The organism is Paenibacillus sp. MT86, from assembly GCF_058792535.1.
This window is the reverse complement of sequence record NZ_CM179499.1, coordinates 2213700-2329042: the sequence shown is the minus strand read 5'-3', so window position 1 is coordinate 2329042 and position 115343 is coordinate 2213700. Positions and strand designations below refer to the sequence as shown.

Annotated in this window: 122 protein-coding genes (2 of these 122 cut by a window edge); 23 read left to right on the top strand and 99 right to left on the bottom strand. The window is 50.5% G+C overall.

The window, feature by feature from the left end; all coding sequences use genetic code 11:
- From AC3RCL_RS10150 to sucC, 20 genes are all read right to left on the bottom strand, one after another.
- On the bottom strand, window positions 1-488 hold the 5' portion of the coding sequence (locus tag AC3RCL_RS10150) for a flagellar hook-basal body complex protein (RefSeq protein WP_119847462.1). 337 nt of this gene lie to the left of the window's left edge; only the first 488 of its 825 coding nucleotides appear in the window; the start codon lies at window positions 486-488; the stop codon falls past the left edge of the window.
- A 74-nt stretch (window positions 489-562) separates the two neighbouring features.
- Window positions 563-952, bottom strand: coding sequence for a TIGR02530 family flagellar biosynthesis protein (locus AC3RCL_RS10145; RefSeq protein ID WP_192571275.1), 390 nt, complete (start codon window positions 950-952; stop codon window positions 563-565).
- Window positions 949-1509 carry a flagellar hook capping FlgD N-terminal domain-containing protein gene (locus AC3RCL_RS10140; RefSeq protein WP_492535322.1) on the bottom strand — a complete coding sequence of 187 codons (561 nt, stop codon included), beginning with the start codon at window positions 1507-1509 and terminating at the stop codon, window positions 949-951. The genes AC3RCL_RS10145 and AC3RCL_RS10140 overlap by 4 nt, the downstream gene beginning before the upstream one ends.
- Window positions 1510-1529: 20 nt before the next feature.
- Window positions 1530-2876 (bottom strand): flagellar hook-length control protein FliK, encoded by a 1347-nt coding sequence (locus AC3RCL_RS10135; RefSeq protein ID WP_492535321.1) that lies wholly within the window; start codon window positions 2874-2876, stop codon window positions 1530-1532.
- Between the two features lie 46 nt (window positions 2877-2922).
- Window positions 2923-3855 (bottom strand): MotE family protein, encoded by a 933-nt coding sequence (locus AC3RCL_RS10130; protein ID WP_015736327.1) that lies wholly within the window; start codon window positions 3853-3855, stop codon window positions 2923-2925.
- Between the two features lie 38 nt (window positions 3856-3893).
- On the bottom strand, window positions 3894-4337 hold the full coding sequence (gene fliJ, locus AC3RCL_RS10125; protein WP_009594763.1) for a flagellar export protein FliJ: 444 nt from the start codon (window positions 4335-4337) through the stop codon (window positions 3894-3896).
- 9 nt (window positions 4338-4346) lie between these two features.
- Window positions 4347-5666 carry a flagellar protein export ATPase FliI gene (fliI, locus tag AC3RCL_RS10120; protein ID WP_009594717.1) on the bottom strand — a complete coding sequence of 440 codons (1320 nt, stop codon included), beginning with the start codon at window positions 5664-5666 and terminating at the stop codon, window positions 4347-4349.
- Window positions 5650-6504 carry a FliH/SctL family protein gene (locus tag AC3RCL_RS10115; protein ID WP_277746393.1) on the bottom strand — a complete coding sequence of 285 codons (855 nt, stop codon included), beginning with the start codon at window positions 6502-6504 and terminating at the stop codon, window positions 5650-5652. Before AC3RCL_RS10115 ends, fliI begins: the two co-directional genes overlap by 17 nt.
- Window positions 6497-7513, bottom strand: a complete 1017-nt coding sequence (gene fliG, locus AC3RCL_RS10110; RefSeq protein ID WP_015736330.1) for a flagellar motor switch protein FliG — start codon at window positions 7511-7513, stop codon at window positions 6497-6499. Before fliG ends, AC3RCL_RS10115 begins: the two co-directional genes overlap by 8 nt.
- A gap of 11 nt (window positions 7514-7524) precedes the next feature.
- The gene (fliF, locus tag AC3RCL_RS10105) at window positions 7525-9105 is read right to left on the bottom strand and encodes a flagellar basal-body MS-ring/collar protein FliF (protein ID WP_009594716.1); all 1581 of its coding nucleotides are present in this window, start codon (window positions 9103-9105) and stop codon (window positions 7525-7527) included.
- Between the two features lie 34 nt (window positions 9106-9139).
- Window positions 9140-9448 carry a flagellar hook-basal body complex protein FliE gene (gene fliE / locus AC3RCL_RS10100; RefSeq protein WP_009594713.1) on the bottom strand — a complete coding sequence of 103 codons (309 nt, stop codon included), beginning with the start codon at window positions 9446-9448 and terminating at the stop codon, window positions 9140-9142.
- 44 nt (window positions 9449-9492) lie between these two features.
- Window positions 9493-9942, bottom strand: a complete 450-nt coding sequence (flgC, locus tag AC3RCL_RS10095) for a flagellar basal body rod protein FlgC (protein ID WP_009594707.1) — start codon at window positions 9940-9942, stop codon at window positions 9493-9495.
- A gap of 6 nt (window positions 9943-9948) precedes the next feature.
- On the bottom strand, window positions 9949-10356 hold the full coding sequence (gene flgB / locus AC3RCL_RS10090; protein ID WP_015736331.1) for a flagellar basal body rod protein FlgB: 408 nt from the start codon (window positions 10354-10356) through the stop codon (window positions 9949-9951).
- Window positions 10357-10813: 457 nt separating this feature from the next.
- Complete coding sequence (gene hslU / locus AC3RCL_RS10085) at window positions 10814-12220, bottom strand: ATP-dependent protease ATPase subunit HslU (protein ID WP_096774516.1); 1407 nt, start codon at window positions 12218-12220, stop codon at window positions 10814-10816.
- A 49-nt stretch (window positions 12221-12269) separates the two neighbouring features.
- Window positions 12270-12812: an ATP-dependent protease subunit HslV gene (gene hslV / locus AC3RCL_RS10080; protein ID WP_006211334.1), complete on the bottom strand. Its 543-nt coding sequence runs from the start codon at window positions 12810-12812 to the stop codon at window positions 12270-12272.
- Between the two features lie 29 nt (window positions 12813-12841).
- Window positions 12842-14176 carry an FADH(2)-oxidizing methylenetetrahydrofolate--tRNA-(uracil(54)-C(5))-methyltransferase TrmFO gene (gene trmFO, locus AC3RCL_RS10075; protein ID WP_375120308.1) on the bottom strand — a complete coding sequence of 445 codons (1335 nt, stop codon included), beginning with the start codon at window positions 14174-14176 and terminating at the stop codon, window positions 12842-12844.
- A gap of 15 nt (window positions 14177-14191) precedes the next feature.
- Complete coding sequence (topA, locus tag AC3RCL_RS10070) at window positions 14192-16291, bottom strand: type I DNA topoisomerase (RefSeq protein ID WP_096774518.1); 2100 nt, start codon at window positions 16289-16291, stop codon at window positions 14192-14194.
- A gap of 36 nt (window positions 16292-16327) precedes the next feature.
- Window positions 16328-17503, bottom strand: coding sequence for a DNA-processing protein DprA (gene dprA / locus AC3RCL_RS10065; RefSeq protein WP_492535320.1), 1176 nt, complete (start codon window positions 17501-17503; stop codon window positions 16328-16330).
- Window positions 17504-17631: 128 nt separating this feature from the next.
- The gene (gene sucD / locus AC3RCL_RS10060; RefSeq protein WP_009594770.1) at window positions 17632-18561 is read right to left on the bottom strand and encodes a succinate--CoA ligase subunit alpha; all 930 of its coding nucleotides are present in this window, start codon (window positions 18559-18561) and stop codon (window positions 17632-17634) included.
- Between the two features lie 96 nt (window positions 18562-18657).
- Window positions 18658-19818: an ADP-forming succinate--CoA ligase subunit beta gene (gene sucC, locus AC3RCL_RS10055; RefSeq protein WP_492535319.1), complete on the bottom strand. Its 1161-nt coding sequence runs from the start codon at window positions 19816-19818 to the stop codon at window positions 18658-18660.
- 499 nt (window positions 19819-20317) lie between these two features.
- Between sucC and AC3RCL_RS10050 the strand changes: the two genes are divergently transcribed.
- A complete protein-coding gene (locus AC3RCL_RS10050) occupies window positions 20318-22558 on the top strand; it encodes a helix-turn-helix domain-containing protein (RefSeq protein ID WP_492535318.1) in 2241 nt (746 codons plus the stop codon).
- A 21-nt stretch (window positions 22559-22579) separates the two neighbouring features.
- Here the strand turns inward: AC3RCL_RS10050 and AC3RCL_RS10045 are convergent, their stop codons facing one another.
- The 3 genes from AC3RCL_RS10045 to AC3RCL_RS10035 all read right to left on the bottom strand — a co-directional run bounded on the left by AC3RCL_RS10045 (window position 22580) and on the right by AC3RCL_RS10035 (window position 26058).
- The gene (locus AC3RCL_RS10045) at window positions 22580-23443 is read right to left on the bottom strand and encodes a carbohydrate ABC transporter permease (RefSeq protein WP_492535317.1); all 864 of its coding nucleotides are present in this window, start codon (window positions 23441-23443) and stop codon (window positions 22580-22582) included.
- 12 nt (window positions 23444-23455) lie between these two features.
- Window positions 23456-24382 carry an ABC transporter permease gene (locus AC3RCL_RS10040; protein WP_492535316.1) on the bottom strand — a complete coding sequence of 309 codons (927 nt, stop codon included), beginning with the start codon at window positions 24380-24382 and terminating at the stop codon, window positions 23456-23458.
- A 140-nt stretch (window positions 24383-24522) separates the two neighbouring features.
- Window positions 24523-26058, bottom strand: coding sequence for an ABC transporter substrate-binding protein (locus AC3RCL_RS10035; RefSeq protein WP_492535315.1), 1536 nt, complete (start codon window positions 26056-26058; stop codon window positions 24523-24525).
- Between the two features lie 374 nt (window positions 26059-26432).
- Between AC3RCL_RS10035 and AC3RCL_RS10030 the strand changes: the two genes are divergently transcribed.
- Together AC3RCL_RS10030 and AC3RCL_RS10025 are read left to right on the top strand one after the other, a co-directional pair.
- Window positions 26433-28046, top strand: a complete 1614-nt coding sequence (locus AC3RCL_RS10030) for a YifB family Mg chelatase-like AAA ATPase (RefSeq protein WP_492535314.1) — start codon at window positions 26433-26435, stop codon at window positions 28044-28046.
- Between the two features lie 17 nt (window positions 28047-28063).
- Window positions 28064-28870: an N-acetyltransferase gene (locus tag AC3RCL_RS10025; RefSeq protein ID WP_375120314.1), complete on the top strand. Its 807-nt coding sequence runs from the start codon at window positions 28064-28066 to the stop codon at window positions 28868-28870.
- 91 nt (window positions 28871-28961) lie between these two features.
- On the opposite strand, the gene AC3RCL_RS10020 is transcribed toward AC3RCL_RS10025, so the two are convergent.
- The 10 genes from AC3RCL_RS10020 to AC3RCL_RS09975 form a co-directional block, all read right to left on the bottom strand.
- Window positions 28962-29345 carry a YraN family protein gene (locus AC3RCL_RS10020; RefSeq protein ID WP_192571266.1) on the bottom strand — a complete coding sequence of 128 codons (384 nt, stop codon included), beginning with the start codon at window positions 29343-29345 and terminating at the stop codon, window positions 28962-28964.
- On the bottom strand, window positions 29342-29656 hold the full coding sequence (locus tag AC3RCL_RS10015) for an EscU/YscU/HrcU family type III secretion system export apparatus switch protein (RefSeq protein ID WP_015736344.1): 315 nt from the start codon (window positions 29654-29656) through the stop codon (window positions 29342-29344). Before AC3RCL_RS10015 ends, AC3RCL_RS10020 begins: the two co-directional genes overlap by 4 nt.
- Window positions 29653-31680 (bottom strand): TP0910 N-terminal domain-containing protein, encoded by a 2028-nt coding sequence (locus AC3RCL_RS10010; RefSeq protein ID WP_492535313.1) that lies wholly within the window; start codon window positions 31678-31680, stop codon window positions 29653-29655. The genes AC3RCL_RS10015 and AC3RCL_RS10010 overlap by 4 nt, the downstream gene beginning before the upstream one ends.
- 80 nt (window positions 31681-31760) lie before the next feature.
- Entirely contained in the window at window positions 31761-32378 is a 618-nt protein-coding gene (gene rnhB, locus AC3RCL_RS10005; protein ID WP_009590921.1) for a ribonuclease HII, read from the bottom strand.
- A gap of 250 nt (window positions 32379-32628) precedes the next feature.
- A complete protein-coding gene (locus AC3RCL_RS10000; RefSeq protein ID WP_492535312.1) occupies window positions 32629-36444 on the bottom strand; it encodes a GH32 C-terminal domain-containing protein in 3816 nt (1271 codons plus the stop codon).
- 92 nt (window positions 36445-36536) lie between these two features.
- A complete protein-coding gene (locus tag AC3RCL_RS09995) occupies window positions 36537-37421 on the bottom strand; it encodes an ROK family protein (RefSeq protein ID WP_492535311.1) in 885 nt (294 codons plus the stop codon).
- Between the two features lie 36 nt (window positions 37422-37457).
- Window positions 37458-38927 (bottom strand): glycoside hydrolase family 32 protein, encoded by a 1470-nt coding sequence (locus AC3RCL_RS09990; protein WP_492535310.1) that lies wholly within the window; start codon window positions 38925-38927, stop codon window positions 37458-37460.
- 83 nt (window positions 38928-39010) lie between these two features.
- Complete coding sequence (locus AC3RCL_RS09985; RefSeq protein WP_492535309.1) at window positions 39011-40612, bottom strand: ABC transporter substrate-binding protein; 1602 nt, start codon at window positions 40610-40612, stop codon at window positions 39011-39013.
- Between the two features lie 51 nt (window positions 40613-40663).
- Window positions 40664-41545, bottom strand: a complete 882-nt coding sequence (locus AC3RCL_RS09980) for a carbohydrate ABC transporter permease (protein ID WP_492535308.1) — start codon at window positions 41543-41545, stop codon at window positions 40664-40666.
- A gap of 16 nt (window positions 41546-41561) precedes the next feature.
- On the bottom strand, window positions 41562-42485 hold the full coding sequence (locus AC3RCL_RS09975; RefSeq protein ID WP_492536310.1) for an ABC transporter permease: 924 nt from the start codon (window positions 42483-42485) through the stop codon (window positions 41562-41564).
- 508 nt (window positions 42486-42993) lie between these two features.
- Here AC3RCL_RS09975 and AC3RCL_RS09970 point away from each other — a divergent pair.
- The gene (locus tag AC3RCL_RS09970) at window positions 42994-44034 is read left to right on the top strand and encodes a LacI family DNA-binding transcriptional regulator (protein ID WP_492535307.1); all 1041 of its coding nucleotides are present in this window, start codon (window positions 42994-42996) and stop codon (window positions 44032-44034) included.
- Window positions 44035-44137: 103 nt separating this feature from the next.
- Here AC3RCL_RS09970 and ylqF read toward each other — a convergent pair whose 3' ends face one another.
- From ylqF to trhA, 12 genes are all read right to left on the bottom strand, one after another.
- Window positions 44138-45004 carry a ribosome biogenesis GTPase YlqF gene (ylqF, locus tag AC3RCL_RS09965; protein ID WP_492535306.1) on the bottom strand — a complete coding sequence of 289 codons (867 nt, stop codon included), beginning with the start codon at window positions 45002-45004 and terminating at the stop codon, window positions 44138-44140.
- Window positions 45005-45065: 61 nt separating this feature from the next.
- Window positions 45066-45680, bottom strand: coding sequence for a signal peptidase I (gene lepB / locus AC3RCL_RS09960; protein ID WP_036663956.1), 615 nt, complete (start codon window positions 45678-45680; stop codon window positions 45066-45068).
- A 102-nt stretch (window positions 45681-45782) separates the two neighbouring features.
- Window positions 45783-46127, bottom strand: a complete 345-nt coding sequence (gene rplS / locus AC3RCL_RS09955) for a 50S ribosomal protein L19 (RefSeq protein WP_015736355.1) — start codon at window positions 46125-46127, stop codon at window positions 45783-45785.
- A gap of 234 nt (window positions 46128-46361) precedes the next feature.
- Window positions 46362-46505 carry a hypothetical protein gene (locus tag AC3RCL_RS09950; protein ID WP_162939111.1) on the bottom strand — a complete coding sequence of 48 codons (144 nt, stop codon included), beginning with the start codon at window positions 46503-46505 and terminating at the stop codon, window positions 46362-46364.
- 113 nt (window positions 46506-46618) lie between these two features.
- The gene (locus tag AC3RCL_RS09945) at window positions 46619-50056 is read right to left on the bottom strand and encodes a collagen-like repeat preface domain-containing protein (protein ID WP_492536308.1); all 3438 of its coding nucleotides are present in this window, start codon (window positions 50054-50056) and stop codon (window positions 46619-46621) included.
- A gap of 200 nt (window positions 50057-50256) precedes the next feature.
- Window positions 50257-51075, bottom strand: a complete 819-nt coding sequence (gene trmD / locus AC3RCL_RS09940) for a tRNA (guanosine(37)-N1)-methyltransferase TrmD (protein WP_096776715.1) — start codon at window positions 51073-51075, stop codon at window positions 50257-50259.
- Window positions 51076-51078: 3 nt separating this feature from the next.
- Window positions 51079-51600, bottom strand: a complete 522-nt coding sequence (rimM, locus tag AC3RCL_RS09935) for a ribosome maturation factor RimM (protein ID WP_009594996.1) — start codon at window positions 51598-51600, stop codon at window positions 51079-51081.
- Between the two features lie 112 nt (window positions 51601-51712).
- Window positions 51713-51943, bottom strand: a complete 231-nt coding sequence (locus AC3RCL_RS09930; RefSeq protein WP_006211360.1) for a KH domain-containing protein — start codon at window positions 51941-51943, stop codon at window positions 51713-51715.
- Window positions 51944-51964: 21 nt separating this feature from the next.
- Entirely contained in the window at window positions 51965-52237 is a 273-nt protein-coding gene (rpsP, locus tag AC3RCL_RS09925; protein WP_006211361.1) for a 30S ribosomal protein S16, read from the bottom strand.
- 48 nt (window positions 52238-52285) lie between these two features.
- On the bottom strand, window positions 52286-53668 hold the full coding sequence (gene ffh, locus AC3RCL_RS09920; protein ID WP_009594989.1) for a signal recognition particle protein: 1383 nt from the start codon (window positions 53666-53668) through the stop codon (window positions 52286-52288).
- Window positions 53669-53689: 21 nt separating this feature from the next.
- Window positions 53690-54046 (bottom strand): putative DNA-binding protein, encoded by a 357-nt coding sequence (locus AC3RCL_RS09915; RefSeq protein WP_096776717.1) that lies wholly within the window; start codon window positions 54044-54046, stop codon window positions 53690-53692.
- 138 nt (window positions 54047-54184) lie between these two features.
- Window positions 54185-54832: a PAQR family membrane homeostasis protein TrhA gene (gene trhA, locus AC3RCL_RS09910; RefSeq protein ID WP_015736361.1), complete on the bottom strand. Its 648-nt coding sequence runs from the start codon at window positions 54830-54832 to the stop codon at window positions 54185-54187.
- A gap of 411 nt (window positions 54833-55243) precedes the next feature.
- On the opposite strand from trhA, the gene AC3RCL_RS09905 reads away from it, so the two are divergent.
- The 5 genes from AC3RCL_RS09905 to AC3RCL_RS09885 all read left to right on the top strand — a co-directional run bounded on the left by AC3RCL_RS09905 (window position 55244) and on the right by AC3RCL_RS09885 (window position 59083).
- Entirely contained in the window at window positions 55244-56272 is a 1029-nt protein-coding gene (locus AC3RCL_RS09905; protein WP_492535305.1) for a glycosyltransferase, read from the top strand.
- On the top strand, window positions 56269-57441 hold the full coding sequence (locus AC3RCL_RS09900; RefSeq protein ID WP_492535304.1) for a glycosyltransferase family 2 protein: 1173 nt from the start codon (window positions 56269-56271) through the stop codon (window positions 57439-57441). Before AC3RCL_RS09905 ends, AC3RCL_RS09900 begins: the two co-directional genes overlap by 4 nt.
- A gap of 24 nt (window positions 57442-57465) precedes the next feature.
- Window positions 57466-58476, top strand: coding sequence for a polysaccharide pyruvyl transferase family protein (locus AC3RCL_RS09895; protein WP_213579210.1), 1011 nt, complete (start codon window positions 57466-57468; stop codon window positions 58474-58476).
- A 13-nt stretch (window positions 58477-58489) separates the two neighbouring features.
- Window positions 58490-58816 carry a hypothetical protein gene (locus tag AC3RCL_RS09890; RefSeq protein ID WP_249732758.1) on the top strand — a complete coding sequence of 109 codons (327 nt, stop codon included), beginning with the start codon at window positions 58490-58492 and terminating at the stop codon, window positions 58814-58816.
- A gap of 63 nt (window positions 58817-58879) precedes the next feature.
- Window positions 58880-59083 (top strand): hypothetical protein, encoded by a 204-nt coding sequence (locus AC3RCL_RS09885; RefSeq protein ID WP_015736366.1) that lies wholly within the window; start codon window positions 58880-58882, stop codon window positions 59081-59083.
- A gap of 104 nt (window positions 59084-59187) precedes the next feature.
- Here the strand turns inward: AC3RCL_RS09885 and ftsY are convergent, their stop codons facing one another.
- From ftsY to AC3RCL_RS09825, 12 genes are all read right to left on the bottom strand, one after another.
- Window positions 59188-60189: a signal recognition particle-docking protein FtsY gene (gene ftsY / locus AC3RCL_RS09880; protein ID WP_213579211.1), complete on the bottom strand. Its 1002-nt coding sequence runs from the start codon at window positions 60187-60189 to the stop codon at window positions 59188-59190.
- Between the two features lie 27 nt (window positions 60190-60216).
- Window positions 60217-63786: a chromosome segregation protein SMC gene (gene smc / locus AC3RCL_RS09875; RefSeq protein ID WP_096776722.1), complete on the bottom strand. Its 3570-nt coding sequence runs from the start codon at window positions 63784-63786 to the stop codon at window positions 60217-60219.
- A 207-nt stretch (window positions 63787-63993) separates the two neighbouring features.
- The gene (rnc, locus tag AC3RCL_RS09870; protein ID WP_036663972.1) at window positions 63994-64692 is read right to left on the bottom strand and encodes a ribonuclease III; all 699 of its coding nucleotides are present in this window, start codon (window positions 64690-64692) and stop codon (window positions 63994-63996) included.
- Between the two features lie 12 nt (window positions 64693-64704).
- Window positions 64705-65943 carry a beta-ketoacyl-ACP synthase II gene (gene fabF / locus AC3RCL_RS09865; RefSeq protein WP_015736369.1) on the bottom strand — a complete coding sequence of 413 codons (1239 nt, stop codon included), beginning with the start codon at window positions 65941-65943 and terminating at the stop codon, window positions 64705-64707.
- Window positions 65944-66101: 158 nt separating this feature from the next.
- A complete protein-coding gene (gene acpP / locus AC3RCL_RS09860; RefSeq protein WP_006211375.1) occupies window positions 66102-66335 on the bottom strand; it encodes an acyl carrier protein in 234 nt (77 codons plus the stop codon).
- Between the two features lie 110 nt (window positions 66336-66445).
- Window positions 66446-67195: a 3-oxoacyl-[acyl-carrier-protein] reductase gene (gene fabG / locus AC3RCL_RS09855; RefSeq protein ID WP_009594984.1), complete on the bottom strand. Its 750-nt coding sequence runs from the start codon at window positions 67193-67195 to the stop codon at window positions 66446-66448.
- A 46-nt stretch (window positions 67196-67241) separates the two neighbouring features.
- Window positions 67242-68174, bottom strand: coding sequence for an ACP S-malonyltransferase (gene fabD / locus AC3RCL_RS09850; RefSeq protein ID WP_492535303.1), 933 nt, complete (start codon window positions 68172-68174; stop codon window positions 67242-67244).
- 51 nt (window positions 68175-68225) lie between these two features.
- The gene (locus AC3RCL_RS09845; RefSeq protein WP_009594985.1) at window positions 68226-69215 is read right to left on the bottom strand and encodes a beta-ketoacyl-ACP synthase III; all 990 of its coding nucleotides are present in this window, start codon (window positions 69213-69215) and stop codon (window positions 68226-68228) included.
- A gap of 8 nt (window positions 69216-69223) precedes the next feature.
- The gene (gene plsX / locus AC3RCL_RS09840; protein WP_015736372.1) at window positions 69224-70210 is read right to left on the bottom strand and encodes a phosphate acyltransferase PlsX; all 987 of its coding nucleotides are present in this window, start codon (window positions 70208-70210) and stop codon (window positions 69224-69226) included.
- A gap of 24 nt (window positions 70211-70234) precedes the next feature.
- Complete coding sequence (gene fapR / locus AC3RCL_RS09835; protein ID WP_015736373.1) at window positions 70235-70846, bottom strand: transcription factor FapR; 612 nt, start codon at window positions 70844-70846, stop codon at window positions 70235-70237.
- Window positions 70847-70988: 142 nt separating this feature from the next.
- Window positions 70989-71162 (bottom strand): 50S ribosomal protein L32, encoded by a 174-nt coding sequence (rpmF, locus tag AC3RCL_RS09830; protein ID WP_006211382.1) that lies wholly within the window; start codon window positions 71160-71162, stop codon window positions 70989-70991.
- Between the two features lie 53 nt (window positions 71163-71215).
- A complete protein-coding gene (locus AC3RCL_RS09825) occupies window positions 71216-71728 on the bottom strand; it encodes a YceD family protein (RefSeq protein ID WP_304147404.1) in 513 nt (170 codons plus the stop codon).
- A gap of 198 nt (window positions 71729-71926) precedes the next feature.
- Between AC3RCL_RS09825 and AC3RCL_RS09820 the strand changes: the two genes are divergently transcribed.
- On the top strand, window positions 71927-73168 hold the full coding sequence (locus AC3RCL_RS09820; protein WP_375120324.1) for a nucleotidyltransferase: 1242 nt from the start codon (window positions 71927-71929) through the stop codon (window positions 73166-73168).
- Here the strand turns inward: AC3RCL_RS09820 and AC3RCL_RS09815 are convergent.
- The gene (locus AC3RCL_RS09815; RefSeq protein WP_036673913.1) at window positions 73158-74198 is read right to left on the bottom strand and encodes a SepM family pheromone-processing serine protease; all 1041 of its coding nucleotides are present in this window, start codon (window positions 74196-74198) and stop codon (window positions 73158-73160) included. The genes AC3RCL_RS09820 and AC3RCL_RS09815 overlap by 11 nt on opposite strands.
- A 112-nt stretch (window positions 74199-74310) precedes the next feature.
- Between AC3RCL_RS09815 and AC3RCL_RS09810 the strand changes: the two genes are divergently transcribed.
- The gene (locus tag AC3RCL_RS09810) at window positions 74311-75540 is read left to right on the top strand and encodes a nucleoside recognition domain-containing protein (RefSeq protein ID WP_492535302.1); all 1230 of its coding nucleotides are present in this window, start codon (window positions 74311-74313) and stop codon (window positions 75538-75540) included.
- Here the strand turns inward: AC3RCL_RS09810 and coaD are convergent.
- The 3 genes from coaD to AC3RCL_RS09795 all read right to left on the bottom strand — a co-directional run bounded on the left by coaD (window position 75518) and on the right by AC3RCL_RS09795 (window position 77598).
- Window positions 75518-76033 carry a pantetheine-phosphate adenylyltransferase gene (coaD, locus tag AC3RCL_RS09805; protein WP_009595333.1) on the bottom strand — a complete coding sequence of 172 codons (516 nt, stop codon included), beginning with the start codon at window positions 76031-76033 and terminating at the stop codon, window positions 75518-75520. The two genes, AC3RCL_RS09810 and coaD, sit on opposite strands and share 23 nt — an antisense overlap.
- Window positions 76023-76628 carry a 16S rRNA (guanine(966)-N(2))-methyltransferase RsmD gene (gene rsmD, locus AC3RCL_RS09800; protein ID WP_492535301.1) on the bottom strand — a complete coding sequence of 202 codons (606 nt, stop codon included), beginning with the start codon at window positions 76626-76628 and terminating at the stop codon, window positions 76023-76025. The genes coaD and rsmD overlap by 11 nt, the downstream gene beginning before the upstream one ends.
- A gap of 691 nt (window positions 76629-77319) precedes the next feature.
- Window positions 77320-77598 carry a hypothetical protein gene (locus AC3RCL_RS09795; protein WP_492535300.1) on the bottom strand — a complete coding sequence of 93 codons (279 nt, stop codon included), beginning with the start codon at window positions 77596-77598 and terminating at the stop codon, window positions 77320-77322.
- A 351-nt stretch (window positions 77599-77949) separates the two neighbouring features.
- Between AC3RCL_RS09795 and AC3RCL_RS09790 the strand changes: the two genes are divergently transcribed.
- Together AC3RCL_RS09790 and AC3RCL_RS09785 are read left to right on the top strand one after the other, a co-directional pair.
- Window positions 77950-78171 (top strand): hypothetical protein, encoded by a 222-nt coding sequence (locus AC3RCL_RS09790; protein ID WP_492535299.1) that lies wholly within the window; start codon window positions 77950-77952, stop codon window positions 78169-78171.
- Window positions 78172-78366: 195 nt separating this feature from the next.
- Window positions 78367-79689 carry an IS4 family transposase gene (locus AC3RCL_RS09785; RefSeq protein WP_492531316.1) on the top strand — a complete coding sequence of 441 codons (1323 nt, stop codon included), beginning with the start codon at window positions 78367-78369 and terminating at the stop codon, window positions 79687-79689.
- A 171-nt stretch (window positions 79690-79860) separates the two neighbouring features.
- On the opposite strand, the gene AC3RCL_RS09780 is transcribed toward AC3RCL_RS09785, so the two are convergent.
- Window positions 79861-80016, bottom strand: coding sequence for a hypothetical protein (locus AC3RCL_RS09780; RefSeq protein ID WP_492535298.1), 156 nt, complete (start codon window positions 80014-80016; stop codon window positions 79861-79863).
- A gap of 194 nt (window positions 80017-80210) precedes the next feature.
- Between AC3RCL_RS09780 and AC3RCL_RS09775 the strand changes: the two genes are divergently transcribed.
- Window positions 80211-80678: a hypothetical protein gene (locus tag AC3RCL_RS09775; protein ID WP_492535297.1), complete on the top strand. Its 468-nt coding sequence runs from the start codon at window positions 80211-80213 to the stop codon at window positions 80676-80678.
- A gap of 117 nt (window positions 80679-80795) precedes the next feature.
- Here the strand turns inward: AC3RCL_RS09775 and AC3RCL_RS09770 are convergent, their stop codons facing one another.
- The 24 genes from AC3RCL_RS09770 to AC3RCL_RS09655 all read right to left on the bottom strand — a co-directional run bounded on the left by AC3RCL_RS09770 (window position 80796) and on the right by AC3RCL_RS09655 (window position 95980).
- The gene (locus tag AC3RCL_RS09770) at window positions 80796-81113 is read right to left on the bottom strand and encodes a hypothetical protein (RefSeq protein WP_492535296.1); all 318 of its coding nucleotides are present in this window, start codon (window positions 81111-81113) and stop codon (window positions 80796-80798) included.
- Window positions 81114-81404: 291 nt separating this feature from the next.
- Complete coding sequence (locus AC3RCL_RS09765) at window positions 81405-82268, bottom strand: ATP-dependent DNA ligase (RefSeq protein ID WP_492535295.1); 864 nt, start codon at window positions 82266-82268, stop codon at window positions 81405-81407.
- A gap of 65 nt (window positions 82269-82333) precedes the next feature.
- Window positions 82334-82537 carry an Acb2/Tad1 domain-containing protein gene (locus AC3RCL_RS09760; RefSeq protein ID WP_492535294.1) on the bottom strand — a complete coding sequence of 68 codons (204 nt, stop codon included), beginning with the start codon at window positions 82535-82537 and terminating at the stop codon, window positions 82334-82336.
- Between the two features lie 143 nt (window positions 82538-82680).
- A complete protein-coding gene (locus AC3RCL_RS09755; RefSeq protein ID WP_492535293.1) occupies window positions 82681-83487 on the bottom strand; it encodes a hypothetical protein in 807 nt (268 codons plus the stop codon).
- A gap of 148 nt (window positions 83488-83635) precedes the next feature.
- The gene (locus AC3RCL_RS09750; RefSeq protein ID WP_492535292.1) at window positions 83636-84247 is read right to left on the bottom strand and encodes a hypothetical protein; all 612 of its coding nucleotides are present in this window, start codon (window positions 84245-84247) and stop codon (window positions 83636-83638) included.
- 291 nt (window positions 84248-84538) lie between these two features.
- Window positions 84539-85246 (bottom strand): hypothetical protein, encoded by a 708-nt coding sequence (locus tag AC3RCL_RS09745; RefSeq protein ID WP_326114202.1) that lies wholly within the window; start codon window positions 85244-85246, stop codon window positions 84539-84541.
- Window positions 85247-85349: 103 nt separating this feature from the next.
- Window positions 85350-88247, bottom strand: coding sequence for a phage tail tape measure protein (locus tag AC3RCL_RS09740; RefSeq protein ID WP_492535291.1), 2898 nt, complete (start codon window positions 88245-88247; stop codon window positions 85350-85352).
- 20 nt (window positions 88248-88267) lie between these two features.
- Window positions 88268-88504, bottom strand: coding sequence for a hypothetical protein (locus AC3RCL_RS09735; protein WP_492535290.1), 237 nt, complete (start codon window positions 88502-88504; stop codon window positions 88268-88270).
- Between the two features lie 269 nt (window positions 88505-88773).
- The gene (locus AC3RCL_RS09730) at window positions 88774-89340 is read right to left on the bottom strand and encodes an ArpU family phage packaging/lysis transcriptional regulator (protein WP_492535289.1); all 567 of its coding nucleotides are present in this window, start codon (window positions 89338-89340) and stop codon (window positions 88774-88776) included.
- Window positions 89341-89431: 91 nt separating this feature from the next.
- Window positions 89432-90067, bottom strand: a complete 636-nt coding sequence (locus AC3RCL_RS09725; protein ID WP_492535288.1) for a hypothetical protein — start codon at window positions 90065-90067, stop codon at window positions 89432-89434.
- A 26-nt stretch (window positions 90068-90093) separates the two neighbouring features.
- Complete coding sequence (locus AC3RCL_RS09720; RefSeq protein ID WP_492535287.1) at window positions 90094-90393, bottom strand: hypothetical protein; 300 nt, start codon at window positions 90391-90393, stop codon at window positions 90094-90096.
- 24 nt (window positions 90394-90417) lie between these two features.
- Window positions 90418-90924 carry a hypothetical protein gene (locus tag AC3RCL_RS09715; RefSeq protein ID WP_492535286.1) on the bottom strand — a complete coding sequence of 169 codons (507 nt, stop codon included), beginning with the start codon at window positions 90922-90924 and terminating at the stop codon, window positions 90418-90420.
- 244 nt (window positions 90925-91168) lie between these two features.
- Window positions 91169-91393 carry a hypothetical protein gene (locus AC3RCL_RS09710; RefSeq protein ID WP_492535285.1) on the bottom strand — a complete coding sequence of 75 codons (225 nt, stop codon included), beginning with the start codon at window positions 91391-91393 and terminating at the stop codon, window positions 91169-91171.
- Window positions 91394-91435: 42 nt separating this feature from the next.
- The gene (locus AC3RCL_RS09705; protein WP_492535284.1) at window positions 91436-91693 is read right to left on the bottom strand and encodes a hypothetical protein; all 258 of its coding nucleotides are present in this window, start codon (window positions 91691-91693) and stop codon (window positions 91436-91438) included.
- Between the two features lie 24 nt (window positions 91694-91717).
- Window positions 91718-92029: a LexA family protein gene (locus tag AC3RCL_RS09700; RefSeq protein WP_492535283.1), complete on the bottom strand. Its 312-nt coding sequence runs from the start codon at window positions 92027-92029 to the stop codon at window positions 91718-91720.
- A 185-nt stretch (window positions 92030-92214) separates the two neighbouring features.
- The gene (locus AC3RCL_RS09695) at window positions 92215-92709 is read right to left on the bottom strand and encodes a hypothetical protein (protein WP_492535282.1); all 495 of its coding nucleotides are present in this window, start codon (window positions 92707-92709) and stop codon (window positions 92215-92217) included.
- Window positions 92710-92736: 27 nt separating this feature from the next.
- On the bottom strand, window positions 92737-93048 hold the full coding sequence (locus AC3RCL_RS09690) for a hypothetical protein (RefSeq protein ID WP_492535281.1): 312 nt from the start codon (window positions 93046-93048) through the stop codon (window positions 92737-92739).
- 22 nt (window positions 93049-93070) lie between these two features.
- Window positions 93071-93526, bottom strand: a complete 456-nt coding sequence (locus tag AC3RCL_RS09685) for an ArpU family phage packaging/lysis transcriptional regulator (protein ID WP_492535280.1) — start codon at window positions 93524-93526, stop codon at window positions 93071-93073.
- A 424-nt stretch (window positions 93527-93950) separates the two neighbouring features.
- Window positions 93951-94268, bottom strand: coding sequence for a hypothetical protein (locus AC3RCL_RS09680; protein WP_492535279.1), 318 nt, complete (start codon window positions 94266-94268; stop codon window positions 93951-93953).
- A gap of 85 nt (window positions 94269-94353) precedes the next feature.
- Window positions 94354-94623: a hypothetical protein gene (locus tag AC3RCL_RS09675; protein WP_492535278.1), complete on the bottom strand. Its 270-nt coding sequence runs from the start codon at window positions 94621-94623 to the stop codon at window positions 94354-94356.
- Between the two features lie 13 nt (window positions 94624-94636).
- Window positions 94637-94990, bottom strand: coding sequence for a helix-turn-helix domain-containing protein (locus AC3RCL_RS09670; RefSeq protein WP_492535277.1), 354 nt, complete (start codon window positions 94988-94990; stop codon window positions 94637-94639).
- 132 nt (window positions 94991-95122) lie between these two features.
- Window positions 95123-95431 (bottom strand): hypothetical protein, encoded by a 309-nt coding sequence (locus AC3RCL_RS09665; RefSeq protein WP_492535276.1) that lies wholly within the window; start codon window positions 95429-95431, stop codon window positions 95123-95125.
- Window positions 95432-95543: 112 nt separating this feature from the next.
- The gene (locus tag AC3RCL_RS09660) at window positions 95544-95753 is read right to left on the bottom strand and encodes a BRO family protein (protein WP_492535275.1); all 210 of its coding nucleotides are present in this window, start codon (window positions 95751-95753) and stop codon (window positions 95544-95546) included.
- Window positions 95750-95980, bottom strand: coding sequence for a helix-turn-helix domain-containing protein (locus AC3RCL_RS09655; protein WP_492535274.1), 231 nt, complete (start codon window positions 95978-95980; stop codon window positions 95750-95752). Before AC3RCL_RS09655 ends, AC3RCL_RS09660 begins: the two co-directional genes overlap by 4 nt.
- 174 nt (window positions 95981-96154) lie before the next feature.
- Here AC3RCL_RS09655 and AC3RCL_RS09650 point away from each other — a divergent pair, with 174 nt between their 5' ends.
- From AC3RCL_RS09650 to AC3RCL_RS09635, 4 genes are all read left to right on the top strand, one after another.
- The gene (locus AC3RCL_RS09650; protein ID WP_492535273.1) at window positions 96155-96955 is read left to right on the top strand and encodes a helix-turn-helix domain-containing protein; all 801 of its coding nucleotides are present in this window, start codon (window positions 96155-96157) and stop codon (window positions 96953-96955) included.
- 8 nt (window positions 96956-96963) lie between these two features.
- On the top strand, window positions 96964-97146 hold the full coding sequence (locus AC3RCL_RS09645) for a hypothetical protein (RefSeq protein ID WP_492535272.1): 183 nt from the start codon (window positions 96964-96966) through the stop codon (window positions 97144-97146).
- 982 nt (window positions 97147-98128) lie between these two features.
- Window positions 98129-98341 (top strand): DUF5316 family protein, encoded by a 213-nt coding sequence (locus AC3RCL_RS09640; protein WP_452516092.1) that lies wholly within the window; start codon window positions 98129-98131, stop codon window positions 98339-98341.
- 204 nt (window positions 98342-98545) lie between these two features.
- Window positions 98546-100519: a stalk domain-containing protein gene (locus tag AC3RCL_RS09635; RefSeq protein WP_492535271.1), complete on the top strand. Its 1974-nt coding sequence runs from the start codon at window positions 98546-98548 to the stop codon at window positions 100517-100519.
- A gap of 154 nt (window positions 100520-100673) precedes the next feature.
- Here AC3RCL_RS09635 and AC3RCL_RS09630 read toward each other — a convergent pair whose 3' ends face one another.
- On the bottom strand, window positions 100674-100784 hold the full coding sequence (locus tag AC3RCL_RS09630; RefSeq protein WP_015736381.1) for a hypothetical protein: 111 nt from the start codon (window positions 100782-100784) through the stop codon (window positions 100674-100676).
- A gap of 195 nt (window positions 100785-100979) precedes the next feature.
- On the bottom strand, window positions 100980-101246 hold the full coding sequence (locus AC3RCL_RS09625; RefSeq protein ID WP_015736382.1) for a helix-turn-helix domain-containing protein: 267 nt from the start codon (window positions 101244-101246) through the stop codon (window positions 100980-100982).
- Between the two features lie 177 nt (window positions 101247-101423).
- On the opposite strand from AC3RCL_RS09625, the gene AC3RCL_RS09620 reads away from it, so the two are divergent.
- A complete protein-coding gene (locus AC3RCL_RS09620; protein WP_492535270.1) occupies window positions 101424-102095 on the top strand; it encodes a tetratricopeptide repeat protein in 672 nt (223 codons plus the stop codon).
- Window positions 102096-102182: 87 nt separating this feature from the next.
- Here the strand turns inward: AC3RCL_RS09620 and AC3RCL_RS09615 are convergent, their stop codons facing one another.
- From AC3RCL_RS09615 to rpiA, 4 genes are all read right to left on the bottom strand, one after another.
- Window positions 102183-102818: a GDSL-type esterase/lipase family protein gene (locus AC3RCL_RS09615; RefSeq protein ID WP_009595336.1), complete on the bottom strand. Its 636-nt coding sequence runs from the start codon at window positions 102816-102818 to the stop codon at window positions 102183-102185.
- Between the two features lie 124 nt (window positions 102819-102942).
- Window positions 102943-103374: a GNAT family N-acetyltransferase gene (locus AC3RCL_RS09610; RefSeq protein ID WP_090908142.1), complete on the bottom strand. Its 432-nt coding sequence runs from the start codon at window positions 103372-103374 to the stop codon at window positions 102943-102945.
- Window positions 103375-103403: 29 nt separating this feature from the next.
- Window positions 103404-103853: a MarR family winged helix-turn-helix transcriptional regulator gene (locus AC3RCL_RS09605; RefSeq protein ID WP_096776733.1), complete on the bottom strand. Its 450-nt coding sequence runs from the start codon at window positions 103851-103853 to the stop codon at window positions 103404-103406.
- Between the two features lie 49 nt (window positions 103854-103902).
- Window positions 103903-104619 (bottom strand): ribose 5-phosphate isomerase A, encoded by a 717-nt coding sequence (rpiA, locus tag AC3RCL_RS09600; RefSeq protein ID WP_492535269.1) that lies wholly within the window; start codon window positions 104617-104619, stop codon window positions 103903-103905.
- A gap of 87 nt (window positions 104620-104706) precedes the next feature.
- Here rpiA and AC3RCL_RS09595 point away from each other — a divergent pair, with 87 nt between their 5' ends.
- On the top strand, window positions 104707-104904 hold the full coding sequence (locus AC3RCL_RS09595; protein ID WP_015736388.1) for a hypothetical protein: 198 nt from the start codon (window positions 104707-104709) through the stop codon (window positions 104902-104904).
- A gap of 225 nt (window positions 104905-105129) precedes the next feature.
- On the opposite strand, the gene AC3RCL_RS09590 is transcribed toward AC3RCL_RS09595, so the two are convergent.
- The 3 genes from AC3RCL_RS09590 to AC3RCL_RS09580 all read right to left on the bottom strand — a co-directional run bounded on the left by AC3RCL_RS09590 (window position 105130) and on the right by AC3RCL_RS09580 (window position 106887).
- Window positions 105130-105705 (bottom strand): macro domain-containing protein, encoded by a 576-nt coding sequence (locus tag AC3RCL_RS09590; protein ID WP_015736389.1) that lies wholly within the window; start codon window positions 105703-105705, stop codon window positions 105130-105132.
- Between the two features lie 70 nt (window positions 105706-105775).
- The gene (locus AC3RCL_RS09585) at window positions 105776-106207 is read right to left on the bottom strand and encodes a hypothetical protein (protein WP_015736390.1); all 432 of its coding nucleotides are present in this window, start codon (window positions 106205-106207) and stop codon (window positions 105776-105778) included.
- 56 nt (window positions 106208-106263) lie between these two features.
- Window positions 106264-106887 (bottom strand): TraX family protein, encoded by a 624-nt coding sequence (locus AC3RCL_RS09580; RefSeq protein WP_015736391.1) that lies wholly within the window; start codon window positions 106885-106887, stop codon window positions 106264-106266.
- Between the two features lie 230 nt (window positions 106888-107117).
- Between AC3RCL_RS09580 and AC3RCL_RS09575 the strand changes: the two genes are divergently transcribed.
- A complete protein-coding gene (locus AC3RCL_RS09575; RefSeq protein ID WP_015736392.1) occupies window positions 107118-107291 on the top strand; it encodes a glycine zipper domain-containing protein in 174 nt (57 codons plus the stop codon).
- Between the two features lie 71 nt (window positions 107292-107362).
- On the opposite strand, the gene AC3RCL_RS09570 is transcribed toward AC3RCL_RS09575, so the two are convergent.
- From AC3RCL_RS09570 to AC3RCL_RS09555, 4 genes are all read right to left on the bottom strand, one after another.
- A complete protein-coding gene (locus AC3RCL_RS09570; protein WP_492535268.1) occupies window positions 107363-110584 on the bottom strand; it encodes a cellobiose phosphorylase in 3222 nt (1073 codons plus the stop codon).
- 109 nt (window positions 110585-110693) lie between these two features.
- On the bottom strand, window positions 110694-111704 hold the full coding sequence (locus tag AC3RCL_RS09565; RefSeq protein WP_492535267.1) for a LacI family DNA-binding transcriptional regulator: 1011 nt from the start codon (window positions 111702-111704) through the stop codon (window positions 110694-110696).
- A gap of 146 nt (window positions 111705-111850) precedes the next feature.
- Entirely contained in the window at window positions 111851-113059 is a 1209-nt protein-coding gene (locus AC3RCL_RS09560) for an SLC45 family MFS transporter (RefSeq protein WP_492535266.1), read from the bottom strand.
- A 4-nt stretch (window positions 113060-113063) separates the two neighbouring features.
- Window positions 113064-113801 carry a glycerophosphodiester phosphodiesterase gene (locus tag AC3RCL_RS09555; RefSeq protein WP_492535265.1) on the bottom strand — a complete coding sequence of 246 codons (738 nt, stop codon included), beginning with the start codon at window positions 113799-113801 and terminating at the stop codon, window positions 113064-113066.
- Window positions 113802-114023: 222 nt separating this feature from the next.
- Between AC3RCL_RS09555 and AC3RCL_RS09550 the strand changes: the two genes are divergently transcribed.
- On the top strand, window positions 114024-114488 hold the full coding sequence (locus AC3RCL_RS09550; RefSeq protein WP_036663997.1) for a MarR family winged helix-turn-helix transcriptional regulator: 465 nt from the start codon (window positions 114024-114026) through the stop codon (window positions 114486-114488).
- On the top strand, window positions 114481-115343 hold the 5' portion of the coding sequence (locus AC3RCL_RS09545) for an MFS transporter (RefSeq protein WP_492535264.1). 376 nt of this gene lie beyond the right edge of the window; the window shows 863 of its 1239 coding nt (coding positions 1-863); its start codon is at window positions 114481-114483; its stop codon lies off the right edge, out of view. Before AC3RCL_RS09550 ends, AC3RCL_RS09545 begins: the two co-directional genes overlap by 8 nt.

Genomic DNA, 115343 nt, shown 5'->3' with positions numbered 1-115343 from the left:
ATGGCGCCATTCTGAGCAATTGTGAATGCCGTAACCTCTTCGTCCAGCTGTATTGGGTCACCCGCCGAATCGAGAACGAGCATACCGTCCGAAGTGACCAGGTTACGCGCTACGTCGACATGAAAGTCGCCAGCACGAGTTAAGAAAGGCACTTCTTGATCCTCGCTGAGCTTCACCATGAAGAATCCGTCTCCGTCAATTCTCAGGTCTGTCGGATTATTGGTTGTCATTGCACTGCCTGGCGTATGCAAAGTATCAATCGAGCCGATGGATACGCCGAGACCGATCTGCTTCGCGTTTACGCCGCCGGATGGATCGTCGGTTCCCGGCGTAACGCCGGACATCGTTTGGCTGAGGATATCTTTAAACATGACACGTCCCGCTTTAAACCCAACCGTATTTACGTTGGCAATGTTATTACCAATGACGTCAAGTTTGGTTTGGAAACCTCTCATTCCGGAAATGCCGGAATACATGGATCTTAACATCGATTTTCCTCCTTCTGTTATGGACCGCTTCTGTCGATCAGCGGCCGCCTGGCTTCCTCACGGGCCAGCCAGATTTATGAAATAATAACTGCACTATCGATTTGCGTGAACACGTTGTCTTTCATCGCCTTGCCATCCATCGCCGTGACTACGGTCCGGTTCGGAATATTCACGATAAGGGCCATGTCCTTCATCAGAATGAGCGATTCCTTGCTCCCCTTCGCTGCGGCTTTGTCCACCGCACTCTGGATCTGTTCCAACTGATCACCCTTCAATTCAATGCCGCGCTGCTGTAATCTCTTCGCCGCATGATTGCTAATTTTAAGGAGATTCTCATTTAAGAGCTCCTGGAACGTCCCGGGTGGAGGACTATGTTGAGCTTGCGCTGTTTTTCGTTCATTGTGAAGCGCTGCGGGATGTATTTTCCCGGGAAATAAATGCCCGATCATCATCCGGTCACTCATGGTGAGGTTCCCCCAGACTTTTCATCTTGTCCCGGGTCTCCGGCTTCAGGCTCTCCCGGATCCGGATTGCCTGCTTCAGGTTCGGAAGGAACAGGATCCGTTGCTCCTGGATCATTCTCGGCCATAGCGTTCTCGATTTTCACGATCTGATCAAGCGATACTTCACTTTCACCGACTTTTGCGTAATGGACGCCTTCGCGGACGATGATGGAATCCACAAGACCGCTCTTCATGACGGAGTCCGAGCCATCCTCCGGTTTGAACATCCAGCTGATCTGTTTACCGATCAAACTTGAAGCAGCACCCAAAGACTGGCTCATTGCCGTCAATTGAGTATTGATATTCATCAGCTGCTCCAGGGAAGTAAACTGGGCCATTTGGGCAATAAATTCCCGGTCCTGCATCGGCTGAAGCGGATCCTGATGCCGCAATTGCGTAATCAGAATGCTTAAGAACTGGTCCTTCCCAAGCTCTTGGCCGTTTCCGTTTTTAGTGCTGACGTTCCCTTTGGCATAATTGGGCCACATATTTTTCGTAGATACCGGATTTGTTGCCATCCAAGCTCACCTCCTCACTGTTAGGCTTTCGCGGTAAATGTTCCTGCTTGCAAGTTCTCATCGTCGGCTTGATGCTCGGCAATCCAATCGTTCAATTCTTCCGTCAAATTCGCGGCAAGAACGGCATCGTCGGAAGGCCTATCTTTTTCCTTCGAGCGGTGCTGCGGCTGCTGCTGTCCTGATCCAGGCTGACGTCCATCCTGATAAAGATTGGCATTGGATGGCTGGCTGCTCTGCGTAACCTCGATTTTCTCGACCTGAAGTCCTTGGGCCAGCAATGCGCTTCGAAGCTGTGCCATTTGCTGGTCAATCAGCTCTTTAGCATCCGTCGACCGCGTCATGAACTGTGCGATCAACTGGCCGTTCTGCATCGTTAGCTTGATGTCCACTTGGCCCAGATGTTCCGGATTCAAGGAGATTCTCGCTTCGGTAAAACCGGTTTGCTTCACGATTTCGAGCTTATTAATAATGAAGGAAGTCATTTCGTTAGAGAAATTCTCAACAGGCACCGGCGGAGCTGCAGGTTTAACCGTAACTTGGGTTCCGGAACGCAGGGCCAGCTGACCGGCAGTAACCGTTCCTTGCTCCAGTAGGGAATCCCCTTCGTTTAACGCGAATTCAGCTGCTGTGCCGTCAACCGGGGTACTTGTGGCCAGAGTAGACCATTTAGCGTTCGCTTGCCCCGTTGTCTCAGATGAAGCCGACTGTCCTGCAGTATTCGCTGCAATGTTAGGCTGTACCGCATCCGGCTGCTTTTGGCTTAGGATGTTGGCAAAACTGCTGCTTGCTTTACTTTCTCCAGTCCCCGTTCCTTGACCAAGCAAACTTTGGAAGGACTGGACAAGCTGTTTGACGGCTGCCTCCGTCTGGAGGTCTACCTGACCCGATTTGGATAGCATCGAAGCCAGCTGGCTGATCGTGTCCTGTACCGCAAACCGAATCGTTTCCGGATGGGAAGCCAATGGCGACATCTCATTGCCGTCCGCGTTACCTTGGGCTTGAGGAGCTGTTCCGCTCAACAGAAGGTTCGCTTGCGTCAGCCAGTTCTGCAGCTCTTGCAATAACGAAGGGTCCTCTTCTAACGCCTGGTCCACGGTATCTAGCTCCTGCAGCAATCCTTGAAGCAGCTCCATTAAGCCTTCAAGCGATTCGTCGGTTTCCGCTGAATACTGCGCAAGCAGGGATTCCAGCTTGGCCGCGACTTCTGTTGAAGTTGTTGCAGCGCCGCTGCCGCTGCCGTTCATCTGGTAAGTCAGCGTCGCATCAAAGGAAACACCCGCTGTCGCTTGACCGGCTGCGCTGGTCTTTCCGCTTCCCGCGGTACTGCTGACGGAAGAAGACATACTGCTTTGTACCGTTATTGTCATCGTCTATTTCACCTCCTTTCCTGAGGATGGAGATTCATTTCAGAGCTTATTTAGAGCCCATCAGGCGATTCAATATTTTAGCTGCCAGCTCCGCGTCTTTCGAGGACATCGCATTTAAAATTCGCGAACGCGTAGCATCGTCCACCGTATTTAGAATGGTCATCGTTTTCGCGGGGCTGATCTTGTACGTTTGCATCAGCAGGTCCGCGGCGTTGGCAGGCGTCATTCCGGCAAAAGTCTGATTCAGCTGGCTTTTATCCAGGTTCTCGGAGGTTTTCTTCTGCGCAGCCTCCGCGTCGTTCTTCTTCAGCCTGGATTGCAAAGCGGCAATGGCCAGATCTTCGGAGGTCTCCGCGTCTTTCAGCATCATGGTTGCATCCGCCGCCGTTTTCGGATCCATCTTCTGAAGGATGGCAACCCGGTTGCTGCTCTTCATTTGGCTCAGCATTAGCACCATTTCTTCCAGCGTCAGGTTCTGCATGATCGGTGCGGCTTTGCTGGGACTCATGTCCGCATAAAGCTTGGACAGCTCACGAATCTGCTTGGTGTACGCGTCTTCCTCTTCCGCCTCGCCGTCCGTGGATGTGCTTTGCATCGATTCTATTTGGGTTTCCAGCTCTTTCACCTTGTTTTCCTGCGTTGCTTTTTGCTCCGTTACTTCGTTTAACGTTTCTTCTTTCTCGGCAAGCTGCTTCTTAAGTTCCACGATCGTCGCTTCTGCGCTTTCTTCCTGCTGCTTCGCCTCTTTGAGCTTCTGCTCTTCCGGGGTCAACACCGGGTCAGGGACCCAGTTCTTAACGACCGGAATTTTATTGGCTACTTCGAGCAGCCCATCCCGGACGTCGGCTCTGAAAAATACGGCGAGCGCTCCGAGCAGAACGATCGTGAATATAGCAGGTACCAAAATCAACAATATCCGTTCAAATCCACCGCCTGATTCTTCCTTATCAAGCGGCATGTCTTTTCGTGCCACACTCATTCCTCCCTCGCGGTCATACCCACCGGTGTTTGCAAACCTTAACGGGCTCTGATCGCAAAACGTACCGTCGCCATTTCGTCCAGCTCGTTTTGTTCCCGAAGGAGACTTTCATGCCGGAACTTTTCTTGGGATTTGTCTCTTGCCTTCAGCCACACTTTTTCGTCAAGCATTTTGTCGGACAATACCTTTTGTTTCTTCGTTACATTGACATGGGCGATCCGTATGTCATCCCGTTTCCGTTCAATGCATTCTTCCAGGTGCTCTGCATAGACCTGAATGTTTCGGATTTCTGCGACAGGCACGCACCGCGACGCCGCTTCCTGCTGAGCGCGGTACATTTGATCCCGCATCTCATAAAGCTCATTCAAGCTTTTCTCTTCCGCCTGCAGCTTCCCGATGGCGCTTGACAGCATCCATTCCGCTTGCGTTTTCTCGTTGCTCTTCAGGTCTACGATTTTCTGGAATGCATAATGAAATTTCATTCTTCAAAGTCATCTCCTTGAAAACTCGGAAATCAAACGTTCCTGAACCTCATCCAATGTGGTCTTCTCATTCACTTTTTGTTTCGTAAAATCCCAGATTCGGCCGATGTATTCGATCGATTCATCGATGTCGGCATTCGAGCCCTGTTGGTAAGCTCCGATATTGATCAAATCCTCCGAGTCCTTGTAGATCGCCATCAAACGCTTTACGTTCTCGGAGGCATCGATTTGTTCCTCAGGCGAGATGTCTTTCATGACCCGGCTAATGCTGGCCAGCACGTCGATCGCCGGAAAATGGCCTTTGTTCGCGATATTCCGGTTCAGGACGATGTGACCATCCAGGATCCCCCTGACCGCGTCCGCGATCGGTTCGTTCATGTCGTCGCCGTCAACCAGCACCGTGTAAAAAGCGGTGATCGAACCCGTCGGACCCGTGCCTGCGCGTTCCAGAAGCTTCGGCAGACTGGCAAATACCGACGGAGTGTAACCGCGCATCGCCGGCGGTTCCCCTACGGCAAGCCCGACTTCGCGCTGCGCCATCGCATAACGGGTAACCGAATCCATCATCAGCATCACGTTCAGGCCGCGATCCCTGAAATATTCGGCGATCGTGGTGGCGATCAAGGCTCCCTTAATGCGGATGAGCGCCGGTTGATCCGAGGTGGCCACGATCACAACGGACCGTTTCAACCCTTCGGGACCCAGGTCCCGCTCGATGAAATCAAGCACCTCTCGTCCCCGTTCACCGATCAAGGCAATGACATTGACATCGGCAGAGGTGTTGCGTGCGATCATTCCCATCAAGGTACTCTTCCCGACGCCGGAGCCGGCGAATATGCCGACACGCTGGCCTTTGCCGATGGAGAGCAATCCGTCAATCGCCCGGACGCCGATGCTGATCGGCTCCTGAACCCTGGGCCGATTAAGCGGGTTCTGCGGTACGTTATGGGTGGAATAATGCGGCATGCGTGCCGGAATAATGGATCCGTCGAGCGGTTGTCCCAATCCGTCCAGCACTTTGCCAAGCAGTTCCGAACCTACCTGCACGCTCAGCGGTTTGCCTGTGCCCACTACATCGCAGCCCGGGCCAATAGAGTGAAGTTCGCCGAGAGGCATCAGCAGCACTTTATTATCTCTGAAACCCACGACCTCCGCCTTGAGCGGCTTGGATTGCTTCGTGGGATAGATGTAGCAAACGTCGCCGATACTGGCATCCGGCCCTTCGGACTCCACCATCAACCCGATGACCTGCGTAACCTTGCCGTTGATGCGGACGGGATCCAGATGTTTCAGATGGTCCATGTACCGGGCGCTATTCAGCTTCTTCATCTTGATTTCTCCGTTCCTCGACATCAAGGGCGATCCGTACGAGTTCTTTTTTGATCTCGGCCAGCTGTGTATCGATGCGTGCATCCACGCTTCCGAAGGAAGAACGGATGACGCAGCCGCGATCCTTAACCGTGGAGTCCGGCAAAATTTGAAGCTCCGCCTGGGAGTCGATCGATAATCCGAGCTCTTCCCGCGCGGCGTTTACGAATTCGAACTGATCGGGAGCTACGCAGAGGGAAATGATTCCTTTTTCCCGCTTGCGCGCCAGGTTCTTTCGAATCAGCTCCAGCGTGAATTCCGGTTCGATCGTAAGCTGACGATCCAGCACCTTCTCCGCAATGCTGCAGCTGAGCTCCACCAAAAACGGCTCCGCTTCCTGGATCAGATCTTCCTTGGCTTGGTGCGCGAGCTGAAGCAGCTCGCTCGCTTGCAGCGTCGCCTGCTCCATCAATTCCTTCATCTCAAGCTCCGCCTTGGCAGAGCCCTCCGCATATCCTTGATTAAAACCTTCCATTTTCAGCGTTTCGGACAAATCCTCATCTTGAAGCCTTCTTTCGGTCCACCATGCCTCAATCTGCTCCTGCGCTTCGGTCAACAGACGCTGCGCCTCTTCCGAGGCCTCCCGGATTTGCCTCTCGGCAAACTCTTGAGCGTCCTTCAGCATTTCATGTTTCAAACGTTCGGCTTCAGCCAGCGTTTGTACAGCGGCCGGCTCGGCCGTCGGCGGTGCAGGCTCCTCTACCGTTTCCTCGGTTGGCGAAGCGTAACGACGAGCAAGATCCAACTCTTTCAACACATCCATCGGTTTATAGTGGGACGATTTGATCAAGTTAGACAATGATGTCATCTCCTCCGCCGCGGGCAATAATAACCTCGCCCGCTTCTTCGAGTCTCCGGATCGTGCTTACGATCCGAGTCTGGGCTTCCTCCACGTCACGCAGCCGCACCGGTCCCATATATTCCATTTCTTCGCGGAAGGTTTCGGCCATCCGCTTGGACATATTGCGGAAAATAACGTCCCGCACCTCTTCGCTTGCCACCTTGAGCGCAAGCTGCAGGTCCGCGTTCTCGACGTCGCGGATGATGCGCTGTATCGAACGGTTGTCCACGTTGACGATGTCTTCGAACACAAACATCCGCTTCTTGATTTCTTCCGCAAGCTCGGGATCCTGGATTTCCAGGGAGTCGAGGATCGTCCGTTCCGTTCCGCGGTCTACGCCGTTCAGAATTTGAACGATGGACTCGATGCCGCCCGCACTGGTGTAATCCTGCGTCACCGTAGCCGACAGCTTCTGTTCCAGTACGCGCTCCACCTGAGCGATGACTTCCGGCGAGGTACTGTCCATGACTGCAACCCTGCGCGCAACTTCCGCCTGCTTCTCTTGCGGGAGCGAAGACAGGATCGCGGATGCCTGCTCGTATTGAAGATAAGACAATACGAGAGCGATGGTCTGGGCATTCTCATTCTGGATAAAGTTCAGGATTTGGCTCGGATCCGCTTTACGGGCGAAGTCAAACGGTCTTACTTGAAGCGTTGCCGTCAGCCTGTTGATCACTTCCATCGCTTTTTGCTGTCCAAGCGCCTTCTCCAAAATCTCCTTCGCGTAATTGATGCCGCCCTGCGAGATGTATTCCTGGGCCAGGCAAATTTGATGGAACTCCTGAATAATGCTATCTTTCTCGACGCTGTCGACTTTGCGAACATTCGCAATCTCGAGCGTTAATTGTTCGATTTCTTCATCTCGAAGATGCTTAAATATTTGAGCAGACACTTCCGGGCCAAGTGTAATGAGCAGTATAGCCGCTTTTTGACGTCCGCTTAACATTTGGTTATTTCCCTTAGCCAATGCTTCCACCTCTATTCCTCAGCTAGCCATGTGCGAAGTAAATTCACGAATTCATCTGGCTTCTTCTTCGCCAAGGTTTCGAGCTGCTTACGAACCTGGCTTTCATTGGTTATGCTTTCGAGATTAATCGACGGGAATTCCGTAACGGGCGGAAGCTGAATGTCCTCTTCAAGCTCCTCCTGCTGCTGTCTGCGTCTGCGGATGAAGAAATAGGTTCCTCCCGCAATCAATGCCAACGCAGCGATACCGATTCCCCATAATACAGGCTGTGAAAATACGGATTTCGGATTTTCATCCGCATTTACATTAAATACCTGCGAAATAACCGAAACTTTTTTGGACAAATCAGCGTCTGTATAAGTAGAGTCTGAATCCGAAAGCGATGCTCTTACAATATTGACCAGGATGTTCTGAATAGCCGTTCTTGTGGCATCATCCAAAGTTTGTTGCCCGGCAGGTGGTTCAACCGAGACATTAATGGTTAAATCTTTAACAGTATATGGACTTGCAATGATATCCTTCGTAATCCGGTTAACCTCATAGTTAACGGTTTTGGAGAGCTCTTCCGAATTCGTTTCTCCGCTTCCAGAATCGCTTGGATATCCCGGAACGGCCTCTTCGCCTACGCCGGCCACGCCGCCTGTAGGACTGCCGGTTCCCGAATAGTTCTTCTGGATCTCCTGAACGCTGAGCTCAATCCCCTTCATTTCTTCTTCATCCACAGGGGTTACGATGTTTTCCTTGCTTTGCACCTGATCAAAGTTCAGTTTGGAAGCTACAAGAACATTGACTTTATTCGAACCCATGTATTGCGAGAGGAATTGCTGGACATTTTGCCTTACGTCGTTTTCGAATTTTTTCTGAAGCGCGAAATTTTCTTCCACCTTGCCGATCAATCCGCCTTGACCGCCTTTAGCTGTTGCGAGCAGCTCGACTTCGTCATTGGTGATCGTAATGTTCTCGATCGGCAAATTGGGAATGGCTGTTTTCACGAGGTTGTAGTAACCGTCTATGACTTCCTGATTAGGACGATAGCCCGGTTTAAACTGTACAACCACGGAAGCGCTGGCCTGATCTTCGTTTCCGTTTTTCGCGAACACACTTTCTTTAGGCAGGTTCAATAATACCGTTGCGTCCTGAACACCCTGCATCTTCTCCAGCAGCCGTTCGACTTCGCCGTTCAGTGCATTTACATATTTCACTTCGAATTCGTTATCCGTCATCCCGATGGCTGACGCATTCTTTTCGAAGGTTTCGAATCCGATCGTGCCGTTCTGCACCAGTCCTTGTGATCCTACATCGATCTGGACTTTAGCTGCGCTTGTGCTCGGAACCAGAATGCTTCTGCCGTCCTCGCTCAGCTTGTAGGAAATCCCCTGGGTCTCCAGGTGGCTGATGATGCCTGCGGCGTCGCTGGAATTCAGATCCCGGAACGCTACTTCATACTTCGTCTTAGAGAACTGCATCGTTAGTACGACTAGAGCAATTAGAACAAATGCTACGGTAGCGATTAACATTATTTTTTGTTTGTTGCTGAATTGGTTCCAATACTGGGTCATTCTCTCCCGATATTGGGTAATTCTCTCGTTCACATTGTCACCCCATCCGAAACTTTGCTAGAAACATTTAGATTTGCGTGCGCATGATCTCTTGATAGGCTTCTACCACTTTGTTTCGGACCTGTGTCGTGAGCTGGATGCTCAACAGAGCCTGTTGGGCGGATATCATCGCCTGATCTACGTTTACTTGTCCAATCATTAATTTATCGCTCATCACGTGCGCGTTCTGTTCCTGCGCGGCCACGGAGTTCAGTGCTTCATTCAGGTAAGAGCCAAAATCTCGAATCGATTCGGAAGGAGTCGCACCATTTTTCACTTGCTCCTGCATTTGCAGCGGCTGTACACCCTGAACACTGAACATTGCATTCTGAATCATCTCTCTCTCCTCCTACTATGCTGGTCTATGTATATATCCTCGTCTTATCTTCCAATCTCCAAAGCCTTCATGATCATCGCTTTCGAAGCGTTTATCGCCGTAACGTTAGCCTCGTAAGAACGGGTAGCTGCAAGCATATCCACCATTTCCTTCGTAATATCGACGTTAGGCATAAAGACATAGCCTTCCGCATTCGCATCCGGATGTGTGGGGTTATATACCTGCTTCAACGGGGATTGATCTTCCCGCACCTGCGCAACCTTGACCCCTTGCCCTGCATTCTGACCGTTCATCTGGGCTCTGAGAAGCCCTTCGAAGGATTCCTGCTGCGGCTGAAACACAACCGTCTTTCGGCGATACGGAACGGCTTGTCCATTCTCGATTCGCGCGCGCGTGGTTTCCGCATTGGCTATGTTGGAGGAGATAACATCCATTCGAAGCCGTTGTGCCGTTAGAGCTGATGCATTAATTCCGAAGCTATTGCTAATATTCATGAATCCCTATCTCCCTTCAATAGCTGTACGCATCATTCGAATCTGCTCATTTACAGCTTGTATGTACGAATTATAACGAAGCTGATTCTCTGCAAGCAGCGACATTTCTCTGTCTGCATCGACATTATTCTGGTTGTTATTCATGGAACTGCTGCCGTCCTTTATGACCGAAGCATCCGGGATTGACCCGGTTGGACCGATGACAAAATGCCTGGGATCCGTTCTTCTGCCCTGAAGCGACAACTGGGCTCCATCCATTTCTTTCTTCAGAAGACTCTCAAAGGATACTTCGGATCTCTTAAAATGAGGTGTATCCACGTTCGCGATGTTGTTTGCAATCACGTTGTTCCTGAGATTCGCTGCATCCAAACCGCTTTGAAGCCGTTGAAAAGAACTATTATTCAACAGATTCACTAGCTCATTCCTCCTGACTGGATTTGCCGAAAGGTATTCCACTCTTCCTAGCTAAACCCTCTTTTTTCGACAAATAATATAATCCGTACGAACTAACCTAGGTCTTAAGTAGAAAAAGACAACATGATGTCACATAAACTAAGTTTCTTAAAGATTGGGACTTTTTACAATAAGAAAAAAGCCCTATCTTTTACCAAAAAGAAGGGCTTTGTGTTCATTTTTATCCGATTTTTTTCTATATTATTGCAAATCGTACCACTAAATCTGTAAATTTTAAGTGAATTTACCCGCTAGGTAGGTCCTGTTCCCATCCTGAAAATTCACAAAAAATTGCGAAATCCGTCCCGTTCCCTTCCAACATGCGAAAGCGCTTCGACATCCAGCAAGAAAGGCCGGGATGAATATCGACAATTATCTCCTTTTTGCATACCCGGCAGATAGACCTATACGAATGCAACTACAGAATATACTGGCTCAGGTCCCGATCCTGGGCGATGCCGGCAAGTTTCTCCCGGACATACTGCGGGGTGATCACCATCCGGTCCAGCGTCAATTCAGGCGCTTCAAACGACAGATCCTCCAGCAGCTTCTCCAATATCGTATGGAGCCTCCGTGCGCCGATATTCTCCGTGTTCTGGTTCACCGAAGCCGCGATTTGGGCAATCTCCCGTATCGCTTCCGGCGAAAACTCGATTTCCAGGTCTTCGGTACGAAGCAGATTGACGTATTGTTTGGTCAATGCGTTTTTCGGCTCGGTCAAAATGGAAACAAAATCGTCGAGCGACAAACTGTTCAGCTCTACCCGAATCGGAAAACGCCCCTGAAGCTCGGGAATCAAATCCGACGGCTTCGCGATATGGAATGCGCCGGCAGCGATAAACAGGACAAAGTCCGTTTTTACCGGCCCGTATTTCGTCATGATCGTGGAGCCTTCCACGATAGGCAGAATGTCGCGCTGCACGCCTTCCCTGGACACATCAGGACCCGATTGACGTCCCTGGCTGGCAACCTTGTCGATTTCGTCGATGAAAATAATCCCGGATTGCTCGGCCCGTCGTATGGACTCCTGGATGACATCATCCATATCAATGAGCTTGCCTGCTTCTTCCTGCGTAAGCACTTTTCTGGCTTCCTTGACGGATAGCTTGCGGCGCTTCGTACGCTTCGGCATCAGGTTGCCGAACATTTCCTGCATATTCATGCCCATCTGATCGTTGCCCTGTCCGGCAAACATGTCGAACATATTCGGTGCGGCATCCTCCACATCGATCTCAATCGTTTCGTCTTCAAGCTTGCCGGACAGCAGGTTAAAGCGCACCTGTCTCCGCTTCTCTTTAAGACTAACGTCCTTATCGTCCGCCTCTTCCTCATCGGCCTGGGTTTCGTTGTTTCCACCGCCAAATAGCATCTCAAAGGGGTTACGCTGGCTCTTCTGGCCTTTGGTTGAAGGCGCCAACAGCTGAACGATCCGCTCGTTCGCCATTTCCTCGGCTTTGTCCTTAACCTTCTCCGTACGTTCCAGCTTCACCATCCGGATCGCGGTTTCCACCAGATCCCGCACCATGGACTCCACATCACGGCCGACATAACCAACCTCGGTAAACTTCGTGGCCTCGACCTTGACGAACGGTGCATGGACCAGCTTGGCAAGCCTTCTCGCAATTTCCGTTTTGCCGACGCCGGTAGGACCGATCATCAGAATGTTCTTCGGTACGATTTCATCCCGCTCGTCATCGGTCAGCAGACTCCGGCGATAACGGTTCCGAAGTGCGACAGCGACCGATTTTTTAGCGTCCTTCTGGCCTACGATGTATTTATCCAGCTCCGATACAATCTGTCTAGGCGTCATCGATTCTTTACTCATCGCGAATACCTCCACCCCTGATATGGCTATATGTTGCTGCATGGCCCTCTTACAGCTCTTCAACAATAATGTTGCTGTTGGTGTAGACACACACCTCAGAAGCGATCTGAAGGGCTTCTCTGGCGATGTCTTTCGCTTCCATATGCCCTGCATGGCGTTTAAGCGCACGTCCGGCAGACAAGGCAAAATTGCCGCCTGACCCGATGGCCAGCACATCATCATCAGGCTCGATGATTTCGCCGCCGCCGGAAATCAGCAGCATCCCCGTTTTGTCCATAACAATCATCAAGGCTTCAAGTTTGCGAAGCACCCGGTCTTGACGCCAGTCCTTCGCAAGCTCGACAGCGGCCCGCTGCAGGTTTCCATGGTGCTCCTCCAGCTTGCCTTCGAATTTCTCAAACAACGTGATCGCATCCGCCACAGAACCGGCAAAACCGGCGACAACTTGTCCCCGGTAAAGACGGCGCACTTTCTTGGCGGTCTGCTTCATGACTACACTTTCACCGAATGTGACTTGGCCATCGCCGGCTATAGCTGCCGTGCCATTGTGCCGCACTGCGCAAATCGTCGTGGCGTGAAAAGTCATTTCCATGATGGCAAGACCTCCCTAAGAAAATAAGATTAGATTGTATTTAGTTCATGCTCGCTGATAAATACGCGGACCCCATCAAGAGCACGGTTCGCAAGCGCTTCGTTCTTTTCCTTTTTGTTGCGAATCCGCTTCTCTAGGCCCGGAAGAAGACCGAAGTTCGCGTTCATCGGCTGGAAATTATCAGGATCCGCATGGGTTATGTAATAAGCCATGCTCCCGATGGTCGATTCCTGAGGGAATACGATCCCCTCACGCCCCTGAGCCGCCCTTGCCGCATTAATGCCAGCAATCAATCCGGACGCCGCCGATTCGACATACCCTTCGACGCCGGTCATTTGTCCCGCCAGGTACAAATTCGGCCGTGTTTTCACCTGATAGGTTTGTTCCAGCAATTTCGGCGAATTGACAAACGTATTGCGGTGCATGACGCCGTATCGCACGATTTCGGCGTTCTCGAGTCCCGGAATCATGGAAATGATGCGCTTCTGTTCGCCCCATTTCAAGTGAGTCTGGAAACCGACAAGATTATAGAGGGTTCCTGCCGCATTATCCTGACGGAGCTGCACCACAGCATGCGGCAGCTTGCCCGTATGCGGGTTCACCAATCCAACAGGCTTCATCGGGCCGAACAAGGCGGTTTGTTTGCCACGCTTCATCATGACCTCGATCGGCATGCAGCCCTCGAAATAAATCTCCTTCTCAAACTCTTTCAACTGTGCGACTTCCGCATTGATTAGAGCGTCATAGAAAGCGTCAAACTCTTCTTCCGTCATGGGACAATTCAGATAAGCCGCTTCGCCTTTATCATAACGGGATGCCAGATAGACCTTGCTCATATCAATAGAGTCTTTTTCCACGATCGGAGCAGCCGCATCGTAAAAATAGAAATAGTCTTCGCCCATCAGCTCGCGGATTTGCGACGACAATGCCGGCGAAGTCAGCGGTCCCGTAGCAATCACAACGATGCCTTCTTCAGGTATATGCTGAATTTCTTCATTTACGACCTCGATTAACGGATGCTGATGCAAGGTTTCCGTAATTTCTCCGGAGAAGCCGTCGCGGTCGACGGCCAATGCGCCGCCAGCCGGGACGGAATTGCGGTCAGCCGATCCGATGACGAGGGAATTCAGCATCCGCATCTCTTCCTTCAATACGCCGACCGCATTGGTTAATCCGTTCGCCCGAAGCGAATTACTGCATACAAGCTCGGCGAACTTGTCCGTATGATGAGCCGGCGTCTTTACGACCGGCCGCATCTCGTATAGTGTAACGGGTACGCCTCGGCTGGCGATCTGCCAGGCAGCTTCACTGCCAGCAAGTCCTGCCCCGATAACCGTAACCCTCTGTGAATCTGTCAACGTCATTACCCCCTGTATGCCTTACAAATCTGCTGCTTCGTCCTGTTCCTCGACCATTTCGGAATAATCGCAAGAGGTACACTGAAGCTTGATGCCTTGCTTGCTTTTCTTCTCTACCATTAAACTGCTGCAATTCGGACACGGCTTCGTTGACGGTTTATCCCATGATACAAAGTCGCATTCGGGATACCGGTCACAGCCAAAGAAGACGCGCCCCTTCTTGCTCCGGCGTTCCACGACATGGCCTTCCTTGCATTTCGGGCAAGATACGCCGATGTCCTTCACGATCGGCTTGGTATTCCGGCATTCCGGGAACCCCGAGCAGGCAAGAAACTTGCCGAAACGGCCCAGCTTATAAACCATGGGCTTGCCGCATTTTTCGCAGATCTCATCGGAAACCTCATCTTCGATTTCGATTTCCTTCATTTCTTCCTCTGCTACTTCAAGCCGCTTCTCAAAGGACTCATAGAACTCTGCCAATACCTTGACCCAGTCCTCGGAGCCTTCCTCCACATGGTCGAGATCCTCTTCCATGTTCGCCGTAAACTCCACATTGAGGATTTCGGGGAAGAACTGCTCCATCTGCTCGATGACAAGCTCGCCGAGCTCGGTCGGCATGAATTTTTTCTCTTCGATGGCAACGTAGCCTCTCTTCTGGATCGTCTCCAGCGTCGGCGCATACGTACTTGGACGCCCTATGCCGAGCTCCTCCAGCGTTCGGACAAGACGCGCTTCCGTATAACGCGGAGGCGGCTGCGTGAAGTGCTGCTTCGGCTCAATGTCCTGCTTCTCCAGAATGTCTCCGGAATGAAGCTCCGGCAGGTATTTGTCTTCCTCTGTCGTTCCGTCGTCATTGCCTTCAACGTAGACCTTCATGAATCCAGGGAAACGGACCTTCGAACCGGTCGCCCGGAAGACCGTATTCCCGGCAGTGATGTCCACCGAAAGCGTATCCAGTACTGCAGAAGACATCTGGCTTGCCACAAAGCGTTCCCAGACCAGTTTGTACAACCGAAGCTGGTCGCGGCTCATATACGGCTTCATGGATTCCGGATCGCGCAGCACGGACGTTGGACGAATCGCTTCGTGCGCATCCTGGGCGTTTGCTGCTTTTTTCGAATATTGTCTCGGGCTCTCCGGCACGAACGGATCACCGTACTTCTCGGTGATGTATTCTTTCGCTTCTTCTTGAGCCGTGCCTGAGATCCGCGTGGAATCCGTACGCATGTAAGTAATTAAACCGACGGTGCCTTCCTTGCCTAACTCAACACCCTCGTACAGCTGCTGGGCTACCGACATGGTCTTGGCGGCACGGAAACCGAGTTTACGCGCAGCCTCCTGCTGCAAGGAGCTCGTCGTAAACGGCGGCGACGGGTGGCGCTGACGCTCACGCTCTTTCACTTCGCCGACCTTAAAGGAAGCATCCCGAATCGACTCGAGGATTTCATTCACTTCCTGCTCATTGGTCAGTTCCTTCTTCGCGCCGTTTAGCTGCGTGAATTTGGCTTCGAATGCGGAGCCTTTAATCGCCAGCTTAGCCGTTATAGTCCAATATTCTTCCGGAACGAAAGCGCTTATCTCATTCTCGCGGTCGAGAATGATTTTGACGGCTACCGATTGAACCCGGCCGGCCGAAAGACCCTTCTTCACTTTCTTCCATAGAATAGGACTGATCTTGTAACCAACCAATCGGTCCAAAATACGTCTGGCCTGCTGCGCATTAACCAGATCCATGTTAATTTTGCGCGGCGTTTTGAAGGCATCCTTCACGGCCGTTTTCGTTATTTCATTAAATACAACCCGCAGGCTTTGAGTATCATCCAGCTCCAACGCATGCGCAAGATGCCATGCAATGGCTTCCCCTTCGCGATCGGGGTCAGCTGCGAGGTACACTTTTTTCACCTTTTTGCTAGCATCCTTAAGTTCCTTTAAGACAGAACCTTTTCCGCGGATCGTAATGTATTTCGGATTGAAGTCGTTTTCCACCTCAACCCCGATCTGGCTCTTCGGCAAATCGCGAACATGACCCATCGAAGCCTTCACGATATACTTGCTGCCGAGATATTTGCCAATCGTTTTCGCCTTGGCAGGCGACTCTACGATGACGAGTGAATCCGCCACAGGTTCATCCTCCTCTCCAACATTCAAACTTTCCCATTATATGATTTTATATATAGCACCGGGTAATTGGGTAATCTGCTTTTTTATGATTAAAGATAACAGAACTGAATGCAAATGTCCAAAATCCCACCGGGTACGCTCGATCATCTCATCCAGCGACCCGGGACCCTGTTCGAGCATATGGTATATTTGTCGTTCGTCATTTGTCAACCCGGCTAGTTCATCCGGACGCTCCTGACGAGGGGCCCGCCGCTCCTTATTGTATGTATCCGAGACCCCTTTTGGCAACCAGGAATCATATTCTTCTATTATATCCCCGGCTTCCGTGACCATCTTGGCCCCTTGCTTGATCAAATCCAAGGTCCCTCTGCTCTTGGGTGAAGTGAGCGGTCCCGGAACGGAAAACACGTCCCTTCCCGCCTCCAGGGCCAAATCCGCCGTAATCAGCGATCCGCTGCGGGCATCCGCCTCCACCACCACGGTTCCCAGCGTCAGCCCGGCGATGATCCGGTTTCGCTGCGGGAAGAATCCCGGCAGCGCCTTGGTACCCGGCGGGTATTCGGAAATAATAAGCCCTTTAGCTGCGATCTCTTCATAAAGTGAGCGGTTCTCCGGCGGATAAATGACATCGATGCCGGCTCCGAGAACGGCCACCGTCGGCCCGCCGCTTCGCAAAGCGGTTTCGTGCACGACGCTGTCAATGCCTCTGGCCATGCCGCTGACAACCATAAGCCCCGCTCGTGTCAGCGCCTCCGACAGCATCGATGCAACCTTGCGCCCGTAGCCGGTAGGCATTCTTGTGCCGACCATCGCGATCCCCGGCGTGGACAGCAAATGAGGATTCCCAATGCAATACAGAACCCAGGGCGCTTGCTGCGACGATTTCAACATATCCGGGTAGACAGCATCAAGGGCTGTTATAATACGTATTTTTGTGCGGTTTGTCAAATTCCATACCTTGTCTTCCTCTTGTCGAAGCTCGATCTCCTCGTCATTCGACAGTTCGACACGCTTTCTTTCGACGGCGATAGGGAATTCTTTAGCCAGCTTGTTTGCTTTTTCGACAGGCAGACCGCACGCTCTCCAATCCTGCGCATCATAGGACAGCAAGCCTTCATGCAGCTCGCCGTTCAATACCATTCGGTTTATGGTCTTCCATCCGATGCCTTCGCTTTCATGCAATGCAATCAGAAGTAATCTGTCCAGCCTCATCACGCGACCTCCTTAAAATATAAAATCACAAACAAAAAAGCAACCCTTCATTTCCTAATCAGGAAATAAAAGGTTGCTTACCTTAAGTTATAACGTAAATCTGGCCTATTAATGGATAGGTTTAAGCCTTAGTGCGTTGTGCAGGACTCCAAAAGCCCCTTCTCTTCCAGCACGCTAACCAAGGTCGAGCCCATTTCGGCAGGCGTAGGAGCCACTTTGATGCCGCATGCTTCAAGCACAGCGATTTTTTCCTTGGCTGTTCCTTTACCGCCGGAAATGATCGCGCCCGCGTGGCCCATACGTTTCCCTGGAGGCGCTGTTGCGCCGCCAATGAAGCCTACCACCGGCTTGGTCATGTTCGCTTTGATCCACTCAGCCGCTTCTTCCTCAGCGGTTCCGCCGATCTCGCCGATCATGATCACCGCTTTGGTATTCGGATCTTCGTTGAACAGTCTCAGCACATCGATAAACTCCGTCCCTTTGACAGGGTCGCCGCCGATTCCTACGGCGGAGGATTGTCCGATGCCGCGGGCCGTTAGCTGATGAACGGCTTCATAGGTCAAGGTACCGCTCCGCGATACAACCCCGACATGTCCCGGCGTGTGGATGTAACCCGGCATGATGCCGATTTTACATTCACCCGGCGTGATGACACCCGGACAGTTAGGTCCGATCAAGCGAGTCTTCTTGCCTTCCATATAACGGGATACCTTTACCATGTCGAGCACCGGAATGCCTTCCGTAATGCAGATCACCAGATCCATCTCGGCATCAACGGCTTCCAGAATGGAGTCGGCCGCAAAAGCAGGCGGTACATAAATGACGCTTGCGGTTGCGCCTGTTTTGGCTTTGGCTTCCTCAACGGTGTTGTAAACCGGCAGTTTGACGGTTTCGCCGTTCTCTAGCGTGATTTCAACTTCGGTTCCGCCTTTGCCGGGCGAAGTTCCGCCGACCATCTGCGTACCGTAATCCAAGGCGCCTTTTGCATGGAACAGGGCTGTTTTACCTGTAATCCCTTGCGTGATAACTTTTGTATTTTTATCGATCAAAATACTCACGATTGATTCACATCCCCTATTGTTATTTGAAAATGAAAGCAACCGCACGGCAGGGCTAAGAAGCCCATCGTGCCATGCCCCTTCAGGAATGAAATATTACTGAACGAGGGAGACGATCTTCTGTGCTCCGTCGGCCATGGAATCAGCAGGCACGATATTCAGACCGGACTCAGCCAAAATCTGCTTGCCGAGGTCTACGTTCGTTCCTTCCAAGCGTACAACAAGCGGACGAGTCAGTCCCAGCTGTTTCGCTGCTTCGACAACACCGGTAGCAATAACGTCGCAACGCATAATGCCGCCGAAAATGTTGACAAAGATTCCTTTTACTTGAGGATCGGACAAAATAATCTTGAAGGCTTCCGTTACCTTCTCCGTTGTTGCGCCGCCCCCAACATCAAGGAAGTTGGCAGGGTCGCCGCCATAATACTTGATGATGTCCATCGTAGCCATGGCAAGACCTGCGCCGTTAACCATGCAGCCGATGTTGCCGTCGAGAGCTATGTAACTCAAGTCGTATTTGGACGCTTCGATTTCCTTCTCGTCTTCCTCATCCAGATCGCGCAGTTCCAAGATGTCCTTATGACGGAACAACGCATTGGAATCGAAATTGAGTTTGGCATCGAGAGCCATGACGTTTCCGTCACCGGTTACGACAAGCGGATTGATTTCAGCGATAGAGCAATCCTTCTCTACGAATGCCTTACACAAGGCCAGCATGAACTGAACGGCTTTACCTACCAGTTCATTCGGAATATTAATGGAATACGCTAATTTCCGCGCTTGGAATGTTTGAAGTCCGATCGCCGGATCCACGACTTCTTTGAAAATTTTCTCAGGAGTTGCTGCTGCAACCTCTTCGATTTCGGTACCGCCTTCCTCGGACGCCATCATCACGACACGGCCGGTAGCGCGGTCAACGACCACTCCGATATAGTACTCTTTGCGAATATCGCAGCCCTCTTCAATAAGGAGACGCTTGACTTCCTTGCCTTCCGGACCCGTTTGGTGAGTCACCAACACCTTGCCCAGAATTTCTTCGGCATAAGCACGAACCTCGTCCAGGTTCTTCGCCACTTTAACGCCGCCGGCTTTACCGCGGCCGCCTGCGTGGATCTGCGCTTTGACAACGGTTACGGGACTGCCCAAAGATTGCGCAGCTTCAACTGCTTCTTCCACCGTAAACGCTACCTTGCCGTTCGGAACAGCTACTCCATATTGCTTCAGTACTTGTTTTCCTTGATATTCATGGATATTCATTCTCGAATCCTCCTATCAACATGACTGGAACAAGGCTGGCTGACACGGAACCAATCTATGAAAGTTCGCACTGTCAACCTTTATATATTAAACCCAAGCTATTGTAACATGTTTTTAAAACGCTTACCTTAAAAAGTTCACCGTTTATCCACTCGATTTGGCATGGGTATGATTCCTTCCAGATATAAATTGGAAATATATGTATGCTTAATTGTTTTTTCGCGCGTAATGTATCAAACCTATAATGCCTAACACCACAATGGCAATGCCAAGCAATCCTGCTGCAAGCATAATTAAGATATTTTCCCATAATATCGTCATTTCGATTCCCTCTCCATTCCTCATAGAATTAGTGTATTCGTTACTATTATACCATTAAATCCCTTTTTAGTAAGATCAAACTGTGACGCATTATAAAACTCTTTATCCTTTCTGTGCGATCCGGTAGAATGATTTGGAAAGAGAAAGACAAGTAGGCGTGTTCATAAGGAGATTCAGCATGAAATGGTTGAAATCGTTTTTTCCGCTTCATTCATTATTCGTCAAAATGTTGGTCTATTTTCTCGTCGTGATTATCCTGCTCTCCTCCTACAACCTATGGTCGATGACCTTCTATTCCCGCAATGTGAACAATGAGATCGTCAAATATAATCTGACCCTGATTCGAAACACCGTCGACAATTTCGAGAAGCAATATTCCACCTGGAAAAGCCTTCTCCTCAACCTTCAGCATAACGAATTCGTCGGCAATATCAGCAGGCAGGCCGATGCCGGCGGAAAGAAAGGAATCGATTATCTGCAGGTTGAAATGGTGACGGATCAGATACGGACCCTTGTCAGCCAGCCATACTATCACTTGAATAATGTCATGATCTACTACCGGAATCATGCCTTCCTCCTTGAACGGGACGGCATCGTTAACGATGACCGCATGTTCAAGCATTATTACATCAGCAATTCCTATCCGTACGAGTTCTGGAAAAAGACAGTGCCCACCAATGGGTTTATGCAAATGCTTCCCAGCAGCGCCTTCTCCATCGGGACCGAGAAGAGCGAGGTGCAGCTGCTGCCGTTAGTCGCTGATGTGCAAGGAAGCCCCTGGCAAATCATAGCTTTCGTGAATATGAAAAGCTGGTATGAATCCTATAAAGGAATGGCCGGTTCCCGTTTCGTACTGTTGGACCCGAAGGGAACGAAACTGTATGAATCCTTGCCGGACACGGCTTCCCAGCCGCTGCCGGAATGGGACGGCCAGTCGGATTGGATCATGGAGAAGGGATCGTACTATTTTTTCGAAAAAGGGGCACGCTCCGGTCTTACCTATATCTCCATCATTCCGCACAACGAACTTAATCAAAGCATCAGCCGCATGAACTGGATTACCGTGCTGTTATTTGCCGCTACCCTGCTAATAGGCACGTTGGCATCGTGGGTCTTCTCTCGCAATATCAACCAACCGCTGAAGCGATTGGTGACGGGACTGGGCCAAACTGAGATGGAGCTGTATCAAGGAAGCATCGCCGAATTCAGCGCCATTTCCAACCATCTGAAGGGATTGCAGCACGAGCGCAAGATGATCAAGGAATGGATGGACCAAACCAAACCGCTCTTAACCAGCTATCATTATTTGGCACAGTTCAAGAACATTGCCATCGATACCGCCGCTTCCAAAGAACTTTGGGTCGGCGAAGGAGCATTCATGGTCATCGTCTATCAATTGAGGTACCGTCATAACCCGACTCCAAAGCTCGATGCCTTGATGACACGGGCAACCGGCAAAATCAAGGACATCATCACGCTGCAGATCCAAGAGGCCTTTCCCTTGTCGCACACCCTTCAGATGGAGGGTAAACAAATCTTATCCATCGTGTACACGCAGGAAAAATCAGACATGCTGCAGCAGTGCCTCAGCCAGCTCAAACGGATATTTGATCACGATCAAAGCGTCTATCTCGTGAATATCGCGGTTTCATCCGTCTTCCAGCAAACCTCGGAGTTCGATCAAGCCTATGCGGAAGCCATGTCGCTCCTGCTTCAAGCCCGGCCGCTTGAGGAAACCCAGATTATCTGGGAGAAGGAACTCCGCGGCGATGCAACGGGCTTCACCGCCGAGCAGGAGCACGAGTTTTATGTGAATTTGCAGGCGGGCAACGAGAGCAGCTGCCAAATGCTGATCGATCGGGCATTGGAACGGTTGCAGCGGCAGGAGGCTACGGCGGATCAGCTGAGCCATTTTGCCAAATCGGTCTCGGTCCGCATGAGAAGAACCGTCGAACTGCTGAAGATCAATACCGACGTGCTTCCGGATTATGTCGATATGCTTGCGTACAGCGTAACTCCCGCCCAATACCGGGAAGTCCTTCTGGGCGAGCTCGCCCATGCAACCCAAGCGATCCGCCGGAAACGGGAGGAGCATTACGATATCATCCAATATGTCATTCAGTACCTGGAGTCTCATTACAACGAAGAAATATCGCTCGAGCAGCTCGCTTATAAACTCAACATGTCGCCCACCTATCTGTCCGGGTATATTAAAGAGAAGACGGGGAGCAACTTCAGCGACCAATTGAATGCCATCCGGATAACAAAAGCAAAAGAGCTTCTGGAGACGACGAACATGCCGATTCAGGAAGTAGGCAACCGGATCGGCTACCGCAACGTCACTTCCTTTATCCGCATGTTCAAAAAAATAACCGGCCAAACACCAGGCGATTACCGGAAAACCAACTGGATCCGGTAAGTCAGGTGAGCGGCCGGCCGCTTAACCTTTGACGGAGCCGATCAAAGCTCCTTTTACGAAATATTTCTGGATAAACGGGTAAACCAGCAGGATCGGCAGGGTGGACACCATGATGGTAGCGAACTTCAGACCATCCTCCACCACCACGATATCGCCTACAACAGGCCCATCCGTTCCCGTCAATTGGCCCGACAGCACGATGTTTCTTAATATCACCTGCAGCGGCTGCATATCGGCATCCCGCAAATACAGCAGCGGACCCATGAAGTTATTCCACATCCCCACCGCATAATACAATCCGATGGTGGCAAGCACCGGCTTGGAAAGCGGAAGCACAATTCGAAAGAAAATTCCGATCTCGGACAGACCGTCGATTTTGCCGGATTCCTCAAGCTCTTGGGGCATTCCCATGAAGAAAGTCCGCATGATCAGCAGGTTCCAGGTGGCTACGGCTCCAGGCAACACCATGCCCCATATGGTGTTGACAAAGCCCAGCTCCTTCACGACCAGAAACGTCGGAATCATGCCTCCGTTGAAAAACATCGTAAACACGATCAGCATCAATATCGGTTTACCCATGACCAGCTTGGCCTTGGACAGCGAATAGGCCCCCAGCGCCGTCACCAACAAGGAAATCGCTGTTCCGAGAACGACATATATCAGCGTATTCTTGTATCCATTCAGCACCCGTCCGTCCTCGAACACATACTGATACATATCCAGGTTGAAGCCCTTCGGCCACAGCCAGACCTCCCCCGAGGCAATGGAGGCGGAATCGCTGAGGGACACGGCCAGCATGTAGACAAACGGGTATAAACACGCCCCTACGACCCCAGTCAATATCAAGGCATTCAGGGCATCAAACCAATTCCATTTCGGTTTCATCACGTTCCTCCTCTACCAGATGCTGCTTCCGCTGACTCGCCGGCTGAACGCATTTGCCGCGATAATGAAAATAAAGCTGATGATGCCGGTAAACAGATCGATCGCCGTTGCATAGCTGTAGTTGCCTTGCGTTAAGCCTACTCTGTATACGTAAGTAGATATGATATCGGCCGTCTCGTAAGTAGCGGGAGTCGCAAGCAGGTATACCTTCTCAAAGCCGATCTCCAATATTTTTCCGATGTCGAGTATCAGGATGATCACAATCGCCGGGGCGATGCCGGGCAGCGTAATGTTCAGCGTCTGTCTCCACCGGTTCGCTCCGTCCATGCGCGCCGCTTCATAGAGCTGCGGATCGATGGCCGTCAATGCGGCCAAATAGATAATGGTCCCCCATCCAATATGCTGCCATACGTCCGTCGTCACATAAATCGACCTGAACCAGGAGGCTTCCACCAGAAAGTTGATCCGTTCAAGCCCAATGGCATTCAGCAGCTGGTTGACCACCCCGCCTGTAGGCGACAGAAACATGACCGCGATCCCCGCGACAACCACGTTGGATATGAAATGCGGAAGATAACTGACCGTCTGGACAAACCGCTTCAAAAAAGATTTGCTCACTTCATTAATGAGTAACGCAAGTATGATGGGCGCGGGAAAGCCGAAAATCAGCTTATACAACCCCAGCAGAAATGTATTCCGGAGAACAGGCCAGAAGTCGGGCGTATTTAAAAACATACTGAAATATTTGAACCCCACCCAATCGCTCTCCGCGATTCCCTTAAACAAGTTGTAGTCCATGAAGGCGATCGAAACGCCGAATATGGGAACATATTTAAAAATGATGTAATACAGAGCACAGGGAAGAAGCAGCAACAGCAGGTATTTATCCCGCTTCACTTTGGTCAAGAAACTCGAATGCCGTGCTTGCAAAAAACGCATCCTCCTTTAGCAGCGAAATCCATGCGGTATCCATAAGCGGCACCCCCTGCGGGCCGGAACCAGGCATAACGAGCATCCGAAGAGCCGATCCGAAAAAGAGAGCCGCCCGGTTCCTCTGGCTGCATGGCGTTCAGGTTAAATTACTTGGCTTCGTTCAGGAATTTCTGCGTCCGTTCATAAGCGCTTTGATGAACATCCAGCACCTGCTGCACGCCAAGTTTGTTCACTTCTTGCACGTAAGTGTCCCATTCATCCATCGGTTTCTGTCCCAAAATGAATTTCGCAATCTGCTCCTCATGGAATTTCTTCACGGTTTCGCCGACCATGCTCAGCACTTCATTCTCTTCATTCGTATAGGCAAGCCTTGGCTGCGGCTTCGTTTCATGGTCTGGTGCGATTTTCATCGCTTCCCGCATTTTTGGTGAATACATGGACTCGTATGCGGTCATGTCCAATACTATGTGAGCGCCGATCGTCGCAATTCCCGTTTTGGTTCTTAAGTCGCCAAACTCTTTGTAATCATCGTTGAACGTGCGAACCCCGTTCTCCGTCGTGAACGTCTCGCCTTCCCTGCCCCAGGTTGCCAGCTCAATCCCTTCGGGGGAGAACAGGAAATCAAGGTACTGCAGCAGTCGATCCCGCTCTTTGGAATTTGACGCTACGGCAAAGCCGTCACTCTGCAATCCGGCAAACACGTTATGGGACTTGCCATCCGGCGTGCCGATAGGCGGAACCATGTAATCAAGACTGAACTCAGACGATGCATCCCCCAGCATCAACGGCAGCTCATCCATGATGCCGATGTAGTCGCTGGCTATAAACGATTTGTTCTGAAGCAGCAGATCGTTAAATTGCTTGCGTTTATGTGCCATGAAGTCAGGCGCAACCAAGCCCTCCGCGTAAAATTTATTCATATATTCGACCATTTTCTTGTAGTTGTCTTCTGTCGGTCCGTAGCGCCATTCGTTCTTCTCGAAATCGTAATAATAGCTGCTGTTGGTATTAAACGCAGGTGCCATATTAACCAGCGGGCTCAATCCGTTGAACACGGCAATCGGGAAGCTGTCCGGGTACAGTTCCTTTAACTTTTTCGCAACGGTATACAGCTCGTCGTAAGTCGTGGGCGGCGTCAGATTGTGTTTCTTGAATATATCGTCCCGGTAAAGCCAGGAACGCCTGGATTGCTGCTCAAGTCCGTACAACGGCATAAAATAATTTTTTCCCTCGGGAGACAGTATAGCGGCCTTTACCTCCGGATGATCATCAAGAAACTTCTTGTAATTCGGCATCTGATCCAGATGCTCGAAATAGTCGACGAACGCGCCGCTGGCCCCGTGCGTGTTGGCGGCATTCAGGCTGTTGACCATCATGAGATCCGGGATCTCGCCCGAGGATATCGCCAGGTTCATCGTGGTGGTGTAATCGCTCATGACGGGTTGCACCTTGAAGGAGATGCCGGTTTCCTCTTTTAAGTACTTATAAATCGGCCAATTCTCCTTGTACGGCCAATTCGTATGGGAAAAGGTCATCATCTCTAACGTGATTTCCTTCCCAGTATCAGCGCTTTCATGATTCCCCTCGTTTGCCGCGTTATCTTTCGAGCAGCCGCTCAACAATGCGCCGGTCATGACGGCAGCCAATGCCGCCAGCCCCAGCTTTCGGTTCCAAATTTTCACGCAACCCTCTCCCTTATGTATGATTATGTAACGCTCGACGCTCAACCCGTCTTGACGTTTACGGATTTGATTGTACCTGCCGGAGCCGCTCATTGACCATTCACAATCCTTCCCGTTATTGGCCAGACCTCAGAATCTGAAAAAGTGGCAATCATCTGAAATACGGTACATTCATCGCCGAAACTCCGCATCCTGTCCGGGTTCCTGCCTGTAAGACGGGGCTTTTAGTATATGCTCGCGAATTGACAGACAGGAGGGAAACTTTTACAATACGGACTAGAATCACCCAGCGAAAATGAGGAAGCACCCTTTTCGAATCTTGGATGTTCGTTCTTGTTACAATCCACTGATATCTGAAAAGAGGTGTTTTTCTTATGTACGGAAAACTTCATAGCGCCTGCTTGCACGGCATTGACGGCGTCATCATTCAAGTGGAGGTGGACCTCGCTAACGGGCTGCCGCAAACCGCCATCATCGGGCTGCCCGATTCCTCCATCCGCGAATCCGTCGAGCGAGTACGGGCGGCGATTAAAAACTGCGGTTTTACTTATCCACTGAAACGGGTGACCGTCAATCTTGCCCCTGCTGACCTGCGCAAGGAAGGTTCCTCCTTCGATCTGGCTATCGCCGTCGGCATTTTGCTGACAAGCGAGCAGTGGGCCTTCCCGAATGCCGATCGAATATTGATCATCGGCGAGCTTGCACTCGATGGCACGCTCAGGCCCGTGACGGGAGTTCTTCCGATGGTGGAACAAGCCCAAAAAGAAGGGTATGCCGGCGTTCTTCTTCCGCGGGAAAACGCGGCGGAAGCTGCTTTAATCGGAGGAATCGAGGTCTATGGGCTCGGTCATTTGAATGAGCTCGTCCCGAATCCACCAGCAGAAACCACTCGCCGTAGTGAAGCAGCAGGAGATGGCACTGTTACCGTTTCGCTCTCACAGCTCCGGTACGACCGATCGATGAATGCAAGCAGATCGCAAGAAAGCAGCGATCAGGGCAAACAGCTTGAAGACTATAGAGACGTGATCGGGCAGCAGCATATCAAACGCGCCCTGACCATCGCCGCGGCCGGCATGCACAATATCCTTCTCATCGGGCCCCCCGGTACCGGTAAAACGATGCTGATGAAGCGCCTTCCCACCATACTTCCGCCGCTGGCCGACCAAGAAGCGTTGACGACGACGAAAATATTCAGCGCTGCCGGGAAGCTAAAACCATCCGATGGGCTGATGAAAAGACGTCCCTTCCGGTCTCCCCATCATACCATCTCAGCCGGCGGCCTCATCGGAGGAGGAACCATTCCGAAGCCGGGAGAGGTCAGTCTGGCCCATAAAGGCATTCTGTTCCTGGATGAGCTTCCCGAGTTCTCAAGGCATGTGCTGGAGGTGCTGCGTCAGCCTCTGGAGGATCGTGAGGTGACCATAAGCAGAGCACGGGCGGTTTTTACCTTCCCGGCGCATTTCATGCTGGCTTGTTCGATGAATCCCTGTCCGTGCGGTTACTACGGCAGCGACCATCCTCATCAGCGATGCACCTGCAGCGTTTCGCGGATCGCCCAATACCGGGCGAAAATCTCGGGCCCCTTGATGGATCGGATCGACCTTCAAGTGGACGTGCCTCGCCCCAAGGAATGGCCGGGAAGCACGCCGCCCCTATCCTCCGAGCACATGCGGGATCAGGTCTATGCGGCACAAGCAATTCAATTGAAACGCTATGACGGGCTGCCATTCGGCTGGAACAGCGAACTGTTCGGCAGCTTTCTGAGAAAACATGCGAGCCTGGACAAGGAGTCGGCAGAGCTCCTGCAAGCAACCATCGATACGCTGGGCCTGAGCATGCGCGCATATGACCGAATCCTGAAGCTGGCCCGAACCATCGCCGATCTCGAGGCATCCGACGGCATTCAAAGCCGGCATGTCGCCGAAGCGATTCAATACCGACAACTGGATCGCCAATATATAGCAACCGAAGAAACCCACCGTTTATGAAATGGAGTCGATACCCTATGATGATCAGACAGATGACCAATGAAGATCTAAATGTCCTTATCGAAATATGGCTGGCCGCTTCCAAAGAGGCGCATCATTTTATACCCGCCGAGTATTGGGAATCCAAGCAGGAGGACATGCGGGAGGTATACCTCCCGATGGCCGAAACTTATCTATTGGAGGAAACAGGTCAAGTCCGGGGCTTTGTTTCCCTTGTAGGCGAGGATTTAGCGGCATTGTTCATCGATCCAAGCCGCCAAAATCAAGGATGGGGGAAAGCCCTTCTTCGCTATGCCATGGACCTTCGAGATACGTTGAAGCTTCGGGTATATGCGGATAACCAAAGGGCACTCCGCTTCTACGCGAAGAACGGTTTTGAACGCCTTGAAGAAACCGTGGATCCCGATACAGGGCAACAAGAGCATATTATGATTTGGAGCAAGAAAAAAGCCGAGAGGAAGGATAGCATGAGCGTTTCCATATTTCAGCATATCGACACCGTCTTTGTCCCCACGAGGAATATAAAAGCCGCTAAAGAATGGTACACAGGCGTTCTTGGGGGCAGAATCGGCTGGGAGAGCGAGCAAGGGGAGTATCAATGCATTCTGTTCGGACAAACCTCCCTTACCCTTTTCTCAACAGAAGAAGAGAGATACTTTGAGCGCCGGCATGCCCTGTTTAATTTTTTCGTTCCGAACGTGGAGGACGCATATCGGCATCTGAGGAAACAAAACGTACGGGTCGATACCATCCTGGAATACGGCGCAACCTATTTTACATTCTATGACCTGGACGACAATTGTCTGGAAGTATGCTCGTATTAAAGAGAACGGCCATTATGCAGAAACAGGTGAGGGATCAAGGAGCCCTCACCTGTTTCTATGGTTATTCTTATCGATTCGGATCAGATCCAACTTAAAATGCATTCTCGATATGATCCATCGAATCTGCCGTCATGTCTTCCCGGAGCATAACCGAAATGACGTCAAAACGTATCGTCCGTTCGTAATAACGCTTCTGGTGAACATACTGCTGGGCCGTGTTACGGACCTGCATCACTTTGCGGGCGTTCACGGACTCGGAGGGCGTGCCGAAGCGGGTCGTACCGCTTCGGCTCCTTACCTCGATCACCACAAGAGTCTCCCCTGTTTCCGCCACGATGTCCAATTCTCCAAAACGGCAGCGCCAGTTCCGGTCCAGAATCCGGTATCCTTTTTTAATCAGGGCGGCGGCCGCCAATTCTTCGGCAGCCGCTCCTTTTTGCTTGCGGTTGTCCTTTTTTCCGGATGGCGAGGTCATGACGGCATCATCCCTCCGTCCTTCGCTTGACGATCCGCACGATAAACATACGTCAGCACTTCCGCAACCAGCTGGTACAGCTCCTCCGGAATCTGCTGATCCAGATCCAGCTTGGAGAGAATCTCCACCAAGGCAGCATCTTCCTGCACGGGAACGCCATGCTCTTTGGCTTTATCCAATATAGACTCCGCCAGTTTGCCTTGTCCCTTGGCAACCACAACCGGCGCTTCGCTTTCGCCGGGCGTATATTTAAGCGCAACCGCCTTTTTCATGGCGGTGATTGACCCTTCCTCTTTCTCTAGCTTGCTCATACCCGCATGTCCACCCCTTTATAAACCTGAGGGGTGTATTCGGCTGCCGTTCCCTGCACGGAATCTTCTGCTGCCGGCAGCGAATCCAGGGGCAGCGGTTCTGTTTTGACGCTGAGCAATTGGTAGCCGATCGACGAAACGGCTTGTGCCAACTCCTGCTTGGTCCCTTCGAACAGCTCCGCGGCAAATGGCTGATCATTCCGAAAGTTAAGGCTGACGATCCGGTCAACAACCTGCACATCGATCAGGGTCTGCCCCAGAAACTTCATATCCAGGTCGAACAACAGCCTGCAGTTGGTTGCATCCAGCTCGCCTTTACGGCCTCTGCGGGATTGAATATGTACGGACGCGGTCTGTTCCCCGTCGGCGCCATGCAAAGGTATGAACAGCGTGATCTGTGCGAACGGCGCCGTTCGATCGGTATTCAGCAAGAGCTGCTGGCCCGTTAAATGCTGAATGACCTGCTGGGCCGCTTCCTTCAGCGCCGGAGGCGCATCCTGGCTGGACAGCACCTGAAGCAGCACCCCTTTCAGCGTATCCTGCAGGGCAAGCGACGAATCCCCCGATGGCCCTGCAGCCATAGCGGCCTGATGCACGCCTTGGGTTATTTGCTGCTGTACGGTTGGCGTTACCGGGTGCGTCAAGCCCGGCTGATTCGCGGCGCCGGTCTGAGCATTCGGAACACCCGGCGCCTGCTGGTTCGCGTTTGCCGCATTCCCTGGCGTGGCGGAGGCTCCTGGCATATTCGCTGCTGCGCCCCCGCTGCCAGAGGCAGGAGTGGCGGGCAGGGAAGCTTGGGCTGCCGCAGCAGCGGTTGGCTGCGCTGCGGCCGGAGCCGGTGCAGCCGCGCCTGCTGCCGTTGGAACAGCTGCCGATGCGGTCACGGCCGCATTCGCTCCGGGCGCGGCGGCGCCGTGAGCCGTGCCCGCGGCCGTGCCGCTTCCGGGCGTCGCGGCAGGCTGCCCGGCTGGCGCTGCCGGCGCGGTGCTGCCCCTGCGCGCAGCTTCGCCCGCGGGGCCCGTCCCGGCCCCGCGCAGAGCCTGCTGCTCGTGCTCCGCACCGAGCAGCTTCAAGAGCCGCCCCACCCACGGCTCCGCGCCGGGGGTGGGCGGCTTTGGCGAAGGGCCTGCGGCCCCTTCGCCAAGAGCTGCCGCCGGCCCTGTGGGCACGGCGGCGGGTTGTCCGGCGGCAGGCGCTGCCGTGCCGCCGCTGGCCCATGGCTGCGCGAGCTCGCCGCGCAGCTGCTGCAACAGGCCCTGCAGCTTGGTCAGCAGCGCCTGCTGACCTGAGCCGGCCTGCGCGGCAACGCCGGCAGCATTGTTCGCTGCTGTTTGCTGCTGCGCGGCAGCGGTAGCCTCTGCGCCAGCTGCCGTCGAAGGCGCAGCGGACGCTGCATTTTTCCCGGCAGCCGCTGCGCCTCCGATACCGTTGCTTAGAGCAGACGTCAGCTGCTGCTCCAGCGACTGCAACAGCTGATGCAGCTGGGGTCCGAATACGGCCTGATGCAGTCCCTTTACGCTTTCAGGGCTAATCGGCAGTCCGCGGTGAAACGCGATCGCAGCCGACTCCGCCCATTCCGCAGCCGGGATCTGAGGAGGCTTTACGGCCAAAGCCTCTCGGAACATGGCAATATTGTCCTTCGTCAGGGGAACTCCCGCGTTCTGCATGCCCCGGATCATTTCGCGGTTTTCCTTCGTATCCGGTAGACCCGCAAAATCCAGCACCTCAGCCATGGATGAAGGGGACAACGGCTGTCCCGGCGTTTGGCTGAGAGGCTTAAGCACGGCTGTCCCTCCCTCTCCCGGCGGCTGAACCTGCAGCAGAGCCGTTTCCCCGGCTCGGAGCGGCGTTTCCAGCTTCGCTTTCACTTGAACGCCCTGGATCTGCACCACCGCTTCCTGCCCGTCCTCCGATACGTTCATAACGACACCGCGAACGACTTGACCCGGCTTAAGTTCCAACGTCTTGGCGTCTCCCGGCTTCTGCTCGCCCAGGAGTCCGCGAATCAACGATCCGATGTTCACGATAGTTCCTCCCACACCTTCTGTTTACCTTATATATCGGCAGCAGCCCGCCTTTTGACGAGGGCGGGCTGCATCGAAATCTAGAACAAGGACAATTGCTCAATCTCCATATTTTTCAAAAAGCTTCTTCTATGCATGGCGGTAGGTCCGTGCAGCTGCAGCTGTTCCCGGTGAAACTTGGTAGCATAGCCTTTATGTACGGCGATTCCGTATTCCGGATAACGCGCCTCCCATTCCCCCTCGCACAGCCTATCGCGGGTGACCTTGGCTATAATGGAAGCTGCCCCAATGGACTGGCTGTTGGCGTCCCCTTTAATGATGGCACGCTGGGGAATATCGCAATCCACCTTCTCGGCATCAACAAGCAGAAACTGTGGGGGAACCGCCAACTGCTCGATCGCCTTCTTCATCGCAAGTCTTGCCGCTTGTTTAATGTTAATGCGGTCAATCGTTTCCGCATCCACCAAACCGACGCCGACCGCCAGCGCCTGCTCCATGATAAGGTCGTATAGGGTTTCCCGCTTCTTGGCACTGAGTTTCTTCGAATCGTTAATTCCTTCAATGACCAGCCCCTCCGGCATAATGACCGCCGCAGCGACCACATCGCCGAACAAACAACCGCGGCCGACCTCGTCGATGCCTGCAATATGTATATAACGGCTCCAATACTCTCGCTCGTACATTAATAAATCTGTCATAGGTTTAACCCCTTTGGTTCCGAATTACCGTTTGTTGCCTATTCGTTCACACGGTGTATCGCATCTATTCTATCAATCTAGTAACTCTTCTAGAGTATCATACTCGCCAGGGAGCGTCACCCTTTTATCCCGTTCCGCATCCCGGCAGGAATGGGTTCGTCCATCGGCGAACCATCGGTTATACTCCCCGAAAAAAAGAGCCGCCGGCAGCGGCAGCTCTTCCCTTTATTCGATTTATCGATCCTTGGCTTCAAAGCCCAAGCCGCCATCGCTGACGATCCGAAGCGGCATCCGGCTCATTCAATTCCAGCCCCGAACCGTCAGCCTTTACGGCAAGCGCCCGTCCATCGTGGACGGATCGGATGGTTACCGTATCATCTTCCTGACGTTCTACTCTCCACCGCTGATTGTTATAACCGAGATACGTGTATAACTGAATCCGGTTCTGCCCGGTATCCACATCCAAAGCCTTCCCTTCCGGCGTGCGAATGGAATACGTGCCTTCTTCTCCTGTCGGTACCCATACCCATAGCAGGTTGCCCGTACCCGTTGATTCCTTCACGGTAACGGGTTCGCCGTTTACGGATTTCTCGGTATGGATCGCCTTGTTCACGGCTTCGTTCGTGAAGCTGGTTTTCGTCAGTCGAGCTTCAGACGAATGACGGACGTAGACATTTTGATAGGAAGCCTGTCCGCCGAACACATTGACCCCAAAATGTCCTTCGGCAAATGTCCCGTCCATCACATCGATTACCGTCTTCCCGTCCACGCCGACTTGAATATGCGGACCTTTCGCTTCAATCCTCAGGTGATAGCCTCTTCCCCCTTGGATAAAGCCGGGAACGCTGGCCAGGACTTGACGTTCCTCGAATCGACCTTCGACCATGTAGAAGAGCCGAATCGACTTCAAACCAGGATCCAAATTCAGATAATATCCGCTGCGGCCGTCCCCGCTTGCCCGAAACAGCATGGATCCGGCACCGCCTGCTTCCCCAAGCCGCATGTCTCCCTCGAACGTGAAGTCTCCTGCCCTCTCTTGCGCCATATAATTAGCATCACTCGAATGGCTGCCCCGGATTCCATGCTCGGTAAGGACCCACTTCGAGGCCTTAAGATCCGGTTTCCATCCCGTCAGATTCGTTTTGAATGTTCCGCTCGAGACCAACACGCGGGTGCTCGCCGATATTTTTCCGTTTGGGGTTGAGGCCGTAATGACGGCTTCTCCCGCATTCGCCGCTTTCAATACGGCATGGGTCTCATCGGATGAAACAATCCGGACCGTCTCGGGATGACTGGATGTCCATACCAAAGGTTTCTTCCCGTTGCCCGGGACACGATCCACGGCAGCGTACAACGATTCGGTCTGTCCCCGGGACAGGTCCAGCTCGTATGAATCCAACAGGATGCGGGAAGCAGGTTCCGATGGATCAAGAGGCCTCCACACAGAATCCAGCTCATGCACCTTCAGGGATTTCAGCTTTACTTGGCCGCCTAGAGTGTAAAAGCTCATCCCCCGTCTGGCCCGATCCGGAAAAATAACGTCCGAGAACACAATGTTTCCGTCATTGCCGAACACCTCGACGGAAGATTCATCGACATAAATACGCAGCTTGACCACTCCATCTACGGGGTGCAGCAAAGCTTTGTGTTCGGTCGAGAACAGGCTGGAGAAATCCGTGGTTCCCGATGCAGAACGGTCAATGAACATGTGATGCGCGGAGTTGTTATAACCGACCACCGTCTGTTGTCCGCCGCCTTCCCGCAGCCGGAAGCCGAATTCCAGCTCGCTGCTGTCTGTCGGAATCTCGACTTCCGCCTCGATTTCAAACGCGCCGGCCTGAATCCCCTTTAACACATTCTGCGAGGTCTCCGTCACTTGCCTGTTATTCACATGGATTACCGTATTCCGGAGGGTCTCTAGCTCAGAGATTGGAGACTGGTGCAGACGTATCCCCTCACTCGTCGTTCTGAGCGACAGCTCTCTAGGGATGGTCAGCTGACCTTTCCAGCCCGAAGTCGGAAAACTGAAGGGGTAATCCCAGTTCGTCATCCATGCCAGCATGATTCTTCGATTGTCCGGCAGGTCGGAGAAAGACATGGAGGCGTAGAATTCCTTGCCCCAATCCGTTCTCAGCACGGTCCCCGCCGTATGATCATTCATAAATTTGCCGTCTGGCGTCACATCGCCGATAAAATATTCCGCATCGGAGCCTTGGGTGTTCGGATTAGCGCCGCTGCTGATCATCAACACCCATTTGCGCTGACCGGAGCCGTCCACGGCAAGCTGAAACAGATCCGGGCATTCCCACACGCCTCCACGGATATATTCCCCATACCCGAAACGGTCCGTTAAGGTCCAATCGACCAGATTGTCGGAGGTAAAGAAACGGATATGATCTCCCCCTGATACCACCATGATCCAGCGGTTGTTGGCTTCATCCCGTACCACTTTAGGATCGCGAAAATCCCATCCTCCCGGATCCTCGCCCTGTTTGCCCGGGTTCTCGATGAGGATCGGCCGTTCTTTCGAATACGTCCAGGTCCGTCCGTGATCGGTGCTGTAAGCAAGTCCGATCTTCTGATTCCCGCCCGGCCGATCAGGATTGAAGGATGTGTAGTAGGCAATGAGCCCTTTGCCTCCAGAATCCCCGAACAGGCCTGAAGCGTTCGTTGTATCGGCTACGGCAGAACCCGACCAGACATGTCCGAGATCGTTCCAAGGCAGTGCGATCGGCAGCCGGTTCCAATGCACCAGATCCCGGCTGACCGCATGCGCCCACTGGCCTCCGTCCTGATGGAAGAGATGATATTCCCCCTCAAAATAGACCAATCCGTTCGGATCGCTTGCCGAGCCTCGGATTGGGCTATAGTGATACTGCGGGCGATATTCCTCTGTATAATAATCCGCCATCGGGGTTACGTAAACGTCCTGAAAGTAAGCCGTTCCGGACTTTACCTTCATCCCGATCGATCCGCCCGCGTAACTTCCGTCGGATACGCGGATCGCAGCGGGTTCGTAACCATCTACAACCATTTGAATACTGTCTCCGGAGACGTGGATCTCCACATGATGCGCACTTGTTGGCAGGCTTGGATAGGTACGGCTCGATGCGCCAATCACCTTTCCATCCGAGGTTTCCAGCGTTACCCGGACCTGATCATCCTCTCTCCTGAATACGGCTTCGTATCCCTCCGTTCCTTGATCGTTCCCTCTCCAATAGAACCCGGCTTCAGCCTGTCCCCCTAAGGTGATATTGCCTTCCAGCACATAATCCGCAGCCGCATTCTTATAGACCCTGTAGGCTTCGAGCCCCTTCGATGCCGATCCCTTAAGCCCTTTGATGTCAGGCTGCCAGTCCCCGCTCGTATTTGCCCGTCCGAACAGGTTGCCTTTCCACTCGCTCACCTTGATATTTTGAAACAGGGCGGAACCGTCCCACACATGAAGACCCAGGTATCCTGTGGAATAAGCCGTATCATCGATTTCTATCATCGGTTCATATTGGCTTCCCCAATATACCTTGATATTGCTGCCTACCACCTTGACCTTAAGGTGAACGATGTCCCCCCGACTCAACGCGACCGCTTTTTCCACCTTCAATCTTCCATTCCCTTCGCGGGCATCCTTGAGGCGTACCAAGCCTGCGCTGGGAACGATTTGCAGCATATACGATGACCAGCCGTCAACGCTTGAACGAAAGACCAGCGAAGCATCTGCTTGCATATCCGTAATCATCACATCGGCTTCATAGACAAAATCATCCGCTCTGGTTGCGGAGATCGCCGCTGCGTTCTCACTTGAATCGGAACTAAGCCGTAAACCTTCTGCCGTTTGTTCCATCCTGCCGTTGCCCTTCAACTCCCACCCCTCGAGGTTGGTATTTACATTGGATGCGCTTTCAAAAATGTCGTTTTCTCCTTTCCCCTTCAAAGCTGCATTCTCTTCATGGATCGCTGACGCCGCCCATGCCGAATCCGGAACGACGCTTGTCGCCAGCAACAAGGTCATCGTGATCGTAGACATCGTGCGCAGCAACTTTGTATGTACACCCTGCGGTAATTTCATATATCCACCTCTTTTCGATTCTTTACCCCACGTTATATAGGTAGGAAGGAACAGCCCGAACAATCGGGCTGATCTCCTGATGACAGACCTGTTTAGGATTGCGAATCTTGCCATGCCCGGATTCCCAGAGCTAATGCTCCGCATAACCCGGACTGAGTGCCTAATACTGGGGGAACTATATAATGTTCGATATCATGTACAATTTCGTCGGCAAGCACATATCCGTTCAAATTGCGCCTCACCACTGCACGAATGAGGGGATACAGCTGAGCCTGCTGCATAACGCCGCCGCCCAGTATGATCTTCTCCGGGGAATTCGTCAGAATCAGTCCGGTGATGGACTGCGCTATATAATAGGCTTCGATTTCCCAAGCGGGATGGTCGGCTGGCAGCAGATGTCCTTTCAACCCCCATCGGGCTTCAAGCGCCGGTCCAGCTGCCAATCCTTCCAAGCAATCGCCATGGTAAGGACAGGTTCCTCCAAAGGCATCTTCGGGATGGCGTTTCACGGGAACATGCCCGCCCTCCGGATGTACCAATCCATGAACCAGCCGGCCTTCGGAATAAAGGCCGATCCCAATACCTGTACCCACCGTATAATAAGCGCAGCTGTTCAGCCCCTTGGCCGCTCCCCAAGTCGCCTCGCCCAAAGCAGCTGCATTGACATCCGTATCCCAGCCAAAGGGAATATCCATATGCGACTTCATGTTACCGAGGACATTGATCTGCGACCAACCATGTTTCGGTGTTGACGTTACATACCCGTATGTCGGGCTCTCCGGCTTCAGATCGATGGGTCCAAACGATCCGATGCCAATGGCTTCCACCTCATGATCCTGGAAATAGGAAATGGCTCTGGATAATGTACCCTCCGGCTGTCCTGTCGGAAAGCTGATGCGATCCTCGACGATTCCGTTTTCATTCCCGATACCGCAGACAAATTTGGTGCCGCCCGCTTCCATTGCTCCAATACGCATAACGCCGAATCTCCTTATTACTCATTCATCGTACTTTTACTGGCCACTAGATGAAGAAAACTCATAGACTTGCAGGGACTCTATCACCTTCCGGCCATCATCGGCAAATACGGTTATTCCCGTTGAAGCAGGATCAGGATAAATCAAATCCGTGATCACCGCCTGCCCGCGATCCGCGAACAGTTCCACGGACGAACGATCCACGAAAATCCGCATCTCCAGAATAGAGCCCGATGTCTGTAGCGGTGCCGAATGCTTGCCCGGGAAATCCTTATGGAAATCCGCCTGCCCTGAACGGCTGCGATCCACGTAAACCTCGGCAGCTCTTGCATCCCAGCCAACCAAGGTCTCTTGCCCTAATCCTGTCCTTACTTTCAAACCAAGCGAAAATGCAGCATCAAAGCGGACAAGGATCTCGCTGCTCTCCAACTGCAGATCGGCTAACCGGACAGCGGCTTCATCCACAGCGATACCATGCAAGGAAAGCAACTCGGTGCGGTGCGCTTCCATTTCGCGAACCGGCTGCTGCGTTAGCATGACTTCGCCTTCCAGCGTCTCCAGCTTGAGTTCCCGGACCAAGGTCATGGCTCCCCTCCAACCATCCGTTGGCGTCAGGTTTGCGTATTTCCAATTGCTCATCCAGCCGATGAACAGCCTTCTGCCATCCGCTGCCGGAATGTCCGACCAGCTGACCCCGGCATAATTATCTCTGCCGTAATCCAGCCACCGCACTTCACCTTTGGAGCGTTCATCCGGCATAAACGTTGTCCCGTCAAAATCTCCAATGAAATATTGCGTTCTGGAGCCCTCGACGAAGGCCGGATCATCCCCAATGCTGACAAGCATGACCCATCGCACTCCACTGTCTTCCGTTGCAAGGGGGAACAGGTCCGGACATTCCCAGACCCCATCATGAAATCCGATGCCCTCTCCAAACTCGCTGGCAAATACCCATTCCTTTAAGTTTGAAGATCGATAGAGACATACCGTCTGCCCGCATGCCACAATCATCACCCACTGCGACGACGGCTCATGCCAGAACACTTTGGGATCCCGAAAATCAACATAGCTGTCATGGCTAAGGACCGGATTGCCGTCATACTTCGTCCACGTTCTTCCTTCGTCCTTGCTGTACGCCAGACTTTGGTACTGCATCATTTGCTGAGCGCCCGGCACATCATGATGGTGCGTGAAGATCGCCACAAGCCCGGGCTCTTCGTCGAAAAATCCGCTGGTATTGTCCCAGTCCACAACCGCACTGCCTGAGAAGATCGTGCCATGCTCATCCGGCGCTAACGCAATGGGGAGCTCTTTCCAGGAAACCAGATCCTTGCTGACCGCATGTCCCCAGTGCATGGGTCCCCATGTGGTGCCAAATGGGTGATGCTGATAAAACAAATGGTATTCCCCATTAAAATAGACCATGCCGTTAGGATCATTCATCCAGTTCTTCTGAGGTGAAAAATGGTAGGCATTCCGATAGTTTTGCTGTTCCGTGTTCGTCATTTGTGATCTCCTTCATTATCGTTATCATGGATTTACGACCGTACTTCAACGATATGCAGGAACGGCCGCTCGATTCCACTCGGTTACTTCATGTTTCTGTCGTATCCCGTTTGTTTGATCGTCAGCCACTCCTGAAGCCCAAGTCGATCCAATTCCTTCAGATAAGCATCCCATTCCTGATCTACTTTTCCATTCTGATACCATTCGGTGCGCATTCTTTCCAGGTAAGGGAACAAGTCCGCTTCAATCGTGGATAAGCGATCCAACTCGTCGATGGAGAAGAATACTTTCGGGTATGTATTCTCCGCTTTCATGTGCGGTACCATGACGTCTTTCATGAGTTTGAGCCTCCACGCCGCATCATCCGGCATCGTGGTGTATTTTCCATAATACTCGTCCAGGATCGCAAGCGGCCCCGCGATGCTTGTTTTTTGTCTAAGCTCTACCGGAGCCGTGCCTTCAAGCGGAAGGTGCTTCAGCATCCCTTTGGCTTCATCCAGCTCAAAAATATTCTGCTGGGTATCGTCGCCGTAAGTTCCCCAGTTGTTCTGAACCGATTGGAGCGGTTCATACATGGCATCAATCCATTTTGCCGTTTCTTCCAGCTTCTTGTTGCTGCTGGTAATGACCAATCTTCCCCGGTCCAGTCCGATTCCGTTCGTCCTCGTTACATTGATCTCGCCGGTTGGCCCTGCAAGCGGCGGCATCAGGTCATACGTATCATTCATGCCCGTGATGTTGGCTTTATCCCACGTAAAATACATGCCGTACCGATGGTCTTTTCCCTTGGCCAGGTAGGTATTCCAATCCTGCTGGAATGCTTCGATGTCAATTAATCCCTCTTCATACAATTCGTGAATGAATGCTATGGCTTCCTTATACCCTTCCTCTGCGGCGGTGAACACCACCTTGCCGTCATCCGTAACAACGGTGTGATCCCAGTTCTCGCCCAAGCCGAATGAAGCAAACAGGAATGTCAGATCCTCCCCGCCCGGCTTATTAATGAAGGAAAGCGGTATTTCGTCAGCCTGTCCGTTGCCGTTCGGATCTTGGGTTTTGAACGCCTTTAATACGGTTTTCAGCTCTTCCGTCGTAGTTGGCATATCCAGCCCCACGGCGTCGAGCCACTCCACGTTAATCCATGGGAAGTTATCCACCGATTGAATCCGCTCTTTCCCTGAGCCCAACTCCTCGATCCATGGAAAGGAATAAATATGCCCATCCGGCGCCGTAATCATGTTGACGTATTCCGGTGCTTCCTCCAACACTTTTTTCAGATTGGGCATATGCTGTTCGATTAAATCCTCCACGGGAATGATGACTCCGTCCTTTGCCAGCTTCAGCAGATCGTAATCTCCGTACCCCGCATCGAAGATGGCATCGGGCAAATCTCCGCTCGCTACGGCCAGATTGCGTTTTTCCGCAAATACATCGCTTGTATAATTCTTCCACTGGATGTGAATGCCCGTCTTCTCCTCCAGGCGCTTGTTGATCAGCTTCTCGTTAGGGTCGGCAGGAGCCAGCGGCGAACTTTGCGTCAGGACGTTCAAGGTGACTTTACCGTCCGGCGACTCATTTGAGGCTTCCCCGCCCTTGCCGCACCCGGACAAGAGCAGCACGGCTGCCAGAGCTGTCAGGGTTACCGCTTTTTTACGGTTATGTTTCTTGGATCTCTTCGTATTCATATCAATGACCTCCCGAATCCTGTATTTGGATAACTATGTTGAAGCGGCCCGCTATTTGAGAGAGCCTACCATAACACCTTTCTCGAAGTACTTTTGGAAGAACGGATACATAATCAATAGCGGAAGGCTGGAGATCACGATCGCCGAATATTTAATCATTTCCGAGAGCCGTTTCAGTTCCGCCATCGCAAGCTGGTCGCTGATCATGCCCGGCGCAGCCTGGTTTTGTATGAGAATCGATCGTAGAACGAGCTGAAGCGGGTGCAGCTTGGGATCGTCCAGATAGATCATGGCATCGAAGAATGCGTTCCACTGGCCCACGAAGGCATACAGCGCGAGCACAAAGATAATGGGCTTGGATAGCGGCAGTACGATCCGGACAAAGATTTTCATATCGGAAGCCCCATCCACATTGGCTGCCTCTTTCAATTCATTCGGCACTCCTTTGAAGAAGGTTCGTGACAAAATGATGTTCCACACATTCACCGCGCCGGGGATGATCACGGCCCATACCGTATTGAGCATGCCAAGCTCCCTTACAAGCAAATACGTAGGGATTAGTCCGCCTCCGAAAAAAATGGTGATAATGAACAACGTCATGAAACAATGGCGTCCGGCCAGCCGGTTCTCCGAAAGCGCGTATCCCGCACAGACCGAAACCGTTACCGTGAGAAGCGCAAATGCCGTCGAATAGAAAACGGCATTGCCAAATCCGCGGAGCATCGCGGGATTGGACAGAATCATCTGATATCCTTCCAGGCTCCAATCGGAGATTTTAAAAGACAGTCCTTGATTCAGCAGCACGGTGGGATCCATGAACGAGGCCACCACAATGTAAACCAAGGGAACGACAACGACCAGTACAGCAAGCGTTAAAAAGATCGCGTTTAATGACAACAGAAAGCGGTCGAAGCGAGAATGTTTGACGGCCATGAGTATGACTCCTTTCCTAGTAGAGGCCTTCGCCTTCATTGAGTTTTCTGACAATAAAGTTCACCGTTACGAGCAAAATGACATTGATGACGGAGTTGAATAAACCAACGGCTGCCGAGTACGCATAATCGCCTGACTGTAAGCCGACCTTGTACACATAGGTAGCGATAATCTCCGAAGTAGGAAGATTCATCGAGGTTTGCATCAGATACGCCTTTTCAAAGCCTATGGACATAATGCCACCCGCCGCCAGTATGAAGACGATCGCCATAATCGGCCTAATCGTAGGCAGATCGATATGTCGGATGCGCTGGAGAAGGTTAGCTCCGTCCAGGCTGGCCGCGTTATGCAGCTCGGGGTCCACATTCGCAAGAGCAGCCACATAGATGATGGAGGCCCATCCGGCACCCTGCCATATATCTGATAGAATATAAATCCACCTGAAGTATTCCGGCTGCGACATAAACATCAGCGGATTTCCCGTCATCCAAATGACCAATTGATTGATCGGCCCCGTCGGGGACAAGAAGATAAACAGCATCCCGACAATGACGACCACCGAGATGAAATTGGGCGCGTACAGGAACAATTGAATATTTTTCTTGACTGCCGCTTTGCGAACCTGGTTTAACATGAGCGCAAGCAGGATCGGCACCGGAAAGCTAAAGATAAGACCAAAAAAACTCAATTTAAGCGTATTCATAAAAATGACGTCAAAATTTGGCGAGGCGATAAATTTTTCAAAATGCTTGAGCCCGACCCACTCGCTCCCGAGGATTCCTTTAATCGGGCTGAAATCCTTAAATGCGATAACGGCACCGTACATCGGAACGTACTTGAAAATAAGGGTCAATATAAGCGCCGGGGCCAGCAGTATGTACAGAAAATAGTTTTTCTTGATGAAAGCGAGCGTTCGCCCTGCGGAGCTCCGTCCCCTGATTACCCCTGCCCCCTGATTGGCTGGTTCCACTGAATGTCTCAAACCTGTTCCCCCGTTCTTTCTAGAGAAGTTTACATATTGCTTACAGAAAAGGCTTTCATTTTTCACTTATGTTGAATGTCGCTTTTACAATTTATCAAATGATGTAACATCAGTCAATAGTATTTGTAAAATTTAATTTGTGCAATTGACAACATTATTTGTTCATTTATTTCCTCTTCCATTCATGAAAATGAGCAACAGAAGCTCTTTTCCTTATAAAGTTGGAAGGATTTATTATTTTTTTCCTTGTTAGATGATGTTCCAGCCAATATAAATAAATGGCAACCAGGAAAATGACAAAACCTCTTCAGTTTAAATGTTAAATATATTGTGCATTTGTAAAGTCAAGGTTGCTATTTGGGCTAATCTATTATACATTTGATTTAAGATATTCAGAGGTCATAAGCGACTGGAAGAAACAGCGGACCTTCGCATGAACTTGATCATTTGAGGTGAAATCAGATACATGACGAAAGAAAAAGTCACAATTCAAGATATTGCCGATGCACTGGGGATCTCCAGAAACACGGCATCCAAGGCTCTGAACGGGAGCGAAAGTATTCCGGACGAGACGCGCAGCAAGGTTATCCGAAAAGCGATTGAACTGAAATACAAACAGTTTGCTTTCATGGAGACGGACAATCTGCTGACCAAAAACCCGGGAAACATCGCTCTTCTGACGGCGAATCTCCCAAGCACCTCCCATTTTGGCTCGCGATTAATCAGCGGGCTTGAGAAACGAATCAGCGCGGAAGGATATAACCTGTCCATTCATATTGTCCGTGACATCGATCGAAGCTCTCGGACGCTGCCTAACAATTTTGAATCCTCCAAAGTGGATGGCATCATATGTATCGAGTTATTTGATATGGACTACAGCAAGGAGCTCACAAGCCTGGGCCTTCCTACCGTATTTATCGATTGTGCCGCTGACATGTTCTACCCGGACTTGCAGGCGGATTTGCTTCTAATGGAGAATGAACACAGCACCTGTCATATGACCAAGCAGCTCATCGAGCAGGGCAACGCATCTTTGGGATTCATCGGGGACATCCGGCATTGCAAGAGCTTTAACGAACGCTGGGTGGGATTTAATCGGGCTTTGACCGAGATGGGGGTCCGGCTGGATCCGGAACAGTGTGTCCTAAACCCGGACCGCGAGTTTTTCTCCGAGTCCGACTGGATGGAGAAGCGGCTGAAACAGATGAAACAGTTGCCGTCCGCTTTTGTATGCGCCAATGATTTTATTGCGGTCAATGTGATGAAAGCCTTGAAGAATAGCCATATCGCCATCCCCAGCGACATTGCCGTATGCGGCTTTGATAATGCGCCTGAATCGCGCATCGTTGAACCCCATTTATCAACGGTACATATCTATAGCGATGAAATGGGAATTACTGCGGCTAATATGCTGTTGTCCCGGGTGAAAGAACCGGCGCTGCCCTATCAAGTCACCCATATCCAAACCAAGCCGATCTTCAGGGCATCGACCGAAAAAACAGACTAGTTTTATCCTTTTTAAGAAAAAAGAACCGTTCTGCCGGTATTCGGCTGAACGGTTCTTTCGGTTTAATGGGGTGGGAGAGACAGTGCATTCTCCCTTAAACGAATCAATAAGGCGATTCCATGGAATACCGCCCAAGCTTCCCTGCGCGAAGCTCACGCAGGAATAGGCTTGAGGCTTTTTCCAGATCGACTCTTCCGCCGCTTACGATGCAGCCGCGTTTTCTTCCGATTGCCTCCATGACCGCGACGATTTCATCCGGGTTGTCCAGATCCGTCGGGCGCTCCATCAGGTCAAAGCGCTCGCTCATCGTTTCCCAGTAATAGTTGGCGAAATATTTGATCGCAAAAAAGGCAATATCCTCTACGTTCAATATTTCCTCTTTGATGGCACCGGTTACCGCTAAGCGGTATCCTACATTCTGATCCTCGAACTTCGGCCACAGAATACCGGGGGTATCCAGCAATTCCATCTCACCGCCGGCCACCTTGATCCACTGCTGCCCTTTCGTGACGCCCGGACGGTCTCCCGTCTCCGCGATGTTACGACCGGCAAGCCGGTTAATCAGCGTGGATTTTCCAACATTCGGTATGCCGACAATCAACACGCGCATCGCTCGCGGGTTCATGCCCTTGGCGATTTGTTTGTCGATCTTCTCTTTCAGCAGCAGCTTAATCTGGTTCGGAATATCCTTAACGCCTGTCCCCGTGGATGCATCGACGGGAAAAGCCGTCAGTCCGTTTTCTTTAAAATAGGCCTGCCATTGCCTTGTAACCTCAGGATCGGCCAAATCGGCTTTATTCATAATAACGAGCCGCGGCTTGCCCTGCAAAATCTCGTCGATCATCGGATTTCGGCTTGAGAGCGGAAGCCTCGCATCGATCAGTTCTATAACGGCATCGATCAGCTTCAGCTTCTCCTGAATTTGACGGCGCGCTTTGGTCATATGTCCAGGAAACCATTGTATTGTCAAACGTCGTCACCTCTACTTTGCTCTGCAAACTTTCATCGTTTCTATAGCGCCATGCGGCTGGCTAATGGTTGATGAGCCCTATGTCTTTAATCGGCCAGAAAATCAAGTCTGCTCGACCGATAATATCCCCCAAAGGAACATATCCTATCATTCGGGAGTCGGTACTGTTGGAGCGGTTATCCCCCATCACGAACACATGGCCCTCAGGGACAACGCCGTCCTGAACAAACGAGTTCGGAAAATCCGTGTTATTGTATAATCGATTTTCAGCATGGGCTTGATCAATTGCTTCCTGTATGTAGGTTTCATTCACAGGTTCCCCGTTGACAAGCACTTTATCGCCTTCCACTTTAACCGTATCACCGGCAACCGCGATCACGCGTTTAATGAAATCCCTGCCCTCGTCAGGAACATGGAACACGATAACTTCGCCACGCTCGGGTTTGCGGATATCATATAAAATCTCGTTGACGATCAGCTTCTGATTCGAAACAAAGTTAGGTTCCATCGATGGTCCCTGCACAATAAACGGTTTAAAGAGAAGCCAGCGAATGAGAACGACGAGAACCAGCGCAATGAGAAGAGCCTTCAGCCATTCTACAAGCTCGTTCTTAGCCTTTTTGGCCGGTTTTCCCACGTTGGTTTCAATGGCCTCCTGGTGTTGATCTTTCTCCATAATCCACCGTCCTTCCCTATAGATCGCTTTCGCATGATAACGATTTTTGGATATACAAAAGGGGCTTGTATATACGCACAAGCCCCTTTTACCGCCTTGTAATTAACGACGAATTTCTTTAATTCTCGCTGCTTTACCGCGCAGTTCACGAAGATAATAAAGCTTCGCACGACGCACTTTACCACGGCGAGCCACTTCGATTTTATCGATTTTAGGCGAGTTGATTGGGAAAGTTCTTTCCACACCAACACCGTAAGAAATTTTACGAACGGTAAAAGTCTCACTGATTCCGCCACCGCGACGTTTAATTACTACACCTTCAAACAACTGGATACGCTCACGAGTTCCCTCGATAACCTTAACGTGTACTTTTAAAGTATCACCAGGACGAAAGCTCGGAATATCTTTACGAAGTTGTTCTTGAGTAATCGCTTGAACGATATTCATCTAGGACTCCCTCCTCTCACACAGGTGTTCTTGCATCTTCCGGAAACTCTATGTATTTCCTTCATTATCCGCAGCGGACCACCGTATTCACAACAAAAGAAATAGTAACATATTTTGCTGACTGAATCAAGTATTTTATCTTTACACCCTCATCTATAAACCCGCTCAACGCTCACTGGTCTTTAAAAAACCACTTCCAGCATGAAGATCATGCCGGAAGCGGTTAGGCTGAACTTAATTTACGCTTTCTTTCGAGTCATGCAAGCCTTTGTGGCGTTTGCCATAGTATTCAAGGATGTCGTCTACCGTTTGGAATTGAACTTCAGTATGGTTTGTTTCTTCTATTTTTGCTTCCTGCTGTTGTCGATGTTCTGTCATGACAAGATGCCTCCCAGTAATCTCAAGTGTTTCTCCAGATACATATTACCCACCGAAGGAGACGATGCATCAACCATATTAAAAAAATTGACACTGAAGTATACAATACTTGGCTATGAGCCAATTCTAAAGATAGAAATCCTTGCAGCGGTTTGCGGTGCCGTTATCGATTTACTGACCGGCGATAAATTATAGAGCCCAACGGTATTACCTGCACTTAAATTGATGACGGCAGATCCTGATACTTCGGCGTTGGTTGAATTCGAGTTCATGTTCGCCGTATTTGTCGTATTACCGTTAACAACAATTCCGAAAGTATTAGGCGCCGTCGAACCCGTTTCAAGCGATATCTGCCAGTCAAAGTAGTAGAAGCCAGCTGTCACGATGGTCAGCGTCGTGGTACCGTTAAAGGTTACACCTTGAAGTGTGCTTGTTGAAAAAGTAACCGGCGAGTTGGTGGCCACATTTTGTATGACTCCATTGCTGGCATAGATCACACTACCGCCCACGAGGGTAGTAGACCCGGTTGGACCCGTCGGGCCTGCCGGACCTGTTGCTCCCGTTGCTCCTGTTGCCCCCGTTGCTCCTGTTGCCCCCGTTGCTCCTGTTACCCCCGTTGCTCCTGTTACCCCTGTTACTCCCGTGGCTCCGGTTGCTCCTCTTTCTCCTGTTGCTCCTGTGGCTCCGGTTGCCCCTGTTACTCCCGTTGCTCCTGTGACTCCCGTTGCCCCAGTTACTCCCGTTGCTCCCGTTGCTCCTGTGACTCCCGTTGCCCCCGTTGCTCCTCTTTCTCCTGTCGCTCCGGTTCCTCCGGTTGCCCCTGTTACTCCTGTTGCTCCCGTTGCTCCGGTTGCACCAGTTACTCCTATGGCTCCCGTTGCTCCCGTTGCTCCTGTTGCCCCCGTTGCTCCTGTTGCCCCTGATGCTCCTGTTACCCCCGTTGCTCCTGTTACCCCTGTTACTCCCGTGGCTCCGGTTGCTCCTCTTTCTCCTGTTGCTCCTGTGGCTCCGGTTGCCCCTGTTACTCCCGTTGCTCCCGTTGCTCCTGTGACTCCCGTTGCCCCCGTTGCTCCTCTTTCTCCTGTTACTCCCGTTGCACCAGTTACCCCTGTTACTCCCGTGGCTCCGGTTGCTCCTCTTTCTCCTGTTGCTCCTGTGGCTCCGGTTGCCCCTGTTACTCCCGTTGCTCCCGTTGCTCCTGTGACTCCCGTTGCCCCCGTTGCTCCTCTTTCTCCTGTTACTCCCGTTGCACCAGTTACCCCTGTTACTCCCGTGGCTCCGGTTGCTCCTCTTTCTCCTGTTGCTCCTGTGGCTCCGGTTGCCCCTGTTACTCCCGTTGCTCCCGTTGCTCCTGTGACTCCCGTTGCCCCCGTTGCTCCTCTTTCTCCTGTTACTCCCGTTGCACCAGTTACCCCTGTTACTCCCGTGGCTCCGGTTGCTCCTCTTTCTCCTGTTGCTCCTGTGGCTCCGGTTGCCCCTGTTACTCCCGTTGCTCCCGTTGCTCCTGTGACTCCCGTTGCCCCCGTTGCTCCTCTTTCTCCTGTTACTCCGGTTGCACCCGTTGCACCAGTTACCCCTGTTACTCCTGTTGCTCCCGTTGCTCCTCTTTCCCCAGTCACACCTGTGGCTCCGGTTGCCCCTGTTACCCCGGTTGCTCCTGTTGCTCCGGTGGCTCCTGTTACCCCGGTTGCCCCTGTTACTCCTGTTGCTCCCGTGGTCCCCGTTGCTCCTCTTTCTCCTGCTACTCCCGTTGCTCCCGTCGCCCCAGTTGCTCCTGTTACCCCGGTGGCTCCTGTTGCACCCGTTGCACCTGTTGCCCCTGTTACTCCAGTTGCTCCCGTTACCCCCGTTGCTCCTGTTGCCCCTGATGCTCCTGTTACCCCCGTTGCTCCTGTTACCCCTGTTACTCCCGTGGCTCCGGTTGCTCCTCTTTCTCCTGTTGCTCCCGTTACACCAGTTATTCCTGTTGCACCCGTGGCTCCTGTTTCACCGGTCGCTCCTGTTGCACCCGTTGCTCCCGTCTCCCCAGTGGCTCCTGTTACTCCTGTTACTCCTGTTACTCCTGTTACTCCTGCCGCTCCAGTGGCTCCTGTTGCTCCTGCCGCTCCTGTTGCTCCTGTTGCTCCTGTCTCTCCGGTTGCTCCCGTTGCTCCGGTTGCACCAGTTACTCCTCTTTCTCCTGTTGCTCCCGTTGCACCAGTTTCACCGGTCGCTCCCGTTGCACCCATTTCACCTGTAGCTCCTGTTGCACCCGTTGCTCCTGCTGCACCAGTTTCTCCGGTTGCCCCTGTTGCCCCTGTTCCCCCCGTTACTCCCGTTGCCCCTGTTACTCCTGTTGCCCCTGTTGCTCCTGTTGCACCAGTTTCTCCTGTTGCTCCCGTTGCTCCTGTTTCACCCGTTGCACCTATTGCACCCGTGGCTCCGGTTGCTCCCGTTGCTCCAGTGATACCTGTTGCTCCGGTGGCTCCGGTTGCCCCTGTCTCTCCGGTGACTCCTGTTGCCCCCGTTGCTCCTGTTGCACCGGCTGCTCCCGTTGACCCTCTTGCTCCTGCTGCCCCCGTCGCTCCTCTTGCGCCTGCTGCACCCGCCGCTCCTCTTGCACCTACCGCTCCTCTTGCTCCTCCTGCACCCGTCGCCCCTCTTGCTCCCGTCGCTCCCGTTGACCCCGCTGCCCCAGGAACACCCGGTACTCCTTGGGCACCTGTAGCTCCAGATTCGCCCGTCGGTCCCGTTAGATCTTGTACATTTTCAACGAAATCCTGCATCATCATACTTTGAACGCTCTCGGCACTTATTCTTGAAACAGATAACAAAGAAAACAACAACCCATTCCGATCAGTTGTCGGTATATCCAAAGTTGTTACCGTTTCTCCAAGCATATTGGTATAATTCATCAATCGATCATTCACTTGCATCGGAGACGCGCCTTCCACCAGTGATGCTATTACGTTCTGGGACGCTGTCTGCAGAGCTTCCCGCTGCGCTGCAGAAGCGCCCAAACGGGATACTTGTTGATTGATATCTTCAAAAACAACTCCTAATCTATTCGCGGATTCCATCCCTGGATTCGTCACTGCGTCCGCAATATATAACGGGAGATTATCGACCAAGTTGTGTAATGGGATCAAATCCATTCTTTCTTGTGCATAACCCCATCTGTTGAGCGAACTGCTAATTTCAAGAATGGATGATCTAATCAATCTTCCTATTCCGATGCGCTCGGCATAAGAAAGGATAAGTACTGCAAAAAAGTTTATTCGATCTATAATTTCTCTGCTATTGTTCATATTAGAAATAACTAATACTTGCTCAGCGGCCATTCGGATAAATCGCTTTTCGCTTTTAGATAGTGACATATTGGAAGACAACAACATTTTTTGGATCCGTCGAACTTGTCTTTTTAGACGAATGAAGTTTTCATGTACCGGTTGCTCAATGAATATGCGGACAAGTGCTCTCAATTGGCGAAACGACCAAACCAGGCGATTCAACCAAAGCTCTCTTAACCTCGTTCGCCTGGGCGCTATTTTTCGTGAAGGCGTGCACTTCAATTTGCCGCGATTTCCTCTCCGTGGGGAATCCAATATGCTTCACTCCTCGTTCTGCTTCTCTACGACTCAGCAAACACCCATATCTGCAGATTATTCACTGGGCGAACAATAGGTTCGAAATCTTACAGTTGAGCCGCAACAAAAAAAGAGAAGGCCCATTTACGAGAAGCCCTCTCTTTTCGTCATCCAAGTTATTCGTTTCATTTTGCCTTGCCGCTTTGGGCACGTAATTTCTCAAGATACGCCGTATCCTGTTTCGAAAGCTCCAGCCCCTCCAATAATTCAGGGCGTCTTTCCCATGTTCGTTTAAGCGCTTGTTCACGGCGCCATACATCGATATTCGCATGATGACCGCTTAGCAAAATATCCGGCACTTTCCAGCCGCGGAACTCCGCCGGACGTGTATAGTGCGGGTATTCCAGCAGGCCCGTACTGAATGAATCCGTCACCGCCGAGGTTTCATTCCCAAGTACACCCGGCAGCAATCGGACGACGGAATCGATGACCACCATGGCCGGCAGCTCTCCACCGGTAAGCACGTAATCTCCGATGGATAACTCATCCGTCACGAGAAACTCGCGGATTCGTTCATCGTAACCTTCGTAATGCCCGCATATAAACACCAGATGCTCTTCTTGAGACAGCTCTTCCGCCTTCTTCTGCGTAAAAGTCTCTCCTTGCGGGCACATCAGAATGACTCGCGGAGGCTTGGCTGGGCCGGTGATATCCGCCGAAATCTCTCCTGCAGGATGAGCTCCCTCCCCATGATTCGAAATCTCATTCGGATCCGAAGCGAGGATGTCCTCTACCGCAGCAAAAATCGGGTCCGGTTTTAACACCATTCCGCCACCCCCGCCATATGGCGTATCGTCGACCTGCCCATGCTTGTTCCCGGCATACTGGCGGAAGTTGATGGCATTCAGGTTCACGATTTCTTTCTCGGCCGCTTTACCCAGAATACTCGAATGGAACACGCCATCAAACATTTCGGGAAACAGCGTCAACACATCAATCCGCATGGACTATAACAACCCTTCCATAAGATGCACGCGGACAAGCTTCGATTCCTTGTCGACATCCAGTACGACATCCGGTATGGCCGGGAGAAGAATTTCTTTTCCCTTAGGTGTTTTGACAACCCATACGTCATTGGCGCCCGGCGTCAAAATCTCGGAAATCGTGCCAAGCTCCTCAGCCGGTTCCTCATCCGTCATCACCTTGCAACCAATGATCTCGTGGAAATAGTACTCGTTCTCCGGAAGCTCCTCCTGAAGATCCTCGGTGATTTTCAGCAGCGAGCCCTTATATTTTTCAGCCTCGTTAATCCCATGAAGCTCCTTGAATTTCAGGACATACATGTTTTTATGAAAGCGGGATGTTTCGACCGTTACTTCAATCTTATTCCCTTTGTCGGGAACGATATACAGCTTGCTCTTCGCGGCAAAACGCTGGTCGGCAAAATCCGTATGCGGCATGACCTTAACTTCGCCGCGAATGCCGTGCGTGTTCACGATTTTGCCTACGGTATACAACTTTTCAGACATGGTCTTCCTCCTGCATCACTTAATGAACGTTCTAAGCTGGTATGACCGGCTGATTTCTTCAGCATGTACGAAAAAGGGCTAGGACATGCATCCTAACCCCCTTTCGTATATTTTAAGAAATGATATCAACGGTCACCCGTTTATCCATTTTAACTGCCGCCGATGTAACGACTGTACGCAATGATTTGGCGATACGCCCTTGTTTGCCTATGACCTTCCCGACATCGTCAGGATGCACGTACAGTTCATATACAATCAAGTGCTCCTTCTCAACGGTTTTCACAGTCACATCTTCTGGATGATCCACTAAAGCCTTAGCAATAACGCGAACTAATTCTTCCATAGATAACCCTCGCGATCAGTCTTATTTCTGATGCTTCAGCTCATGAAACTTCTTCATTACGCCCGCTTTGCTAAGCAAGTTGCGAACCGTGTCAGATGCTTGCGCACCATTTTGAAGCCAGTTCAGTGCTTTCTCTTCATCGATCTTAACTTCAGCCGGTTGAGCAACCGGATTGTAATAACCGATTTCCTCGATAAAACGGCCGTCACGTGGGGAACGGGAATCAGAAACCACCACGCGGTAGAAAGGAGCCTTGTGAGCACCCATGCGTTTCAGACGAATACGTACTGCCATTTGAAAATTCACCTCCTTCAAAAAATGTCCATTCGATATAACCGGGGCTTAACGGAACGGAAACTTCATGCCTTTTCCGCCGGTCAGGCCCTTCAGCTGCTTCAAGGCCTTGTTCTTGCCGCCTTTAGGACCCATCATATCCGAGAACTGTTTCATCACGCGGCGCATTTCGTCAAACTGCTTGATGAGCCGGTTCACTTCAGCCAGCGAGGTTCCGCTGCCGGCCGCAATCCGTTTACGACGGTTGTGATTGATAATGTCAGGCTGCTGCTTCTCCGCCGTTGTCATGGAGTGGACGATAGCCTCAATGCGTCCCATCTGCTTCTCGTCAACCTTGAGATCCTTGGCTTGCTTCATCTTGCCCATGCCTGGAATCATATCCATCAGCTGATCCAGAGGACCGAGCTTCTTCACTTGATCCATTTGCTCCAAGAAATCCTCAAACGTAAATTCGGCATTGCGCATTTTACGTTCCATTTCCTTGGCCTTGTCCGCATCAATGTTCGATTGTGCTTTCTCGATAAGAGACAGCATATCGCCCATGCCGAGGATCCGCGATGCCATCCGTTCCGGATGGAACGGCTCGAGCGCATCAATCTTCTCCCCGAGCGCCGCAAATTTAATCGGACATCCGGTAACGGCCTTAACCGAGAGGGCAGCACCGCCTCGGGTGTCACCGTCCAGCTTTGTCAGCACGACGCCCGTGAGCGTCAGCTGCTGGTTGAAGCTTTCCGCGACATTCACCGCATCCTGACCCGTCATCGCATCAACGACAAGCAGGACTTCATCAGGATTCACCACGCTGTGGATCTGCTTCAATTCTTCCATCAGCTCTTCATCGACATGCAGCCGGCCGGCGGTATCGATAATGACATAATCGTGGCCGTTATCTTTGGCATGCTGCAGGCCCTGCTTCGCGATTTCAACCGGGCTTGTCTTGTCTCCTAAGGAGAATACCGGCACATTGATCTGATTGCCGAGCACTTCGAGCTGCTTGATCGCAGCGGGGCGATAGATGTCGCCTGCCACGAGCAGCGGTCGGCTGTTCTGCTTCTGAAGCAGCTTAGCCAGCTTGCCCGAGGTCGTTGTCTTACCGGCACCTTGCAAACCGGCCATCATAATGACCGTCGGCGGTTTATTGCTCTTCGCCAGCTTGGCTTGGCTTCCCCCCATCAACTCCGTCAGCTCTTTGTTAACGATGTCGATGATCACCATGCCGGGCGTAAAGCTGTCCATCACTTCCTTGCCGATGGCCTTCTCTTTTACTTTGGATACGAAATCCTTAACCACTTTGAAGTTAACGTCGGCTTCCAGAAGCGCGAGTCTAACTTCACGCATGGCGGCTGTTACATCTTCTTCGGACACCTTGCCTTTACCACGAAGCTTGCTGAACACATTCTGTAGTCTGCTGGTCAATCCTTCAAACGCCATATCCGCCACCTCCGTTCATACTTAATCCCATACTTTTAATCGTTCGACCATATCGGTCATTACATGCTTATCTTGTTCGTCCAGGTCGCTAGTCTCCACCATTTCCCGGAACTTATCCAGCTCTCGGACACGCGCCTCATGCTTGCTCAGGAGTCCCAGCTTCTCTTCATAAGACTCGAGCACCTGCTCTGCGCGCTTAATATGCTCATAGACGGCCTGACGACTAATCTCAAATTCGCCGGCGATTTCACCCAGGGAAAAATCGTCATGGAAATAATATTTCAAAAAGGTCTGCTGTTTCTCTGTCAGCAGCTGCTCATAGAAATCGAACAGCAAATTGATCCGGTTCGTCTTCTCGAGCCGATTCTCCTGACTCATTTAAGGGCACCCCCCTCGTCAAGGAAAAACACTTTACAGTTCGCTTAACGAACCTTATCATACAAAAAACGAAGAAGGATGTCAAGCCATTTCCCTTGTCATCCTTCATCATGCGCAGAAAGCCGTCTTCCCAGCGGTTCAACCGATAGGCAGAAGGTATATCAGTATAGCAAAAAAGTGGAGAATCGAGCCCGCCAGCACAAACAAATGCCAGATGGCATGATGGTACGGGAAGCCTCTCCATACATAGAAAATGGTACCCAGCGTGTACAGCACACCGCCAAGAACAAGCAAATTCATGCCTTGAGGCGCGACTACCGCCGTTAACGGATTCCAGGCAATGACGATCAGCCAGCCCATCGCAATGTAGAAAATCGTGGAGAGGAACAGAAACTTTTTGACAAAAAACGCTTTAAATACGACGCCGAACAGCGCAATGCCCCATACGATTCCGAAGAGACTCCAGCCCAGCGGCCCCCGGATGGCGACCAACAGGAACGGCGTATAGGTCCCCGCGATAAACAAATAAATGGAAGAGTGGTCCATAAACTCAAAGAAATCCTTGGCTTTCCCGTCCCTCAAGCCGTGAACGAGCGTTGAGCTCAAGTATAGAAGAAGCATCGTGGATCCGTAGATCGTAAAGCTCACAACATGCCAGGCTGTGCCCTTCAAGCTTGAAAAAACGATCAGGAGCACCAGCGCGGCAACGCTTAGCGCGGCTCCTATGCCATGCGTTATTGCGTTCGCTATCTCTTCTCTGCGCGGATAAGTGTAAGTATTGGCCATATCAGGTATCCTTTCGCTCTGAAATCTTATAGAGGTTGTTCAAAAAGTCATCTTTTGATCACGCAGCAGCACATGAAGCGACTTTTTGAACCCAACTTATACTTCATTATAAGCTCTGCCTGCATGCAAAATCCAGCGGACGCCCATATCAGCTTCTTTGCGGTAGGAACGAGCTCCGAACGCAACAAGTACCTTCTTGGAATTCGCGAACCTTCACTCTCCCTCGTTTTATATGAAAAGACAGGACCGAAACGTCATATTGAAGGCAATATATAGAATTTAATAGATTCGTTCCGGCCAGGGGAAAGCCTGTAGAAATCAACCATTTTTCAGCGATTCGGCGCATTCGTCCAATTCTATGAAGCTAGCATTGCATATATTATCCGGAGTACAAAGAAAGGAGGAAACCTCTTGGCTGTCATCATTTATCCGAGAACGATGAACTGGTCGTACATGAAACAGAGACCGCAGCAGCTTATGGCGCAATTGGGCTCGCTTGGTCATCAGGTTTTCTTCGAAAACCTGGCCCCGCTCGATAAGGAGTTCAAAGAAATTGAACCGAATGTGTATCTGTTCACCGATACCAAAACGTTTCTGCACAAAAAGCTGCCTGCCCTCCGCAAAGAACATCCCATTGTCGTCTGGACCACCTGGTCTAAGCTCCGGACGCGCATTTCCACGCTTTTCAAGCCCGATATTACGATCTACGACTGCTGTGACGAATTTCCGCATTGGGCTAAATATGAACCGAAAATGATTGATGAGGCGGACCATGTCGTGTGTACCGCAGAGGTGATCCACACCCGGTTGTCCTTGGCTTATCCGGATAAACCGCTCACCCTGATCCCGAATGGAGCTGACTCTTCATTTTTTCATATTCCATTCAGCGAAAGACCCGCCGATCTCCCTCCGGGTCCTGTTGTTGCTTATATCGGAGCCTGGGCATATTGGGTGGATCATGAGCTGTTCGCTAAGGCCGCCCTTCGGTTTCCGAACGTCCAATTCGTTTCCATTGGTGCTCCTTACGGCAGCTCCGGCGATTATTCGAAGCTACCGAACGTGCATATTCTCGGGGAAAAGCCGCACCAGGAGCTGAAGCGTTACCTTACTCATATCGACGTTGCGTTGATTCCCTTCCAATACCATCCGATTACGCTCGCTACCAATCCGGTCAAAGCATACGAGTATATGGCTTCCGGCGTCCGGGTGCTGTCGACGGCGCTGCCGGAATGCATTGCCATGGAGCCGCACGTCACCACAGCGACGACCCATGATGATTTCTTGGGCAAGCTGGAAGCCATGCTGGATCGCCCCGATTCAGCAGAGCACAAGCTCGCCCGCATAGCCTACGCCAGAGAGAACCGCTGGGTTGAACGCGGATTGAAAGCCGATCAAGTCATCCGGCAAGCCATCATGGACAAAAGCATGAATGCCCAGTGATCCCTTACGCCACGATCCGTACGCAGCCGTTCGGCTATAGGTCCACCGATGCCGCATCTTATCGTGAGCGGGTCATTCAGGAAGTATCAGGGACAGACCGCGAGTGGATTTTATGGAGCTGCAGCTTGTCGTTTACCCATCGAGGATCGTCGGCTCTGGTCCCAATGCCGCTTCATATACCGGACCATGTCGTCTGTATATGTAGGAGCGGTGCCCCGATCTATTGGAGAAGAGCCTGGCTGCTTGCCGCCCTCGCCCGCTGGAATGACAAGCTTCCCGCTGCCAGATTTCTGCCTTATGATCTCCTGCCAGTCGATTCCAGCCTAACGTTACATCTGAAAGCTGCGCATTACCCACCGTATCAAAAGGAGCTGGAGTATATTCTCCCCGTTCTGTCTGCAACACGGAGGCAAGATAGCGCCGCTGGCTCCGAAGGGGCTTTATCTTCCAAACCGCCTCAGCAGCCAGAAGTCTCCATTCTCATGAGCATTTATAACATGAAGGACACTTTAGGCTGGAGCATTCGTTCCGTATTGGCGCAAACGAACGAAAACTGGGAGCTCTTAATCGGCGATGACGGCTCGGAGGACGAAAGTCTGAAGGAAGCCTGCGCTTTTCATGACGGTCGAATAAGGGTGATAACACAATCGCGTAACCGAGGAAAGGCGATCATGATGAATCGCCTGCTTACGGAAGCAAAAGGTCAATATATTCTGGAATTGGATGGGGATGATTGGCTGGCACCCGAAACGGTTGCTCTCCTATCCAAGGCGCTTGACAAAAATCCGGACGGGCTGATCGCCACGGGCAGATACGGATGCTGGGAACGAACCAAGCAGCTCGGTCCGTTATGGAGAAGGAATGTTGACTCCGGCAAGCTATATTCGATATACTCTCCGTCCTTCAATCGATCGCATGAACACGACCACCCGCTCGTTCCCCGAATGTACCGCAAATCTTCCCTGGTCGCCGTTGACGGCTGGCGGAACCGCGAGGATCGTTTCGGACGCATCTTCGAAGATATCGATGTGACCGCACGCGTTCTTAAACAAAGTTCGCCGATCTGTGTGGATGCGCTGTTGTATCATCGCGTCGTTTATGGCGGCAGCACCAGCCAACGAAGCCGCAGCCTCTACGAAGCCTGGTATCAGCAAACCATGCAGGGTTAGCGATTGAAAAGGAGGTGATACGTCATGCATATTGCCGCTTCCGGCTACTATGGAATGGGAAACTTCGGCGATGATTTGTTTCTTCACACCCTTCGACAAGTATTCCACGAACACCACGTCTATCCTTGGAATTCCCGACTGGATCCCCGTCAGACGGATGCCTTTATCATCGGCGGTGGCGATTTGATTACACCTTACTCGTTCAATTCGTATTACTTCCCTCCGCAGCTCAAAGGACAGCCTACCTGGGTTTACGGCGTCGGCATCGTCGATGCCTACCCGGAACACACCTGGCCTGAAGAGCAGGTATCCGCCTACCGGGAGATGATCTCCCAGGCAAAACGCGCGGTGTTCCGGGATGAACGATCGTCGGCCATCGCCAAGCGGGCTGGCTTTCACCGAAACGTCGAAACGGCCCCAGATATGGTATTCGGCTACCGTCAGCCCGACATCCCGGTAAAACGATTCTCGAAGCGTCCAACGATTGGCGTTGTTGTGTTTTCCTATGAATCGTTCCCGATGGATAATATGACCAAATTGCTGGGTCATCTTGTCGCAGCAGGCTATCATGCCGTCCTTATTCCGGTCATTCATCATCCGGGGAACGCGTATTCCGATTACAACACATGCCTGCAGTTACAGCAGAAGGTAAGGGAGCTAACGCCCGGCGCTTCCATTGAAACGCTGCCGTTTCTCATGGATATTGAGCTCACCTACAGTTTCATACAATCCGTGGACTATCTGATCTCGTTCAAGCTTCATCCTTCGCTGGCCGCTTTACGCGGAGGCAAGCCCGTACTGGCGCTCAGCACCATGGGCAAAGTGCACAGCCTGCTGAGCTCTTTTCATCTCGGCCAATACTTTACGGATTACCGTCAGCCGCTTGATGCGCTGGTGGATAGAACCGAGAGCTTCCTTAAATACGGCCCTGGTCACGTGCAGCAGATGATGCCGCTGATCCGGGCAGCCGAGAAAAAAAGCACAGCCTCGCTCCTCGATTTAAAGAATCACATCGAAGAGCACAACCGTTGGTAATACAGAAAGGAGAATGAGTATGTGTTGCTTCCTGTTCTGCAGAAAGCTTGCCGGACGAGTAAAAAAACTAACGCGGCAGGTCGAGCTTCTAAGCCAGGAAACCAGTCAATTAACCGTTAGGGTGGAATCGCTGGAGAGCCAGGTGCTCACGGGGCTAACCATTAATCCGGAACTGACTCAGTATTTCGAAGTCCGAACCGGTCAACAGGTTAGAGTAAGCACAACGTTTGTCACCTTGGAGGGGATCGTTTTGGCCACCGCCGAAGACGGCGTTCAGCTTCGTGAAGCATCCGGTGACCTTGTGCTGATTCCATTCGCCAATATTACTTCCGTTCAGTAATCCCGCTTAGGGATGCTGAAGATCAGCTCCAAACTTTCATTTACGGCAAGGAGGTTAACCGATATGCGCTACGTGGATTGGCTGCAAGGATTTATCGGCTCGGAAACCGAAGTAACCGTGTCGGGAGATGTCATCATCGGCACGCTGAACAAAGTGGGCGAGGGAACCATCACCTTAAAAGTACCGCCGATCATCTATGGCCCGCCAACCGATACCGCCATCATCCCGCTTCGCTCGATTGAATTCGTTCGAATCGTTTCTTCATAAGAATAAGTATGCATGGCTCTTGGACCGAACTGAACACGAAAAAGGACCGAAAGTAAATCTTTCGGTCCTTTTTGTATACCTGCTCGTTTTCGCTAGACAAGGGTCTAGTCTTGTTGTTCTTCAGCATTCTCTTCTTCTTTAATCAAACCCGCAAAGAGAGCATGCACAAACTGCTCCGAATCGAAGGTCTGCAGATCACCCATCTTCTCCCCCAAGCCCACCAGCTTCACCGGCAAATTCAGCTCTTGACGGATCGCGATGACGATTCCGCCCTTAGCCGTACCATCGAGCTTGGTTAACACGAGGCCGGTCACGCCGCTCTTCTCGCCGAACAGCTTCGCCTGGCTCAGCGCATTCTGTCCCGTCGTCGCGTCAAGGACCATCAGCACCTCGTGCGGGGCACTTGGAATTTCGCGTTGAATGACGCGGAAGATTTTGTTCAGCTCTTCCATCAGATTCGTTTTGTTCTGAAGGCGTCCCGCCGTATCGCAGAGCAGGACATCCGCCTGCCGCTGCTTGGCGGCTTGAACCGCATCAAACATGACGGCTGCCGGGTCTGAGCCGGGCTGCTGTTTAATGACTTCTACGCCAACCCGCTCTCCCCATACCTCCAGCTGCTCGATCGCACCGGCCCGGAAGGTGTCTCCCGCTGCGAGCAAAACCTTCTTGCCCTCCTGCTTGTAACGATGCGCCAGCTTGCCAATCGTTGTTGTTTTGCCGACTCCGTTAACGCCCACGAACAAGATGACCGTAATCCCGTCCGGATTCTCCCGCAGCTCGTTGCTGCTGTCATCACGGAGAAGTCCCATCAGCTTCTCGGACAATACCGGCTGCAAATCGGCAGCGTCCTCGATCCGCCGTTTTTTCACCTCGGCACGAAGATCGTCCATCAGATCCATCACCGTATTGACGCCGACGTCAGCGCCAATCAGAATCTCTTCCAATTCCTCGTAGAACTCCTCATCGATCTTTTTCCGGCGAATCACCAGGTCCGATACTTTCTCGATAAACCCCTTCCGGGTTTTCTCCAATCCGTCGCGGAACTGTTTTGTTACGTTTTCCGTTTTGCTGGAAATGCTCTCTTTTAACCTCTTAAAAAAGCTCATACGTACCCTCCATGTCGTTATGTTAAATTAGGCAATCTCCGCTTCCTCATTCTCAAGCTTGACGGATACCAGCTTCGACACGCCGCCTTCCTCCATCGTGACGCCGTACAGCACGTCCGCCTCTTCCATCGTTCCTTTGCGGTGGGTGACCACAATAAACTGCGTTTGTTCAGAGAATTCGCGCAGATACTGGGCAAATCGTACCACGTTCGCTTCATCTAGCGCCGCTTCGACTTCATCAAGCACGCAGAACGGAACCGGCTTCACCTGCAAAATGGCAAACAGCAGCGCCATAGCCGTTAATGCACGTTCTCCGCCGGAGAGCAGCTGCAGATTCTGCAGCTTCTTGCCTGGAGGCTGGGCGACGATATCGATCCCCGTCTCAAGCAATCGTTCCGGATCGATCAGGATCAGGTCGGCTCGTCCTCCTCCGAACAGCTTCGTAAACACCGTGCCGAACTCGCGCCGGATGGCATCGAAGGTCTGCTTGAAGCGCTTGGACATTTCATCGTCCATTTCCTTAATGACTTGGTAGAGCGTCGTTTTCGCTTCTACCAGGTCCGCCTTCTGCTCGCTCAGGAAGAGGTATCTCTCATTGACGCGCTGGTATTCTTCAATGGCCCCGAGATTGACGTCCCCCAGGGAAGTGATGGACCGTTTCAAATCACGAACTTCGTTCTGAGCGGCCGTGATGTCTTCCGGAATCGGATACCGCTGCTTGGCAAGCTCGTAGCTCAGCTCATAGTCCTCGCTTAACTTCTTCAATATATTTTCAAGCTCGACATCGAGCCGGTTTACCCCAATCTCGGTCTGGCGCAGCTGATCATCCACGGACCGCAGCTGGGTGCGCTGTTCCTTGGTTTCGCTCTCTTCCAGCTCCAGCTTCCGGCTTAGCGCGCTGCGTGCCGCCCGTTTGAATTCGAGCTGCTGCGTGGCTTCTTCCTTCTTCAGCTTGTACTGGTTCAGATCCTCGATCTGCTTGACGCTCTCGCTTTCGTTCTGACTTAGGTCCGCTTGAACGGAGGCCAGCATCGTGCGGTTCTGCTTCTGTTCCTTCTCATGGTTGTCAACATCCGATTGCAGGCGTTTCAGCTGCTCCTCAAGCGAGAAGGTTTCCTGATCCAGCTTTCCTTCGCGAACCTTGAGGGTTGTCAGCTGGCTCTGAAGCTCTTCCTTGGCCGATTCATTTGCTTTTCGGGCAAACTCTGCCGCTTGGATGGCCAGATGGGTGGACTTCTCTTCTTCCTCCAGCTCAGACAGCAGCTTCTGCGCGCGTTCACGGCTTTGCTGAATTTCCTTGGCTTCCTTCTCTTGACTGCTCTTCTCTTCGCCTGCCAGCTCGGCTTGCTCGAGGACGTGCCGCAGCTCATGCTCAAGCTGCTTGCGGTCGCCCGCAGCCTGCTGTTCCTCGATCCGTTTGTCGTCTCCGGCTTTGCGAAGCTCGTCCAGCTTATCTTGAGATTCAACCATTTGATTCCGAACGCCTTCAATGCCCTGCTGGAGCTTCTCCAGCTGCTTCTCGGTTTCCGAAATTTCCTGATCGAGCTGCTCCAGCTGCCGTTTGCGTCCCAGCAGGCTGCTTGTCTTTTTATGCTGACTGCCGCCTGTCATGGAGCCGCCTGCATTGACGACGTCTCCCTCTAGGGTGACAACGCGGAATCGATAGGAGAATCGCGCCGCGATTTTATTCGCTTGCTCCAGGGTCTCGGCGATAACGACATTGCCAAGCAGACTGCCGACGATGTTGCTGTATCTGGAATCATACTTCACCAGCTCGGAGCCAAACCCTACGAACCCGGCCTCCCCTTCCGCCAAGTGCCGGTCGGATGCCGATACGTTCCTTGGACGAATAACGTCCAAAGGCAGAAATGTCGCACGGCCTAACTGGCGCTGTTTCAGGAAGGAAATCGCCTGCCTCGATACGGATTCGTTCTCCATGACGATATGCTGAACCGACGCGCCAAGGGCGGTCTCCATCGCAAGCTCTAGCTTTTCCGGCACGCGAATAAGCTCGGCCACCGCACCATGGACGCCATGGAGCACGGATTTGCGCGAAGCCTTCAGCACTTCCTTAACGCCCAGCATAAATCCGTCAAAATCGTCCTGAAGCTCTTTCATGGTATCGCGACGGGATATTTGCGCTTCCCGCTTCTGCTCCCATTTCCGAAGGGCTCCCTGCGTCTCCTCCTGCAGTTTCTGCAGGGACTGATACCGCTCGCTTTCGCTGATGTAACCGCTGCGAAGGTCCGCAATTTCTTTGCCGAAACGTTCAATGCTTCGATCGATGCTATCTTTGCGACGAAGCAGATCTTCTTTCAAGGCTTCCCATTTGCCGGATTCCTCCTGCGCCCGGTTCATCCGCCGGTCGAGCGCTTCCTGCTGCTGGTCCGCATACCGGATTTCATTCCGCGCCTGCGCCATTTGGTTCATAAGCTCCAGCAAATTCCCCTTCAAGCTCTCTTCCTGCTGCTGGCTGATACCGCCGGTTACGCCAACCAGCTTCGCTTCTTCTGCCGACAGCTGATCCCGAACCAGGGTAAGCTCCTGCTGCAGATCCTGCAGCTTGCTCTTCATTCTCGCGAGCTCGCCTACACGCTCTTCCAGACGATGATCGCCCGAGTGCAAGCTTTCTTCCAGCTGCTCGCGCGTACGTTCCAGGTTGCGGCGGCGTTCCTTGAGCACCTCGCCATAACCCTCGCTCTTCTCGAACAGCTCACTGAATTGAAGCAGCTGACTTTGCAGATCCTCAACTTCCTGCTCCAGCTGGCGAAGGGCCGATCGGTCACTCTCCAGCTTGGCATCATGCGCGGATACTACGGTGGATAAGGCAAGCTGCTCTTCCTTCAGCTGTTCAAGCTTGGCATTAGCCTCGCTCCATGAGGTATGTATCTGTTCGATCTGATACACATACAGCGAAATTTCCTTGTGCTTCAGCTCCTCCCGGAGCTCCTTGTAGCGAATCGCCTTCTCGGACTGCTCTTTGAGCGGTCCGATCTGATCCTCCAGCTCGGTGACCAAATCATGGATGCGAAGCAGATTTTGCTCCGTTTCATCCAGCTTGCGCACAGACTCTTTTTTACGAGACTTATATTTAACGATCCCGGAAGCTTCCTCAAAAATCCCCCGGCGATCTTCTGATCGTGTACTCAGAATTTCCTCAATGCGGCCTTGTCCAATGATGGAATAGGCTTCTTTGCCGATCCCGGTGTCCATGAACAGCTCCGTAATATCCTTCAACCGGCAGGACTGCCTGTTAATGAAATACTCGCTGTCCCCGCTGCGGTGCACCCGTCTGGTTACGGTCACCTCGTTAAAATCCAGCGGCAGCACATGGTCCTCATTGTCCAGCGTAAGGGAAACCTCCCCATAATTGACCGCTTTACGCGCATCGCTTCCGGCAAAGATAATGTCCTCCATCTTGCCTCCGCGGAGGGATTTAGCGCTTTGCTCGCCAAGCACCCAGCGGATCCCGTCGGAAATATTGCTCTTGCCGCTGCCATTCGGACCTACAACGGCCGTGATTCCCCGGACAAACTCCATCTCCGTCTTGTCGGCAAACGATTTAAATCCTGCTAACTCGATCCGTTTCAAAAACATATTCGAACTATCACCTCTCCTGCTATTGTACCACAAGTAGAATCGGCTTCACCGCCGTCTTTGGACGAGGCCCATCAACGTTATAAGCAGCTGTCCCCTTTAACAAAAGACAGACAACGAAAAGAGCAAAAAACAGTCATCCTATCCGGGTCCGGTTATCCGCTTGACTGCTCTTTGCTCTTTGTTTGTCATCACATCAGCGAAGCTTTAGGCATCCGCACGTTTCAGCTGCTTTAAGGCTACCGCCGCTGCCTGCTGCTCGGCTTCTTTCTTGGATCTGCCGCTTCCGCGTCCAAGACATTCGCTTCCCATGTATACCTCCGAGACAAACTCCCGCTCATGCGCCGGTCCTCGCTCTTCTACGATACGATATTCCAGTGCGCCCATGCCGTGATGCTGGGTCAGTTCCTGAAGCTCGGTCTTATAATCGCTCATCTGCGGTCGACCGTTGACGGTCACCGTAGGGAAGACGTGGTCGCTCAAAAACCGGCGAACCGCTTCCAATCCCTGATCCAGATAAAGCGCCCCCACAAATGATTCGAATACGTCCGCAAGAAGAGCCGGGCGGGTTCGACCGCCCGTCATTTCCTCTCCTTTGCCTAGCAGAACGTATCGTCCAAAGTCCAGACTTACAGCAAATTGCACCAGGGAGGGCTCGCATACGATAGCGGCCCGCAGCTTGGTTAATTCGCCTTCCGGACGGTCCGGAAAAAGGTTGTACAAGAATTCGCTGACCGTCAGTTCCAGAACGGCGTCTCCGAGAAATTCAAGTCGCTCGTTGTCCTGGCTCTGACTGAAGCGATGCTCGTTTACATAAGATGCGTGGGTAAAGGCCTGCTTCAGCAGCATTGCATTGCGAAACTGGATTTGAAGTTTATGCTGTAACTGCTTCAGATCTCCACTCAACACACTGTCCCCTTACTCGGCGTATTTTTTCAGGATAATCGTGGCATTATGCCCGCCAAACCCGAACGAATTGGACATCACGACATCCAAATCGGCTTTACGCGGGTGATTCGGCACGTAATCCAGATCGCACTCCGGATCCTGATCCTCCAGGTTAATCGTCGGTGCAATGGTCTGGTTCTTCAAGCTCAATCCGCAGATAACCGCCTCGACACCGCCGGCGGCCCCAAGCAAATGACCTGTCATCGACTTGGTCGAGCTCACGGCCACTTTGTATGCATGGTCGCCAAGAGCCATCTTTACGGCCTTCGTTTCCGAGCGGTCACCCACCGGCGTTGAAGTCCCGTGAGCATTAATGTAATCCACGTCTTCCGGCGCAATGCCTGCGTCGCGGATCGCCATCTTCATGCAGCGGGCTGCCCCGTCCGGATCCGGCTCGGTAATGTGATGGGCATCGGCGCTAAGGCCGTAACCAACCACCTCGGCGTAGATCTTGGCTCCGCGTTTCAACGCGTGCTCAAGGGATTCGATGACGAGCACGCCGGCGCCTTCACCCATGACAAAACCGTCGCGGCCGGTATCGAATGGCCGGCTGGCCTTCTCCGGCTCGTCATTGCGGGTCGACATTGCGCGCATAGCGCAGAAACCAGCCATCCCCGTCGGACGAATGGTCGCCTCCGCCCCGCCGCAGATCATGACGTCGGCATCGCCGCGCTGAATCAGGCGATAGGAATCGCCGATCGAATGCGTTCCGGTAGCACAAGCCGTCACTTGGGTGGTGTTCGGCCCTTTGGCTCCCAGATTGATGGACATTTGGCCTGAGGCCATGTTGGCGATCATCATCGGAATAAAGAAGGGGCTTACACGTTTCGGGCCTTTTTCCAGCAGGATGTTATGCTGATCCTCCCAGGTTCCCAAACCGCCGATACCCGATCCGATGGAAACGCCGACCCGCTCTGCATCGGCATTTACGCCGATATCAAGACCGCTGTCCTCCAGCGCCTTCGAACCAGCCGCCACAGCTAGCTGCACAAATCGGTCCATCTTGCGGGCTTCCTTGCGGTCCATGTAATCCTCCGGGTTGAAATCCTTCATGGACGCAGCGATCTGCGTGGTGTAATCACTCACGTCAAACGCTTCGATTCGGGATACGCCGGACTTGCCTTCCATCAAACTGTTCCAGAATGTATCAAGATCTTGACCAAGCGAGGTCATGACTCCCATTCCTGTTACAACGACTCTTTGTTTCAAACAGACTCACCTCTATGTGGACTGCCCGTCCATCTATGAAACCGCAAGGACTCAAGATGAACCAAGGCAGTAATAATCTATCACTTGTTAGAACTAAAGCTTTGATTGAATGTGGAGAAGTCCCGCCTTGCTAAAGAACGGGACTTAACTGTAATGACTTAGGTATGAGATTGTATGTAGTTTACAACTTCACCTACGGTCGTAATTTTCTCCGCATCTTCATCAGAGATCTCCATATCAAACTCATCTTCCAACTCCATCACCAATTCAACTACATCGAGAGAATCAGCTCCAAGGTCGTCTTTGAAAGATGCTTCTAATGTTACGTCGGCTTCGTCAACACCCAGGCGGTCGATAACGATGCGTTTTACGCGTTCCAATACATCGGACATCCGGCTCACCTCCTCTTGGTCATTATACGAGATATGACTTCAAATTGCCATAGAAGGCATTTGAAAACGATTTAGCGCCCGGCGCGTCAAGCGCCGGAACAGCAGCGGCTCTACATGTACATGCCGCCATCCACATGCAGCACCTGTCCAGTCATATAAGACGCGCTGGAAGATGCTAGAAAAGTCACCACGCCGGCAATCTCTTCCGGCTGGCCAAGACGGGCCAGCGGAATTCCGCCAAGCAGGCCTTCGCGCATGTCCTCGGGAAGTTCACGGGTCATGTCGGTATCGATAAATCCTGGCGCTACCGCATTTACCGTAATGCCACGGGAAGCCAGCTCCCTCGCGGCTGATTTGGTCAGACCGATGACGCCGGCTTTGGCCGCGACATAATTGGCCTGTCCCGGATTGCCAAGCGCTCCGACAACGGAGGATATGTTGATAATGCGTCCATAGCGCTGCTTCATCATGGGACGCGTCACCGCTTTGAGGCAATTGAATACCCCTTTCAGATTCGTTTCGATCACCTGATCGAACTCCTCTTCCTTCATGCGCATGATTAGATTATCTCTAGTAATCCCCGCATTATTCACCAAGATATCAATTCGACCAAAAGTCTCTAACACCTGCTTAACCATCGCATCGGCTTCCTCGGTCCGTCCGACGTTGGATTTAACCGCGATCGCCGAAACGCCCTTTGCGCGTATCGCCTCCACAACCTCGGTTGCGGCCGCTTCGCTTCCTGCATAATTGACAGCAACGTTCGCGCCCAGATCGGCAAGTGCGAGGGCAATGCTCCGGCCGATTCCTCGGGAAGCACCCGTAACAAGCGCAGTCTGTCCTTTTAGAGCTTCACTCATACCTGTTCCTCCTTTCCAGAGTGATCCGGTTGGCATCAAAAGCTGTTTAAACAACCGTCTCCAAATTATTGACGCTCTCCAGACTATTCACATTCATGACTTTGACGGATTTATCAATTTTCTTGATCAAACCGCTGAGAACGCTGCCGGGACCAATCTCAACGAAGGTGTCCACGCCTTGAGCGATCATCCACTCCACGCTGTCATGCCACAGCACAGGGGAATAGACCTGCTCCACCAGCAAACCGCGGATGGCAGCCGCATCTTCCACCGGACGCGCCGTCACGTTGGCAACCACCGGTACGGAAGGTGCGTTGAATGAAGCCTGCTCCAGTTTGCCGGCCAGACGCTCAGCCGCCTCCTTCATTAAGGAAGAATGGAAGGGGCCGCTGACTTCCAGCGGGATAGCCCGCTTGCCGCCGGCTTCCTTGACTCTTTCTGCAGCAGCTGCAACGCCTTGAGCCGAACCGGAGATGACGATTTGCCCCGGGCAGTTCATGTTCGCAAGCTCTACGACATGCCCCTCTGCCGAAATGCCCTTGCACAGCTCGGCCAGGGCCTCCCGGTCTGCGCCGAGAACGGCTGCCATGGCGCCTTGTCCTCCGGGAACGGCAGCTTCCATGTATTCGCCGCGTGCTCTAACGATCGACACGGCTTCTTCGAACGAGAGCACGCCGGCGCACACAAGCGCACTGTACTCGCCCAGGGAATGGCCAGCAACGTAATCCGGCACGATTCCTTTGCCGCGAACGGCTTCCAGATAAGCCATGCTGGTTGCGAGCAGAGCCGGCTGCGTGTTGACGGTTTGCTTCAAATCTTCATCAGGGCCATTAAAAATAATGGAGCTGAGCGGAAATCCAAGCTGAGCATCCGCGGTTATAAATAAATCGCGTGCGGAAGGAACCGCATCATAGGCGTCTTTTCCCATTCCGACGGACTGAGCGCCCTGACCCGGAAATATAAATGCTGTTTTACCCAAAATCGTTGGCTCCCTTCTCTTCTTTCACTAGTCCTGTTAAATCCATTCGGTTTACCAGATGAGTACGGAGGAACCCCATGTCAATCCGCCGCCAAAACCAACCATCAGCACCTTGTCCCCTTCTTTCAGGCGGCCGGACTCCTGGGCTTCCACGAGCGCCAGCGGCACGGAAGCGGCCGAGGTGTTGGCATACTTGTCAACATTGATGACGACCTTCTCTTCCGGAAGCTCCAATCGCTCCATGGCCGACTTGATAATCCGGATGTTCGCTTGATGAGGAACGAATAAATCAATATCTTTTTTGTCGATGCCTGCTTTGGATAAGACGGCTTCCGTGGCAGTGCCCATGACCCGCACCGCAAACTTGAACACTTCGCGGCCGTTCATGTAAATGTAGTGTTTGTTGGTGTTAATCGTTTCAGCGGACGCCGGCAATCTCGAGCCGCCTGCCTCGATATACAGATGGGCCCCGCCCGCGCCTTCCGCGCCCAGATCAAACGCCTGGAAGCCGCGGCCTTCCGGCACTTCGCCGACGATCGCCGCTCCGGCGCCGTCACCGAACAGGACGCAGGTGTTGCGGTCGGTATAGTCGGTAATCCGGGACAAGCAGTCCACCCCGATGACCAGGGCGTTGTTGTACATGCCCGTTTTCACGAAGTTGGTGGCAGTGGCCAGGCCGTATACAAATCCCGAGCAGGCCGCGGACAGGTCAAATGCCGCTGCTTTCTTGGCTCCAAGCCGATCCTGGAGCAAACAAGCGGTCGATGGAAAGAACATATCCGGCGTAATGGTCGCCACAATAATCAATTCCAGATCCTCAGCCTGCATGCCGGCGGATTTCAACGCATTCACAGCAGCGTGATAAGCCAAATCCGAAGTCGCTTCGTTCGGCGCGGCAATATGCCGCTCGCGGATCCCCGTCATCGAGACGATCCATTCGTCGCTAGTATCTACCATTTTCTCTAAATCGCTATTGGATAAAATCTTTTCAGGCACGTATTTGCCTGTGCCAATAATACCGACCGGACGCAAATTGTTCATTTCCTCACTCACTTCCCGCTGATTTCATTCGAAATACTCTCTACCAACCGGTTCTGCAGCGCCGTACGCGCTTGACGAACCCCATTCTTGATGGCGTTCGCATCCGACGAACCGTGGCTCTTGACAACCAGGCCGCCCAGACCAAGCAGCGGCGCACCGCCGTGCTCCTTATAATCGAGCGTCGATTTCAAGCTGCGAAGCTCCGGCATCATCAACGCGGCCGCCATCTTGGTCTTAAGGGACTTGCCGAACTGCTCCTTCAACAGCGAAAAGAGTGCACCGGCTGTTCCTTCAATCGATTTTAACAGAATATTGCCCGAGAACCCGTCGCAAACGAGCACGTCGCAAACGCCGTTCATGACATCGCGCGACTCCACATTGCCAACAAAATGAATAGGCAATTCCTCAAGCAACGGGTATGCGTGCTTCGTCAATTCATTGCCCTTGCCCGGCTCGGTGCCGACATTTAACAGCCCGACGCGAGGTTTTGCGATACCGTGCACTTTCTCGCGATACAGGCTGCCCATCAGCGCATACTGCTGTAAATGCTCCGGCTTCGAGTCCATATTCGCTCCGAGGTCCAAGGCGAGCATCCCCTTGCCGTCGAGCGTCGGAATCATAGGGGCCAGCGCGGGGCGCTCAATCCCTTTCATCCTGCCCACGACGAGCAATCCGGTCGTCATGAGCGCTCCCGTGTTGCCCGCCGAGATCATGGCATCCGCTTCGCCTTCCCGAATCATCCGTCCCGCCACGACCATCGACGCATCCTTCTTCCGGCGCACGGCCTTAACGGGCTCATCCTCCGCTTCGATGACTTCGCTCGCATGAACCACCTTCAGATTGGACGGCTTGTCCTTCAGAAGGGCTCCAATCCGGGCCTCATCCCCGACGAGGATGATCTCGGTGTCGCTCCATTCCCGTGCGGCAATCAGCGCGCCGTCGACGTTGCTCTGGGGGGCATTGTCCCCGCCCATCGCATCAACCACAATTCTCATGCCAAATTTCCCCCTTCACTTATGTCATTCTCCTGCAGATCGGTAGATTACGAAATTTCCCTGAAACACCATTTCATCAGCGACATAAGTAAACACTTCCACCTTGGCCTTCCCCTTCTGGCCGGCAATGGACCTGACGTAGGCTTTGGCAATGCATTTCTCGCCGAGGCGCACCTGTCTCAAAAACCGTATATCCGCTGAAGACGTCAAAGCGATTTCTTCATTGATCACGGCAATGGCAAGCGAATTGGCCTGAGCGAACACATAATGTCCGCGGGCAATCCGCGTTTTGCTGAAAACATGTTCCTCACGGATTTCAAATATCGATATTCCGCTCTTGTCCAACTGCAGGTCAACGACATCCCCGATCACCTCTTCAAGCGACAAGGAACGAACCTGGTCATAGGAATGCTCCGCCATCTGCTTCATTCGCTCACGGAGCTCCGGGATGCCCAGTTCCATACGGTCAAGGCGTATCGTTTGAATGCTTACTTTAAGCTGGCGAGTCAACTCGCGGTCCGTAACAAAGGGATTCTCGTCGATCAGCTGAATCAGCCGCTGGTGACGGTCTTTCTTGGATAAACGATCGATGACGAAACAACTCCTTCTGCCGCTATGGTAGCCGCCAATCTTCAAACATACTTATATGTAAATTAGTCGCAAATATTAGAACCTGGTACTAATGTTAAGTATAAATCATGTCACGTTAAAAAGAAAGAGGGACTTGAGACAAAAAAAATAGCACCTCACCAAAGATGAAGTACTACTTATTTAGAAACTATTGTTTGATGATCTCTCTTGCTTTATACGTTCCGCACACTTTACATACGCGATGAGCAAGCTTCAATTCACCACATTGCTCGCATTTCACCATGCCTGGCACAGCCAGCTTAAAATGAGTACGACGCTTGTCACGACGTGTTTTGGACGTTCTACGTTGAGGTACTGCCATGTTCCCACCTCCTTATCAATTCAACCCGCTGAACACGGGTGCCATATCCATCATCATTTAAAGAAGTCCTTCAGTCCGGCTAGCCTAGGATCGATCACTTCCGTATCGCAGTCGCAGGCGCCTTCATTCAGGTCCTTGCCGCAATTCGGGCAGAGTCCCTTGCAGTCGGCTTTGCAAACCGGAGCTAGCGGCAGGTGGAGCAGAAATGCTTCTTCTACATAGGGAGTGAGATCCACACTCTCACCCTGCACGTATGTAGTATCGTCATCCTCATCCTGAACCACAGATTCAGGATCTTCCACCGGCTGGAACACTTCATGAAAAGGGATGTGCACGTGCTCGCTGATCGGCTTCAGGCAGCGGGAGCAATTCATCTCCAGCTCGCCTTGCAATCGTCCGCGAACATCCACCGAACCGGTAACCGACGGAGTTGCTTTCAAATCCACGTCTAATGGCTTAACCGCAACAATATCCTTCCGGTCCTTAATGGCATTGCTTACATCCACGGTTTGATGGAACTGTAACGGTTGATCGCTGGTTGTCAATTTACGAAATTGAATTAGCATATCCATCACTCCAAACAAACAAAGATTATTATACCGATTCCCAGAGAGTTTTGTCAACAGGATAACCCTAACAACCTCTATATTGTTACCCGATATTTCTCTTCATACTACCAGAATTATAACACTCCCGGGAGGGGGGCTTATGGTTGCAGGAACGTCATGCAATTATGTTATATTCTAATCAAGGAGTTGAAACGAATGAAAACGGTTGGCATAGTCGTTGAATATAATCCCTTACATAACGGTCATGTACTGCATTATCGCAGTTCCAAAGAAGTTTCGGGGGCAGATGCCGTCGTCGCGGTGATGAGCGGTCCGTTTCTCCAGCGAGGCGAACCTGCCATCGCTAGCAAGCGCGCTCGGGCGGAAATGGCCCTTGCCATGGGCGTTGACCTGTGCCTCGAGCTGCCGGTAACCTATGCCGTGCAGCCTGCGGAATGGTTCGCGTTCGGTGCGGTAGCCATTCTGGAAGCTACGGGGGTCGTGGACTGCCTTTCCTTCGGATCCGAAAGCGGGACGCTGGAGCAAATCCTGCCGTTGTCCCGTTCGCTCGCAAACGAATCCGGCGAGCTTCGATCCGAAATCGAAAAGCGCCTTCGGGAAGGCATGAACTTCCCATCTGCCTACGGCGCTGCCGCCGCTGTCCTTTTCGGTGAATCCGGTCCTGCAACGGCAACGACAGAGCTGCAAGAGCTGCTCACGCAGCCGAACAACTCCCTGGGGCTGCACTATCTGATCGCACTCCAGCGCCTCGGCAGCCGCATTACGCCCTATACCATTCCAAGAGTAAGCGCACATTACCACGATCCGCTGCCGGGAACGTCATCCATTGCCAGCGCAACCGCCATCCGGAACATTATTCTGTCACAAGGCTTGGAAGCGGCCAGACCCTATATGCCGGAATTCACGTACGACATCATGGAACGGGAAATCAAGAGCGGACTAGCTCCGGTCCATTGGGAGCAGTTTCGCCAGCCGCTGTTCCAAGCCCTGCTCACGCATACACCCGCTCAGCTTGAAAGCTTCCTCGAAGTAACCGAGGGCTTGGAGCATCGTGTTCAGCGCTCGCTATCGCAGCTGGAACAGCCGACGGTTGACGCCCTTCTGGAAGCCTTGAAGACCAAGCGCTATACGCGTACCAAGCTTCAACGCATGCTGATGCACATCATGCTGAATCATGACAAGGCATCGATGAATCGTGAAGAGCTCGCCAAAGGTCCGGGATATATCCGGGTCCTCGGCTTCAGCGAGACGGGGCGTTCGCTGCTGAAACGAATGAAGCGAAGCGCTTCACTCCCCGTCATTCATCAGCCGGCTAAGCTGGAGCATCCTCAGCTGGAGCGTGACCTGGCGGCAGCCGCCGTCTATGCTAACGGGCAACCTAGGCCCCAAATCGGAAACTACTACAGCGATTACCTGCTGCCGCCGCTCACCCCTTAGGCGGCAGCTCCTCCAAATAATCCACGGCATCCTGCAGGTCATCGACCGGGATCAGCTTCATATCCGTTTTGATCCGGTCCGCGCGCTTTTTGGCCTCATCGTAATTTTTTTGAGGCACAAAAAAGATATCGGCTTCCTTCCGGTCGGCAGCCACGATCTTGTGCTTCACGCCGCCAATAGGGCCTACGGCGCCTGATTTATCGATGGTACCCGTTCCGGCTACCCGGTAACCCTTGCTTAAATCCCCTTCGGTAAGCTGATTATAAATCTCAAGGGTGAAGATCAGTCCGGCTGACGGTCCTCCGATGTTGGTATTCGCAAAGTGAATGGTGTGATCGGGATCAGCCGGCTCCACGTTCTGCATCGTGGCAATCATGACGCCTAATCCCGGACGCTCCGCGCCGGTCTTCTCATCCTTTATACTTACAAGCTTCACCTGTTCCTTCACGGTTTTCCCCTTGCGTTCAAGCTCCACGGAAACCTCTTCTCCGATGCTTTTCCCGCTTAACAGGCTGGCGATCTTTTCATTATCCTCTGCAGGCTGACCATCGATCTTGATCAATTTATCGCCAGGCCGAAAATGCTCGGCATTGGCCGAATTCTCGGAGATCGACATCACGAAGACGTAAGCGGGCTCGATGCTGTAATCGATTCCGGCCTCCTGATAAGCGGCTTCCATCGCGGAAGACTGTGAAGAATTCATATAATACACTTGCGTGGCCGCATACTCGTCCTTGCTCTGATCGCCCATTTTTTCGGCCTTCTTCACGACCTCTGCATTAGGATTAAACGCGGACAGCATTAACAAAGCCATATTGGCATAGCTTGCCGACACGGTAGTCATCATGAACGTACCCTCTTCCGCCGGATCGCCCTTCTCGACATTGATCATGGGACGAACCTCTTCGGCACTCCCGGGCTGGTATACAAGATAAGGGGTCGGCATATAAACGACAACGTACAGCATGACCCCGACCAGCAACAAATACAGCGCAATTTTTAAGCCATTCGGTTTTACGGACTTCTTCATGGTTTTCCTTCCCTCCGCCTCATATATCCAGCCTTCCACCAAGTTTGGTCTGACGGTTGTCTCCTCTGCATAAAGTTGTACTAGCCATGTTTACGCCGAAAGGAGATTCCTTATGAATAAAGACAACGCCGTCAAGTCATCCAACGGACTGTGGAACACCATTCTTCTCGGTGCCGCCGCGTTCCTGCTTGTACTGGCCGTCGTCAGCGCGCCCGAACCCGCCTTCCAAGCCACCCTGCAAGCACTCAAGCTGTGGTGGAATATCGTATTTCCATCTTTGCTGCCTTTTCTCGTGCTGGTGGAAATACTCATCGCTTACGGCTGGGCCCACGGGGTTGGCGTACTGCTGGACCCTATGATGAAAAAAATATTCAAACTCCCCGGTACTGGCGGCTGGGTTCTTATAACAGGAATGACAGCCGGGTTCCCGGCAGGCGCTCAGGCCGCGGCCGGCATGCACAAACAAGGCGAGCTCCGTGCCGTTGACGCCGGCAGGCTTGCCGCTTTGGCCCATTTTTGCAATCCGATGACCATCCTCGTTGTCATCGGAACCGGCCTGCTGCATAAACCGGAAGCCGGTTATCTGCTGCTGATCGTCCACTGGATATCCGGCCTGCTGGCCGCATGGACATTCAGCCTATTCAGCAAATCGCCCTCTGCAGAAGCCGGGAAGCAGGGCGCACCCGTCGATAATGACCGGGTGAACGAATGGGCGAAGCGCCCGATTCTTCGACGGGCAGCCTCCGCCGCGCTGGACGCCCATCGACGGGATGGGCGAAGCTTCGGCAAACTCCTTGGCGAATCCGTTACCCGTTCGGTGCAGACCTTAATGATGACGGGCGGCTTTATCTTGTTCTTCGCCGTTCTTACTAGAGTATTGACCGGCCAGCTGCTGCCCCAGCTTCCATCCTATCTTGTGCCAGGGATATTGGAAGCCCATCTGGCCGCCCAATCGATCAGCTCCTCGGTGTTTCAAGCAGGGGCTCTGCAGCTGGCAGTCCTGTCCGCCGCACTGGCATGGAGCGGAATCAGCGCCCATCTGCAAAGCCTGTCGCTGATGCGGGAAGCCGGTCTCTCCTGGCGTTACTTTATGGCAAAGCGATTCCTGCATTCGATACTCGCCTTTGTCATTACATTGGCCATATGGAAACCGGTCAGCACCCTTTCCGCGGGGATCGTGCCGGCATTCCGAACGGAACCGATCGATCATGCCGATACGGAACAATTCTTCAATTTTTGGAGCGGACTGCCTTCTTTCCTGCAGGTTCAAGGTACGATCTGCTTGTTATTAATAGCGGCTTTCTGGCTGTGCTCCCGTTTTATCGGGCGTGATCCCCGCTGAATTTGCGGCGCAACGCCGCATCGACCTCGGGGCTGACCAAATCTGTAGTGTCGCCGTTAAAATGCGCGATTTCCTTCACAAGACTGGAACTCAAGAACGAATATTTCGGATGCGTCATCATAAAGATGGTCTCCGCATCCGGATTCAGCTTATGGTTGGTGGATGCCAGCTGAAGCTCATATTCAAAGTCGGTCACGGTCCGGATCCCGCGTACGATGACCTGGGCGTTCTTCTGACGGATATAGTTCGCCAAAAGGTCGCGGAAGCTGTCGATTTCCACATTCGGCAGATGCGCGGTCGCCTGTCTCAGAAGGTCCTTACGCTCGTCCACCGTGAAGAGCGGGTTCTTGCTTAAATTATTGAGTACGGCCACGATCAGCAGATCAAACTGCTTCGAAGCACGTGTGATGATGTCCATGTGTCCCATGGTGACCGGATCAAAACTTCCCGGATATACGGCAACGCGGTATGTACTAGTATTCTCATTTGTCATCGTGTAATTCCTCCTCATCAAGCTCCGTCGCTTGATCTTGCGCTGTGTCATAACGATATATCGATATGGCGGTTTCTCCGTATTTCGCGGTTCGGATACAATGAAAATCGCCAAATTCCTCAGCATAATTGTAACTTGATTCGTATTCCAATACCACCAGGGCTGAATCCTGCAGCAGCCCTCGCTCGGCCATATCCAGCATCAGTTCATCGCCGTTCTTGAACCTGTACGGCGGGTCCAAGAAGACCAGATCGAAGCCATAGCCTCGCTTTTCAAGCGCTTTAAGCGCCCGTGCCGCATCGTTGCGATATACCTCTCCGCTTTCCTCAAGCCGGGCCGCTTTCAAATTATCCTTGATCGTGCTGATGCTTTTCGGTTCCACATCAACAAAAACAGCACGATCCATCCCCCGGCTTAACGCCTCAATGCCAAGGCCTCCCGTGCCTGCGAACAGGTCAAGCGCGATTCCTCCCTCAAAGTAAGGGCCGATCATACTGAATATGGATTCTTTCACTTTATCCGTCGTCGGACGGGTGCTTGTACCCGGCACGCTTTTGAGCGGCCGGCCTTTTGCACTTCCGGATACTACTCTCACTGCTTCATTCACCCGTTTCATTATCTATAAATTAGATGCCCAGACAACGTCATGGACAGTGATTATCGTAACACAATCATCCCATATATGAAAAATGAAACGTAACAGCTCCCAACTTTTTTTCAGAGCAAGGTATATTTCTGCACCAGCCGGGCATCCTTGAAATATCGACATCAATGAATGTCGTAGACAACCGCGGAGAAGACTTACGTTTCCCCATAAGCTCTTCGTCCGGTTTCTCCTCTCCCATGAGGGAGTCACTTCGGTGGCTCCCGAACTAAATCCCTGTAACGGCAATGTCTATTACAGGGATTTAGTTCTTTTTTTATGTCCGAATTACTAATTGGGTACCGATTGGGCACCAACTTATTGATAACTGTCGCAAAATCATGGACGATAAAATAAAGCCACTCAAGAGAAAAATGAGCGGCTTGGTTTATTTCAATCGTCTTCTTCACCTTCATAAGGCTGTGGCTCTTCCTTCTCCGTGGGCTTTCTTAATATGTATCCGAGATCGTCCTTACAAACCAAATCCCACCCTTCCATAGATAAGTCATCAAGCGCTTCATATAAAGTGCAATTAATATTCATAAACTCATAGTCGCTGGACCGGAATGTCCACGTCTCCATTTCGTCATATATACCACGAGTAAGTTCCCCGTATTCAAAGCACTTAATCAGTTTCGGATTTTCAGTCAACAATGATATCACCTCTTTCACCTAGAGCTATCAGACATTGTCGGATGTGTTCTTTGGTCAACATGTCAATCAAATCATCAAGAACTGAATCCTCTTCCTCACCCGCAAAGTTGACCCTTACCCATAGTTTATATTTTTCATTAAACCTTGTGATTGAATTTTTTTCTTGGTCCCATAGATACTCGTTTTCTCCTATTTGCAAATACCGCGGTGTTACTCCATTCGAAGACAGATCATCTGTTTGATTCTTCTTTAAATAATCAGTTTTCATATTCGAGTCATACCCCCAATGAATTTATAGCTGATGCCAATTAATTCATCGGACAGAAGAAGCAATAAGTGCAGCTCTTCCGGTTTTTCTTGATATATGGACGATTCAACGCCTCCGATCGGTACCTGCCAAGCGAAAGGGAAAGTAACTTTTAAAATTAAAATCTGATCCCGGATCGGGGTCGTCCGCACCCGCAAGGCTCCTGAGATGCTGGAAGGACCCGGACTTCCTTTATTCAGAAGTGGTCGCATGCTATTAGATCAACAATACATGTAAAAAATGAATCACAGTGCCGATATATTATGCAGAGCAGTTGGAATGGTTTGTTTTACTGGAGAGGATGTGGAACTAATGGCTGGACGTAGAGAGTTTTATGAGAGTCAAGTCTCCGAGTTGGTGCTTCGCGAGAATGAAGAACTGTATGATGTTATGGAGGGGCCCTATGGTCTGATCGAGATTATAGCTGTTAAACACGAAAACTCAACGGCACTAGCTGACCTGCACCGTACTATAGCCGAGATCATGGTAAAACAAGCGAAAAAGAAAGCTGCTCAGGATAAAAAGGCCAAATAAATAAATCGATCCTGGCATAAAAAAGCCCCTCATTACCGCAATGTCATTTAGTTAAGGCTCAGGACCAAACATCAAGAAAAGAGCAGGTTATCGAAAAGATAGCCACGCTCTTTTTTTTGTATATGGCATAAAAAGACTTGACAAGTCGTTAGAAATGTGTGGCGAAGCCCCTTGAAAAACGAGGAGGTTTTGCCAATGAATGAGTACGCGAACGCGCTAAAACAAACACTGACATCCCTCATACGAGAGATGTCAGCCGATCCAGCACCTTATGTCAAAAACCCTGAAAAGGATTTTACCCGAAAGAAAAAGCTGCCCTTTGAAACGGTCATGCAGCTCCTGATCTCCATGGGCGGCAATAGCATTTATAAGGAACTCTTGGAATCTCAGGGCTATAACGTACACACCGTGACCACGTCTGCCTTTGTCCAGCAGAGGAATAAAATCCTGCCAACTGCTGTGGAATCCTTATTTCACAAATTTACGCAATCGTATACGGATATCAAGTACTACCGAGGATATCGATTGCTTGCCATTGACGGTTCGGATTTGCATATCGCAACGAACCCTGCCGACACGGATACATATTTTCAAAGTCAACCGAACACGAAAGGCTTTAACCTTCTGCATTTGAACGCAGCCTATGACTTGTGCAACAGACTTTACGTGGATGCCATTGTTCAGCCCCGTAGGTTGTGGAATGAGGGCAGGGCACTGGCCGATATGGTGGACCGCTCCCCCATCCAAGGAAAAGTCATTGTTATTGCCGATCGCGGCTATGAGAGCTACAACAATTTTGCGCATATTGAACGTAAAGGGTGGAACTACGTCATACGCGTAAAGGATTTGAACTCCAATGGTATTCTTTCAGGCTTGCGTTTGCCCACTAGCGGAGAATTTGATCTTGACGCTCAAGTGATACTCACCAAAAAACAAACCAAAGAGGTCAAGGCTCATCCTGAAATGTACAAGTTCGTCCCTTCCCATTCCTCATTTGAATTTGTGGATTTGCAGAAGAACTTGTTTTACCCGATTTCCTTTCGGGTTGTTCGTTTCCTCCTGCCTACTGGCGCTTATGAAACCGTCATTACCAATCTATCTGCAGACGAGTTCTCACCCGTCGAAATCAAGTCCATTTACAGCATGCGATGGGGTATTGAAACCTCATTCCGGGCATTAAAATACACCGTAGGTCTTACGAGTTTTCACGCAAAAAGACAAGAGTCCATCGCTCAGGAGATTTTCGCAAGATTAATCATGTACAATTTCGCCGAAATGATTACCTCGCACGTAATCATTTCCCGAAAAGATAAACAGCACCAATACCAAGTCAACTTCACGGTTGCCGTTCACGTTTGTAGACATTTCCTGCGCTCGCGGGACGATGAACCCCCGCCTAATGTAGAAGCGCTGATAGGTAAGAATATTTTGCCGATTCGACCCATCCGCCCAGGACAGCAGAATACGCGCAAAATCCGCTACAAATCAGCTGTTAGCTTCGTTTATAGAGTAGCATAAACCGGCCCCAATGAACATTTTTAAAGCGGGTATATCGTCCGCTTAGTTTGCTGTACGCATTTTCACTTGTCTCCATGAGAAAACAAACGGCACAGGGCGCTTCCCCATGCCGTTTCAGAATCCATCGTATTTCCAATCTTGCCTTTGAGCTTATCTTAATGACATTGCTCATTACCGAGGGGCAATTGTTGGACCGTTCCAGTTGGTCAAACTGTTGATCATGTGAATGAAGCCATCCTCCAAGGAAGAGACAATCAATACTACAGCAGCTATTCCAAAGCTAATCGCTACTGTTGCTTTTAGTGCTTTTTTAGGTATGTATTCCATTCCACGTTATCCTCCTTTCTTAGATCAGTACGTTTTCCCGTCAGCAAAAGTTTCAATAAAAGCTAAAGGCAAATTCATCATGACAAGAGCGACGGGAAGGAATTTTGATGTTGGATAATTCTTTGTGAAGGTTTTTGTATCCTATCGTCGAATTATGGCTGTTAAGGATATTTAACCACGTTGGAGGATTATATATGGATTTTGATTTGGGTGGATTTTTAGGCGGCGTATTAGGCGTATTTGGAGCGTACGGCATCGCTGTTTGGCAAATACGTAAGCAACGGCAGGCGGAAAAACCGACTAAGGATCGCAAAGCTTACGGTCTGGCAACCATTCTGAGCCAAGAACTAAATTCAGCCTGGGGCTATTTTACAACAGAGAATTTACAATATGGAGAACTTTTTAGAAATGTAATTCAAATGAATCATCAATTACAGAAGCATCTGCCTGAGGCAATCGAGACAGACAAGAAACTTGTTTCAATAATTACTAAAACAATTGACGGGTTGTCTGCGATTAGCGAGAAGTATTCAAAGGAAGACCGCAATCACGATAATTTCATGGCTTATGAAACTGAACTTCTTACTTATACAGAATTTATGCGCAATAAGTGTCACGATTTGATTGAGGAAATAAAGAAACGCAATCAACAAGACTTTTAAGCGAAATGCCCGCTGAAAGGAGCGTTCTTATCACTCGAATCACCTCCTCCCTCAGAATTTATGTAAAAGAAAAAGCACCCTGAATGGGTACTTCACCATATTATTTATAACCATCATCTAACTATTATTTTCCACTTCTTTAGTATCATCATTTTTTTCTTCAGTAGGTACAAAAAATAGCAAACCATACAAAAACGTCCCAAATATAAACACGAGCATACTAGATATATCAAAAACTTTATTTATGTCTATTTTTAATTCAAAGTTATAAACAAGACCTCTTATATTGAAATATAGAAGAGCGAATGTATATAAATTTACAGCTATATTATCATAAGCCTTCATAGTTTTAGGAAAATAATAAGGTTGCCTTTGTTTGAGATTATAATGACGTACATAAAAAGCCATAAGAATCAAAATAATCAACATTAACATAACTAGCAACCCTAACATTAAATGAATTACGTTTATTAACGATAGCCAGTCACCATAATATGTTTATTAGCTATTGAAACTAATTTCGTTACATATTCAGGAAACAACCTCTTTACTCCTCCAAAAAGGAATACAACTACAAATAATATCACCATCACTCTAAAGAAGGTTAAATTCTTAAGTTCTTTGAGCCCCGTAATCAACTCCACTAAAAACACTCCCATTTTGTGTAAGTTATAATTTCATTATCACACAAATTCAGGAATAGGACATCAACATATTCGGCTAGCTTTAATTTTGTATTATAAAATCAACAAATGCGGGGGATCTCAACAGCCCCGCCTTCGTCCAGTTCCGGATTTTCACCTTCGCTCTAATCCGCGGCTCCAGATGAACAAAGTTCTTATCCTCTCCGGTTACAAGCTGCTGGCTCACTCCATAGAAAGCACGTTTGGCTTTCGGCGGAATACCGAGTTCAATGATCCCTGTCGGCCGCAGCCGCCCCGACTCCGTAACCACGGACGTAAGCCATCCGAACTCCTCTTTCCGGTATCCGGTGATAAACACCTCGGCATAAGTCCAGTTGATGACCTTCTGCCAGTTAGGGGATCGGCTGCTCTCATAGATGCTGTTCATCTTCTTGCCGACCATTCCCTCAAGTTCTTGGGCTTCCAACTGCTCAAACAATGCCTCGCCTGCGCCTTCTACAAACGGCACAACACCGAAATGCGGGTTCGGCATGGTAATACTGTTCAGGATCTCTTTCCGACGAATCAGGGGCAATTTACGAAGGTCCTGGCCCTTATACCGAAGGATATCGAACACGACATAGGTCACGGGCAATATGTCCATGAGCTGCCGGATGCGCTGCTCCTTCTTCGCTTGGAAGCGAGTCATGACGTTTTCGAAATCCACCAGCCCCGTCTCCGGATCGGTACAAGCAACCTCGCCATCCAGGAGGATGTCATCGTCAAAGGGTGCCAGCAGCTCAGGGTACTGTTTTGTACACTCGGTCTCATGCCGTGTATACAACCGGATTCGGCCGTCCTCCTGCGAGAACAACAGCCGGTGCCCGTCTATCTTTGGTTCAAATATATAATTGTCATGGCTGAATGGGCCACTCGCTGTTTCTAATAACATTGGACTTATGAACATAAAAACACCTCTCATTCGATTATACCTATTGGTATGTTCGAAGGGAGGCGGTAAGTCTTGTTAATTCAATTCCTTGCTATAGCAGCGTTTGCCCAAAACACAGCCTGCTCCAGGTTGGTCATCGCCAGCGACTTCTCACGGCTGTCAGGGGCCTTCTGATCGATCAGGTACGCCAACTCCTTCGCCTGATCCCGGATCTCCTGGTAAATCTCCGGCTGTCCAGGCTTCGGTGCGTGGTAACTGAAATTGTTCTCGATCTGTTGGTTCATATCTTTTCACCCCTTTCGATTTAAAAGAAAAAGCCGCTCATTGAGCGACTTTCTGCTATTCAAACTTGTTATATTCTTATTAACTGACGAATCTCTGTCTGCCACCCAACTATTCAAAATTGTCTGACTTAGCACTCAGTGCATCACTTACCCTCTGCATATATCATGAGAAGCTCCGAAGAGAATGGATCAGGCTTTGAAGTGACAAATATTTTTTTAAAATTTTTGGCTAGCTTTTTCAGTAATACACTGGCCGCAACATCATCCTCATTCCAACCATAGCAATAAAACATGAAATAATCGGATAGGTTCAATTGTTGCTCAATATAATCAATGAACATTATTTCTTTCTGATTCAAAATAATCGGTTCTATATCTTCGAGGAAAGGCTCATATTGAAAGACAGCACTCCCCATGATTTCCATTTCCCCTACTTTCATTTCGTTTGTAAGTGCTACAATAAATGGATTCAACAGAGATTTCTCATATAATTTTTTATATAGATCATAGATTTTTATTTTTGTATCTATATCGGATAGCATCGCAGCAATAATCATCATATTTTTTTTGTAAACCACATTCAAGGAATCAAAGACAGAAAGCAAACTAGATAATAACTCATTACTTACCTTGCTTCCCTCATTGGGATAACGAAGCTCATAAACTAATTTTTCCTTTTTATGCGCTTCTTTATTCTTAACTCCACTGTAATAGACATAAAATTGATACAATGATAATTGAATGTTTATGTTTTCAACGATAACATCTGCTATTACCTTTGGGTCGAATACTGATTCCGTGAACTCTATATCACCATCAACAATTGTTCGGGTTACTATTTTATTGTCTCTGACAGAATGCACTTCCTGTTTAATCGTATCTTGATGCATAGAAGCAACATCATATTGATCGTTAAATGCCTGCCTATCGATTTTAGAAAGAATCTTCATATTAATAAAACTCCCTTAAATAGGATTTATCAAACCAGGTCAACGAATGGCTGAATAAAAATGGCGTGCAGTCTTGTGCGCTGCACGCCAATATTACACTTTTGTTCACGCGTCATGATCTCATTACTTTAAGTAGGAACGAATTGATTTATAAGTACCTTTCGTTATCGAAGAAAACATCTGCGTCAGACCATCCACCTAATAAAGAAACAGTAGCATAACCCTTCCACATTACCAAATCAGTATCATAATCTATGCGTATATCGGTTTCTTCTGTAACATACACCACCTTATTTGGTGGGATAGGAACGTAATTAATCTCCTCTCGTTGGCCTTCCACATTTGTGGAAAAAGCCGCATAACCCTTGACCCTGTTGATTAAGGCAGATATGCCACCACCTTCAACCCATATTTCTAAGTGTACAGAAACACGGCCGGTTACACCATTAACTTTGTAAAACCCGTATGTAGGACGTACTTTAACAACAGCAACATCAACTGCTTGAACGCTTGCTCCAGGTGTCGTACTTGGTCTAGTAACCTCAACTTCGATTACCTCAGCAGTTTCATTGAGCTTCTCGATTACTCGAGTGGCTTCTTCTTCACTTAGCTCTGAAATTGGGGTAGCGGATCGCCCTTCTGTGATTGCTGTCTGTAAGTGTTTTCCCTCAGGTGAAACCTCGGCTGAAACGACTCCCATAGCCGAAAAAACTAGAGCAAATGCCAACAAGAACGAAAGTAATCTTTTCGCATTAAACATCAAGATACATCCTCTCTTTTCATAATTTTTCGTTGGTTCCTAGTTTAAGTGTGTTCTCCTTTCTTTAAGGATGGATATTCATATTAATAAACAACTCCAAACATAAAAAGGTTACGCCTTTTTTTAAATATATTTAGGAATTTCAATAAAATAGGCCGGCCCCATGGCCGACCCCGATCACCAGGGCACTTGCCCCTGTGGTGTCCTCTTCTCGATTTCCTAGTTACAGATATACACGATTATGGAGAGCAGCTAGAATCACTCGAGTTGATCCTCTTTAGCGAGCATTTTCTATGAATAATATCCTATAGCTAATTCGCTTTTTACTGCCTCTGTTAAGTTCTTTATTAGCTTCTCACAATGTTCTGCAATATCTTTATAGTTTTGTGGCTGAACTCTTCCCATTACTTCCTGAGTAAAAATAATATTGGCGTATATTTGGTTTAATTCGCTCATTATTTTATGGGTCTCTTCACTCAAAAAAATCCTATTAACAAGGAATGTGTTTTTAGCATTATTCACTGCATCTTTGGTTCGAATATATTCAAATTGTTCAAGGTACTTAATCAGTTCGCGTATTGTATCTTCTCTATTTTTATTTTCCCAATCTTCAACAAAACGATTTGCAATATGTACAGGGATATCTGCCTTTGATAAATTATAGGCTAAATCTTGCTTATCATAAAAATCTTGAAGAGTAATATTAGGTTGAGTTAATAACCTTCTAACATATCCATCAGCACGAAGGAATAGATCATATAGTTCTGCGTAAATAGCGTGTTTCCTTGATGTATACAGTGAGAAGTCTTGTACTTTTCTTTGAAAGTCAAATTTGTTGTTTTCCAAGAGAACTTGCAGTTCAAATTTATGATCTTCAAGCCTCTTATTAAAGCGTTGATCCACTAATTTCTTAACAAGATATTGAACCCCAGCCCAAATAGCCCCAATTAATGCAATTGATGAAATTATAATTTCTTTCCACTCTACTTGAATTATCATGATTCACCCTTGATAAAAGAAATTCTTTATTTATGAACATTATATACCACATCCGTTTAATTCTCACAATAAAAAGGCTGGCATCTGCCAGCCCACTATAATTCTATTGCGCCATGCTAACACGTTGCCTGTTCCGCTGCATCTGTTGGAACAAGCCCTCAAACTCTTTCAGGGACATCTTGAGGCCTTCTACCACCTGCTGAGAAACGTCACTTCCACCACCTGATACGTTCACCGTTGGATTAAAATTAATCACCGTGCTTTCACCAGAAGACCCAGAATCGACACCGAGCATCCGGCCGGTCATAGCATGCAGGTCTCGAGAACGTTGGCTGTTGTCGATAGGGATTGCCATCTCTGGACCAGCTTCGCCGAATATCGAAGGGCGGTCAGCGTATCCACCTTCAGCGTATTTCGGCATCATATCGATCATGTCAAACTTCTTAGGCATCAAGTCAGCTACTGGATTACCGATCTGGCGCCACATCAGGTCGATGTTGATCTGTTTATCCGTAGGAAGCATATCCATTGATTCATGGAGTTCAGAGATTGCTTGAATGCCCTTGGTTGTTCTCTCCTGCTCAGCTGCTGTCAAATCCTTATAGTTATTGATCTGGTCCAGAAGGTTCCCGCCGAAGTCCAGATCAATCAGTTTGATCTGCTGGTCGTATATTTCCTTGTAGCTATCTTCGGCGATCTTCAGCTCCTCTTTACTGGCGATCAGTTTATCCCGAGTCTTGTTTTCTCTGCCTACTAGATCCTCAATATTGCTATCTAATAGACCTAAGTGGGTGATATTGTCGTAAACAAAACCAACGGTTTCTCCAACTTCATCCGCTCTTTTCCGAAGGTCCTCCAACATCGAAGCAGTTTCGCTGGTGAAATCCATCTGCTGAATCTTTTGATACTCGACTTGGAACTCTTTTAGGGCCGGGATCGCTTTGCCTATCGTGTCATATTCCTCTTGAGATCCTGCGGTTTTATTCCTAATGGAGGTTATCTCCTCCTCGAGTTTGGGAAGCTTTTTCTCACCCTCAGCAACTGCTTTTTCGAGCCGTAATTTATCGAGTTCTCTTTCGGCATCAGCTTCACGTTTGAGAAGGCCGATCTTTTCCTCCACTTTCCCGTTTTCGATATCATATTGAGTAATGGTTCCCGGATGAAGCCCTTGAAGTTCCTCGATGACATCGGCTAGTTTACCTTGTTGTATAGCCAAGAGTTCGGAGTTCCCGGTGCTGTTTTCAATTGCTGAGCTTAGATTCTGATAAGTCCAGACCAGATCGTTCGTTTTTTGCGCCTTCTCAACGGATAGATCGTATTGTTTGGAGGCTTCTTCTAGCTTATCGCCAAAATTGATAACCGATTGCCGGGCCATATCTTGATGTTTCTTATAAGCAAGTACGCCCAATGAGAGAGCCCCAACAGCACCGACGGCCAAACCTACTGGATTGGTCAACAGCCCCGCAAACTTACCGAACTTGCTCACGCCATTCGTTGCATCGAAAAGCGCCCTGCTAACAGTGGTGACATCCTTGACCATACCCACCGAATTTTTAGCAAGCATGGCAGCTGGCACAGCAAGCCCGATGGCTTTGATAACGTCCTTATTGTCCTTGGCCCAGGCCGTCATGTCCTTCAACACCGGCATAAGGTCCTCGCCGATCGGGACGATCACTTCATCCATGAGCTCGCGACCCAGCACCTTCAGCTCATGGGCCAGGTTGTCGTACTTGACTGCGGCCATCTCTTCCATCGTCGCCGTTGTCATATCAAACTGACTTTGGGTCGATCCGAGAGCAGCCACGACGTCCTTCTCCAAGTCCTCCCACTGGGTGCCAAACAGTTCAACCCCGAGCATGTTGCGGTAAACCGTGTCATCGATGGTATTTAACTCCGCGATTACCTGCTGCATGACGTCCTTGCCTTTGAGGGCTCCGGTGCTCAGATCGGCCAGGATTTTATTCCCGCCACCCATAATGCTTGACAGTGCCTTGAATGCATCTTCCGAGCCTTTGCCGCCCTTCTGGAGGTCCTTGACCATTTGTTGGGCAGTATCGGCGGAAACGTGCTTCAGCAGCTCCATGTATTCGGCCGACTTGGTTCCGCCTTTGGTCAAGGCGGTCGTAAACTCTTCGATGCCTTCCGGAGCGAACAGAGCACCAAGAGCATCAGCGGTTTTCGAACTGCCGTCCTGGATGCGAATGTTGAATTCCTTCGCTATATCCCCCAACTTGTCTAATGACCAGGCACCTGCATCCAAGCCAGAAGCAAAGAAGTCGAACATCTCGTTTGCAGAATAGCCAAGTGCAGAAAATTGCGGAGCGTACTCGTTCGCAGAATCGAGCAATTCGCCGGACTTATCCAGCCCCCGCTGCGCCCCCTGGGCGAGCAGGTTCATGGATTGTTCGGAGGTAATTCCAAACTGCCGCATCATAGTGTCCGAGGCCTTTATGGACTCTGGAATGTCAAACCTAAACACATCCTGCAGCACGATCGCGTTTTTTGCGGTGCGTTCCAGTTCGTCTCCTTCTTGCTTCGTCACGTTTCTAGCAACAACTAAGGCGTCTGTAAGGTCGCCCACGCCCTCCCCTAAGCCCTCACGGTACAGAGACTTTGAGACTTCCTTAAGTTGCTCGAGTTCTCCAACCGTGGCCCCTGTAGCAGCAGCAAGCTGCCCGGATTGGGCATCCAACTCTCCAATCGTATTAGCTATATCGCCAACCGATCCTGCAACCGTACTGATGACCGCATAGGCACCGGTATATTGGGCGACACGATTAAGGACATCTCCGAATTCTTTGACTTCTTCTCCAAGTTCACCGAATGTACTTAAAGCTTTCCTGGAATCTTTATTAAGTTGGTCGAAGCTTCTTACCTTTTGAAGATCGACAAGATCATTCCTTAGATCGAGAACGTCTCCGCCAAGATCATCGAATGCTCTTTTTAGTCGGGGGTCAATTTCGCCATTCAGTTCGAACGACATTTCGTATTTCTTTGGCATGATTTAATCCTCCTTATAGCTCATTTAGGCGCTCCGCTTTGGTTAGGAATGCGTAACATTGTGGCATTGACGATCTCAACCGCAACGTCAGCAGCCGTTCGACCGTCTTTAATTGCTTCAGAAACAATCTTTGACGCTCCTGGAGACTTGGATAGTGCGATGAGGGCTGTAACACGATCTCGTTCGGATTGAACCGCCTCTGCTACTAATTGGTTGTACAATTCCGGATATTCATTTATGAGCTCATCTATTTTCATGGCTTATTTCATCCTTCCTTCGGTTGTTTTAATTACTTCTCAGCTTTCGCTTTTACTTTCATTGATTTGAATATCTCACTTTCGCTTTTATGGCCGAATTTGAGGGGTGTTTTTAGGATGGAATAATTCGAAGCAATTTTTAACCGGCCGTATATCTAAAAGCGAAAGGGAAAGTAACTTTTAAAATTAAAATCTGATCCCGGATCGGGGTCGTCCGCACCCGCACTTGGTTTTAAGTGCTGGAAGGACCCGACCCGTAATCCACCTGATTACCCCTGAATCAATTCATTAATGCTAATGATTTTGAAGTGGCTCAAATTAAATGCCAGGCTGTAAAACGCAGACCTCCTGATCTTTGCGTATGTGTCCCTGCTCATTGGCGTAACGTCCGTGTACATCCTGGTATCCGTTATGTGGTTGTCCTTCATGTAGCGTTCGGTGACCAAGAGTTTCTCTTTGGGATAAAGCTTATCGACTGCCCTTTCCACCCTTTCACAGAAGGACCGGCGTGCCTCTGGGTCGAAGACGTTGCTATTGAGCGCGTCACAAGCATTCAATGCTATATTCGTTTCCAGTTCTTCAAACGTGATGGATTTGAAAAACTGGTATTTCTTAAGCACTTCCTCAATGGCCGCTTGAGTCTTTTTATAATCCAACTCCGGAAGGCCGTCCTTCACTGACGCCCTGGATCCGGCTGTTAGCGGTAGCCGGTTATACCCTTTTTGGGCTGTGTGTGCCGGCGCCCTGAATCCAGACCCATGGTTACTGACATTCTTTGCTTTCCAATGATTGAAATTCTCACGTTGAAGCCCCTTCTGCCAACTTGTTCCGCCCATTTAAACTCCCCTTCCCCTCTTGTATTTCGATATGGATTTAGAGATAAGGCGCGGTCCGTAAGAACCGCGCCGTTATTACCGAGCTTCGCTATTATCGCAAGTAGTCAATATGAGTCACATGGGATAAATTCGGGCTTTCTTTCTTTTCGAAGTAACCCTCCGTATTTCCGCCATGCAACCATGTTTTAATAAAAGCTTGTTGGGTGTAATGACTTAATTGAACTGCACGTGGGTCAATGTGACGGAGTTGACCAATCAACTCTTCAATTGTGGTTCTACTAAACTGAAATTTCCGCTTTTTCTGTTCCCTCTGTTCTTTTAATTCATCAATCTTTGCCTGCAGATCATCTATTTCAGCATTTGCGGCTTTCTCCTGTATGATCCGATCTTCCTCTGCCTTTTTAGCCGCTGCGCGAATCTTGTCCCAGTCCTTCGCATAGTAATCACTTGAAGTTCCTAGTTGACTTTCGTACCCAGAAATAGAGTCCTGGATCTCGTCGAGTTGAAGGCGCAGGTTTCGGTTTTCCTTCTTAAACTTCTCGACACCGTTTGTGTCCTCATTCATTTCAAGCTCGATCATTTGATCAGAGTTTTCTCTGATCTTTGCCGAGATGACCTTCGCTTGCTTCTGGAGCCCGTCAATCTTATCTTGGATCAGCTGCTCCCGTTTATCGACTTTATCGACGAACTCCTGCATAAGTTCTTTCCAGTCCTTTTTCTTCAACATAATTCAATCACTCCTTCGATTAATGGTTAGACGCCTCTATTGCGACGATTAATAATTCCAGCAGCTCTACGGGCTATTTCGCTTCTCTCTGACGCACTGAACTGCGTTGGCCGCATACCAGATGCAGATACTTTGGCCTGCTGTGGCTGCGTAAGAGTTTTACTTACAATCTCGCGGTTAAGAGCCTGGCGTAAGTTTTCCAGAGCTCCGACACCTTGACTCTCCATCATTTTCACCAGTGCAGCTTGAAGCATCTCCATAGCTTCACTTGGCTGTCCAGGTAATTCCGCCCTAACTCTGTCAGAGGTATATCCCTGTGGACCCATGTCGTTGTCCTCCTCAGCGTTTATTTATGATGTCCGTCCGTTTTGCTGTTTGATGATTTCAGCTACGAGTGCGGCGATATCTTCATCACCTGTAGCAGCCGGGATTGCCTGCGCTTGATTTGTCACCGGCTTCGAACGTTCAGCGACCAGGCGGTTCATTTCAGCTATGATTTCATTGGCTGCCTCATCCTGCTCTAACGATGCCCTAACAAGTCGTAAAGCAAATGCCCCGGAATCCTCTCCAGATGCAATAGCTTCGTCAACGAGACGACTGTTTTCAGGCGTACGCATAGATTCAAGCTGTTTGACTCGCTGCTGTTCTGTGTACTTGGATGATGATACGGCCGGTCCAGTTCCAGCAGAATTGTAAGGACCGTAATTAAGACTCTGGCGCAATCCTTCCAAGGCATCGGGATCCATGTTCTTGATCATCGCCATGAGAAGGGGTAGCATCTTATCCAGGCCTGCACCCGATCCAAGCACGCTTTCAAGGCTTAATCCCAAGGGCCCCTGATTTGTATTTCCAAACATATTTATTACCTTCTTTCCCTGGGGCCAAGGCCGGCCCCTTATTTGTTTTGCGATCGATCTATTCCATCACCGTCAGTTTGACGGGGTTGCCCGCAGCCGATCTATACGGGCGGCGGCCTCGCCACATTCCGATTTACGAACACCGAAAATCCCCCTTATTACCTATGAATTAACAGCCATTTATAGTTGATTCCTATAAGTGCTGCGTGTATAATCGAGTTATCCTTGTTTTTGCTTTGATCATTCAAGCCTCCGTTGTTCGCGCAACGGGGGCTTGTTCTATTCCTGCCGCTTGAGCAAAGAATCCATCCGGCAGCCCCAACTTCTTCTCGACGATCGTCAATTCGATAGCTTTCTTTCCTGTTTCTTTAATCACAACCGATTGCTGAAATACGGTCATTACGTCCGCTACTGACATGCAACAGCGCTTGGACAATGCTTGTACGAGTATCAGTACCTGTTCTTCCACTTGAATCACCTCCCCCCAAGACGGTGACTTTCATTAAGTGTCTCATTCCGTTTTTGCTATGCGTTCTTTCTTCATCTCCTGTGCAACCATTGCAAAAGATCGGATCTGCGCCATTTCACGACCGTGTGTTGCTTTCATGCATAACCCTTCCAGATGGTGAATCTCCTCAGACAACGAGATCAGGTCTTTGATCGTAAGCCTGCGATCAAACTTCTCTTCTGGCTCATGAATCAATACACTAATCAGTTCCATGACCTTAGACTTCACCTCTGCCAGCTGCTGCCGGATAATCGTATTCATAGGCTGGACCTCCAAACTGATGAATTAAACATCAAACTCCACCTTTATAACTTGGCCTTGGATCATAACTTCTTCAATTGGGTACGGGCGAGATCTGTTCGATGCCTGCAGCACCACAGTGTCATTCTCATAATAGATCCGTTTTAAAACAGCACCTTCTCCCTCAAGGATGACCACACCAATTTTCCCATGCTGACAATGGTTCTGTTTCCGGACAAGGACGCGCATACCTTCACAAATCCCCTCGTCAATCATGCTGTCATCCTTAACGATCGAATAGAAGTATGCTTCTGCAGCCCGCTCGCCTGAGTTCTTATTCCAGACCGCTAAGCCCATCGTATTTCCCCTCCGATGCTTATTGGGATTGATAAATCTCCATCAGCTGAGCAAAATCGCTAGTTTGTATGTATCGTGATGGAATGAATTATGTTGAAATGGATTAACGCGTCATTTGTCTTTGCAGATTTCGAAGGATGATAGCGCACTGCAACGGGTTTCGATCCCGCCACAGCTTAGCCAGGTCATTCAGTGACATACTTTTCAGCTCCTTCCCCTGGCGTTGAAACCGTCCGAAGAAGTGCAGCCTTCAGATAACCATCGTTGCCTAAACGGTTATCATATTCCTCCAGAAGCCAGCCTGCTTCCACGTGCTGAACAATACTAGACATTTTATTTTCAACCTCTGTTAGAGCGTCTACCTTGGTATCGATTTCAATAATTTTACGCTCCCGACAAGCCATTAACTGATCATGTGATTTCTTAATTGCCTGCAGCAGCTGGCGATAAATCTCCGGATGATGTGCCTTACTGAATCCAAGAATTTCGGTTGCAATGGGGGCGATAATTTCATACGCATCATTTTGATCGTGGGGCGATTGTAAGGCAGTCTCCAGAATGGTTGAGAAATATGGTTCATAGATTTCTCCGCTGTTTGTTAACGGGATCATATATCCCTCAAATGTTCTTTCCTCTTCTTCAGCAATAATGGGTGCAACCAGGTTCTTTAATTGACTCATAGTTTTCATCCTCACTTTTCGATTGTTTTATTGAATTACTCCCGTTACAAAGGCGTTCGGATCGTTCGAAATCTCGTCTTCAACGAACTTCTTGAACTCTTCCTGCAGCCCCATCTTCTCAACGAATTGCAAGGCGGCCATCTCGGCCAAATCGGAATTCAGCATGTTCGCTATGTGCTCTTTCAGAGCTTCCATACAGTCCGATGTTTCTTGAAGGGTTTTCTGGTACGTTTGAACGATCTCCAGGATGTGTTTGATGGCCGTCTCTTCATATTCCGGATAAATCGCCACGGATCGGACTTGCCCAGCGATTCGTTTTTGAATAGATTCATTGATCACTTCTCCCACCTCCCTTCCCGTATTAAATCAAGTGTTTAAGCTCAGCAATTGGTATATCCAGCATTAGCGCCAGCATTGCCATCGCTCTATTCTTTATTTTTGAATACGTAGCTTCTGCGACGGGCGGATCCATTAGCAAGCTGTATACTGCATAGTCAAAGGGCATATCCCGTTTCATGTACCGCTCTGTGATGAGGAAGCGTTCCTTACGGGGCAACCTCTCTACGGCCTGCTCCAATCGCTCGCAGAATGCTCTGCGGCGTGCCGGCTCATCCACGTTATATACGGCCACATTTCCTGTCTGATCACTTGTTGTACCTGTGAAGCTTCTCGGGATGTCGCTAATGCTTGATGTCGTGCTGGCTTCCCTGTCATGAAACAAAGTGTATTTATATATGTGGTACCGCTCGAGCTCATTTTCGATTGCACTCCGGATCTCTTTTTTCACAGCAGCCGGCAACTTATCTATACACTTCACATTCATGCGCCCCTTTGGTAAGATGAATTTAGCCACCGCACCTTACCAGGTGCTTTTTTTATGCCTTTCTGGTTTTTCTTGAACTCATTCGTGTTCATATCGATAAAGGTTTCCATCCTCCAGATACAATTCTTGGATTGATTTTGAGGCCAATTTTATGAACCTCTCTTTTTCCCTTCTCTAAAACCTAAATCTAGTACAAATAAAATCCCTAGATATGGCTATATATATAAAGGTCCCCTATTTTTAGGGGTAGTGGAGGGAAAATCGAAAATCAGCCTCTAACCCTTGCCCGTAAAGGGATTAATGAATATTTGCTTCCCCTATTTTTAAGGGTAGTGAACACATCAATTTTGAGCTCATGTCAAGTTGATACCCTTATATTTAGGGGTAGACTACCCCTATTTTTAGGGAAGCCAAAATGTCATTTCGGATCCTTTCTTTGACGTTTCGGTCTTGGAGTAACAGAAAATTTATCAGTACCGTAATTTTTCCATTGATCACTAAATCCGTATATTGTAGCTGTTCTTGTCGTCCAACCACCCTTAATAACTTTGATGAACCCCAGGTCATTTAACTGATCCAATGATTTTGAAAAGGTTGCTTCGTTCATCAGTTGCTGTCCTTCGGAATAAGTGAAACTAATATCATTTTCATTGTCGTAATTGAATTTGGCCTTCATGTGGATATACAAGGTGATGGAATGGCAGGATAGTTCTTTCCATGCTTTCGATTCCATCATGCTAAGAGTTATCCTTAAATGCCTACCTTTCGTTCCGATACTCTCGAAAGGTTTAAACCCGTATTCCTTTTTCTTTCGAGCCATTTCACCTCACCGCCGCACCTGCCATAGAGAGCAGACTCATAAAATCATGTTCCTCGATATCTCCTGAAATGTAATCGGACAAAGACAGATAAAGCGGACCGGCGCCAGTTGCGTTAATTCCGTTAATCTCGAACATTGCAGCCGTTACGCCCTCGATCATCTCATCCGTGGCCACCAGCTTAATTCCAACTCCCTCTAGCTCCGTTGCTTTGTTACTCAGTTCTCGGATTAACTGCAATAACCTAAGGGTAGTTGTACGCTTAATGTTCATTCGGTGCTCACCCCTATCTGCCACTGCAATCATTGGTGTTTTCAGCGATCCATTTATCGAGTTCGTGCCGACGGAAGAAATATCTGTTCTTCACCTTGAAAAATGGAATGCTTTTCGTTCGGATCAAGTCGTATATGGACCAGGCTGACACCCTTAGATACTCTGCCGTCTCCTTCACGTCGAATGTCTGAACCCCCGGATCTGGTGTTTGAGCCTGTTGTTGGGCAATCATTTGAGCAAGCTGTAGCAGCAGCCCCTGTTGATCTATTGGTTGCTGGCGCTCTACCACCTCAACAACCGGTGTATTATAGGCCGGCCGCTGGATGATTACTGCAGGTGCTGCAGATCGTGCATTTCTTTTACGCATAGATCGTTCCTCCTCAATGTAAACCGTTATATAATTATTGTGTTTTTGCCGCAAAAAGTAGTTTTGTACCCTAACCCTTGTTTAATAGGGCATTACTAATCCAGACATGTAAAATTTATATAATGGGACAGCTTAAACGGGTTGTTCTCGCTTAGCCTTATGCATTTGCACGATTCGCTCTCTACGAGCTTGCCTTTCTTCTGGAGTAAGAACTTTCGGTGCAGGGGTCTGAGCAAATCGAATTTGCTTTTCATTCACCTTCCACTTGCCAGCAATTATTCGATGGTTTCCGTTTTTCCCGATCTCTTCTTCCTTCCAGTATGGTTCACCAGCCACTTTCAACAGTTTGGTTATGTGCTTGCGATAGCAACTGTAAACTGTCCATTTTCCATCCACTGGGTCGAATACCGCTGTCGTTTCTTGTTCATCTGATGGATACATGACTTCTCACAATCCCCTCTTTGCAGTTTTTACTTAATAAAACTTCCATGTAAGTTCGATTGATCTTGTCTAAGGATGTGAATGCCTTAACGATGAGACGATATACATCACCTTAGGGGATTACTTTGCTCATCTGTTCACCACCGTTTGTAAGGATACGGCAGCTTACCGCCCCCTTACAGTTTGCAGTCACTGCCTCATAGGGTCTTTCATACTCCAATGCTCGGGCAACATCATTACCAACAAAATGCGGTTTTTCATTAACTTCTACAGTTTGTAGTTCTCCGAATAATGGGTTACTAAAAATGTTAGGTTTGTTCATGAATTGAATTTGCTCCTTTCTAAATGAGTTAAGCCCTCTACAGAAGGACACCCTACAGAATTTTGAGCCTCTTGATTGGCAATCCACTCATCGAGACTAGATTTTCGGAACATAATTTTGTTTCCAATCCGATATGCAGGAATCTTTTTATCTCGGACCATTTCACGAAGCTTGTACTCACTAGCCCCAATATACGGTGCGGCTTCCTTAACAGTTAATCGCTCCATTCATTTCACCTCCTTGGATTGCTATTTGTTGTTGCCTAAATGGATATTGTATTCTTTATGGATACCCTACCACGTTGTATCCTTTTTGGCAACATTTATTATTACACGTTTCTCCTTGTTGTCATATTGAATACTTTGTTATACTAAATAAAAACAATAAGGTTGGTGTTACTGTTGAATGCTGAAGATTTTGGAAAACTTTTGAGAAAGAAAAGAAACGATAGAGGGTTAACACTGGATCAGCTTGCGACGAGGACCGAATTGTCAAAGGGGTACTTATCGAATATTGAAAATGGACGACGAGGTATTCCTGCACCTGAACTACTAAGAAAGCTATCTGAGCCCCTCGGAATCGAATATGAAGAATTGATGATAAAAGCTGGCTATTGGAATAATAAATATAGCGAAGAAGACAGGGCGTTGTTTGAGGATATTTATCAGGGACATTGGGAGGTTAATAACAAAATAATTAATCTACTAAAAGAAATAGCTGATGACGATGGGATATTTCCAGATTATCTTCATAAAGACATATTTAAGATCTTTGGAATGTGGCTGCCACTTAGTGAGGGGAATTACCCTGCCCATGATTTTGATAAAATGTACTATTACGACTTTTTAAACAAAAGCGATGATGAGTTATTAGCTGAGTACGCTGAAGGAACAATTAAAGAGGTAACCGAGCGTTTCAACAGTATTTATAATTATTCAACAATCAAAAAGGGAATTATTGAGTACAAGGGATACAAAAAGGATAGGGAGGACTTTTTACATGAACTAATTGAATTAATGGATAAGCACGGGTTAACTGTCAAAGTGAATGAAGACGGCGATTTGCCCCTGCAGATTGAACTTGATCAGATTCTCGATAGCTCAAGTACTACATCCGTCCGTTACAAAGGGAAACTACTTGGACCTGATGATAGATTGCGTATCCTAGGTATGCTAAGCGTTTTATTTGACGAAAAAAGTTAGGAGTTGCTATGAAAAAGAATACAAAGTTCAACATCATCGAAATCAACGGAACTAAATCACCAAATGATTGGTATGCTCGTAAGGTTCAGGAATTTGTTAAATGCCGTTATGGGATGGACGTTACGGTCAGTGTAATTAATTCAGATAGAAAAACAATGGAGACTAGACATGAAAAAGAAGAAATCTATTAGCATACGATTCGTTAGAGTAGGCACTGAGGAACAGGCTGTAACCATTGTCAAATCAATTGTTAGACGAGCCATTCAGAAAGAGCTTGATAAGTACGGAGCTGTTAGCCACAATCTCGACGAAGTATTGGACAAGTATATCCAATATCCTAGCGATCGATATCGTGATCCACACCCGTCAATATGACGGACGTGCACATTCTAAGCGATTAACTCCTTAACACCGCACCCAGAGTAAATCACCATTCGCATTCTAAGCTGAATTCCATAAGAACTAATACACGAAAGAACACCTGACAGCATTTGAAGGTACATTTACCCTATCCGTTGGAATGATGTTCTTAAATCATTATAAATTCTTTTGTTTTCAGTCAATGCCTGCGTTACTGGAGTGTTGGTTTAAATATGATACCCATATGAAGGTTCTTGGGGGATAATACTCCACCATTAAAACTTAGGAATCGCTATATATATTGTCTTTATGTCTTTTGTCTTTCTTGGGGGGCAAATCAAATTGTTCTAGAGGGGGTGAATCCCCCCCCCTCTACGGCCGAAGGTTGGGAAAGCGTGAATTTCAAGGTTCGCTAATTGCGGTTCCTATTTTCGGAATGCAAGAGCCGATCACCCAAGAGCATCCATACGCATAATGTGCGTACTTACACTATTTCAACAACCAGCAGAGCAACCACCAGAACCTCAAGCAGCACAAGTCATCTCAGCCACGAGCAACCAGCACTCTAACCAGCAGCTCTTTTGATAAATAAGAACAAAACCTGATTAAGGAGGAATTTATTATGCCGAGCATTCAGAAACGCGGTGAACGTTCTTGGCGGCTGATAGCCGAACTCGCCGCTCTACATTGAGCGGCTTTTTATATTTGTCAGTCCCGCGGTCTGTTGGTCCAGCAATCCATATGCGTAATGAAGCATAACCAATCCCGCTCTGCGAACGTTCATATTATATAAGAGCATAATGGGAGGAGTTCATGATGGACCTGCTATTGTACGCAGGAATAGCTTGCCTCTTGGTGACAGGAATCCTATCTGGAGCGTTTACAACGGGGTATCAGCAGAGAGGCAACTTCTATGCAGATTCCAAGGACGACCGCGCATCCAGAAAAAAGGCGGCCAACTGGTTCTTTCTCGCGGGAATTGTATTTCTTGCAGCAGCCGGTATTGTATACCTTCTGTTCCGTTAACGGCTTATCTTATATGTCGGGCCGGGACAAATTCATCGAATAATTGCAAGCTTAATCTGCAAAACGCCCCCATCCGGGAGCGTTTTTTTGTTCCTTTTTAATCAACGCTCCCCTAAATCTTGCAGGAATAACGCCTATTTTGTCGAAAACAATGAGGTTGTTTGAAAAATATTCCTATTTGTACAGTAAAGAGAGGTCATGTAAGTGAAAAGAACGTTGTATGTTCTCCTGTTATTCAGCATGCTGGCAGGGCTTGGTTTTGCGGGGACGACGCAAGACATCGCTTCTGCCGACGGGGCCGAGCTCCGGATCCAAGACATTGCCGGAAGAAACACCTATCTGATGAGCGACGGCTCCATGTGGTCCCTGATTGACGGGCGCCACGCCATTCGAACACCAGGTAACGTCGCAGCCATCAGCGGTTATGAATACGGCGGCATCGGCATGACGCAGGAGGGCCGCTTAGTAGAGTGGGACATCGGCAAGGGGCCCCAGGTCGTTCCGGGAACAAGCGGCGTGAAGCAGATAGCCGGTTCCTACTGGCTGAAGTCGGACGGTACCGTATGGGCCGGCGATGAAAAAGCGAAGAACCTCAGCGGCATATCGCTGATCGCCGATGCGGATCAGGAATTCGCTGCATTATCCTCCAATGGAGAGCTGCTGCTCCAGGATAACTACAAAAAGGGGCAGTTCAAAAAGCTCGGGATCGTGGAAAACCCGGCAGCCGTCAAATCCATGACGGTACACAGCGGACGCGTTGCCCTGCTGCATGACAACGGCGACGTTGTCGTGTACGAAACGTCCAACTTCGACGATAACGGGCGGATCATACCGGTTACCGTGGCCCAGAATGCAGCTCATATCGTCTATGCATCGAGTGAGCCCACGGATCTTCTCATTGTAACGCTCCAGGACGGAAGCGTATGGACTACCGGCGAGTATAAAGACCGCTGGAAACTCAAAGAGCAGATTACCGGACTTAGCGGGATCGTAAAAACATCCATCTATGGGGATGCAAAGGATTTGTCGGAAGGCTTTTATGCGCAGCGGAGTGATGCGAGCTGGGTACATCATAAGGAGGGACAGAATAAGAACATCGATGTACCGGTAGTCAAGAATTTGTCCGTTGCCATATCCGTTGCGACGCCTTATGTAGGAGAATCGCTGGAAGTGAGCATCCAGGAAACCTATACGAACGGGGCGAAAATCAAGGTACCGGTTAAAGACGCCGTCATCGATATCGAGAAGCCGTATTTGTTGAGTATGCAGAAGAATGGGATGCTGAAATCTGCCGGCGTTGGCAAAACGCAGATTACGGTAACCTCCGGCGGCCAGTCCAAATCGGTGACGGTATCGTCCAGCCTGCGCAACAATTTGAAATATGCAAAACAGGTCAACGGCAACGTCATGGTACCGGCTAAATCCGTCATCCAGGCACTGGGCGGCACCTACTCGGCTAAAAACGGAAGCGTGGAGGCGAAGTTCGGCCAGACCCTGCTTTCGTTCAAAGCAGGCAGCAACCAGGCCAAGCTGAATGAAAGCACCATCCGACTCAAAGCCGCACCCGTGAACGACAAGGGGGAGCTGCTCATTCCGGCCTCCGTGTTATCCGATGCTCTGGGAGCTAAAACCACCTGGGATGCCAAGTGGAAGCAAGCGCAAATCTCCCTCGGCGCGGATGCGGCCATGACCGTCGTCTCCAGCGAAACGGCTGGATTGATCAAAAAAGCGATGCAGGGCAATTTGGTTAAGTATATCGGCCGAACGTATTGGGTGAACGAATTCGAAGATTTGGAACGCTTCTCGAAATTGACCGTTACCGACATTTTGCCTGACGACAAGGGCGAATTCAACGTAATCTTCAAATCGGCAACGGGGAAAACTATAAAAAGTTATCCCATGCGGTCTTCGGAAGTGACGCAGCTGTTTGCGGACCGTTCCTCGTTACTAACTTACGATCCCTATAAAAAACACAAATGGTCCGCCTCCGTCTGGAAGCAGATCAAAGCCGGGCAGGTTTCCCTCGGCATGACGAAAGAGCAGGTACAGCTTTCATGGGGGAACCCGGCTGCCAAAGACATTACCTCCGGCGGCGGAAAAACCATTGAAACTTGGGGGTACTCCAATTTCAATATCGTATCTTTCGTAAACGGGAAAGCCATATTGATCATGATGTAGCATGAAGGGGACACAAATTAATAAAGCTCGTTATTCATAAAAAAGACCGTCCTAAGAAGCAGCAATGCCTCTTAGGGACGGTCTTTCCTTGTGACTGCTCATGGTGCCTGGTATTCTCTTATTGATTCATTAGTTTGTTCGCTCAAAAGATGGATTAGATAAATGCGCGAGTAATGATCACCAACAAGATGAACAATACCAAAATAGCACCTACAGAAGAGCCATATCCATAGCCGCCGCCGTAGCCTTCTCCTACTCCGCTCACAACAATCCCTCCTTTTTTGAACATACCACATGTTATGTCGTTTCCGCTAAAATGAACTGGGCTGCCGCCTGTTCGCGATAAGAATAGTGAACCCGCCCAAATGCGCGCATCTGCGGGTATCTATACGCCGATGTTCCATGATTCCCATATGAAAGAGGCGTGGTGGAACCGTCGTTCAACCACGCCTCACTATAATTACTGTATTTTCTGCAGCTGCGGAACCTGTACTTTCTCATTCCGTTCGTTGTCATGGTCTGGATGCACGATTCGTCTGCGGCGATCGACCAAGCCTTCTTCTCCCAGCTCCCGATATTTGCGCATCCACACTTTCAGCCGTCCGATGTCTGATATTTGTAAGGCGGATGCCACTTCTTTCTTCGTCATGCCCTCCAGCCGCATGGCGACTGCCTTTTTCTTTGTTTCGAAACTGTAATGATGGAATGTCTGTCCCTTTTTCGCCATGATTATCACCTCTTTACTACCTATATCGGTTATCACCTGGCTACTTTCAATACCTGCGACCTATTCCGACATGCGCATCCTTTTAAGGTCTATAGAACCGACCGCATTTCCCCCTAAATAAATCCATGATATGGTATAATTTGGGCTAATACATTACAAGGAAATAGAGGGATTTATTTGTTTAAACTCATTATTTTCGGATTTTTGTTTTACATTTTCGGCAATCCGATAACGGCGATTCTGGTGCTGCTTCTTATCGTGTACGTGCTGGATCGCCGTTTTGTCGGGGTATTTCCCAGTGTGACGAAGCCGTTCAAGCGTGCAAGGGCTATATCCAAGCTGCGCAGACAGATTGCGGTCAGCCCCAGCGACGTATCATCCCGGCACGAGCTTGCCCGATTGCTGCTGGAGCGTCGCAAGTATGGAGAGGCCCTAAAGCTCCTGGAAACCATGGAATCCAGTTTAGAGGATTCCGCCGAATTCTGGGACGATATCGGAAGCGCGCGTCTGCATACCGGCAGCATCGCTCAGGGAGAGGCGGATATCGTCCGGGCCCTTCAAATCAATCCGAGGGTCAAATATGGCCGGCCTTACCTTAGGCTTGCCGAGGAGTTTCGGGATTCGGATCGTGAGAAGGCACTCCACTATTTGGAGCAGTTCCATGCCATCCACTCTTCCTCCAGCGAAGCCTTTTATTTGCTGGGGTATATGTATCAATCGCTGGGAAGGGCCGAAGATGCCAAGAAATCCTATCAGGAATCGATGGACGTGTATCGCTCGCTGCCCAAATACAAAAAACGGCAGGAACGCAAATGGGCGGTTCGAAGTTGGTTCAGGAACTTATTCTAAGCGTTAATATTAGATTAAACCAAAAGGACGTCCGTTAGAGGTCATGGGACCCGGGGACGTCCTTTTTTTCATGAGAATTTCCGTTTCTTATGCAAGTGGCTTGTACCCAAGCCGGTTTAACTGTTCCGCGATCACCCGGTACCCTCGGCCATTCGGGTGTAAACCGTCCACCGACATCAGTTCCTTCTCTCGGCCAGAAAATTGTGCGTAAATATCCGCAACGCGAAAATAGCCGTCGCTCAACCCCATCAAATGCCGATTGAACCGAATCACGTATTCCGTTGCCTCCGTCCAGGCCGGATATGGATTATACAGTCCGATAGCGCGAATAAAATAAGGCTTGCTGGCCGGTGACTTTATTTTGCGGATATGTTTGACGATATTAGCCACATGGTTCTGGCATCGATACAAGGCGGTGTCCAGCACCTCCCGATTCGGTCGACCTCCCGTGGACTTCACCGCACGAATCAGGTCATTGCCGCCGATCGACATCGTGATAATCTGGGCCTGCTGCAAATGATAGCGATACGTTGGAAGCTGAACGACCCGATCGTATAATTCATCCGAGGTTAATCCATTGACCCCGAGATTCTCATGGGCCACGAATTGGCGAAGCTTCTCCTCCGCCATCCGACGGTATAACGGAACAAAACCGCTGCCAGGCATCGCCCCAAACCCAAAGGTCAAGGAATCGCCGACAGCGGTATAATGGTACACCAACATGTTCACCCCCTGCCCCGCTCGTTACGACATTATATGAGGAATGCCTCCTGTGCGAAACGGGTATATGAACTTGAATGGCAATTTTAATTCCAATCGGAGACGCAACATGCATCCATAGGAATGACTATTCTTCGGATTCCTCCACCTCATAAATGCAGCGGAATCTTTCGACGCCCGGGTACTTCTCTCCCAGGCTGTAAACCTCGAAACCGATACTGCGGTAGAAGTTCACGGCCTCTTCGTCCGTTTCCGCAATGACCCGTTCCGGTTTAGGCTGCACCTCGAGGAGCAGCTCCAAAATCAACCCGCGTCCGTATCCCTTCCCCCGATTCTCCGGCAGGACCGCTAAATGCCGGATGATAAGCTCGTCCTCCATCACATCAAAACCGATGACTCCCAGAAGAAGTCCGTCCTCCTCGTAGCCGAACAACCGGCTGTCGCCGCCCTGATAAAATGCAGCTGCCTCGTCCACCGCCTCCGGATCAGGGAAAACCGAGTAACTGAGCAGCTCCTTGATTTCGGGCTGCGACGCTTGCATCGTTATATCTTTAAGCATACCTATCTCCAATCTAAACTCATGTAGGACTACAGCATCTTCTCTGCGCTGATCCCCAGCTTGCGCAGCAGCATGGCCGCCTGCGCTCTTTCCTCGTCAGACAATCCGCTAAGCACCTTCACCATCAACTCCTGATGCTGAGGAAAGATGGCCTCGAAAAATTCCTTCCCCTCTGCGGTCAGCTCGGCATAGATCACGCGGCGGTCCTCAGCGGAAGCCCGGCGAACAAGCAGGTTTTTCTTCTGAAGCTTATCGACCACGTATGTAATGTTACCGCTGGAGATAAGCACCTTCTCCCCTATTTTTTGCAGCGGCTGCGGACCTTTGTGGTACAGCACATCCAATACCCCAAATTCGGTGGAATTCAAACCGTGGCTGTTGATGCTTCGATGCGAATGCGTCATCACTGCGTTATAAGCTCTGGCCAGGACTACCAGCAAATGCAGCGGGTAATCCTCGTGTTCTTGAAAATCCGACATACTTCACCCTCCGAAAGATATCATGTATTTAAGGTTAATGAACGCCGGATCAACTGTCAAATGTATTCTTGGCCTGCATGCTCGCGGAATGCAATATCCGTACCGAACCGTCCCGGCAGCCGATAATCGCTTGGTCGGCCATGCCGATGAACAGACCATGTTCAACCACGCCGGGTACAGTGCCTAAACGGGAGCTCAATTCCTCCGGCCCCGAGATTTCCTGGAACCGGCAATCAGCAATATAATTCCCGTTATCCGTTACATACAACCCTTCATCCGGCTGACGGCGCAATTGGACCGAACAACCAAGCTGTGCCAGGGATCGAATCGTCCACTCATAGGCAAAAGGGACAATCTCAACCGGCAGCGGAAAAGCACCCAGTTGTGCTACCGCTTTTGCCTCATCCGCCACAATCACGAGCCGTTCGCTGTGATAAGCCGTGATCTTCTCGCGAAGAAGGGCTCCGCCTCCTCCCTTGATTAACCGCAGCTGATCATCCAGCTCGTCAGCCCCGTCGATCGTCAAATCCAGGCGATCGATCTGGTGTACGGGCGTCAGGGGTATTCCTTGTTCCATCGCCAGCTTCTCCGAAGCGTCAGAGGTAGCCACGACCTGGATCGAGAGACCGGACCTGACCATCTCCCCGATTTTGAGAATGGCGTAATAGGCGGTGGAGCCTGTGCCCAGACCGATCTTCATCCCGTCCTGAACATACTTGGCGGCATGCTCAGCCGCTATTTTCTTCATATTCATTTCACTCGTCATAGGACCCGCTCCTTCGTCTTAAGCTGAATCAAATGTTATAATATGGGGTACAGTGATCATTTTCATGCCAAAGGAAAGGATTATGCCATGCGAACAGAGAACCAGATCAAATCCAAAATCAATGAACTTTCGATGCAAAAGAAAAAACTGCAAACCCGACTGGCAGCTCTCGAAGAGAACAGCCCTGAGCGCGCTTCCCTTCTCAATCAGGATGCCCGTCTTGACGACATGATTACCATGCTGGAATGGGTGCTGTTTGAACCAAGCGGTTCCTATCATATGTAATAAACGGCGAATAAACGGCAGGGGCGCACATTTGCTCCCCTGCTTTTTATTAAGGTTACAGAATACACCATGTTACAGCAGAGCTGAACACTTCTATAATCACATGGTTTTTTCTTTAGATCTCAGAAAGTATGAACTTCGAAGCATGGCCTTACTGATATCGCAAGAAAAACGTCCTATACATGCGGTCTGTCTTCTCAGAATGTACGTCGATAGAGGTTTTTCTTATACTTGCGCCTCCTTCTCCTGCGTGAACCGCTCCAGCCAACGGACATAGAGCTCTTCATTCTCGGGAGAAAAGCAAACGAAATCAACCCGCTCCAGCCGGTTATCCGGCAGATCTTCCTCAAGCAGCTTCGTCACCGCCTTTAACGCCACGTCACATGCCGGAGCTTTAGGATACTCGTAGATACCCGTGCTTATATTAGGAAAGGCGATGCTTTTGGCACCGACCTCGATTGCAAGCAGGAGACTGTTGCGGTAGCATTCCGCCAGCGTATGCTCCTCGCGCCTTCCGCCGCCCTCCCAGATCGGGCCGACGGTATGAATGATATGCTGGGCAGGCAGCCGGCCTGCTCCTGTAATCACGGCGTTGCCTGGCGGGCAGCCGCCTTGCTGCTTGCGAATTTCCATGCACTGCTCCATGATCTCCGGCCCTCCGGCGCTATGAATCGCGCCATCCACGCCTTTTCCGCCCAGCAGTCCCGAATTTGCAGCATTGACGATAATGTCGCCCGTCCATGTCGTAATATCGCCTATAAAGACGGAGACCGATGTCCTTCCGATTTTAAATGTTTTCATTTCGGAAAATCTCCTTTCGGTCTTTTATTTCTCTATTACCCCGCAACAGGGTGGATTGACCCGGTTCGGCCTATTCTGTCCTCGCCTTTTTTTTCGCGGCTGCAGACAGACGGTCGGTTAAGCTCTTCTCCTCCGGCCCCTGCAGCGCTTCCTCCACGGTCCGATAAAACATCAGCGTGCCGGTGTCCCTGGCCTTGGTCAGATGATGAAGAAACACGTTGCCGGCTTGCTCCAGCTTCAAGTCTTCGGATTCATTTTTAACCCGGCAAAGATATACCTTCATCAAGCCTTGCGGATCGCGAAATTCCATGACGCCGATCGGACTCAGCGTCCTTTTGTCCTCCTCGGTGAATTGAGGCGTCATATAAACGGTATATTCCGAAGCAGGCGGAGGAATGTATGCTTCCCGCTTTTTATCCGCAATTAATTTGGAATTCATAAATGCGATGTAACCCGCTGCCGCGAACAATAGGATGCAGGCAGCGATTGCGATATTCTGCATGAATGTCTCTCCTTGTACATAATCAGTCCATGAGGCATTAACCTAAAAATCTTCTGTTATATAAACACCCGCAATACGGCAATAGCCAGTAAATGCAGCGGATAAAATGAACGCCATACCCAGCGGCTCACCCGGACGGACTCCAGTTTTCTCCATAGATGAGGGCCATAAGCTATCACGGCCGTCGGGATCACGCTCCACATCTGCAGCTCCCAATCATTAAGGAACCAGAACAGCAGGTTCAATAACATATGAAGCGGAACGAGCCAGCCGGCCTGAGCATATCGGAAAATCAAGATCAACAGCAAGCCGTAGGCTCCGTAATCAAACGGAAACTCACTCATCAACGCACAGGCTGCAACAACCACCATCCATGATAGCAGCCGGGAATCCGATCGTTCCAGCACATAAAGAACCAAGGCTCCGGCCAACAAGGTTACGACCACGTTCAGCCCTTCGGGATCCAGCGCAAGCTGGTACGGAATTTGGGAGACCGCTGCAATAACGGCCAGCCGTGCGATATACTTGGGTCTCGATGAAGTGTAGCGGTGTCCCTGCACGAGAGCGTAAACATAGATTGGAAATGCGATGCGGCCGATGATTCTCCACATCTCCTGATGCGGAAAAAACACAAGCCCGATATGATCAATCAGCATCGTCAGCATGGCGATCCACTGCATGATAACCCCCTCCTCGCACGGTAAGATGAACATTCGTTATGTATGTGGAATCGATATATCTATTATGGGTTGCAAACAGGGGACTTGCAAGCGGAGAAAAGATGAAGAATTGGGTATCCGGCATCCATGTCCGATATCCTATATAATAAGAACAAAGGCAGCTTGAGGACGAAGGAAACGCTGGTTTGAATCCTAGTATCAACATCTTCTCAGCTGGAGGTGACTGCCCGATGGAAAAGAAAAAAAACAACATGGCCTTAGGCATATGCATGGGGATCGGCGTGGGCGTGGCGATTGGAGTGGCAATGAATAATATTGCTATTGGCATAGCAATCGGTGTTGCCATCGGCATATCGTTCGGCTCCGCCATGACAAACAAGAACAAAAGGCCGCCCCAAGAATAAACGAAAACGCCAAAGAACAAGGAATAGACCACCCGGCTAGAATCGGGTGGTCTATTCGGGTTCCGTAAAACTTACCCCATGACTGCAAGAATGGACCGGATGTTTCCGTTACGGACTTCATGGGCCCACTTGCCCGTAAGTAGGGGGCCGTCAACCTCGAACGTGTCTCCTCCCGCCGTCGTCAAGGTGAACCGCTGAATCGCAACGCCGTCCTGTCCGAACGTATTTGCCGCGCGCTCGCTGCGATACGTTACCTTGACGGAACCGAGGAAGGTGAACGACACCTCCTGCCGCTCGTCAAACAGCCAAGCCGGAAGCACCGGGTTCAGATGAAGCTGAAGCTCGTTGTCCTCATAACGGAATACTTTTTTTCCGGCCATCATCATAATCCACATGCTTAAGAATTCGGCCGTCGATCCGCTCAGCCTTGCCACAAAACCGCGTCCATGCACATGGGGATCCGGATTGACGCTGCTGGCGATGAACGATGAATTTTCCAGGGTGCTGCGTCCATAAACGGCCGGGTCCAGAAATGGGATAAGCGATGTTTTGATTTCCGAGAAAAACTCGTCGTACAGTCCCGCTTTTAATAAGGAAAGCAAGTATTTATAGGTCATATGCAAAAATACGGATTCCCGCTCCAGCCAGCCGGCCGTGAATGCGCGGATGCGTCCGATTTCATCGCCTTCCCCTTCCAGGCTGACGGACGTCTTATACATCCCCAGCGCGGCATCATATAAATCGGAAGCCTTGATCCGATCATACATCGCTCTCGCCTGACCTTCATTGGCGAGCTTCATTCCCCGAGCCGGGGCTTCGAGAAAATGCGGAAGCGCATATGCTTTGAATTCCAACACTTTGGCGGCAGGCAAGCCATAGCGGGTGATGACCGGGCTGCCCTCCGCATCCCGGATTTCTTCGAACCGCTCCGCTTCAAAGCGGAAGTACGTTGGAACGATTCCGCCTCCCAGCTGCTCGGCACGCTGAATCCCTTCTTCAATCTTGTCCAGGAAAGCCGCGTATATCCTCTTTACGCGCTTCACCGGAATCTCGACCTCCAGGCCGCTGATGCCGTATCGGACGGATGCCCGATAAGACTCGCGCTGCCCAGCTACCCGATCCCAATATCGGAAGGAGTCCAAAACGCCGGTTTGATATTGCTGCACGGCATCATATACGCCCTCTAAATAAGAGGCGATTTCCTCCGGCACCATCACCGTATGATGACCGAACCGCTCGGCAGCCTCCACAATGAATGCCACCATACGCTTCAATTCCATCGTTTCGCTCATCCCGGAGCCGAACAGACCCGGCAATCCGTTCATCGCGTCATTCCAGCCCGGCTTGTTTGCCTCCATCTCAACCCCCATCCCGTAAGGATCGAGCGTTGCCATTTTATTGAGGGATAACGAGATCATTTTGACAAACAGATTCGTACGGTAAATGTCGCCTTGTCCGCCATTCCCCCGCAGCCATTCCGCCGCGTTCCGCTTTCTGCCGAGCTTATTCAGCTTCTCCTCGTCCTCCAGCAGCGCGCCGTACTGGCGAACCTTGCCCCGGCTGATCACAACCTTCTCGCTCCGCGGGAGCACATATACCGGGCTGTCAAAGAATGTATAGGCATTCTCGCCAAACAGCAGCTCTTCATATTTGTCGGGATAAATATCCAGGAAACCATCAACCAAATCCATGTTATAGGTCCAGTGGTCCGACCAGAAGCCTTCGCCGAACGAAGCCGCAAAATGCTGTTCGGATATCGTCAGCAATCCCGATAAGAACCGTTCCTCGTCGATCGCCAGCCGAATGCCTTGATCCGATATCGCGTTAATGATTTTGCCCGGGGTGAAATCCCCGGCACATGCCTTCGCGAGCTTATCGTAATCCTCCCGAGCCGCGGAGGCTTGCAGCAGCTCCTCCAATTCCCCCTCCATGCCTGGGGCTACTCGAAACCTCGTGCCTTCTACGCTAAGGGGATTATAACCGTCGGCTTGAATGAGGCTGAAGAACATCCGGATGTTGAACGTGCCCACCTTCGGATTGAAAAACACATCATTTCGGCGGTTCTGATTCATGTCCCGGAAATTGCCGTTCCCTTGTGAATAATATTCCGGGGCCAGCGAGAAAAAGTTATAGTCCCGCTCCGGATCCCCGTGCTTGCGGGAATAGAGGTGGACGACCGCGCCTTCCTTCCCGTTATCGAATATGAACGGATAACCGCCCCGCAGGAAATTGTCCAGATAGGACTGCCGGCTGTATTCATCAAATACAGGCAACCCTGTTTGGGTAGATACGTCATCGGTTAATTGCCGGATCAATGCCGATGCCTCCTTCCGTTTATCGAGGATATAGGCAGGCGAACACAAATCTTTCGAGCGTTTGTTGATTTTGCCGATATCGTTCACATGACCAACCAGCGTATACACCGTTGCCGTCTCCCCAGGCTCAAGCCGCGCCGATAATCCGCTGAAGCCGCATGGCACTTTGTTCACAGGATACGGCGTGGCTTGCGCCAAGGATTCGATCGAACCCGCGGCAAATCGATCGGGGTGGATCAATGAAGTGTTTCCGCCGAATATCAGCTCAAAATCTACGATCGGTTTGATCAAATTCCCGTGCTGATCAAACGACAGATAGAAATGGCCGTTCGTAACTTCGGTAACCTCCGCCTCATCATGCGTACTGGAGCGAACCTTATAGAATGGTATGCCCCGGTCCAGATTCTTCACTTCCATCCAGCTTCGCAGCAGATTGCCGACCTCCTTGTACCCGCTGTTCTCGACGCCGTAAGGCAGAATCTCCGGCATACCGTCCAGCAGCTCAAGCGATTCCGTCCGGGCCCCGATATTCGTCACGCTGACCTGGCGGACGAGCGCGGCAAAATCTTCACCGGGCAGCTGGAAATACGACACCGATGTTCGAAGCCCTTTATCTGCATGCTCCTCCTCGATGACCAGCTCATTCTGACGAATCAGCATCGTTCTCCGTGCCTTCGTGTCCGGCTGAAAGGATTGGAACGGCTCATATACGGCCGGCGTCCCGGCCATCTTGATAAACGTGCGGAAGCCGGTGGCGGATACGTTCTTATACGAGATATTGGCCGGCGAGAATTCCATGATCGGCGAATTCTTGTCGCGTATGCCGAAACTGCTTATCCCTTGGCCCCGATTGACGTAAAAGGTCCACATCGGTATCCCCTTCAATCCGGCAATCCCCGGCAGGAAGCTGGAAAACGGCTTGGCGAGATCATACTGCTCGATAACAAAGGCATCCTTCTCAAAACGATAATTGGGCATGTTCAAATCCTCCTTAAATGAGTGCATCATTCGTTGAAATCAAGAAGCCGCCCGTTTCGAAACCGGTTTCGAAACGGGTTAAAAATGAACCCTGCTCTTTAGGTTCACCTTAGGTGACCGGGCGGCAGGACTCCCGGATCATTAATTCGACTGGCAGCATAACCGACTTCACGGCGGTATCCCGCTCTTCGATTGAAGAAAGAAGGATCTCCGCGGCAACCTTGCCAAGCTGCTCCGTATCCTGGCGGACCGTCGTTAATGCAGGGGTAATGTAGCGGGACATTTCAATATCGTCAAAGCCGATGACCGACACGTCTCCCGGCACGCTCAGGCCCTGGTCCAGCACGGCACGAATCGCTCCAAGCGCGAGCAAATCCCCAGCGGCGTAAACGGCTGTCGGCCGATCCTCAAGCGCAAGCAGCCTCTTCATGGCTTCGTATCCGCTCTCGGTGGAGTAAAAATCGCTGCCGGTTATGTACTCTTCCCTTAGGTTCAGATCCAGCTCACGCAGCGCTGTTTCATAGCCATGTTGGCGCTGCTCGCCTGCAAACGTATTCAATCCGCCCGAAATATGGGCAATGCTGCGATGGCCAAGCGAGTGCAAATACCGGATTGCCAGCATGCTGCCTCCGATATTGTCGGAGTAAACCGAATGCACATGCTCCGGTGACGAATCCAGAATGACGCACGGAATGCCGCTATCCAGCAGCTCCTGGAAATCGGGATCATCGTTGCTCGACAGGATGACCACAACGCCGTCGACGCCCCTGATTTTGCAATGCTCCACGTAACTGCTTCTTCGGCCGCCGACATCCTTGGAAATGAACATCAGGTCATACCCTTTGGATACGGAGATTTTCTTAAAGCTTTCGATGACGGCTCCAAAATAGGGATGCCGAATTCCGGCTCCCGTGGCTTCAACAAAAAGAATGCCGATAGTCCAGGATCGCTTGGTCGTAAGCGACCTGGCATTGGCGTTTGGAAGATACCCCATTTCCTTCGCGGTTTCCAGGATCTTGACCCTCGTCTTTTCCCGGACGTCGGGATAATTGTTGAAGACTTTGGATACCGTCGTAGGCGAATAACCTGTTTTCTTCGCAATATCGTAAATCGTTGTCAACCTTGGAATCAGCTCCTGCCCTTCGCCGACATAATCTAAAACCATCTCTCTGGTATTAAATACTACCTGTGCCGGCAGGCACTCGTCAATGTTATTCCGCACATCCGGGCAGGAGCTAAAACTCCCGGTTTTCCAAATGACAACGGCTAGGACAAGCTGGCGGAGGCGTTCTGCGCTTTAGCGGAATGATCCGTTTCCTGATGACGAATCATCAGCATGCAGATCAGCGCAAGCAGCATGCTGCCGGCGGCGCAATAAAACAGGATCGAATACCCCATTCCGTCAATAAGCTTGCCCAGCAGAGGCGGCGACGATATCGCCGCCAGCGAAGATACCAAATAGTACATTCCTGTCCGCGTTCCGATGCTGTCCTCCGAACCGGTCGATACGATGAAAGGGTAAGAATTGATATTGATGCAGGCCCAAAACAATCCGCCAACGGTCAGCAGTACGCGAAGCAGCAGCAGCGATTCTACCCACGGGACGAGCGCAAAGACAATCAGCAGCCCGCTGACGCCGATCAGGATCAGCCGTTTCTTCCCGAATTTACCGCCAAGCCATCCGCTGGGAATCGCAAACAGAACGAAGGCGAGCGAAAAAAACGTCAAGGAAAAGGACGCCTGCGATTCCGTCAGCCCCATCTCATTCTTCCCGTACAGCGTAAACAGCGTCTCAACCCCTTGGTACGCCACGAACCAGAAGAATATGGCTGCCAGCAGCAGCACCGTCGTTCGATTGATTTGGCTTTTAAAGGAAATTTTGGCTCTGGCGGCCGTCTGGGCTTGATAGCCCGGAGCGTCGCGTTTCTCTTGGATGAACGTCTTCAGAATGAACAAAGAGACAAGCGTTACGCCGGCAGCTGCAATGAAAGGCAGCGTCGCATGGGTGCTGTACAGCACCGAGCCCACGCCGAATGCCAATATGGACCCCAAGCCGCCCATAAAGTTAATGATGCCGTTGGCTCTGGTGCGCCGCTTCTCTTCCGTTATATCCGGCATCAATGAAACGGTTGGCGAACGATACAGGCTCATGGCCAGGTTCATGAGGACCATGAACAGCAACAACGTCGCCATTCCGTTATGAAACGGAATCATGGCCGTAAACAAAGCGCCTAGCGGCATTCCGATAAGCAGGTAAGGCATTCTTCTGCCGTACCGGGTGTGGGTACGGTCGCTTCGGCTTCCAATCCATGGCTGCAAGAACAAGGCAAAGTAATTGTCGATCGTCATAAAAAAACCGATCCATGCGACACTGGATATGTAATCCTCCAGAAAGTAGGGCACAAACGCATTGTACAGCGCCCAGGTAATGCTAATGCTGAAAAAGCCGAATCCCAGCAGCCATGTTTTCCTCACAAAGTCACGCTCCCTTGGTTTGCAGCAGTCCGTTCAGCACATCCGGATAATCCGTAATGATGCCCGCAACGCCCGCATCCATCAACTCTTTCATCCGTCCCTCGTCATTCACGGTCCACGGATGATAGGCGACGCCATGCTGCTTCGCTTCCGTTACCCACTCCGGCAGAACCGCCCGATGGTATGCGTGCAGGGCATCCGCTTTAGCCAATTTGGCGTATTCCCACGGCTGGTACAGCCCTTCGCCGTACAGCAGCCCGGTACGAATTTCTGGATCAATAAGTTTGCATTCCACCAGGGAATAATGATTGAAGCTCGAAATGACGATTTGCTCTGCCATGTTGTAATGCCTTACAGCCTCAATCACGCGCTTTTCCAGCTCGGGGTATAGGATCGTTCCGTTCTTCAGCTCGATATTAACAATCGTGCCGCGGTTTTGGGTTAATTCCAGCAGCTCTTCCAGCAGCGGAATCCGTTCGCCTTGGAAATCGGCACCAAACCATGAGCCTGCGTCCAGCTTGGCCAGCTCGTCGTATGTATAATCCTTGACAAGCCCCTCGGCCCCCGTCGTGCGGGCGACGCTCTCGTCATGGATCAATACCAGCTTTCCGTCCTTCGTCATTTGGACGTCGGTTTCGATCCCGGTAGCTCCCTGCTCCAAGCCTTTGGCAAAGGCAGCCATCGTATTCTCGGGGCATATGGCCGATGACCCGCGGTGCGCGAAATTGATCAATTGTGACATTTGTACTTCCTCCTGAGTGATTAAGTTTTGGTTTTGTACTATAAATATAGCTCGCAAATGTTAGAGCTATGTTATCATTCCATTTTTCATATTCCACATCGGTTGATGAAACCCTGTCATGTCCTAATTAATTTTTCAAATGATTGACCAATTTGCATGTCAGGCATATAATTGTTTAGACAAGTATTTTTGAAAACCTGAAATGAAAGGTGTGACTTTTTCTTGAAAATACCTAAACGCAACCCTTCCATCGGTTTTCATCTGGGTTACACCTATCGGCGCGCATCCCAATTGTTTGCCAATGCCCTGAAGCCCTATGACATCACCCCCGAGCAATGGCTGGTTCTGTACCACATCGGCGAGCACGAGGGCCTGAATCAGAAGGAAGTTGCCGCCAAAGCGGACAAAGACCAACCCACGACAACCCGTATTCTGGACCTGCTCGAGAAAAAAGGATACACTCGCAAAGCCGTATCGGTTAACGACCGAAGAGCTTTTCAGCTCTTTTTGACAGATACAGGCAAGGAACTGATTGAAGCGACCACAGCCATCGAAAGTCAATGCGGAAGCCAATTAATCGAGGGCATTGACGAGAAGCAATTGGAGATGTTCTGGGACACACTCTCGCGCATCAATGCCAACATACACAACTTACACAACAACAGGAGAGATGTTCCACATGAATGATATCAACACGAAACAACCGCTATGGACCAAAGAATTCATCACGTTGATGGTCAGCAACCTTTTTCTGTTCCTGACCCTGCAGATGATGCTGACCACGCTGCCCGCATACGCCAAGGAGGCGTTCACGGCAAGCCCCTTGCAGGTGAGCCTCATAACCAGCCTGTTCGCCTTCAGTGCGATCGCGTCCCGCTTCGTATCAAGCAAAGCGCTGGAAAAAGGAAAGCTGAGGCTGCTGCTGTACGTCGGGCTGCTGATTTCCCTGGCAGCCACGCTCGGTTATTACTGGGCGAGCGGCATAGCCTTCCTGCTGCTGATGCGCATATTGTTCGGCATCGGCTTTGGGATGACAAGCACCTCGTTTCCAACCATGGCATCGGATGTCATTCCAATCAAACGCTTGGGCGAGGGCATGGGGTATTTTGGGCTATCCACTACGCTTGCCATGTCGATCGGTCCCATGATCGGCTTGACGCTGCTGCAAAGCGGCGGTTTCACTCCGCTCGTGATCATCACGGTCATCATCAACCTTCTGATCTTCCCTCTCGCCTACCTCCTGACATCAAGAGCGGCTAAACGGAACGCGGAGCGCCCTGCAGCGGTTCAACCCCGAGTTGAGGATAAACCGAAGGGCTCCTTCAACAAAAAGCTGATCCTTCCCAGCGTCCTCAACTTTTTGATGTCGATTACGTACGGCGGATTGCTGAGCTTCATGGCATTGTTCGGAGCGGAGGCTCACCTCCGGAATCCCCAGTATTTTTTCTTGTTCAACGCCATTGCCATCATTCTCGTACGGCCGTTCTCCGGCAGAATTTATGACCGGTACGGACATAAGGCGCTTGTTATACCCGCTGCGAT

Bases quoted from the DNA above. Each gene is read 5' to 3' on its own strand.
- AC3RCL_RS10145 (WP_192571275.1), bottom strand. From the start codon at position 952: ATGAGTGACCGGATGATGATCGGGCATTTATTTCCCGGGAAAATACAT.
- AC3RCL_RS10140 (WP_492535322.1), bottom strand. From the start codon at position 1,509: ATGGCAACAAATCCGGTATCTACGAAAAATATGTGGCCCAATTATGCC.
- AC3RCL_RS10135 (WP_492535321.1), bottom strand. From the start codon at position 2,876: ATGACAATAACGGTACAAAGCAGTATGTCTTCTTCCGTCAGCAGTACC.
- AC3RCL_RS10130 (WP_015736327.1), bottom strand. From the start codon at position 3,855: ATGAGTGTGGCACGAAAAGACATGCCGCTTGATAAGGAAGAATCAGGC.
- fliJ (WP_009594763.1), bottom strand. From the start codon at position 4,337: ATGAAATTTCATTATGCATTCCAGAAAATCGTAGACCTGAAGAGCAAC.
- fliI (WP_009594717.1), bottom strand. From the start codon at position 5,666: ATGAAGAAGCTGAATAGCGCCCGGTACATGGACCATCTGAAACATCTG.
- fliE (WP_009594713.1), bottom strand. From the start codon at position 9,448: ATGATTCAGAATGCAATGTTCAGTGTTCAGGGTGTACAGCCGCTGCAA.
- flgC (WP_009594707.1), bottom strand. From the start codon at position 9,942: ATGAATATTAGCAATAGCTTCGGAATTAATGCATCAGCTCTAACGGCA.
- hslU (WP_096774516.1), bottom strand. From the start codon at position 12,220: ATGAGTAAAGAATCGATGACGCCTAGACAGATTGTATCGGAGCTGGAT.
- hslV (WP_006211334.1), bottom strand. From the start codon at position 12,812: ATGGAAATGACTTTTCACGCCACGACGATTTGCGCAGTGCGGCACAAT.
- trmFO (WP_375120308.1), bottom strand. From the start codon at position 14,176: ATGACGTTGACAGATTCACAGAGGGTTACGGTTATCGGGGCAGGACTT.
- dprA (WP_492535320.1), bottom strand. From the start codon at position 17,503: ATGAGGCTGGACAGATTACTTCTGATTGCATTGCATGAAAGCGAAGGC.
- sucC (WP_492535319.1), bottom strand. From the start codon at position 19,818: ATGAATATCCATGAATATCAAGGAAAACAAGTACTGAAGCAATATGGA.
- AC3RCL_RS10050 (WP_492535318.1), top strand. From the start codon at position 20,318: ATGAAATGGTTGAAATCGTTTTTTCCGCTTCATTCATTATTCGTCAAA.
- AC3RCL_RS10045 (WP_492535317.1), bottom strand. From the start codon at position 23,443: ATGAAACCGAAATGGAATTGGTTTGATGCCCTGAATGCCTTGATATTG.
- AC3RCL_RS10040 (WP_492535316.1), bottom strand. From the start codon at position 24,382: ATGCGTTTTTTGCAAGCACGGCATTCGAGTTTCTTGACCAAAGTGAAG.
- AC3RCL_RS10030 (WP_492535314.1), top strand. From the start codon at position 26,433: ATGTACGGAAAACTTCATAGCGCCTGCTTGCACGGCATTGACGGCGTC.
- AC3RCL_RS10025 (WP_375120314.1), top strand. From the start codon at position 28,064: ATGATGATCAGACAGATGACCAATGAAGATCTAAATGTCCTTATCGAA.
- AC3RCL_RS10020 (WP_192571266.1), bottom strand. From the start codon at position 29,345: ATGACCTCGCCATCCGGAAAAAAGGACAACCGCAAGCAAAAAGGAGCG.
- AC3RCL_RS10015 (WP_015736344.1), bottom strand. From the start codon at position 29,656: ATGAGCAAGCTAGAGAAAGAGGAAGGGTCAATCACCGCCATGAAAAAG.
- rnhB (WP_009590921.1), bottom strand. From the start codon at position 32,378: ATGACAGATTTATTAATGTACGAGCGAGAGTATTGGAGCCGTTATATA.
- AC3RCL_RS10000 (WP_492535312.1), bottom strand. From the start codon at position 36,444: ATGAAATTACCGCAGGGTGTACATACAAAGTTGCTGCGCACGATGTCT.
- AC3RCL_RS09995 (WP_492535311.1), bottom strand. From the start codon at position 37,421: ATGCGTATTGGAGCAATGGAAGCGGGCGGCACCAAATTTGTCTGCGGT.
- AC3RCL_RS09990 (WP_492535310.1), bottom strand. From the start codon at position 38,927: ATGACGAACACGGAACAGCAAAACTATCGGAATGCCTACCATTTTTCA.
- AC3RCL_RS09985 (WP_492535309.1), bottom strand. From the start codon at position 40,612: ATGAATACGAAGAGATCCAAGAAACATAACCGTAAAAAAGCGGTAACC.
- AC3RCL_RS09980 (WP_492535308.1), bottom strand. From the start codon at position 41,545: ATGGCCGTCAAACATTCTCGCTTCGACCGCTTTCTGTTGTCATTAAAC.
- AC3RCL_RS09970 (WP_492535307.1), top strand. From the start codon at position 42,994: ATGACGAAAGAAAAAGTCACAATTCAAGATATTGCCGATGCACTGGGG.
- lepB (WP_036663956.1), bottom strand. From the start codon at position 45,680: ATGGAGAAAGATCAACACCAGGAGGCCATTGAAACCAACGTGGGAAAA.
- rplS (WP_015736355.1), bottom strand. From the start codon at position 46,127: ATGAATATCGTTCAAGCGATTACTCAAGAACAACTTCGTAAAGATATT.
- AC3RCL_RS09950 (WP_162939111.1), bottom strand. From the start codon at position 46,505: ATGACAGAACATCGACAACAGCAGGAAGCAAAAATAGAAGAAACAAAC.
- trmD (WP_096776715.1), bottom strand. From the start codon at position 51,075: ATGCGGATTGATGTGTTGACGCTGTTTCCCGAAATGTTTGATGGCGTG.
- rimM (WP_009594996.1), bottom strand. From the start codon at position 51,600: ATGTCTGAAAAGTTGTATACCGTAGGCAAAATCGTGAACACGCACGGC.
- AC3RCL_RS09930 (WP_006211360.1), bottom strand. From the start codon at position 51,943: ATGGAAGAATTAGTTCGCGTTATTGCTAAGGCTTTAGTGGATCATCCA.
- rpsP (WP_006211361.1), bottom strand. From the start codon at position 52,237: ATGGCAGTACGTATTCGTCTGAAACGCATGGGTGCTCACAAGGCTCCT.
- ffh (WP_009594989.1), bottom strand. From the start codon at position 53,668: ATGGCGTTTGAAGGATTGACCAGCAGACTACAGAATGTGTTCAGCAAG.
- AC3RCL_RS09915 (WP_096776717.1), bottom strand. From the start codon at position 54,046: ATGAGTCAGGAGAATCGGCTCGAGAAGACGAACCGGATCAATTTGCTG.
- trhA (WP_015736361.1), bottom strand. From the start codon at position 54,832: ATGGCCAATACTTACACTTATCCGCGCAGAGAAGAGATAGCGAACGCA.
- AC3RCL_RS09895 (WP_213579210.1), top strand. From the start codon at position 57,466: ATGCATATTGCCGCTTCCGGCTACTATGGAATGGGAAACTTCGGCGAT.
- AC3RCL_RS09890 (WP_249732758.1), top strand. From the start codon at position 58,490: ATGAGTATGTGTTGCTTCCTGTTCTGCAGAAAGCTTGCCGGACGAGTA.
- AC3RCL_RS09885 (WP_015736366.1), top strand. From the start codon at position 58,880: ATGCGCTACGTGGATTGGCTGCAAGGATTTATCGGCTCGGAAACCGAA.
- ftsY (WP_213579211.1), bottom strand. From the start codon at position 60,189: ATGAGCTTTTTTAAGAGGTTAAAAGAGAGCATTTCCAGCAAAACGGAA.
- smc (WP_096776722.1), bottom strand. From the start codon at position 63,786: ATGTTTTTGAAACGGATCGAGTTAGCAGGATTTAAATCGTTTGCCGAC.
- acpP (WP_006211375.1), bottom strand. From the start codon at position 66,335: ATGTCCGATGTATTGGAACGCGTAAAACGCATCGTTATCGACCGCCTG.
- fabG (WP_009594984.1), bottom strand. From the start codon at position 67,195: ATGAGTGAAGCTCTAAAAGGACAGACTGCGCTTGTTACGGGTGCTTCC.
- AC3RCL_RS09845 (WP_009594985.1), bottom strand. From the start codon at position 69,215: ATGAACAATTTGCGTCCGGTCGGTATTATTGGCACAGGCAAATACGTG.
- plsX (WP_015736372.1), bottom strand. From the start codon at position 70,210: ATGAGAATTGTGGTTGATGCGATGGGCGGGGACAATGCCCCCCAGAGC.
- rpmF (WP_006211382.1), bottom strand. From the start codon at position 71,162: ATGGCAGTACCTCAACGTAGAACGTCCAAAACACGTCGTGACAAGCGT.
- AC3RCL_RS09825 (WP_304147404.1), bottom strand. From the start codon at position 71,728: ATGCTAATTCAATTTCGTAAATTGACAACCAGCGATCAACCGTTACAG.
- AC3RCL_RS09820 (WP_375120324.1), top strand. From the start codon at position 71,927: ATGAAAACGGTTGGCATAGTCGTTGAATATAATCCCTTACATAACGGT.
- AC3RCL_RS09815 (WP_036673913.1), bottom strand. From the start codon at position 74,198: ATGAAGAAGTCCGTAAAACCGAATGGCTTAAAAATTGCGCTGTATTTG.
- AC3RCL_RS09810 (WP_492535302.1), top strand. From the start codon at position 74,311: ATGAATAAAGACAACGCCGTCAAGTCATCCAACGGACTGTGGAACACC.
- coaD (WP_009595333.1), bottom strand. From the start codon at position 76,033: ATGACAAATGAGAATACTAGTACATACCGCGTTGCCGTATATCCGGGA.
- AC3RCL_RS09795 (WP_492535300.1), bottom strand. From the start codon at position 77,598: ATGAAAACTGATTATTTAAAGAAGAATCAAACAGATGATCTGTCTTCG.
- AC3RCL_RS09790 (WP_492535299.1), top strand. From the start codon at position 77,950: ATGGCTGGACGTAGAGAGTTTTATGAGAGTCAAGTCTCCGAGTTGGTG.
- AC3RCL_RS09785 (WP_492531316.1), top strand. From the start codon at position 78,367: ATGAATGAGTACGCGAACGCGCTAAAACAAACACTGACATCCCTCATA.
- AC3RCL_RS09780 (WP_492535298.1), bottom strand. From the start codon at position 80,016: ATGGAATACATACCTAAAAAAGCACTAAAAGCAACAGTAGCGATTAGC.
- AC3RCL_RS09775 (WP_492535297.1), top strand. From the start codon at position 80,211: ATGGATTTTGATTTGGGTGGATTTTTAGGCGGCGTATTAGGCGTATTT.
- AC3RCL_RS09770 (WP_492535296.1), bottom strand. From the start codon at position 81,113: ATGTTAATGTTGATTATTTTGATTCTTATGGCTTTTTATGTACGTCAT.
- AC3RCL_RS09765 (WP_492535295.1), bottom strand. From the start codon at position 82,268: ATGTTCATAAGTCCAATGTTATTAGAAACAGCGAGTGGCCCATTCAGC.
- AC3RCL_RS09760 (WP_492535294.1), bottom strand. From the start codon at position 82,537: ATGAACCAACAGATCGAGAACAATTTCAGTTACCACGCACCGAAGCCT.
- AC3RCL_RS09755 (WP_492535293.1), bottom strand. From the start codon at position 83,487: ATGAAGATTCTTTCTAAAATCGATAGGCAGGCATTTAACGATCAATAT.
- AC3RCL_RS09750 (WP_492535292.1), bottom strand. From the start codon at position 84,247: ATGTTTAATGCGAAAAGATTACTTTCGTTCTTGTTGGCATTTGCTCTA.
- AC3RCL_RS09745 (WP_326114202.1), bottom strand. From the start codon at position 85,246: ATGATAATTCAAGTAGAGTGGAAAGAAATTATAATTTCATCAATTGCA.
- AC3RCL_RS09740 (WP_492535291.1), bottom strand. From the start codon at position 88,247: ATGCCAAAGAAATACGAAATGTCGTTCGAACTGAATGGCGAAATTGAC.
- AC3RCL_RS09735 (WP_492535290.1), bottom strand. From the start codon at position 88,504: ATGAAAATAGATGAGCTCATAAATGAATATCCGGAATTGTACAACCAA.
- AC3RCL_RS09730 (WP_492535289.1), bottom strand. From the start codon at position 89,340: ATGGGCGGAACAAGTTGGCAGAAGGGGCTTCAACGTGAGAATTTCAAT.
- AC3RCL_RS09725 (WP_492535288.1), bottom strand. From the start codon at position 90,067: ATGTTGAAGAAAAAGGACTGGAAAGAACTTATGCAGGAGTTCGTCGAT.
- AC3RCL_RS09720 (WP_492535287.1), bottom strand. From the start codon at position 90,393: ATGGGTCCACAGGGATATACCTCTGACAGAGTTAGGGCGGAATTACCT.
- AC3RCL_RS09715 (WP_492535286.1), bottom strand. From the start codon at position 90,924: ATGTTTGGAAATACAAATCAGGGGCCCTTGGGATTAAGCCTTGAAAGC.
- AC3RCL_RS09705 (WP_492535284.1), bottom strand. From the start codon at position 91,693: ATGAATACGATTATCCGGCAGCAGCTGGCAGAGGTGAAGTCTAAGGTC.
- AC3RCL_RS09700 (WP_492535283.1), bottom strand. From the start codon at position 92,029: ATGGGCTTAGCGGTCTGGAATAAGAACTCAGGCGAGCGGGCTGCAGAA.
- AC3RCL_RS09695 (WP_492535282.1), bottom strand. From the start codon at position 92,709: ATGAGTCAATTAAAGAACCTGGTTGCACCCATTATTGCTGAAGAAGAG.
- AC3RCL_RS09680 (WP_492535279.1), bottom strand. From the start codon at position 94,268: ATGATGGAATCGAAAGCATGGAAAGAACTATCCTGCCATTCCATCACC.
- AC3RCL_RS09675 (WP_492535278.1), bottom strand. From the start codon at position 94,623: ATGAACATTAAGCGTACAACTACCCTTAGGTTATTGCAGTTAATCCGA.
- AC3RCL_RS09670 (WP_492535277.1), bottom strand. From the start codon at position 94,990: ATGCGTAAAAGAAATGCACGATCTGCAGCACCTGCAGTAATCATCCAG.
- AC3RCL_RS09665 (WP_492535276.1), bottom strand. From the start codon at position 95,431: ATGTATCCATCAGATGAACAAGAAACGACAGCGGTATTCGACCCAGTG.
- AC3RCL_RS09660 (WP_492535275.1), bottom strand. From the start codon at position 95,753: ATGAACAAACCTAACATTTTTAGTAACCCATTATTCGGAGAACTACAA.
- AC3RCL_RS09655 (WP_492535274.1), bottom strand. From the start codon at position 95,980: ATGGAGCGATTAACTGTTAAGGAAGCCGCACCGTATATTGGGGCTAGT.
- AC3RCL_RS09645 (WP_492535272.1), top strand. From the start codon at position 96,964: ATGAAAAAGAATACAAAGTTCAACATCATCGAAATCAACGGAACTAAA.
- AC3RCL_RS09640 (WP_452516092.1), top strand. From the start codon at position 98,129: ATGATGGACCTGCTATTGTACGCAGGAATAGCTTGCCTCTTGGTGACA.
- AC3RCL_RS09625 (WP_015736382.1), bottom strand. From the start codon at position 101,246: ATGGCGAAAAAGGGACAGACATTCCATCATTACAGTTTCGAAACAAAG.
- AC3RCL_RS09615 (WP_009595336.1), bottom strand. From the start codon at position 102,818: ATGTTGGTGTACCATTATACCGCTGTCGGCGATTCCTTGACCTTTGGG.
- AC3RCL_RS09610 (WP_090908142.1), bottom strand. From the start codon at position 103,374: ATGCTTAAAGATATAACGATGCAAGCGTCGCAGCCCGAAATCAAGGAG.
- AC3RCL_RS09605 (WP_096776733.1), bottom strand. From the start codon at position 103,853: ATGTCGGATTTTCAAGAACACGAGGATTACCCGCTGCATTTGCTGGTA.
- rpiA (WP_492535269.1), bottom strand. From the start codon at position 104,619: ATGACGAGTGAAATGAATATGAAGAAAATAGCGGCTGAGCATGCCGCC.
- AC3RCL_RS09595 (WP_015736388.1), top strand. From the start codon at position 104,707: ATGCGAACAGAGAACCAGATCAAATCCAAAATCAATGAACTTTCGATG.
- AC3RCL_RS09590 (WP_015736389.1), bottom strand. From the start codon at position 105,705: ATGAAAACATTTAAAATCGGAAGGACATCGGTCTCCGTCTTTATAGGC.
- AC3RCL_RS09585 (WP_015736390.1), bottom strand. From the start codon at position 106,207: ATGCAGAATATCGCAATCGCTGCCTGCATCCTATTGTTCGCGGCAGCG.
- AC3RCL_RS09580 (WP_015736391.1), bottom strand. From the start codon at position 106,887: ATGCAGTGGATCGCCATGCTGACGATGCTGATTGATCATATCGGGCTT.
- AC3RCL_RS09575 (WP_015736392.1), top strand. From the start codon at position 107,118: ATGGAAAAGAAAAAAAACAACATGGCCTTAGGCATATGCATGGGGATC.
- AC3RCL_RS09570 (WP_492535268.1), bottom strand. From the start codon at position 110,584: ATGCCCAATTATCGTTTTGAGAAGGATGCCTTTGTTATCGAGCAGTAT.
- AC3RCL_RS09555 (WP_492535265.1), bottom strand. From the start codon at position 113,801: ATGTCACAATTGATCAATTTCGCGCACCGCGGGTCATCGGCCATATGC.